General features: G+C 71.3%; 98 protein-coding genes and 2 pseudogenes (1 of these 100 cut by a window edge). 62 read left to right on the top strand and 38 right to left on the bottom strand.

The features are described 5' to 3' along the window. Nucleotides 1-283, top strand: the 3' portion of a protein-coding gene (locus tag ACFPZJ_RS23910) for a VOC family protein (RefSeq protein WP_381025185.1). 146 nt of this gene lie to the left of the window's left edge; the window shows 283 of its 429 coding nt (coding positions 147-429); its start codon lies off the left edge, out of view; it ends in the stop codon at nt 281-283. A 29-nt stretch (nt 284-312) separates the two neighbouring features. On the opposite strand, the gene ACFPZJ_RS23905 is transcribed toward ACFPZJ_RS23910, so the two are convergent. Beyond that, on the bottom strand, nt 313-867 hold the full coding sequence (locus ACFPZJ_RS23905; protein ID WP_381025183.1) for a methylated-DNA--[protein]-cysteine S-methyltransferase: 555 nt from the start codon (nt 865-867) through the stop codon (nt 313-315). 73 nt (nt 868-940) lie between these two features. Further along, on the bottom strand, nt 941-1,813 hold the full coding sequence (locus tag ACFPZJ_RS23900; protein ID WP_381025180.1) for a glycerophosphodiester phosphodiesterase: 873 nt from the start codon (nt 1,811-1,813) through the stop codon (nt 941-943). A 288-nt stretch (nt 1,814-2,101) separates the two neighbouring features. On the opposite strand from ACFPZJ_RS23900, the gene ACFPZJ_RS23895 reads away from it, so the two are divergent. From ACFPZJ_RS23895 to ACFPZJ_RS23870, 6 genes are all read left to right on the top strand, one after another. Continuing rightward, nucleotides 2,102-2,965: an MHYT domain-containing protein gene (locus ACFPZJ_RS23895; RefSeq protein WP_381025177.1), complete on the top strand. Its 864-nt coding sequence runs from the start codon at nt 2,102-2,104 to the stop codon at nt 2,963-2,965. A gap of 40 nt (nt 2,966-3,005) precedes the next feature. Further along, nucleotides 3,006-5,162, top strand: a complete 2,157-nt coding sequence (uvrB, locus tag ACFPZJ_RS23890) for an excinuclease ABC subunit UvrB (RefSeq protein WP_381025175.1) — start codon at nt 3,006-3,008, stop codon at nt 5,160-5,162. A 192-nt stretch (nt 5,163-5,354) separates the two neighbouring features. After that, on the top strand, nt 5,355-5,933 hold the full coding sequence (locus tag ACFPZJ_RS23885) for a TerD family protein (RefSeq protein ID WP_381025172.1): 579 nt from the start codon (nt 5,355-5,357) through the stop codon (nt 5,931-5,933). Between the two features lie 76 nt (nt 5,934-6,009). After that, nucleotides 6,010-8,052, top strand: a complete 2,043-nt coding sequence (locus ACFPZJ_RS23880; RefSeq protein WP_381025169.1) for a TerD family protein — start codon at nt 6,010-6,012, stop codon at nt 8,050-8,052. A 281-nt stretch (nt 8,053-8,333) separates the two neighbouring features. Next, on the top strand, nt 8,334-9,335 hold the full coding sequence (locus ACFPZJ_RS23875; RefSeq protein ID WP_381025166.1) for a TerC family protein: 1,002 nt from the start codon (nt 8,334-8,336) through the stop codon (nt 9,333-9,335). Between the two features lie 268 nt (nt 9,336-9,603). Then, entirely contained in the window at nt 9,604-10,704 is a 1,101-nt protein-coding gene (locus ACFPZJ_RS23870) for a calcium:cation antiporter (RefSeq protein ID WP_381025164.1), read from the top strand. Here the strand turns inward: ACFPZJ_RS23870 and ACFPZJ_RS23865 are convergent. Both ACFPZJ_RS23865 and ACFPZJ_RS23860 read right to left on the bottom strand, forming a co-directional pair. Continuing rightward, a pseudogene (locus ACFPZJ_RS23865) lies at nt 10,701-11,268 on the bottom strand (hypothetical protein); the annotation flags it as partial. The gene ACFPZJ_RS23870 and the pseudogene ACFPZJ_RS23865 sit on opposite strands and share 4 nt — an antisense overlap. 19 nt (nt 11,269-11,287) lie before the next feature. Then, the gene (locus ACFPZJ_RS23860; RefSeq protein WP_381025161.1) at nt 11,288-12,334 is read right to left on the bottom strand and encodes a S66 family peptidase; all 1,047 of its coding nucleotides are present in this window, start codon (nt 12,332-12,334) and stop codon (nt 11,288-11,290) included. Nucleotides 12,335-12,436: 102 nt separating this feature from the next. Here ACFPZJ_RS23860 and aroQ point away from each other — a divergent pair, with 102 nt between their 5' ends. Then, nucleotides 12,437-12,910 carry a type II 3-dehydroquinate dehydratase gene (gene aroQ, locus ACFPZJ_RS23855; protein ID WP_381025158.1) on the top strand — a complete coding sequence of 158 codons (474 nt, stop codon included), beginning with the start codon at nt 12,437-12,439 and terminating at the stop codon, nt 12,908-12,910. Nucleotides 12,911-12,992: 82 nt separating this feature from the next. On the opposite strand, the gene ACFPZJ_RS23850 is transcribed toward aroQ, so the two are convergent. From ACFPZJ_RS23850 to ACFPZJ_RS23830, 5 genes are all read right to left on the bottom strand, one after another. Further along, nucleotides 12,993-13,745, bottom strand: a complete 753-nt coding sequence (locus ACFPZJ_RS23850; RefSeq protein ID WP_381025156.1) for an amino acid ABC transporter ATP-binding protein — start codon at nt 13,743-13,745, stop codon at nt 12,993-12,995. After that, entirely contained in the window at nt 13,742-14,632 is an 891-nt protein-coding gene (locus ACFPZJ_RS23845; RefSeq protein WP_381025153.1) for an amino acid ABC transporter permease, read from the bottom strand. The genes ACFPZJ_RS23850 and ACFPZJ_RS23845 overlap by 4 nt, the downstream gene beginning before the upstream one ends. Then, entirely contained in the window at nt 14,629-15,513 is an 885-nt protein-coding gene (locus ACFPZJ_RS23840) for an ABC transporter substrate-binding protein (protein ID WP_381025150.1), read from the bottom strand. The genes ACFPZJ_RS23845 and ACFPZJ_RS23840 overlap by 4 nt, the downstream gene beginning before the upstream one ends. 432 nt (nt 15,514-15,945) lie before the next feature. Continuing rightward, complete coding sequence (locus ACFPZJ_RS23835; protein WP_381025147.1) at nt 15,946-16,602, bottom strand: MBL fold metallo-hydrolase; 657 nt, start codon at nt 16,600-16,602, stop codon at nt 15,946-15,948. A 239-nt stretch (nt 16,603-16,841) separates the two neighbouring features. Beyond that, nucleotides 16,842-17,525: a maleylpyruvate isomerase family mycothiol-dependent enzyme gene (locus tag ACFPZJ_RS23830; protein WP_381025145.1), complete on the bottom strand. Its 684-nt coding sequence runs from the start codon at nt 17,523-17,525 to the stop codon at nt 16,842-16,844. A gap of 222 nt (nt 17,526-17,747) precedes the next feature. On the opposite strand from ACFPZJ_RS23830, the gene uvrA reads away from it, so the two are divergent. Then, entirely contained in the window at nt 17,748-20,762 is a 3,015-nt protein-coding gene (uvrA, locus tag ACFPZJ_RS23825; RefSeq protein ID WP_381025142.1) for an excinuclease ABC subunit UvrA, read from the top strand. A gap of 120 nt (nt 20,763-20,882) precedes the next feature. Here the strand turns inward: uvrA and ACFPZJ_RS23820 are convergent, their stop codons facing one another. Both ACFPZJ_RS23820 and ACFPZJ_RS23815 read right to left on the bottom strand, forming a co-directional pair. Beyond that, entirely contained in the window at nt 20,883-21,791 is a 909-nt protein-coding gene (locus tag ACFPZJ_RS23820; RefSeq protein WP_381025140.1) for a carbohydrate kinase family protein, read from the bottom strand. Beyond that, the gene (locus ACFPZJ_RS23815) at nt 21,772-22,821 is read right to left on the bottom strand and encodes a LacI family DNA-binding transcriptional regulator (protein WP_381025137.1); all 1,050 of its coding nucleotides are present in this window, start codon (nt 22,819-22,821) and stop codon (nt 21,772-21,774) included. Before ACFPZJ_RS23815 ends, ACFPZJ_RS23820 begins: the two co-directional genes overlap by 20 nt. 257 nt (nt 22,822-23,078) lie before the next feature. Here ACFPZJ_RS23815 and ACFPZJ_RS23810 point away from each other — a divergent pair, with 257 nt between their 5' ends. Continuing rightward, nucleotides 23,079-23,501 carry a Rieske (2Fe-2S) protein gene (locus ACFPZJ_RS23810; protein ID WP_381025135.1) on the top strand — a complete coding sequence of 141 codons (423 nt, stop codon included), beginning with the start codon at nt 23,079-23,081 and terminating at the stop codon, nt 23,499-23,501. Between the two features lie 72 nt (nt 23,502-23,573). Here the strand turns inward: ACFPZJ_RS23810 and ACFPZJ_RS23805 are convergent, their stop codons facing one another. Both ACFPZJ_RS23805 and ACFPZJ_RS23800 read right to left on the bottom strand, forming a co-directional pair. After that, the gene (locus ACFPZJ_RS23805) at nt 23,574-24,521 is read right to left on the bottom strand and encodes a hypothetical protein (RefSeq protein ID WP_381025133.1); all 948 of its coding nucleotides are present in this window, start codon (nt 24,519-24,521) and stop codon (nt 23,574-23,576) included. Nucleotides 24,522-24,810: 289 nt separating this feature from the next. Next, entirely contained in the window at nt 24,811-24,963 is a 153-nt protein-coding gene (locus ACFPZJ_RS23800; protein ID WP_381025131.1) for a hypothetical protein, read from the bottom strand. 492 nt (nt 24,964-25,455) lie between these two features. Here ACFPZJ_RS23800 and uvrC point away from each other — a divergent pair, with 492 nt between their 5' ends. The 13 genes from uvrC to ACFPZJ_RS23735 all read left to right on the top strand — a co-directional run bounded on the left by uvrC (nt 25,456) and on the right by ACFPZJ_RS23735 (nt 42,171). After that, on the top strand, nt 25,456-27,495 hold the full coding sequence (gene uvrC / locus ACFPZJ_RS23795) for an excinuclease ABC subunit UvrC (protein ID WP_381025128.1): 2,040 nt from the start codon (nt 25,456-25,458) through the stop codon (nt 27,493-27,495). Next, a complete protein-coding gene (rapZ, locus tag ACFPZJ_RS23790; protein ID WP_381025126.1) occupies nt 27,492-28,520 on the top strand; it encodes an RNase adapter RapZ in 1,029 nt (342 codons plus the stop codon). The genes uvrC and rapZ overlap by 4 nt, the downstream gene beginning before the upstream one ends. After that, nucleotides 28,517-29,584: a gluconeogenesis factor YvcK family protein gene (locus tag ACFPZJ_RS23785; RefSeq protein WP_381025123.1), complete on the top strand. Its 1,068-nt coding sequence runs from the start codon at nt 28,517-28,519 to the stop codon at nt 29,582-29,584. Before rapZ ends, ACFPZJ_RS23785 begins: the two co-directional genes overlap by 4 nt. After that, nucleotides 29,575-30,564 carry a DNA-binding protein WhiA gene (gene whiA / locus ACFPZJ_RS23780; RefSeq protein WP_381025120.1) on the top strand — a complete coding sequence of 330 codons (990 nt, stop codon included), beginning with the start codon at nt 29,575-29,577 and terminating at the stop codon, nt 30,562-30,564. Before ACFPZJ_RS23785 ends, whiA begins: the two co-directional genes overlap by 10 nt. Before the next feature lie 191 nt (nt 30,565-30,755). Next, entirely contained in the window at nt 30,756-33,710 is a 2,955-nt protein-coding gene (locus ACFPZJ_RS23775) for a M14 family metallopeptidase (RefSeq protein ID WP_381025117.1), read from the top strand. Nucleotides 33,711-33,945: 235 nt separating this feature from the next. Further along, nucleotides 33,946-34,953 (top strand): type I glyceraldehyde-3-phosphate dehydrogenase, encoded by a 1,008-nt coding sequence (gene gap / locus ACFPZJ_RS23770; protein WP_381025115.1) that lies wholly within the window; start codon nt 33,946-33,948, stop codon nt 34,951-34,953. A gap of 143 nt (nt 34,954-35,096) precedes the next feature. Beyond that, entirely contained in the window at nt 35,097-36,308 is a 1,212-nt protein-coding gene (locus ACFPZJ_RS23765) for a phosphoglycerate kinase (protein ID WP_381025112.1), read from the top strand. 5 nt (nt 36,309-36,313) lie between these two features. Continuing rightward, nucleotides 36,314-37,090, top strand: coding sequence for a triose-phosphate isomerase (tpiA, locus tag ACFPZJ_RS23760; RefSeq protein WP_381025109.1), 777 nt, complete (start codon nt 36,314-36,316; stop codon nt 37,088-37,090). 101 nt (nt 37,091-37,191) lie between these two features. Continuing rightward, nucleotides 37,192-37,422 (top strand): preprotein translocase subunit SecG, encoded by a 231-nt coding sequence (secG, locus tag ACFPZJ_RS23755; RefSeq protein WP_381025759.1) that lies wholly within the window; start codon nt 37,192-37,194, stop codon nt 37,420-37,422. Between the two features lie 209 nt (nt 37,423-37,631). After that, nucleotides 37,632-37,967 carry an RNA polymerase-binding protein RbpA gene (locus ACFPZJ_RS23750; RefSeq protein WP_119105043.1) on the top strand — a complete coding sequence of 112 codons (336 nt, stop codon included), beginning with the start codon at nt 37,632-37,634 and terminating at the stop codon, nt 37,965-37,967. Between the two features lie 144 nt (nt 37,968-38,111). Beyond that, nucleotides 38,112-39,380 (top strand): MFS transporter, encoded by a 1,269-nt coding sequence (locus ACFPZJ_RS23745; RefSeq protein ID WP_381025107.1) that lies wholly within the window; start codon nt 38,112-38,114, stop codon nt 39,378-39,380. A gap of 75 nt (nt 39,381-39,455) precedes the next feature. Further along, nucleotides 39,456-41,108, top strand: a complete 1,653-nt coding sequence (gene pgi / locus ACFPZJ_RS23740) for a glucose-6-phosphate isomerase (RefSeq protein WP_381025104.1) — start codon at nt 39,456-39,458, stop codon at nt 41,106-41,108. Nucleotides 41,109-41,208: 100 nt separating this feature from the next. Further along, nucleotides 41,209-42,171, top strand: a complete 963-nt coding sequence (locus ACFPZJ_RS23735) for a proline-rich domain-containing protein (protein WP_381025102.1) — start codon at nt 41,209-41,211, stop codon at nt 42,169-42,171. A 76-nt stretch (nt 42,172-42,247) separates the two neighbouring features. Here the strand turns inward: ACFPZJ_RS23735 and ACFPZJ_RS23730 are convergent, their stop codons facing one another. From ACFPZJ_RS23730 to ACFPZJ_RS23720, 3 genes are read right to left on the bottom strand one after another with little or no spacing between them, the layout of a single operon-like run. Next, nucleotides 42,248-44,530, bottom strand: coding sequence for an ABC transporter permease (locus tag ACFPZJ_RS23730; RefSeq protein ID WP_381025101.1), 2,283 nt, complete (start codon nt 44,528-44,530; stop codon nt 42,248-42,250). Nucleotides 44,531-44,581: 51 nt separating this feature from the next. Continuing rightward, nucleotides 44,582-45,334: an ABC transporter ATP-binding protein gene (locus ACFPZJ_RS23725; protein WP_381025099.1), complete on the bottom strand. Its 753-nt coding sequence runs from the start codon at nt 45,332-45,334 to the stop codon at nt 44,582-44,584. After that, nucleotides 45,331-45,846 (bottom strand): PadR family transcriptional regulator, encoded by a 516-nt coding sequence (locus ACFPZJ_RS23720; protein ID WP_381025097.1) that lies wholly within the window; start codon nt 45,844-45,846, stop codon nt 45,331-45,333. Before ACFPZJ_RS23720 ends, ACFPZJ_RS23725 begins: the two co-directional genes overlap by 4 nt. 130 nt (nt 45,847-45,976) lie before the next feature. On the opposite strand from ACFPZJ_RS23720, the gene ACFPZJ_RS23715 reads away from it, so the two are divergent. The 5 genes from ACFPZJ_RS23715 to ACFPZJ_RS23695 all read left to right on the top strand — a co-directional run bounded on the left by ACFPZJ_RS23715 (nt 45,977) and on the right by ACFPZJ_RS23695 (nt 52,632). Next, on the top strand, nt 45,977-47,248 hold the full coding sequence (locus ACFPZJ_RS23715) for an ABC transporter substrate-binding protein (protein ID WP_381025094.1): 1,272 nt from the start codon (nt 45,977-45,979) through the stop codon (nt 47,246-47,248). 192 nt (nt 47,249-47,440) lie between these two features. Then, on the top strand, nt 47,441-49,063 hold the full coding sequence (locus ACFPZJ_RS23710) for a glycoside hydrolase family 13 protein (RefSeq protein ID WP_381025756.1): 1,623 nt from the start codon (nt 47,441-47,443) through the stop codon (nt 49,061-49,063). A gap of 40 nt (nt 49,064-49,103) precedes the next feature. Then, nucleotides 49,104-50,429: an ABC transporter substrate-binding protein gene (locus ACFPZJ_RS23705; RefSeq protein WP_381025093.1), complete on the top strand. Its 1,326-nt coding sequence runs from the start codon at nt 49,104-49,106 to the stop codon at nt 50,427-50,429. 2 nt (nt 50,430-50,431) lie between these two features. Beyond that, on the top strand, nt 50,432-51,796 hold the full coding sequence (locus tag ACFPZJ_RS23700) for an ABC transporter permease (RefSeq protein WP_381025090.1): 1,365 nt from the start codon (nt 50,432-50,434) through the stop codon (nt 51,794-51,796). After that, nucleotides 51,793-52,632, top strand: a complete 840-nt coding sequence (locus tag ACFPZJ_RS23695; RefSeq protein WP_381025087.1) for a carbohydrate ABC transporter permease — start codon at nt 51,793-51,795, stop codon at nt 52,630-52,632. Before ACFPZJ_RS23700 ends, ACFPZJ_RS23695 begins: the two co-directional genes overlap by 4 nt. Nucleotides 52,633-52,685: 53 nt before the next feature. Here the strand turns inward: ACFPZJ_RS23695 and pgl are convergent, their stop codons facing one another. From pgl to tkt, 5 genes are read right to left on the bottom strand one after another with little or no spacing between them, the layout of a single operon-like run. Then, nucleotides 52,686-53,471 carry a 6-phosphogluconolactonase gene (gene pgl / locus ACFPZJ_RS23690; protein ID WP_381025085.1) on the bottom strand — a complete coding sequence of 262 codons (786 nt, stop codon included), beginning with the start codon at nt 53,469-53,471 and terminating at the stop codon, nt 52,686-52,688. Beyond that, complete coding sequence (gene opcA / locus ACFPZJ_RS23685; RefSeq protein ID WP_381025082.1) at nt 53,468-54,616, bottom strand: glucose-6-phosphate dehydrogenase assembly protein OpcA; 1,149 nt, start codon at nt 54,614-54,616, stop codon at nt 53,468-53,470. Before opcA ends, pgl begins: the two co-directional genes overlap by 4 nt. Then, nucleotides 54,613-56,151, bottom strand: coding sequence for a glucose-6-phosphate dehydrogenase (gene zwf, locus ACFPZJ_RS23680; RefSeq protein WP_381025079.1), 1,539 nt, complete (start codon nt 56,149-56,151; stop codon nt 54,613-54,615). The genes opcA and zwf overlap by 4 nt, the downstream gene beginning before the upstream one ends. 4 nt (nt 56,152-56,155) lie before the next feature. Beyond that, complete coding sequence (gene tal / locus ACFPZJ_RS23675; protein WP_381025078.1) at nt 56,156-57,274, bottom strand: transaldolase; 1,119 nt, start codon at nt 57,272-57,274, stop codon at nt 56,156-56,158. 34 nt (nt 57,275-57,308) lie between these two features. Then, nucleotides 57,309-59,396, bottom strand: coding sequence for a transketolase (gene tkt, locus ACFPZJ_RS23670; protein ID WP_381025075.1), 2,088 nt, complete (start codon nt 59,394-59,396; stop codon nt 57,309-57,311). Nucleotides 59,397-59,772: 376 nt separating this feature from the next. On the opposite strand from tkt, the gene ACFPZJ_RS23665 reads away from it, so the two are divergent. The 3 genes from ACFPZJ_RS23665 to ACFPZJ_RS23655 all read left to right on the top strand — a co-directional run bounded on the left by ACFPZJ_RS23665 (nt 59,773) and on the right by ACFPZJ_RS23655 (nt 62,449). Beyond that, entirely contained in the window at nt 59,773-60,690 is a 918-nt protein-coding gene (locus tag ACFPZJ_RS23665; RefSeq protein WP_381025073.1) for a heme o synthase, read from the top strand. A 97-nt stretch (nt 60,691-60,787) separates the two neighbouring features. Beyond that, nucleotides 60,788-61,120, top strand: a complete 333-nt coding sequence (locus ACFPZJ_RS23660) for a hypothetical protein (RefSeq protein ID WP_381025070.1) — start codon at nt 60,788-60,790, stop codon at nt 61,118-61,120. Nucleotides 61,121-61,342: 222 nt separating this feature from the next. Beyond that, the gene (locus ACFPZJ_RS23655; RefSeq protein WP_381025067.1) at nt 61,343-62,449 is read left to right on the top strand and encodes an amidohydrolase family protein; all 1,107 of its coding nucleotides are present in this window, start codon (nt 61,343-61,345) and stop codon (nt 62,447-62,449) included. Nucleotides 62,450-62,636: 187 nt separating this feature from the next. On the opposite strand, the gene ACFPZJ_RS23650 is transcribed toward ACFPZJ_RS23655, so the two are convergent. The 4 genes from ACFPZJ_RS23650 to ACFPZJ_RS23635 form a co-directional block, all read right to left on the bottom strand. Next, nucleotides 62,637-63,644 carry a COX15/CtaA family protein gene (locus tag ACFPZJ_RS23650; protein ID WP_381025064.1) on the bottom strand — a complete coding sequence of 336 codons (1,008 nt, stop codon included), beginning with the start codon at nt 63,642-63,644 and terminating at the stop codon, nt 62,637-62,639. 108 nt (nt 63,645-63,752) lie between these two features. Next, a complete protein-coding gene (locus ACFPZJ_RS23645; protein ID WP_381025061.1) occupies nt 63,753-64,523 on the bottom strand; it encodes an ABC transporter permease in 771 nt (256 codons plus the stop codon). Then, nucleotides 64,520-65,443: an ABC transporter ATP-binding protein gene (locus ACFPZJ_RS23640; RefSeq protein WP_381025059.1), complete on the bottom strand. Its 924-nt coding sequence runs from the start codon at nt 65,441-65,443 to the stop codon at nt 64,520-64,522. Before ACFPZJ_RS23640 ends, ACFPZJ_RS23645 begins: the two co-directional genes overlap by 4 nt. A gap of 31 nt (nt 65,444-65,474) precedes the next feature. Then, nucleotides 65,475-66,287: an AAC(3) family N-acetyltransferase gene (locus ACFPZJ_RS23635; protein WP_381025056.1), complete on the bottom strand. Its 813-nt coding sequence runs from the start codon at nt 66,285-66,287 to the stop codon at nt 65,475-65,477. A gap of 161 nt (nt 66,288-66,448) precedes the next feature. On the opposite strand from ACFPZJ_RS23635, the gene ACFPZJ_RS23630 reads away from it, so the two are divergent. The 8 genes from ACFPZJ_RS23630 (at nt 66,449) to ACFPZJ_RS23595 (ending at nt 73,024) form a co-directional block, all read left to right on the top strand. Continuing rightward, entirely contained in the window at nt 66,449-67,180 is a 732-nt protein-coding gene (locus tag ACFPZJ_RS23630; RefSeq protein WP_381025052.1) for a helix-turn-helix transcriptional regulator, read from the top strand. Further along, nucleotides 67,177-68,598: a Fe-S cluster assembly protein SufB gene (sufB, locus tag ACFPZJ_RS23625; protein WP_381025049.1), complete on the top strand. Its 1,422-nt coding sequence runs from the start codon at nt 67,177-67,179 to the stop codon at nt 68,596-68,598. Before ACFPZJ_RS23630 ends, sufB begins: the two co-directional genes overlap by 4 nt. Before the next feature lie 83 nt (nt 68,599-68,681). Beyond that, nucleotides 68,682-69,872 (top strand): Fe-S cluster assembly protein SufD, encoded by a 1,191-nt coding sequence (gene sufD / locus ACFPZJ_RS23620; RefSeq protein WP_381025046.1) that lies wholly within the window; start codon nt 68,682-68,684, stop codon nt 69,870-69,872. Then, the gene (locus ACFPZJ_RS23615; protein WP_381025043.1) at nt 69,869-70,186 is read left to right on the top strand and encodes a non-heme iron oxygenase ferredoxin subunit; all 318 of its coding nucleotides are present in this window, start codon (nt 69,869-69,871) and stop codon (nt 70,184-70,186) included. The genes sufD and ACFPZJ_RS23615 overlap by 4 nt, the downstream gene beginning before the upstream one ends. Nucleotides 70,187-70,193: 7 nt before the next feature. Then, nucleotides 70,194-70,958: a Fe-S cluster assembly ATPase SufC gene (sufC, locus tag ACFPZJ_RS23610; protein WP_381025040.1), complete on the top strand. Its 765-nt coding sequence runs from the start codon at nt 70,194-70,196 to the stop codon at nt 70,956-70,958. Continuing rightward, nucleotides 70,955-72,211, top strand: a complete 1,257-nt coding sequence (locus ACFPZJ_RS23605) for a cysteine desulfurase (protein ID WP_381025037.1) — start codon at nt 70,955-70,957, stop codon at nt 72,209-72,211. The genes sufC and ACFPZJ_RS23605 overlap by 4 nt, the downstream gene beginning before the upstream one ends. A 16-nt stretch (nt 72,212-72,227) precedes the next feature. Continuing rightward, nucleotides 72,228-72,695: a Fe-S cluster assembly sulfur transfer protein SufU gene (gene sufU, locus ACFPZJ_RS23600; protein ID WP_381025034.1), complete on the top strand. Its 468-nt coding sequence runs from the start codon at nt 72,228-72,230 to the stop codon at nt 72,693-72,695. Continuing rightward, entirely contained in the window at nt 72,692-73,024 is a 333-nt protein-coding gene (locus tag ACFPZJ_RS23595) for a metal-sulfur cluster assembly factor (RefSeq protein ID WP_381025031.1), read from the top strand. Before sufU ends, ACFPZJ_RS23595 begins: the two co-directional genes overlap by 4 nt. Before the next feature lie 63 nt (nt 73,025-73,087). Here ACFPZJ_RS23595 and ACFPZJ_RS23590 read toward each other — a convergent pair whose 3' ends face one another. Further along, nucleotides 73,088-73,921 carry an AbfB domain-containing protein gene (locus ACFPZJ_RS23590; protein WP_381025029.1) on the bottom strand — a complete coding sequence of 278 codons (834 nt, stop codon included), beginning with the start codon at nt 73,919-73,921 and terminating at the stop codon, nt 73,088-73,090. A 240-nt stretch (nt 73,922-74,161) separates the two neighbouring features. On the opposite strand from ACFPZJ_RS23590, the gene ACFPZJ_RS23585 reads away from it, so the two are divergent. The 3 genes from ACFPZJ_RS23585 to dapD all read left to right on the top strand — a co-directional run bounded on the left by ACFPZJ_RS23585 (nt 74,162) and on the right by dapD (nt 76,327). Beyond that, entirely contained in the window at nt 74,162-74,482 is a 321-nt protein-coding gene (locus tag ACFPZJ_RS23585) for a DMT family transporter (RefSeq protein ID WP_381025026.1), read from the top strand. Further along, nucleotides 74,482-75,033, top strand: coding sequence for a TetR/AcrR family transcriptional regulator (locus tag ACFPZJ_RS23580; RefSeq protein ID WP_381025024.1), 552 nt, complete (start codon nt 74,482-74,484; stop codon nt 75,031-75,033). The genes ACFPZJ_RS23585 and ACFPZJ_RS23580 overlap by 1 nt, the downstream gene beginning before the upstream one ends. 304 nt (nt 75,034-75,337) lie before the next feature. After that, entirely contained in the window at nt 75,338-76,327 is a 990-nt protein-coding gene (gene dapD, locus ACFPZJ_RS23575) for a 2,3,4,5-tetrahydropyridine-2,6-dicarboxylate N-succinyltransferase (RefSeq protein WP_381025021.1), read from the top strand. Nucleotides 76,328-76,650: 323 nt separating this feature from the next. On the opposite strand, the gene dapA is transcribed toward dapD, so the two are convergent. After that, nucleotides 76,651-77,574 carry a 4-hydroxy-tetrahydrodipicolinate synthase gene (gene dapA / locus ACFPZJ_RS23570; protein ID WP_381025018.1) on the bottom strand — a complete coding sequence of 308 codons (924 nt, stop codon included), beginning with the start codon at nt 77,572-77,574 and terminating at the stop codon, nt 76,651-76,653. 537 nt (nt 77,575-78,111) lie between these two features. On the opposite strand from dapA, the gene ACFPZJ_RS23565 reads away from it, so the two are divergent. Further along, nucleotides 78,112-78,540 carry a phage holin family protein gene (locus ACFPZJ_RS23565; protein ID WP_381025016.1) on the top strand — a complete coding sequence of 143 codons (429 nt, stop codon included), beginning with the start codon at nt 78,112-78,114 and terminating at the stop codon, nt 78,538-78,540. Next, nucleotides 78,537-78,941: pseudogene (locus tag ACFPZJ_RS23560) on the top strand (DUF3618 domain-containing protein); the annotation flags it as partial. The gene ACFPZJ_RS23565 and the pseudogene ACFPZJ_RS23560, both read left to right, overlap by 4 nt. 492 nt (nt 78,942-79,433) lie before the next feature. On the opposite strand, the gene ACFPZJ_RS23555 reads toward ACFPZJ_RS23560, so the two are convergent. Continuing rightward, entirely contained in the window at nt 79,434-80,384 is a 951-nt protein-coding gene (locus ACFPZJ_RS23555) for a YihY/virulence factor BrkB family protein (protein ID WP_381025013.1), read from the bottom strand. Nucleotides 80,385-80,496: 112 nt separating this feature from the next. Here ACFPZJ_RS23555 and ACFPZJ_RS23550 point away from each other — a divergent pair, with 112 nt between their 5' ends. Then, nucleotides 80,497-81,198 carry a hypothetical protein gene (locus ACFPZJ_RS23550; protein WP_381025011.1) on the top strand — a complete coding sequence of 234 codons (702 nt, stop codon included), beginning with the start codon at nt 80,497-80,499 and terminating at the stop codon, nt 81,196-81,198. A 40-nt stretch (nt 81,199-81,238) separates the two neighbouring features. Here ACFPZJ_RS23550 and ACFPZJ_RS23545 read toward each other — a convergent pair whose 3' ends face one another. Next, nucleotides 81,239-83,068: an endonuclease/exonuclease/phosphatase family protein gene (locus tag ACFPZJ_RS23545; RefSeq protein WP_381025008.1), complete on the bottom strand. Its 1,830-nt coding sequence runs from the start codon at nt 83,066-83,068 to the stop codon at nt 81,239-81,241. A 302-nt stretch (nt 83,069-83,370) separates the two neighbouring features. On the opposite strand from ACFPZJ_RS23545, the gene ACFPZJ_RS23540 reads away from it, so the two are divergent. From ACFPZJ_RS23540 to ACFPZJ_RS23530, 3 genes are all read left to right on the top strand, one after another. Further along, nucleotides 83,371-84,807, top strand: a complete 1,437-nt coding sequence (locus ACFPZJ_RS23540; RefSeq protein WP_381025006.1) for a hypothetical protein — start codon at nt 83,371-83,373, stop codon at nt 84,805-84,807. Nucleotides 84,808-85,164: 357 nt separating this feature from the next. After that, complete coding sequence (locus ACFPZJ_RS23535; RefSeq protein WP_381025003.1) at nt 85,165-86,601, top strand: alkaline phosphatase PhoX; 1,437 nt, start codon at nt 85,165-85,167, stop codon at nt 86,599-86,601. 90 nt (nt 86,602-86,691) lie between these two features. Further along, a complete protein-coding gene (locus ACFPZJ_RS23530; RefSeq protein WP_381025000.1) occupies nt 86,692-87,288 on the top strand; it encodes a TetR/AcrR family transcriptional regulator in 597 nt (198 codons plus the stop codon). Between the two features lie 189 nt (nt 87,289-87,477). On the opposite strand, the gene ACFPZJ_RS23525 is transcribed toward ACFPZJ_RS23530, so the two are convergent. The 8 genes from ACFPZJ_RS23525 to ACFPZJ_RS23490 form a co-directional block, all read right to left on the bottom strand. Then, nucleotides 87,478-88,692, bottom strand: coding sequence for a TerD family protein (locus ACFPZJ_RS23525; RefSeq protein WP_381025754.1), 1,215 nt, complete (start codon nt 88,690-88,692; stop codon nt 87,478-87,480). A 63-nt stretch (nt 88,693-88,755) separates the two neighbouring features. Next, a complete protein-coding gene (locus ACFPZJ_RS23520; protein WP_381024997.1) occupies nt 88,756-88,977 on the bottom strand; it encodes a hypothetical protein in 222 nt (73 codons plus the stop codon). A 104-nt stretch (nt 88,978-89,081) separates the two neighbouring features. After that, nucleotides 89,082-90,071 (bottom strand): zinc-dependent alcohol dehydrogenase family protein, encoded by a 990-nt coding sequence (locus ACFPZJ_RS23515; RefSeq protein ID WP_381024995.1) that lies wholly within the window; start codon nt 90,069-90,071, stop codon nt 89,082-89,084. Next, complete coding sequence (locus tag ACFPZJ_RS23510; RefSeq protein ID WP_381024993.1) at nt 90,068-90,949, bottom strand: carbohydrate ABC transporter permease; 882 nt, start codon at nt 90,947-90,949, stop codon at nt 90,068-90,070. Before ACFPZJ_RS23510 ends, ACFPZJ_RS23515 begins: the two co-directional genes overlap by 4 nt. Beyond that, nucleotides 90,949-91,896, bottom strand: a complete 948-nt coding sequence (locus tag ACFPZJ_RS23505; protein ID WP_381024990.1) for a carbohydrate ABC transporter permease — start codon at nt 91,894-91,896, stop codon at nt 90,949-90,951. The genes ACFPZJ_RS23510 and ACFPZJ_RS23505 overlap by 1 nt, the downstream gene beginning before the upstream one ends. Next, nucleotides 91,893-93,260, bottom strand: coding sequence for an ABC transporter substrate-binding protein (locus tag ACFPZJ_RS23500; RefSeq protein ID WP_381024987.1), 1,368 nt, complete (start codon nt 93,258-93,260; stop codon nt 91,893-91,895). Before ACFPZJ_RS23500 ends, ACFPZJ_RS23505 begins: the two co-directional genes overlap by 4 nt. 109 nt (nt 93,261-93,369) lie before the next feature. Further along, the gene (locus ACFPZJ_RS23495; RefSeq protein WP_381024985.1) at nt 93,370-94,152 is read right to left on the bottom strand and encodes a DeoR/GlpR family DNA-binding transcription regulator; all 783 of its coding nucleotides are present in this window, start codon (nt 94,150-94,152) and stop codon (nt 93,370-93,372) included. 411 nt (nt 94,153-94,563) lie between these two features. Further along, nucleotides 94,564-95,373 (bottom strand): NAD-dependent epimerase/dehydratase family protein, encoded by an 810-nt coding sequence (locus ACFPZJ_RS23490; RefSeq protein ID WP_381024983.1) that lies wholly within the window; start codon nt 95,371-95,373, stop codon nt 94,564-94,566. A 233-nt stretch (nt 95,374-95,606) separates the two neighbouring features. Between ACFPZJ_RS23490 and ACFPZJ_RS23485 the strand changes: the two genes are divergently transcribed. Both ACFPZJ_RS23485 and ACFPZJ_RS23480 read left to right on the top strand, forming a co-directional pair. After that, on the top strand, nt 95,607-96,548 hold the full coding sequence (locus tag ACFPZJ_RS23485; RefSeq protein ID WP_381024980.1) for a 5-dehydro-4-deoxyglucarate dehydratase: 942 nt from the start codon (nt 95,607-95,609) through the stop codon (nt 96,546-96,548). Continuing rightward, entirely contained in the window at nt 96,545-97,708 is a 1,164-nt protein-coding gene (locus ACFPZJ_RS23480) for a hypothetical protein (protein ID WP_381024978.1), read from the top strand. The genes ACFPZJ_RS23485 and ACFPZJ_RS23480 overlap by 4 nt, the downstream gene beginning before the upstream one ends. Here ACFPZJ_RS23480 and ACFPZJ_RS23475 read toward each other — a convergent pair. Continuing rightward, nucleotides 97,645-98,907: an MFS transporter gene (locus tag ACFPZJ_RS23475; protein ID WP_381024975.1), complete on the bottom strand. Its 1,263-nt coding sequence runs from the start codon at nt 98,905-98,907 to the stop codon at nt 97,645-97,647. The genes ACFPZJ_RS23480 and ACFPZJ_RS23475 overlap by 64 nt on opposite strands. A 140-nt stretch (nt 98,908-99,047) precedes the next feature. On the opposite strand from ACFPZJ_RS23475, the gene ACFPZJ_RS23470 reads away from it, so the two are divergent. The 12 genes from ACFPZJ_RS23470 to ACFPZJ_RS23415 all read left to right on the top strand — a co-directional run bounded on the left by ACFPZJ_RS23470 (nt 99,048) and on the right by ACFPZJ_RS23415 (nt 113,593). Further along, a complete protein-coding gene (locus tag ACFPZJ_RS23470) occupies nt 99,048-99,647 on the top strand; it encodes a TIGR03086 family metal-binding protein (protein ID WP_381024972.1) in 600 nt (199 codons plus the stop codon). Between the two features lie 426 nt (nt 99,648-100,073). After that, nucleotides 100,074-100,742 carry a GntR family transcriptional regulator gene (locus ACFPZJ_RS23465; RefSeq protein ID WP_381024970.1) on the top strand — a complete coding sequence of 223 codons (669 nt, stop codon included), beginning with the start codon at nt 100,074-100,076 and terminating at the stop codon, nt 100,740-100,742. Then, entirely contained in the window at nt 100,739-101,647 is a 909-nt protein-coding gene (locus tag ACFPZJ_RS23460) for a dihydrodipicolinate synthase family protein (protein ID WP_381024968.1), read from the top strand. Before ACFPZJ_RS23465 ends, ACFPZJ_RS23460 begins: the two co-directional genes overlap by 4 nt. Then, nucleotides 101,644-103,377, top strand: a complete 1,734-nt coding sequence (araD, locus tag ACFPZJ_RS23455; RefSeq protein ID WP_381024966.1) for an L-arabinonate dehydratase — start codon at nt 101,644-101,646, stop codon at nt 103,375-103,377. The genes ACFPZJ_RS23460 and araD overlap by 4 nt, the downstream gene beginning before the upstream one ends. A gap of 120 nt (nt 103,378-103,497) precedes the next feature. Further along, entirely contained in the window at nt 103,498-104,433 is a 936-nt protein-coding gene (locus ACFPZJ_RS23450) for a carbohydrate ABC transporter permease (RefSeq protein WP_381024963.1), read from the top strand. Further along, nucleotides 104,430-105,326: a carbohydrate ABC transporter permease gene (locus tag ACFPZJ_RS23445; protein ID WP_381024961.1), complete on the top strand. Its 897-nt coding sequence runs from the start codon at nt 104,430-104,432 to the stop codon at nt 105,324-105,326. The genes ACFPZJ_RS23450 and ACFPZJ_RS23445 overlap by 4 nt, the downstream gene beginning before the upstream one ends. Beyond that, entirely contained in the window at nt 105,323-106,615 is a 1,293-nt protein-coding gene (locus tag ACFPZJ_RS23440; protein WP_381024958.1) for a pectate lyase family protein, read from the top strand. Before ACFPZJ_RS23445 ends, ACFPZJ_RS23440 begins: the two co-directional genes overlap by 4 nt. Further along, nucleotides 106,612-107,808, top strand: a complete 1,197-nt coding sequence (locus ACFPZJ_RS23435; protein WP_381024955.1) for a Gfo/Idh/MocA family protein — start codon at nt 106,612-106,614, stop codon at nt 107,806-107,808. Before ACFPZJ_RS23440 ends, ACFPZJ_RS23435 begins: the two co-directional genes overlap by 4 nt. Then, on the top strand, nt 107,805-108,650 hold the full coding sequence (locus ACFPZJ_RS23430) for a DUF6807 domain-containing protein (protein WP_381024953.1): 846 nt from the start codon (nt 107,805-107,807) through the stop codon (nt 108,648-108,650). The genes ACFPZJ_RS23435 and ACFPZJ_RS23430 overlap by 4 nt, the downstream gene beginning before the upstream one ends. Further along, nucleotides 108,647-110,155 (top strand): glycoside hydrolase family 43 protein, encoded by a 1,509-nt coding sequence (locus tag ACFPZJ_RS23425; RefSeq protein WP_381024951.1) that lies wholly within the window; start codon nt 108,647-108,649, stop codon nt 110,153-110,155. Before ACFPZJ_RS23430 ends, ACFPZJ_RS23425 begins: the two co-directional genes overlap by 4 nt. Nucleotides 110,156-110,184: 29 nt before the next feature. Further along, nucleotides 110,185-112,179 carry a pectinesterase family protein gene (locus ACFPZJ_RS23420; protein ID WP_417801334.1) on the top strand — a complete coding sequence of 665 codons (1,995 nt, stop codon included), beginning with the start codon at nt 110,185-110,187 and terminating at the stop codon, nt 112,177-112,179. 55 nt (nt 112,180-112,234) lie between these two features. After that, a complete protein-coding gene (locus ACFPZJ_RS23415) occupies nt 112,235-113,593 on the top strand; it encodes an ABC transporter substrate-binding protein (protein ID WP_381024945.1) in 1,359 nt (452 codons plus the stop codon). Nucleotides 113,594-113,801 lie beyond the last annotated feature (208 nt).

The following is a 113,801-nucleotide window of genomic DNA, read 5'->3' as shown; positions in this document are numbered from 1 at the left end:
ACGCGTCAACGACGACACCATCCTCGACCTCATGCCGCTGACCATGGCCGAACGCATGACCATGCTGCCGGGTGCCGCCGACAGCGCGGGACACCCCGTCAACCACGTCTGCCTGTCCCTGCCGGCAGGCGACTTCGACACCCTCCTCAGCCGCCTGCAGGAGCAGTCCGTACCGGTGTCGGACCTGTCGTACGACTCCTTCGGAGCCCGGGGCAAGGCCCGGCGCAGCTTCTACTTCCGGGACCCGGACGGCAACGTCTTCGAAGCGCGCCACTACGACTGACCGGCCCGACCGACGGACTGCCCGGGCTGTCAGAACAGCGGCTCGGGCAGGACGCCCTCCAGGGCGAGCAGCTTCCGCTTGGTCTCCAGGCCGCCCCCGAACCCGCCGATGCCGCCACCGCTCTCGACGACCCGGTGGCAGGGCACCACCACCGGCAGCGGATTGGAACCCATCGCCATGCCCACGGCCTGGGCCGCGCCCGGCTGGCCGACCCGCCCGGCCAGATCGCCGTAGCCGACGACCTGGCCGTACGGGACACCGGAGGCCAGCTCCCGCAGGACCTCCCGGTTGAAGCCCGAGATCAGCGACCAGTCCAGCGGCAGCTCGAAGTCACGCCGCTCACCGGCGAAGTACGCCCGTACCTGACGTATCGCCTCGGCCAGCAACGGGGAGTCGGGCGCCTCGACGGGCGCGGTGCCCAGCCGGGACGCCAGCCGGTCGAGCGCCTTGTCGCGCACCGCGTCCGTGGCGTGGAAGACGACGTTGACCAGGCCCTCGCGGGTCGCGGCCAGCAGCAGCGGACCGATGCCGGTGCCGACGACGGTCCACACGACCTGCTGCTCGTACTGCTCCTCGCTGCTCATGCGACCCACCGTACGACCCGCCACTGACAACGCCCCGACGGCGACGGCGGGCACCGCAAAGCGGCGGGACGGTTCAGCGGCGCACCGCGTTCCGCACCACGTCCGGCTTGTTGGTGATGATGCCGTCGACGCCGTACCCGGCGACCCGCTGGGCGGTGGCCGCGTCGTCGACGGTCCAGGTGAAGACCTCCAGTTGCCTGCCGTGCGGCCCCTTGAACGTGTGTACGGCGGCGACGTAGCCGCGGGACAGGGAACGGTGGGAGGGATTGATCTGGTCGGCGAAGGTCGCGTACGCGGGCAGGTTCGTCACGTGCGGGGTACCGAGGAAACCGGTCTTGACGGCCGGTTTCAGCGCGTGGACGGTACGGATGCTGTCCGCGCTGAAGCTCTGCACGACCAAGCGGTTCGCCAGGTGCCGCCGGTCCAGCCAGCCCTCGTTGCTGAGGACCTTGAGCGTCTGCCGCTCGATGCCCGGGTACAGCTCCGGGTTCTTGATCTCCAACAGGAGCTTCTGGTGGTGCAGCTCGACGCGGTGCACGAACTGCTCCAGTGTCGGCACGCGCGCGCCCGCGTAGGCCGGGCCGAACCAGCTTCCCGCGTCGAGGCGGGCGATCTCGGCGGCGGTGAAGTCCTTCACCTTCCACGGCGCCCGGTCGGGAAAGACCTCCTCGACGTCGGTCGTCCGCCGCAGGTTGTCGTCGTGGAGGACGACCAGCTCGCCGTCCCGGGTGCGCTGGACGTCGTTCTCCACCCAGCGGATGCCCAGGGCTGCCGCCTTGTCGACGGCGGCCAGGGTGTTCTCGGGCGCGTAGGCGGAAGCTCCCCGGTGTGCCACGACCAGCGGCCGTGTGCCGTCGTCGGCGGCCCGGGCGGCGGAGGCGGGGAACAGCAGGGCGGCGGTCCCCAAAAGCGCGGTGGTCGAAGCGGCGACAGCGCGCGCGTGCATGCGTACTCCTCGCGTCGAGCGATGGGACAGTCACGGACAGCTCAACTCTGACAGCAGAGGGTCAACAGAAGGGGAGTACACGATGGACACAGATTGAACGGGGCCGCCCCAACTCCGGTCACTGGTGCCGCACAACTGGGGCAAGGCAGTGTTTCTTTGCCGGAAAGTCGTTCGACCGCTCCGGTGGGAGTCATACTCTCTGCGTCAACCCTGACCGCTCGGGCGGTCCTGGGAGGGGGCGCACACCGGCGATTCCGGGACGTAAACGGGCGGGAAGGGCAGCCGCGCATGCAAGGCACGGTCGACGGATTCAGCTACGGCCTGATCACACCGTTGGTGGCCTACCTGATGGCCTGCCTGGGTGGTGCCCTCGGTCTGCGCTGCACCACCAGATCGATGCTGACCCGTTCCTGGCGCGCCGGCTGGCTCACCCTCGGCTCCGCCGCGATCGGATCCGGCATCTGGACCATGCACTTCGTGGCGATGATGGGCTTCACCGTCAAGGGGACGCCGATCCACTACGACAAGCCCATGACCTTCGCGAGCCTGGCCGTCGCCATCGTCATGGTGGGGATCGGGATCTTCATCGTCGGCCACCGGGGCGCGCGGGGGACGGCCCTGTTCACCGGCGGAACGATCACGGGCCTGGGCATCGCCTCCATGCACTACATGGGCATGGCCGGCATGCGCCTGGACGGGAGGCTGGAGTACAACACGGTCACCGTCGCCGCCTCCGTCGTCATCGCCATGGTCGCCGCCACGGCCGCGCTGTGGGCGGCCGGACAGGTCAGGGGCTTCCTGTGGAGCGTCGGCGCGAGCCTCGTCATGGGGCTCGCCGTCAGCGGCATGCACTACACCGGCATGGCCGCCCTCAGCGTCCACCTCCACGGCACGGCCGACCCCTCCCCGGGAGACTCGCCCGCGAACCTGCTCGCGCCCATGCTGATCGGCCCGCTCGCCTTCCTCCTCCTCGCGGGCGTGGTCGTGCTGTTCGACCCGCTGATGGTCACGGGCCGGCCCGCCGTGCTGCCCGCCGACCACAAGCCGGGCGTCCCGGCCCACACGGCCGCCCATCACGACTCCGCGCACCGGCTCCAGTTCCGCCCCCGCCGCCCGGCCGGACAGCGCTTCCGCACCCCGCAGAACCGCTGATCCCAGCCGGTTGTCAGTGCGGGGTCGTACGGTGGATTGCATGCGGCCCGTTTCCCACATCGAACGCACGGTGGCGCCCTTCGAGGTCGTCAGCCCCTACCAGCCCAGCGGCGACCAGCCGACGGCCATCGAAGAGCTCGCCCGGCGCATCCAGGCAGGCGAGAAGGACGTCGTCCTGCTCGGCGCGACCGGCACCGGCAAGTCCGCCACCACCGCGTGGATGATCGAGAAGCTCCAGCGCCCCACCCTCGTGATGGCGCCGAACAAGACGCTGGCCGCCCAGCTGGCGAACGAGTTCCGCGAGCTGCTGCCGAACAACGCCGTCGAGTACTTCGTCTCGTACTACGACTACTACCAGCCCGAGGCGTACGTCCCGCAGTCGGACACCTACATCGAGAAGGACTCCTCGATCAACGAGGAGGTCGAGCGCCTGCGCCACTCCGCGACCAACTCGCTGCTCACCCGCCGCGACGTCGTCGTGGTCGCCTCGGTCTCCTGCATCTACGGCCTCGGTACACCGCAGGAGTACGTGGACCGCATGGTCACCCTGCGGGTGGGCGACGAGATCGACCGGGACGAGCTGCTGCGCCGCTTCGTGGACATCCAGTACACGCGCAACGACATGGCGTTCACCCGCGGCACCTTCCGGGTCCGCGGCGACACCATCGAGATCTTCCCGGTCTACGAGGAGCTCGCGGTCCGCATCGAGATGTTCGGCGACGAGATCGAGGCGCTGTCCACCCTGCACCCGCTCACCGGCGAGATCCTCAGCGACGACCAGCAGCTGTACGTCTTCCCGGCCTCCCACTACATCGCCGGCCCCGAGCGCATGGAACGCGCGATCAACGGCATCGAGAAGGAGCTCCAGGAACGCCTGGCCGAGCTGGAGAAGCAGGGCAAGCTCCTGGAGGCCCAGCGCCTGCGGATGCGCACCACGTACGACATCGAGATGCTCCGCCAGATCGGCACCTGCTCCGGCGTCGAGAACTACTCGATGCACTTCGACGCTCGCGAGCCCGGCTCCCCGCCCAACACCCTGCTCGACTACTTCCCGGACGACTTCCTGCTCGTCATCGACGAGTCCCACGTCACCGTGCCGCAGATCGGCGCGATGTACGAGGGCGACGCCTCCCGCAAGCGCACCCTCGTCGACCACGGCTTCCGGCTGCCCTCCGCCCTCGACAACCGCCCCCTGAAATGGGAGGAGTTCCAGGAGCGCATCGGGCAGACCGTCTACCTGTCGGCGACCCCCGGAAACTACGAGCTGTCCCGCTCGGACGGCGTCGTCGAGCAGATCATCCGCCCCACCGGCCTCGTCGACCCGGAAGTCGTCGTCAAGCCCACCGAGGGCCAGATCGACGACCTGGTGCACGAGATCCGCGAGCGGGTCGAGAAGGACGAGCGCGTCCTGGTCACCACGCTCACCAAGAAGATGGCCGAGGACCTCACCGACTACTTCTTGGAACTCGGCATCCAGGTGCGCTACCTGCACAGCGACGTGGACACCCTGCGCCGCGTCGAGTTGCTGCGCGAACTGCGCTCCGGCGAGTTCGACGTCCTGGTCGGCATCAACCTCCTCAGGGAGGGCCTCGACCTGCCCGAGGTGTCCCTGGTGGCGATCCTCGACGCCGACAAGGAAGGCTTCCTGCGCTCGGGCACCTCCCTCATCCAGACCATCGGCCGCGCGGCGCGCAACGTCTCCGGCCAGGTCCACATGTACGCCGACAAGATCACCCCGGCGATGGAGAAGGCCATCGAGGAGACCAACCGCCGCCGGGAGAAGCAGGTCGCGTACAACAAGGAGAAGGGCATCGACCCGCAGCCGCTGCGCAAGAAGATCAACGACATCGTCGCGCAGATCGCCCGGGAGGACATCGACACCGAGCAGCTGCTCGGCTCGGGCTACCGCAGGGCCAGGAAGGACGGCGGAGGCACCAAGGCGCCCGTGCCGTCCCTCGGCGGCAAGGCGGCAGCGGCCAAGCCGGCGAAGCCGGCCAAGTCCGCCAAGGGCAAGGCCAAGGAGACGGTGCCGACCGACCGGCCCGCGGCCGAACTCGCCGAGCAGATCGAGGAGCTGACCGCCCGCATGCGGGCCGCCGCCGCCGACCTCCAGTTCGAGATCGCGGCGCGGCTGCGCGACGAGGTCAGCGAGATGAAGAAGGAACTGCGCCAGATGCAGGAGGCGGGCCTGTCCTGACGGGCGTGCGGGCGCCGGTCACCGCTGGGGACCGGCGCCCCGGCTGCCCCGCGAGCCCCCCTCGTGCGCGCAGTGTTGCAAGACCGACACAAAGTGCGGACCGGGGTACGGCACTGTCAGTGCCCCTGCGTAGGGTTCTCGTCAACCGCGGTCTTCGCGGCAACAGGGGACGTTCGAGAGGGGAATCAGCGCGTGACCGTCAACATGACCAAGGGTCAGGCCATCAGTCTGCAGAAGAACGACGGCGGCAGCCTGACCGCGGTGCGCATGGGTCTCGGCTGGCAGGCGGCTCCCCGGCGCGGCCTGTTCGGCTCGCGTACCCGGGAGATCGACCTCGACGCCTCCGCTGTCCTGTTCGCGGACAAGCAGCCGGTCGACGTCGTCTTCTTCCGCCATCTGGTGAGCGACGACGGCTCCGTGCGCCACACCGGGGACAACCTCGTCGGCGGTGTCGGCCAGGGCGGCGACGACGAGGCGATCCTCGTCGACCTGGCGCGCGTGCCCGTCCACATCGACCAGATCGTCTTCACCGTGAACTCCTTCACGGGCCAGACGTTCCAGGAGGTGCAGAACGCGTTCTGCCGCCTGGTCGACGAAACCAACGGCCAGGAACTCGCCCGGTACACGCTCGCCGGCGGTGGCCAGTACACGGCGCAGATCATGGCGAAGGTGCACCGCTCCGGTACGGGCTGGACGATGACGGCCCTCGGTACGCCGGCCAACGGCCGCACCTTCCAGGACCTGATGCCGTCCGTCCTGCCGCTCCTCTGAGAGCGCGCGGCGACCGGCCCCCGGCGGGCCGGCGATCAGCCACGACACGTCCACAGCGACACAGGGGGAGAAGGCGATGACGGCCGAGCTGGTGCGGGGGCAGAACCACCCGCTCTCCCAGTCCCGTCTCGAGATTAGGGTCTCGGCCGGCACGCCGATCGTGGCAGCGGCCACGCTCAGCGACACCGACGGCAAGGTCCACGGCGTCGAGTGGGTGGCCCACCCGGGTGCCCCGACCCTGCCGGGCCTCGAGGTGTCCCGGCAGGCGGCCGCCGACCATCGCCTCGCGGTGGACCTGGACGCCATGCCGGAGGCGGTGCACCGCGTCGATGTGCTGCTCGCCCTGCCCGCCGGGGACGGGGCGGGCCCGGTGCGCTTCGGCGCGGTGGCCGCCCCGTTCGTCGCCGTCACCGGCCTCGACGGCACCGAGGTCGCCACCTACACCCTCACCGGCCTGGACGCGGAGTCGGCCGTCGTCGCCCTGGAGCTCTACCGCCGCCAGGGAGCCTGGAAGGTGCGCGCCGTCGGCCAGGGCTACGCCGGCGGTCTCGCCGAACTCCTCACCGACCAGGGGCTGCCCGAGGCCCACCAGCTCGCGGCCGGCATCAACGAGGCGGTGGCCCGGGGCCTGGCCCGCTCGGTTCAGGCACCGCCGCCGCGCACGGCGGAGGGCGACCGCACACGGCAGGCAGCGGCCCCCGCCCTCGGCCACGACCAGGGCGGCGCCGCACCGCAGAGCGCCCCCGGACCCGTCCCTCCGGTGTCTCCGTACGGGCCGCAGGGTTCGTACGGTGGTCAGCTGCCCGGCGGGCCGGTGCACCCCGCCCCGCAGCCGCCGTACCCGGGGACCCCGGACCCCTCCCCGGTCACCCAGCCGTCCCCGTCCACCGCCGGCGGGCCGATCGACTACAGCCACCCGCGCCGCCGGAACGCGGCGCCACCCCCGCCCCCGCCGGCCGCGCCGCCGACCGCCCCCGGGCAGCCCGCCCGGCCCGTCGCGGGCGACGCGACCGGCTGGTCCATGGACGAGCGGCTCTACAACCAGGTGTGGGGCATGTTCGAGGACCTGGCCCGCACCACCGCCGCCTACCGCAGCGCCGTCGACTTCGCCGAGTCCCGCATGGACAAGGAGCTCGAACAGGTCCTGTCCGACCCGCGCGGCAGGATCGGTGGGCAGGGCGACGCCGCGCGCGAGGCGGCCCGCGCCAAGCACGACGCGCTGGTCGAGCAGGCCAGGGAGGCCCTCGACCGGGATCTCATCCAGCTCACCGCCGAGGCTGAGGTCGTCGAGCCCGCGCTTCCCCCGGCCTACGCCGGCTGGGACAACCCCGTCTGGCACGGCTACCGCGTGCCGAGGGAGATGCCCATGGCCCTGCGCCTGGGCGACCTCTATCTGCCCGAGGCCGCCGAGGTGCGCATACCGATGCTGGTCCGGCTGCCGCTGGAGCGCGGCCTGTGGATCGACAGCAGCCGGGCCGGATCGTTCGACGGGGCGTTCACCGACGCACACGAGGTGCGGCACCTGGCCATGGAGGCGGCGGTCGCGCACGCGGCGCGCCTGCTCGCCGTCCACCCGGCGGGCGAGTTCACCGTGCACGTCATCGATCCGGCCGGTTCGGCGGCACAGCCGCTGGCGCCGCTGGTGGGGACCGGCGTGCTCGCCACCCCGCCGGCCTCCGGCGCCGGCGGGGTGGCGGAGGTGCTGGCCCGGCTCACCCAGCGTGTCGACCTGGTGCAGATGGCGCTGCGCGGCGCCGCCGCCGACGCGCTGCCGCCCGGCTTCGACACCTCGCAGCAGCTGCTGATCGTCAACGACTTCCCGCACGGCTTCGACGACCGGGCCGTGAACCAGCTGCGCTACCTCGCGGACGAGGGACCGGACGTCGGGGTCCACCTGATGATGGTCGCCGACCGTGAGGAATCCTCGGGATACGGGCCGCTGCTCGACCCGCTGTGGCGTTCGCTGCTGCGGCTGACCCCCGTGCCCGACGACCATCTCGCCGACCCGTGGGTGGGGCACGCCTGGACGTACGAGCCCGCGCTAGTGCCGCCCGGCAGCCAGGTCCTGGAACAGGTGCTCACCCAGGTCGCTGCGGCCCGCCGGGACTGGAACCGTTGACCCCCGGCCCTGCACCAAGCGCACGTAAAGGCGTCTGACCAGGTAATTTGATGCTTCCTTTGCCAAGCTCTTTACCTTTCTTTGGTGATTGGGGTACTGTTCTTCGTACGGAGGGGAGTACTCCCTGTCTGTGCGGCGTGCCCGTCAATACGGATCTGGCCAGATCCCGGGGCGTCGGCCCATGGTTTCCGGACGCGCACCGCGCGTCGGATGTCCGGGGTGGAAGAGACCTCCGGCAGCGAAGTCGCTGACATGTTCCGTTGACGACTGCCGGAGGCGCAGTGGATGTTTCTCTGACCCTGTGGGTCCTGACCGTTGTGGGCCTTGCCGCCCTGATCGCGGTCGACTTCTTCATCGGCCGCAAGCCGCATGACGTGTCGATCAAGGAAGCCGGGATCTGGACGGCCGTCTGGATCGTTCTGGCCGTGCTCTTCGGGCTCGGCCTGCTCGTCTTCGGCGGCGGGCAGCCCGCCGGTGAGTTCTTCGCCGGCTTCATCACCGAGAAGTCGCTGAGCGTCGACAACCTCTTCGTCTTCGTCCTGATCATGGCGAAGTTCGCGGTGCCGTCGCAGTACCAGCAGCGGGTACTTCTGATCGGTGTCCTCATAGCCCTGGTCCTGCGGGCCGTCTTCATCGCCGCGGGCGCCGCGATCATCGCCAGCTTCTCGTGGGTGTTCTACCTCTTCGGCGCCTTCCTGATCTGGACCGCCTGGAAGCTCGTCCAGGAGGCCCGGGCCGAGGAGCACGACGAGGAGTACGAGGAGAACAAGCTGCTCAAGGCGGCCGAGCGCAGGTTCGGTGTCGCCGACCGCTACCACGGCACCAAGCTGTGGATCCAGCAGAACGGCAAGCGGGTCATGACGCCCATGCTGGTCGTGATGCTCGCGATCGGTACGACCGACGTGCTGTTCGCGCTGGACTCGATCCCCGCGATCTTCGGTCTGACGCAGGACCCGTACATCGTGTTCACCGCCAACGCCTTCGCCCTGATGGGGCTGCGGCAGCTGTACTTCCTCATCGGCGGCCTGCTGAAGAAGCTGGTCCACCTCTCGTACGGCCTGTCGATCATCCTGGGCTTCATCGGTGTGAAGCTGGTGCTGCACGCGCTGCACGAGTCCGGCGTCCACGTCCCTGAGATCAGCATCCCGGTCTCGCTCGGCGTGATCTGCTCGGTCCTGATCGTCACCACGATCACCAGCCTGCGGGCCTCCAGGAAGCAGGCGGCGGCCGAGGCGGCGCGCGAGCAAGGCGAAGACGCCCCGAAGGACAGCGCCGACGTCTGACCGGACGGACGCGGGAAGAACCCCACCGGGAGCGATGTGCGGCGAACGGCCGACCATCGCTCCCGGTGTTCGCTCCGCCCGCGGGCCGGCTCGGGCGGACCGCGGGTTTGCGCGGGGCTGGAAAAGCTCCTGGAGATCCGGCGCGTTCCTGAGTCCCTCAGCGGATACCTGAAGTCCCCACCGGGGCCGTGGGCGGGCCCACCTCCGCCTACCACGCTCCTGGCGCGACCGGAATGCGACCCCCCTCCCCGTCTGCGACGATCGCCGCATGATCCCTCGCCTCAGGGCGCTCACGACCGCGTGGACGGCCGTGGTACCCGTGGTCGCGGTCGTCCTGCTGGTCCTCACCTGGGGCCGCGATCTGCCCGGCGTGGTCGTCGCGCTGGTCACCCTGGTGCTCGCGGGGGCCGTGCTGGCCGCCGTGCACCACGCCGAGGTGGTCGCCCACCGGGTGGGCGAACCCTACGGCTCCCTCGTCCTCGCCGTCGCGGTCACGATCATCGAGGTCGCCCTGATCGTCACCCTCATGATCGACGGCGGGGACAAGACCTCCACGCTCGCCAGGGACACGGTCTTCGCGGCGGTGATGATCACCTGCAACGGCGTCGTCGGGCTCAGCCTCCTCGTCGCCGCGCTGCGCCACCGCACGGCCGTGTTCAACCCGGAGGGAACCGGCGCCGCCCTCGCCACGGTCGCGACCCTGGCCACGCTCAGCCTGGTACTGCCGACCTTCACCACCAGCAAACCGGGGCCGGAGTTCTCCACCGCCCAGCTGACCTTCGCCGCACTCTCCTCGCTGGCCCTGTACGGCCTGTTCGTCGCGACCCAGACCGTGCGGCACCGCGACTACTTCCTCCCCCTCACCCGGCAGGGCGAAGTGATCACCGCGGACGACCACGCCGCCGCGCCGACCGCCCGTACCGCGCTGATCAGCGTGGGGCTGCTGGGACTGGCCCTGGTCGGCGTGGTCGGACTTGCCAAAGGGGTGTCGCCCACCATCGAGTCGGGCGTGGAGTCCGCCGGGCTGCACCACGCCGTCGTCGGCGTGATCATTGCGCTGCTCGTCCTGCTCCCCGAGACCATCGCCGCGCTGCGTGCCGCCCGCCGCGACCGGGTGCAGACCAGCCTGAACCTCGCCCTCGGCTCGTCGATGGCCAGCATCGGACTGACCATCCCCGCCGTCGCCCTCGCGTCCGTCTGGCTCTCCGGTCCGCTCGTCCTCGGTCTCGGCGCCGTCCACATGGTGCTGCTCGCCCTGACCGTCGTGGTGGCCTCGCTGACGGTCGCCCCGGGCCGGGCCACGCCCCTGCAGGGCGGAGTGCACCTGGTGCTCTTCGCGGCGTACCTGGAGCTGGCGATCAATCCCTAGACGTACCGCCCGCCCACCCGACGCGGGCTCCGCGTCTTCCGCCGGGCGCGCACTCCGCGGCCCTCCGCTGCTCTCGTGGGCTCCGCCGCCCTCACCCCGACGCCGGCCCCGCCGCCGCCCGCCGGTACCGGCCGGGTCTCGTGCAGCAGCGCGAGGCAGTCCAGGCTGAGCAGCGCGACCCCCGTCAGATAGGCGCCCTCGCCAACGGCACCCGGCCGCCCTGTTCCGCGAGCGCCGTCGCCACGATCGGGGTGAGCGCGCCCTCGCGGAACCCGCCGAGATGGTGAGCCGACGGCGGCACCGGTACGGCGCACGAACGCCTGCCCGGACCTGCTCGCCAGGTTGCCGCCCGGAGCCCGTGACGAACCGGGCGCGTACAGCTCCAGCAGGTGCGCGGTGATCACCGCGTCACGGCGTAGAAGATCGCGTACCCCACCGCCAGCGCCCCGCCGGTCAGGAGGAGCCGCCCGTGGTCGCGCACGACCTCGGTGAACGGCACGCGCGCGTGGTCGTCGATGTCCAGAACCGGGGACTCTCGGTGAGGGACGACCGCAGCCGCAGACCGACCGGGCTCCGTACCGCTTCAGTACGTGACGGTGATGCGCCGGGCGGGTCCGTCGACGCGGATGACGCCTCCGTAGGGCAGCACGAGCTGCGGATCGGTGTGCCCGAAGTCCACGTCGAACACGATCGTGGCGTCGGGGGCGTACTCCCGCATCGCGCGCAGCACCGCCTCCCGCTGGTCGGCGGCGTAACGGGCGCCCTCCTCCGGGCTGCCGGGGTGCTCGAAGGACCACGTCTTCGGGCGGCCCATCAGGAGGGCGGGAAACCGCTGGAGCAGCCCCCGCTCGCCCATGCCGCGCAGGGTGTAGTAGACCTCTCTGGCGCTCGGCATATCCTCGGACGTCTCAAGGAGCAGCACACCGCCGTCGTACTCCGACAGGTCCCGGGCGATCTCCCGGTCGGCCATCAGCAGCCACCCGACGATCTCCAGGCAGCCGCCCCAACTGCGGCCCTCGACCACCTGGTCGGCGTTGTGCCAGGTCCAGCCGGTGCCGGGCCGGGTCTCCGGCTCCGCGTCGAACGTGGCCGGGTCCGCCCAGTCGCGGTCGATGTCGCGCCACCGCTCGGCGGGCCTCAGCTCGTACTCGCCGGAGGTGAACAGGGCCGCCCGGAGGGACTCAGCGGTGTGGGGGTGCATGGCTCCCGGGCGGCCCAGTTCGCACATCACGCTCGCGCCGTGGAAGCCGACGATGCCGCTGTTGCGCAGGAAGGCCAGCAGGTTGGTGTTGTCGCTCATCCCGAAGAACGGCTTCGGGTTCGCCCGGATCAACTCCCGGTCCAGCAGCGGCAGCACGGTGATCTGGTCGTCGCCGCCGATGGAGGCGACGACCGCCTTGATGTCCGGATCGGCGAAGGCGGCATGCAGGTCGGCGGCCCGTTCCCGGGGCGTCGAGCCCATCTTCCGGGTCGCCGGATACTCCACCGGCTCCAGCCCGAACTCCTTGCGCAGCCGCTCCAGACCCAGCTCGTGCGGGAGCGGGAAAAGCCCCGGCAGGCCACCGGAGGGCGAGACGACAGCGACACGGTCGCCGGGTACGGGCTTGGGTGGGTACGAGGCGGTCGTCATGGCGTGAGGCTACGGCCCGTCGCGCTGTCGGCGCACCGTGATAAACCGGGTCCGAGCAGCGGTCCCGTCGACCGCCCGACCCCCGAACGGACCGGAGGAACCGTGCCCCGCACCCTGGCCAACGCCCCGATCATGATCCTCAACGGCCCCAACCTGAACCTGCTCGGCCAGCGCCAGCCGGAGATCTACGGTTCCGACACCCTCGCCGACGTGGAGTCCCTGTGCGCGAAGGCGGCGGCCGCGCACGGCGGCACGGTCGACTTCCGCCAGTCCAACCACGAGGGCGAGCTGGTGGACTGGATCCAGGAGGCACGGCTGCGCCACTGCGGGATCGTCATCAACCCGGGCGCCTACTCGCACACCTCCGTCGCGATCCTCGACGCGCTCAACACCTGCGACGGGCTTCCGGTGATCGAGGTCCACATCTCCAACATCCACAAGCGTGAGTCGTTCCGGCACCACTCCTACGTCTCGCTGCGCGCCGATGGGGTCATCGCGGGCTGCGGAGTGCAGGGATACGTGTTCGGCGTGGAGCGGGTCGCGGTGCTGGCGGGGACGGGGAAGGCGGACGCGTGAGCGAGCAGCCACGGGAGGAGCTCCGGTCGGGCGCGGCACAGGCGGGGCGGCTGTAAGCACCGCCCGCCAAGGCGCGCACTCCTTACAGTCGCCCCGCCTCCACGATCCGCCGCAGAAAGCGCCGCGTGCGCTCCTGCCGCGGCTCTCCGAAGACCTCCTCGGCCGTGCCGCGTTCCAGCACCACACCTGCGTCCAGGAAGCACACCTGGTCGGCGACCTCGCGGGCGAAGCCCATCTCGTGCGTGGCCAGCATCATGGTCATGCCCTCGTCCTTCAGACCGCGGACGACGTCAAGGACCTCCCCGACCAGCTCGGGGTCGAGAGCGGCGGTGATCTCGTCGAGCAGCAGCAGCCGGGGGCGTACGGCCAGGGCGCGCACGATCGCCACCCGCTGCTGCTGCCCGCCGCTCAGCCGGTCCGGGTACTCTCCCGCCTTGGCGCCGAGCCCGAGCCGCTCCAGCAGCTCCCGCGCGTGCTCCTCGGCCCGGTCGCGGGAGACACCGTGCACCCGGCGCGGGGCGAGGGTGATGTTCTCCAGGACGGTCATGTGCGGAAACAGGTTGTACGCCTGGAAGACCACGCCGATCCGGCGGCGCACCGCGTCCTGGTCGACGCGCGGGTCGGTGATCTCGTCGCCGTCCAGCCAGATCGCCCCGTCGTCGATCTCCTCCAGCAGGTTGGCGCACCTGAGCAGCGTCGACTTGCCGGAACCGGAGGCTCCGATCAGGGCGGTGACCGTGTGCGGGGCGACCTCCAGATCGACGTCCCGCAGCACCACCGAACCGCCGAACGTCTTGCGGACGGACTCCATCCGCAGCACCGGCGCGTCGCTCATGTCGTCCCTCCCTGGGCGCGCCGGCGGTCCATCCGGGCCGTCACCCAGTCCGTGAAGCGGGTCATCGGGATCGTCAGCGCGACGAAGACCAGTCCCGCGACGATGTACGGCGTGTAGTTGAGGCTGCGTCCGACGATGATGTCGGCGGCCCGTACGGCGTCCACGGCGCCGCCGATCGACACGAGCCCGGTGTCCTTCTGCAGCGACACCAGGTCGTTCAGCAACGGCGGCACCTGGCGCCGCACGGCCTGCGGCAGGACCACGTACCGCAGCGCCTGCCGGTTGCTGAGCCCGAGCGAGCGGGCCGCCGCGCGCTGCGAGGGGTGCACCGACTCGATGCCGGCGCGGAACACCTCGGCGACGTAGGCGGAGTACGTCAGCGTGAGCGCCGTACCGCCGAGCAGCACCGGGTCGACGGTCACGCCCTGCAGCCGCAGCGCGGGAACGCCGAACACCACGATCATCAGGTTGATGATCAGCGGCAGTCCGCGGAAGAAGTCCGTGTACGCGGCGGCCAGCACGCGCAGCGGGAAGAAGACCGGGCCGCGCAGGGTCCGGGCGATCGCGATCAGCATGCCGAGGACCAGCACCGCTGCGCCGCAGACCAGCAGCAGCCGGACGTTGAGCCACAGCCCTTCCAGCACCCTCGGGAACGCCTCGCGCGCGTAACCCCAGTCGAAGAACGTCTCCTTGGTGCGGGACCAGCCCGGCGCGTTGACGACGACCAGGTACAGCACGGCGGCGGTGACGAGGGTCGACAGCGCGGCGATCGCCGTGGCACGGCGGGCCCGGGCGCGCCGGTAGCGCTCGCGGTCGAGCCGTCGCCGCGAGGGCTCGTACGTGTCGTCCGCGCCCTCCCGCCCCGACACGCCCTTGACGACCGTCACTTGAGCACCGGCGCGTCGACGGCGTCCGACAGCCACTCCTGCTCGATCCTCGCGAGCGTGCCGTCCTCGCGCAGGGCGTCGACGGCCCGCGTCACGCAGGAGGTGAGGGCGCTTTCCTTGTCCAGCACGAGCCCGAACTGCTCCGGCGTGCCGCCCCGGTTCTCGAACTGGCCGACGATCCGCGCGTCGGTCACCTCGGCCGAGGTGATGTAGAAGGCGGTCGGCAGGTCCGTGACGACGGCGTCGACCTGACCGTTCTTCAGTGCCGACTTGGCCTGGTCGTTCTTGGCGTACACGGCGGCCGCCCGCTTCGGCTGCACCACGTCGTGGATGTAGTTCAGGCTGGTGGTGCCGACCTGCGCGCCGAGCTTGACGTCCCTCAGGTCCGCGATGCTCTTCGCCCCCGCCGCCTTGGAGCCCTTCAGCGCGATGACGGCCTGGCGCACGTCGTAGTAACCGGACGAGAAGTCCACGGCCTTCTTGCGCTCGGTGCTGATCGACACCTGGTTGATGTCGAAGTCGAAGGTCTTTTCGCCGGGCGCGAAGGCCTTGTTGAAGGGGACGGTCTGCCAGACGACGGCGTTCTCGCCGTAACCGAGCTCCTTGGCCACGGCGTACGCGACCGCCGACTCGAAGCCCTTGCCGTTCGCCGGGTCGTCGTCCTTGAACCACGGCTCGTACGCGGGCTTGTCGGTGGCGATCGTCAGCTTGCCCGGGGCTTTCGTGGTCAGCTCGCCCTTGGCGCAGCTGTCCACGGCCCCGTCGGACGGCTTGCCGGCCGCCTGCTCCTCCGGCTGCGGAGCACAGCCGACGGCGGTGGCGAGGAGGACGACGGTGGCGGCGGCGACGGCACGGCGCAGAGCGCGCGGGGCATGAGGCATGGCGGGAGATTGACAGTCCGTGGACCCGCTTGTCGAGGTCACGGCGGCGATCGTCCGCATAGTGGGAACGAGTGTTGCGTTCTCGTGAACCTTCCCTGTCCACCCGGGAGTTGGGAGTTGGAGGCCCGCCGGGGCCGCCGGCCGAGGGCGGGGATCGGGTGAGACCGGCGGCCCGTCCGCACAGGAGCCGTCGTCCTGAGCGGCACTGCTACCAGTTGACCGCGCCCCTACGCGCGCCGGGAGCGCGCGCGGGGCACCGGCGCGTGCGCGGGATTCACACGGGGCGCGTGGCTGGTTTCACGCGAGGCCAGTGGCGGGCTGCACACGGAGCGCGCGCGCGGGATGCGGACGACGTGCCTGTGCGGACTCCAGGCGCCGTGCCTGTGTGTGGGATGTGGGCGACGTGCCTGTGCGGGGCGCGTATCGCGCCCGTCACCACCCTCGTGCGTGCCACTCCGGCAGATGCGGGCGTTCCGCGCCCAGGGTGGTGTCGTTCCCATGGCCGGGGTAGACCCAGGTCTCGTCCGGGAGCACATCGAAGATCTTGGTCTCGACGTCGTGGATCAGACTGGCGAACGCCCTGGGGTCGTTGTGTGTGTTGCCCACGCCTCCCGGGAACAGGCAGTCCCCCGTGAACACATGGGGGTGCCCGTGCGGGTCGTCGTAGACGAGGACGATCGAGCCGGGGGTGTGCCCGACGAGGTGGCGCGCGGTGAGTTCGACGTGCCCCACCCGGATCGTGTCGCCGTCGTCGACCAGGACGTCGGTCGGCACGGGGATGCCCTCGGCGTCCTCGCGGCCCGCGTACGTGCGCGCGCCGGTGGCCGCCACGACATCGGCGAGCGCCTGCCAGTGGTCGCCGTGCCGGTGGGTGGTGACGACGGACGCGATGCCGTCGTCACCGATCATGCCCAGCAGCGCGTCGGCGTCGTTCGCGGCGTCGATCAGCAGCTGCTCGTCCGTCGCCCGGCAGCGCAGCAGATAGGCGTTGTTGTTCATCGGACCGACCGCGATCTTGGTGATCATCAGGTCCTTGAGTTCGTGCACGTCGGCGGGTCCGCCGACCGTCACCTGCCCGCTGTACGTCATGGTCGCCAGCCTATAGCGGGGGAGTGGTCCGGGACCGTTCCCGCCCCCCAGGGGAGCAGTGCCCGGGGACGGTCCCCCGCCCTGCAGCGGGCGTAGTGCCGGAGGGGGGAACTGTCCCCGCCTGCAACGGGCGAGGTGCCGGAGGGGAACCGCCCCCGGCCCTGCCGCGGGCACGGCGTCGGAAGGGAACCGCCTCCGCCCCTGCCGAGGGAGCAGTGCCGACGGGGATGCGTCCTGCTCTACAGCGGCGGCAGTGCCGGAAGGGGGCCGCCCTCCACCCTCAGCCCGGATCCGTCACGGCGGCCGGCGAGCCAGCCGAGCAGCTCGGCCCGCGATCCGCTGACGGTCAGCTCGGGCTCGCCCTCCCGTCCCGTGCGCCACGCGCGCGTGCCGTCCGTCAGCCGCGTGGGACGCACGTCGGGATGCCCGGTGAAGCGCTCGGCGAGGAAGCCGATCTCCCGCTCCGTGAACTCCGCGGGGAGGTCCTCCAGCTCGTACCCGATCCCCAGGTCCACGTGATGCAGCTCCACCTCCACCCACCGCCGGAACGGCACCCGGGACGCCGAGTCCGTGACCCCGTTGCGCAGCTCCACCGTGCGCGACCAGTCCGCCGGTACGGCCCCCGCCTCCTGGAAGCGGTCCGCGCTCGCGCGCAGGTCGGCGAGGTGGACGTCCAAGGGGCGCGGGGCGTCCCGCTCGATGTCGCCGTCCCGGGCCTCGGCGGAGACGTACATGGGACGGCCCTGCAGGACGTTCACCAGAGCGTCCGCGTTGCGGGCCAGGTGGGCCAGCACATGGCCACGGGTCCAGCCGGGCAGCCGTGACGCGTGCGTCACAGAGGCGTTGTCCAGTTTGCCGACTGCGGTCAGCAGCCGCTCGGTCGCGTCACGTACAGACGCCAGGTCATGAGCGTGATCAATCATGGTGCTGACCCTAGCCGCGTCACACCTTCGGGTGAAGGTGGTGCACCCGTGCCGTAAATCGAATGCACGTGCTATATGGTCTGGAGCGGCGTCGGGCATCCTGGAAGGCGGGGTTTGTTGGCAACCCGTGCATCCGACCGGCGTTGTCAGTGGCTCCCCCTAGTCTGAGAAAGCACGGGGGCCCCGCCCCTGTCACTTCTCTCAAGAAAGGTGCGGACCGGCGTGGCCGACCGTCTCATCGTTCGTGGAGCGCGCGAGCACAACCTCAAGAACGTCTCGCTCGACCTCCCGCGCGACTCGCTCATCGTCTTCACGGGCCTGTCGGGGTCGGGCAAGTCCTCGCTGGCCTTCGACACGATCTTCGCCGAGGGGCAGCGGCGGTACGTGGAGTCGCTCTCCTCGTACGCCCGGCAGTTCCTCGGCCAGATGGACAAGCCGGACGTCGACTTCATCGAGGGCCTGTCCCCGGCCGTCTCCATCGACCAGAAGTCGACCTCGCGCAACCCGCGCTCGACGGTCGGCACGATCACCGAGGTCTACGACTACCTGCGGCTGCTCTTCGCGCGCATCGGCAAGCCGCACTGCCCCGAGTGCGGCCGCCCCATCTCGCGCCAGTCGCCGCAGGCCATCGTCGACAGGGTCCTGGAGCTGCCCGAGGGCAGCCGCTTCCAGGTGCTCTCCCCGCTGGTGCGCGAGCGCAAGGGCGAGTTCGTCGACCTGTTCGCCGACCTCCAGACCAAGGGCTACTCCCGCGCGCGCGTGGACGGCGAGACGGTGCAGCTGTCCAACCCGCCGACGCTGAAGAAGCAGGAGAAGCACACCATCGAGGTGGTCGTCGACCGCCTCACGGTGAAGGACTCCGCCAAGCGCCGCCTCACCGACTCCGTGGAGACCGCCCTCGGCCTGTCCGGCGGCATGGTCGTGCTCGACTTCGTCGACCTCCCCGAGGACGACCCCGAGCGCGAGCGCATGTTCTCGGAGCACCTGTACTGCCCGTACGACGACCTGTCCTTCGAGGAGCTGGAGCCCCGCTCCTTCTCCTTCAACTCGCCCTTCGGCGCCTGCCCGGACTGCACCGGCATCGGCACGCGCATGGAGGTCGACCCCGAGCTGATCGTCCCGGACCCGGACAAGACGCTCGACGAGGGCGCCATCCACCCCTGGTCGCTCGGCCACACCAAGGACTATTTCGACCGGCAGGTCGGCGCCCTCGCGACGGCCCTCGGGTTCCGGACGGACATCCCCTTCGCGGGCCTGCCGCAGCGCGCCAAGAAGGCGCTGCTGTACGGCCACAAGACGCAGATCGAGGTCCGCTACCGCAACCGGTACGGGCGCGAGCGCGTGTACATGGCGTCCTTCGAGGGTGCCGTCAACTTCGTCAAGCGCCGGCACAGCGACGCCGAGTCCGACGCCAGCCGTGAGCGCTTCGAGGGCTACATGCGCGAGGTGCCCTGCCCCACCTGTGAGGGCACGCGCCTCAAGCCCGTCGTCCTCGCGGTCACGATCATGGGCAAGTCCATCGCCGAGGTCTCCGCGATGTCCATCAGCGACTGCGCGGACTTCCTGGGCGAGCTCAAGCTCACCGCCCGCGACAAGAAGATCGCCGAGCGAGTGCTGAAGGAGGTCAACGAGCGGCTGCGGTTCCTGGTCGACGTCGGCCTGGACTACCTCTCGCTCAACCGCGCCGCCGGCACGCTCTCCGGTGGCGAGGCCCAGCGCATCCGCCTGGCCACCCAGATCGGCTCCGGCCTCGTCGGCGTCCTGTACGTCCTCGACGAGCCGTCCATCGGCCTGCACCAGCGCGACAACCACCGGCTGATCGAGACCCTGGTCCGGCTGCGCGACATGGGCAACACGCTCATCGTCGTCGAGCACGACGAGGACACCATCAAGACCGCCGACTGGGTCGTCGACATCGGTCCCGGCGCCGGCGAGCACGGCGGCAAGGTCGTGCACAGCGGCTCCCTGAAGGAGCTCCTCGCCAACGAGGAGTCGCAGACCGGCCAGTACCTGGCGGGCAAGAAGTCCATCCCGGTGCCCGAGATCCGCCGCCCGGTCGACCCCTCCCGGCAGCTCACGGTGCACGGCGCCCGCGAGAACAACCTCCAGGACATCGACGTGTCCTTCCCGCTGGGCGTGTTCACCGCCGTCACCGGCGTGTCCGGCTCCGGCAAGTCCACGCTGGTCAACGACATCCTGTACACGCACCTGGCCCGCGAGCTGAACGGCGCCCGCAGCGTGCCCGGGCGGCACACGCGCGTGGACGGCGACGACCTCGTCGACAAGGTCGTCCACGTCGACCAGTCGCCCATCGGCCGCACCCCGCGCTCCAACCCGGCGACGTACACCGGCGTCTTCGACCACATCCGCAAGCTGTTCGCCGAGACCACCGAGGCGAAGGTCCGCGGCTACATGCCCGGCCGCTTCTCCTTCAACGTCAAGGGCGGCCGCTGCGAGAACTGCGCGGGCGACGGCACGATCAAGATCGAGATGAACTTCCTCCCGGACGTGTACGTCCCGTGCGAGGTCTGCCACGGCGCCCGGTACAACCGGGAGACCCTGGAGGTGCACTACAAGGGCAAGTCCATCGCCGACGTCCTGAACATGCCCATCGAAGAGGCCATGCACTTCTTCGAGGCCGTCCCGGCGATCTCCCGCCACCTCAGGACGCTCAACGACGTCGGTCTGGGCTACGTCCGGCTCGGCCAGTCCGCGACCACCCTGTCCGGCGGTGAGGCGCAGCGCGTCAAGCTCGCCAGCGAACTGCAGAAGCGCTCCACCGGCCGCACGGTCTACGTCCTGGACGAGCCGACCACCGGTCTGCACTTCGAGGACATCAGCAAGCTGCTCAGCGTGCTGTCCGGGCTGGTCGACAAGGGCAACACGGTCATCGTCATCGAGCACAACCTCGACGTGATCAAGACGGCCGACTGGATCGTCGACATGGGGCCCGAGGGCGGCGCCGGCGGCGGTCTGGTCGTCGCCGAGGGCACGCCCGAGCAGGTCGCGGGCGTACCGGCCAGCCACACCGGCAAGTTCCTGCGCGACGTCCTGGGCGCGGAGCGGATCAGCGACGCGTCCTCCGTCAAGGTGCCCGCCCAGACGACGGCCAAGAAGACGGTCGCGGCCAGGGCCACCACCAGGAAGACCGCCACCAGGACGGTCAACAGCACCGCCACCAACAAGACGGCCACCAAGGCCGCCGCGAAGAAGACGACCCGGGCACGCAAGGTTTGAGGACGCCGTACCGACGCGCCGTGCCGCCCCGGGCTCCCTCCCCGTAGCGGGCACGGCGCGTCGGCGTCCCACCCACCCGGCAGCCGTCTCCCGCTCTCCGGCTCCCCGAGCCGACCGACGTCAGCCCTCCAGCTCGTGCGCGTACGGCGGCTCCGCCCCCGCCCGCGAGCAGGTGATCGCCGCCGCACGCGCGGCGAAGCCCAGCAGCCCGGCCCAGCCGTCCGCGCCCAGCGCGGCAAGGGCCGGCGCGCTGAGGGCGTCCCGCACCGCCAGGCCGTGCAGCAGCGCGGCGTTGACGGTGTCGCCCGCGCCGATCGTGTCCACCACCTCGACCCGCTCACCAGGCACCGCGTACACCCCGCCGTCACGGGTGAACGCGGTCAGCCCGTCGCCGCCCTGGGTGACCACGACCGCGGCCGGGCCGGCCGCCAGCCACTCCTGTGGCGTGCCGCCGAGCCACTCGGCGTCCTCGGCCGACAGTTTCAGCAGCGACACCGACGGCAGCCAGCTCTTGAACCGGGCCCGGTAGGCGTCCGCGTCCGGGATCAGCCCGGCCCGGATGTTCGGGTCCAGGGCGGTGAACACGCCCTGCCCGGAGGCCGTGCGCATCAGCTCCTCGTACGCGCTCGCCCCCGGCTCCAGCACCAGCGAGCAGGTGCCGAAGGAGACGGCTCGGGTTCCGGGCGGCAGCGCGGCGGGTGCCGTGAACAGCCGGTCGGCCGTGCCCTCCACGTAGAAGGAGTACGAGGCGGAGCCGTCCGCGCCGACGGAGGCGACCGCGAGCGTGGTCGGCTCGGAGCCGCGCTGCACCGACGACACGTCCACCCCGGTCTCGCGCAGCCGGTCGAGGAGCGCCTCGCCGAACGCGTCGTACGACACCCGGGAGCAGAAGGCGGCGGGGGAGCCGAGCCGTCCCAGCGCCACCGCGGTGTTGTACGGGCCGCCGCCGAGCGCCGGCGTCAGCGCCGCCAGGGCGCCGGTGCCCCGCGGTACCAGGTCGATCAGTGCCTCACCGGCGACGACGATCATGCGACGTTCCTCTCTGGGGTTGCTCCGGCTGTTCGGGACAGCCGCACGAGGTGCGGTGGACGAAGGCGCAGGGCAGCCGCACCGTCCGCGCGGGCCGGTCCGGCTCGGCGAGACGGTCCAGGAGCACCCGTACCGCCGTCGCGCCGATGTCCCGGCTGGGCTGTGCGATCGCGGTGAGCCGGGGCGCGAACAGGTCCGCCCAGGCGAAGTCGTCGAAACAGCACAGCGCGATGTCCTCGGGTACGGACAGGCCGCCGTCGCGCAGGGCGCGCAGGGCGCCGATCGTCATCGCGTTGTTGGCGGTGACCAGCGCGGTGGGCGGCTGGTCGAGGGAGAGCAGGGCCGCCGTGGCCCGCTCGGCGCCCGCCGACTCCGAGTGGCCGTGCACCAGGAGCCGCTCGTCGTACGCGAGCCCCGCGGCCGCCAGGCCGTTCCGGTAGCCGGTGATCCGTTCACCCGTGGTGCTCAGCCCGGGCCGCCCCGCCACCAGCGCGATCCGGCGGTGGCCGAGGCCGGCGAGATGGGTGACGAGCTCGGCCGTCGGCCCGGCGTTCTCCGTGGCGACCTGGTCGATACGCGGCGTTTCCACCAGCCGGTCCAGGAACACGGCCGGTACGTCGTGCCGCCCGAGGTAGGCGAGCAGCTCCGCCGGATCCGCGGAGGGTGCGACGATCATGCCGTCCACCCGGCGCTCGTGCAGCAGCTGGACGACCTTGCGCTCGTGCACCGGGTCGTCGTGCGGGTCGGCGATGAGCAGGCTGTAGCCGTGTTCCAGGGCGCAGGCCTCGACGCCCTGGAGGATCTCCGTGAAGTACGGATTGCTGATCGCCGACACCGCGAGCCCGATGGACCGGGTGCGGGACGTCACCAGGGACCGGGCCAGGGAGTTCGGGGTGTAGCCGAGCTCCTCGACGGCGTCCAGGACCGCCTGGCGGGTGTGCGGAAGCACCGGCCGTGTGCCGTTGAGCACGTGCGAGACGGTCGCCACGGACACCCCGGCGCTCCGCGCCACATCGGCCATGGTCGCCATCGGCGTGCTCCCTTCCGCGCGTGCGGCCTTCCGTGCACTGGCCGGGAACGTACCGCATTCGGCGGCGCGCGTAAACGCTTGCGCAATCGTTTACGCTCGCCGCCGGACCGCCCGGTGGCGGCCCGGCTGCCCGGCCTGCACGCCCGGACACCGCGCCCGCCCACCCCACGCACGGCCGCTCCGCCCCCCGCCGCTGCACCCCGACGATCACCGTCGGTATCGTCGGCACGCACCGCCGTCCGACCAGTGGAGACCTCATGCCCGGCCGACCCGCCGCGAGCCGCCGTACCGTCCTTCGCGGAGTGGCCCTCACGCCCGTCGCCGGACTCGGCGTCGCCGCCTGCTCGCCCGGTGGGAACGCCGGGCCCGCGCGGCCGACCGCCCCCGTCGACCTCGGCGCAGAGAGCGAGGTGCCCGAGGGCGGCGCCAGGCTGTACCGGGACCACGACGTCGTCGTCAGCCGGGGCGGGGACGGCACCCTCAGGGCGTACAGCACGATCTGCACGCACGCGCGGTGCCCCGTCAACCAGCTGGAGGGGACGCGGCTGATCTGCCCCTGCCACGGCAGCGAGTTCGACGCCGCGACCGGCAGGGTGCTGCGTGAACCGGCCACCGTGCCGCTGATGGAGCTGGCGGTCGAGGTGAGGAACGGCAGGATCGTCGCGGGGCCGGCAACCTGACGGCCGACGCGACCGGCGGAGCCGCCGAGCGAGGAGCCCCGCCGGCAGGCGTGCGGCGTCAGGGCGGCCCGCTCACTCCCAGTCCCAGCCGATCCCCACGTACCCCGACCGCACCCGTGGCTCCACGAGGTGCACCGAACGGTGCCGCCCGCTGAGCGTCAGCTCCTCGCGCCCGCCGCGCGGCGCCGCCGCCGAGTGCTGGGTGAACCGGTGGCAGCGCACCGGTACGGCCCCGGCGTCGAAGCGCACCTGGAGCACGTACTGGCCGCCCGCGGGGCCGAATCCGCGCACGTACTCCCGTGACACACCGGCCGTGCCGTCCTCGACTCCGTACCGGAAGAGGAACGTGTCCCCGGCCCGCAGGCGTGTGTCGAAGAGCAGCTCGGCCACCAGCACACCGGTGTCGTGGTGCCAACGCGTCCGGCCGGTGCGGCAGTTGTCCAGGGCGTGCACCGTCATGCGCTCCGGGGCGGCGCCGGGATCGCCGTGGTGGACGGCCACGAAGCGGTCGACGCCGTCCCGGTGGGCGCGCACGATGTGGTGCGACTCGCGGCCCGCCAGCTCCCGCCGGGGCCCGATCCTGATCCGCTCATGGTGGCCGAGCGAGTGCAGGCCCCCGTCCAGCGGGCAGTCCAGTTCGGCCAGCAGCCGCTCCAGGACGCCCGAGGCCTCGACGAGGGAGCGGTAGGAGCGGCCTGTGGGCCGCTGCTCGGCCGGGTGCTCGTCGGACTCGGCGAGCAACCGGATCAGCGACTCCTCCGGCAGGTCCAGGATCTCCTCCAGGGCCCGTACGGCTCGCAGCGACTCCGGGCGCTGGGGGCGCCGGGCGCCCTGCTGCCAGTAACTCAGGCTGGTGACACCGACCTTCACGCCGTGCCGCGACAGATGGTGCTGCACCCGCTGCAACGGCAGTCCCCGTGCGGCGATCGCGGCCCGCAGGGCGACGTGGAAGGGGCCTCCCCGCAGGACCGAGTCCAGTTCCGCGGTGGCGACGTCCGCGTGCTGTGTGGCGTACGGCATGCAGGGGCCTCTCTGTGAAGGTCAACAACGGCTGGTCAGACCGTTCGCACGGTTCCCGGGGCAGCCCCCGTCGGCGCGGGACGGCTCTTCACATCCGTACGCCGTCGCTCAGACCCCGAGTCCCCACGCATTGAAGCGTGTTGACAAAGCCCCGACAACACCTGATACCCAACAGCGACCTGCCCCCGCCCCCGGCGCGCGCCGCTGCGGCGCCCGCGCTCGCCACCGCGGCGCCACTTCGGGGCGGCGAGGCACTCTCTCGGGGCCGGGGACAGGAGGGCCGGTGCCGCTAGGGGCGGTCGGTGCCGCCCTGCTCCTCCAGGCGCAGACGCTTGGCGCGCACTATGTCCGGGTCGCGCGGGTCGAGGGCGTCGCGCAGTGCGAACGGCTCGTCCGCGTACCGGCGGGCACGGACCGGCCGCCGTGTCTTCTCGATCCGCATCCGCCGCATCCGAACCACCCTTCGATCGGGACCGGCCGTTGCGCATGCGGGGCGGCCGGTCCACATTGACACTCCGTGTCCACATCGACACTTGCGGTGCCCGGGGGCTCCGCCGTGTCGCCGTGGGTAGCCCCGTTCCCTGATCCGGGCGGGCGTAACCCCTGAGGACGGGTGGGCGGTTGGTGAAGGGGTGCCGCGACGGGCGGTGAGGGCCGCCGTCACCGGCGGGTCGCGGCAGGCCGAACGGGTGACGCCGGAGCGCTTCTCCCGAGCCGGCCGCCCGCACGACCACCGCACGCACCTCACACGGCCGAAACGCACATCCCTCGCACGGCCTCGGTACGGCTGAACGCACGGCCGCAGCGCGGCCCACGCGTGATCGACACCCCCGTGTCCTGGCCGTTCGCGCCCTCCGCGCGCGGCGGCACCCCGGCCCCGGACGTTGTCCACAGGCCCACCGGACTGTCGGTCCCCGCCAGTAGGGTGTGAGACATGGCCGACCCCTCCAGCTACCGCCCCAAGCCGGGAGAGATCCCCGACTCGCCGGGGGTCTACCGGTTCCGTGACGAGCACCGCCGCGTGATCTACGTCGGAAAGGCGAAGAGCCTGCGCCAGCGCCTGGCGAACTACTTCCAGGACCTGGCCGGGCTGCACCCGCGCACCCGCACGATGGTCACCACGGCCGCGTCCGTGGAGTGGACGGTGGTGTCCACGGAGGTCGAGGCGCTCCAGCTGGAGTACTCCTGGATCAAGGAGTACGACCCCCGGTTCAACGTCAAGTACCGCGACGACAAGAGCTACCCGTACCTCGCGGTGACGATGAACGAGGAGTTCCCGCGCGTGCAGGTGATGCGCGGTCACAAGAAGAAGGGCGTCCGGTACTTCGGGCCGTACGCGCACGCGTGGGCCATCCGGGACACGGTGGACCTGCTGTTGCGCGTCTTCCCGGTGCGCACCTGCTCGGCCGGTGTCTTCAAGAACGCCGCCCGCACCGGCCGTCCCTGCCTGCTCGGCTACATCGGCAAGTGCTCCGCCCCCTGCGTGAGCCGCGTCTCCGCCGACGAGCACCGTGAACTCGCCGAGGAATTCTGCGACTTCATGGCCGGCCGCACGGGCACGTACATCCGCCGCCTGGAGCAGCGGATGACCGAGGCGGCCGAGGAGATGGAGTACGAGCGGGCCGCCCGCCTGCGCGACGACATCGAGGCCTTGAAGAAGGCCATGGAGAAGAACGCGGTCGTCCTCGCGGACGCCACCGACGCCGACCTGATCGCGATCGCCGAGGACGAACTGGAGGCCGCCGTCCAGATCTTCCACGTCCGGGGCGGACGCGTGCGCGGCCAGCGCGGCTGGGTCACCGACAAGGTCGAGGAGATCACCACGGGCGCCCTCGTCGAGCACGCCCTGCAGCAGCTCTACGGCGAGGAGACCGGCGACGCCGTCCCCAAGGAGGTTCTCGTCCCGGCCCTGCCCGACCCCGTGGAGCCCGTCCAGGACTGGCTGGCCGAGCGGCGCGGCTCGGGCGTCTCCCTGCGCATCCCGCAGCGCGGCGACAAGAAGGCCCTCATGGAGACCGTGCAGCGCAACGCCCAGCAGGCGCTCGCCCTGCACAAGACCAAGCGCGCCTCCGACCTCACCACGCGCTCGCGTGCCCTGGAGGAGATCGCCGACGCCCTCGACCTGGACAGCGCCCCGCTGCGGATCGAGTGCTACGACATCTCGCACCTGCAGGGGCAGGACGTCGTGGCCTCCATGGTCGTGTTCGAGGACGGACTGGCCCGCAAGAGCGAGTACCGCCGATTCCAGATCAAGGGCTTCGAGGGGCAGGACGACGTCCGCTCCATGCACGAGGTGGTCACCCGCCGCTTCCGGCGCTACCTCGCCGAGAAGGAGAAGACCGGCGAGTGGACCGAGGAGGAGCTCAAGGAGGACGACGGCCGGCCGAAGCGCTTCGCGTACCCGCCCCAGCTCGTGGTCGTCGACGGCGGCGCCCCGCAGGTAGCCGCCGCCAAGAAGGCCCTGGACGAGCTCGGCATCGATGACATCGCCGTGTGCGGCCTCGCCAAGCGCCTGGAGGAGGTCTGGCTGCCCGGCGAGGACGACCCGGTCGTCCTGCCCCGCACCAGCGAGGGGCTGTACCTGCTCCAGCGCGTGCGTGACGAGGCCCACCGCTTCGCGATCACCTATCAGCGCTCCAAACGCGCCAAGCGATTCCGCGCCGGCCCCCTGGACGACGTCCCCGGCCTGGGAGAGGCCCGCAAGCAGGCGCTGCTCAGGCACTTCGGCTCGGTGAAGAAGCTGCGCTCCGCGACGATCGACCAGATCTGCGAGGTCCAGGGCATAGGCCGCAAGACGGCCGAAACCATCGCCGCGGCCCTCGCCCGGGCGGTACCGGCCGCGCCCGCCGTGAACACGGCGACCGGAGAGATCATTGAAGACAGGGAGGACGGGGCGCCCCAGACGACGGCGGGTGTCCCGGGGGAGCCCGTGCCCGCGGGCGCCCCGGACGAACGACGGGGGCAGGAGACATGACAGAGCACGACACAGGACCCACGACGGAGCGAGACCGCGCGCCGCGGGACACTGCCAAGGCGCCGCACAGGGAGACACCGCAGGATCCCGTACGGCACGACGCACGCCACGACAACGGAGCACAGGTGAGTACGGGCAAGGAAGCAGCCGGGGTCCCCGAGGCGGCCATCCCCGAGCTGGTGATCATCTCCGGCATGTCCGGAGCCGGACGGTCCACGGCCGCCAAGTGTCTGGAGGACCTCGGCTGGTTCGTCGTCGACAACCTGCCGCCCGCGCTGATCCCCACCATGGTGGAGCTCGGCGCCCGCTCACAGGGCAACGTGGCGAGGATCGCGGTCGTCGTCGACGTCCGCGGCCGCCGCTTCTTCGACAACCTGCGCGAGTCCCTCGCCGACCTCGACACCCGCGGAGTCACCCGGAGGATCGTCTTCCTGGAGTCCTCCGACGACGCTCTGGTGCGCCGCTTCGAGTCGGTGCGCCGCCCCCACCCCCTCCAGGGCGACGGCCGTATCGTCGACGGCATCGCCGCCGAACGCGAGCTGCTGCGCGAGCTGCGCGGCGACGCCGACCTGGTGATCGACACCTCCAGCCTCAACGTGCACGAACTGCGCGCCAAGATGGACGCCCAGTTCGCCGGCGAGGAGGAGCCCGAGCTGCGGGCCACCGTGATGTCCTTCGGCTACAAGTACGGCCTGCCGGTCGACGCCGACCTCGTCGTCGACTGCCGCTTCCTGCCCAACCCCCACTGGGTCCCGGAACTGCGCCCGTACACCGGCCTCAACGACGAGGTATCGGGGTACGTCTTCAACCAGCCCGGAGCCAAGGAGTTCCTGGACCGGTACTCCGAGCTCCTCCAGCTGATTGCCGCGGGCTACCGCCGGGAGGGCAAGCGCTACGTGACGATCGCCGTCGGCTGCACGGGCGGCAAGCACCGCTCGGTCGCCATGTCGGAGAGGCTCGCCGCCCGGCTCGCTGCCGAGGGCGTGGAGACGGTGGTCGTCCACCGGGACATGGGACGCGAATGACGGGACGCACTCCGCGGCTGAGCCGGCTGCGCCGTGCGGTGCCCGACGGCCGCGGCGGCAGGACCGCCGAGGCCCGCGGCGGCAGGCCGCGCCGCCGGGGCACGCAGCCCAAGGTCGTCGCCCTGGGCGGCGGCATGGGCCTGTCGGCCTCGCTCGCCGCGTTGCGCCGGATCACCGGCGACCTCACCGCCGTCGTCACCGTGGCCGACGACGGCGGCTCCAGCGGCCGGTTGCGCGACGAGCTGGGCGTGCTGCCGCCCGGCGACCTGCGCAAGGCCCTGGCCGCGCTGTGCGGCGACGACGACTGGGGCCAGACCTGGGCCCGCGTCATCCAGCACCGCTTCCAGTCCAAGGGCGAGATGCACGGCCACGCGGTGGGCAACCTGCTCATCGTCGCCCTGTGGGAGCAGCTCGGCGACCACGTCCAGGCCCTGGACCTGGTCGGCCGGCTGCTGGGCGCACAGGGGCGCGTGCTGCCCATGTCCGCCGTGCCCCTGGAGCTCCAGGCCCTGGTCAAGGGCCACGACCCGGACCGTCCCGACGACGTCGACGCGGTCCGCGGCCAGGCCACCGTCGCCCTCACCCCCGGCGAGGTGCAGTCCGTGCACCTCGTCCCGCACGACCCGCCCGCCGTCCCCGAGGCGGTGGAGGCGGTCCTCGACGCGGACTGGGTGGTGCTCGGCCCCGGCTCCTGGTTCTCCTCCGTCATCCCGCACCTGCTCGTCCCCGAGCTGCTGGACGCGCTCACGCAGACGAAGGCACGCCGGGTACTCTCCCTGAACCTCGCCCCGCAGCCGGGAGAAACCGAGGGCTTCTCCCCGCAGCGTCATGTGGAGGTTTTGGGACGACACGCCCCTAAACTCGCCCTGGACGTGGTGCTGGCCGACGAGGCCGCCGTGCCCGACCGCGCTGCGCTCATCGAAGCCGCCAAGAGGCTCGGCGCCGCGGTCGAGCTGGCGCCGGTGGCCCGGCCCGACGGGACTCCGCGGCACGACCCGGAGCTGCTGGCCGCCGCGTACGACCGTATTTTTCGGATGCATGGAAGGATCGGCCCATGGCGATGACGCCAGCGGTGAAGGACGAGGTCTCCCGGCTCCCCGTCACCCGGACCTGCTGCAGGAAGGCCGAGGTCTCCGCCATCCTGCGGTTCGCCGGCGGCCTCCACCTGGTCAGCGGGCGCATCGTGATCGAGGCGGAGCTGGACACCGCGATGGCGGCCCGCCGCCTCAAGCGGGACATCCTGGAGATCTTCGGCCACAGCTCGGAGCTGATCGTGATGGCGCCCGGCGGACTGCGCCGCGGCTCGCGCTACGTCGTGCGCGTGGTCGCCGGCGGTGACCAGCTGGCCCGCCAGACCGGCCTGGTCGACGGCCGGGGCCGCCCGATCCGCGGCCTGCCCCCGCAGGTGGTCTCCGGCGCCACCTGTGACGCCGAGGCCGCCTGGCGCGGCGCGTTCCTGGCGCACGGCTCGCTCACCGAGCCCGGCCGCTCGTCCTCCCTGGAGGTGACCTGTCCGGGCCCCGAGGCCGCGCTCGCCCTCGTCGGCGCCGCCCGGCGGCTGTCCATCGCCGCAAAGGCCCGCGAGGTGCGCGGCGTGGACCGGGTCGTCGTCCGCGACGGCGACGCCATCGGCGCGCTGCTCACCCGGCTCGGCGCCCACGAGTCGGTGCTGGCCTGGGAGGAGCGCCGGATGCGCCGCGAGGTGCGTGCCACCGCCAACCGGCTCGCCAACTTCGACGACGCCAACCTGCGCCGCTCCGCCCGGGCAGCCGTCGCCGCCGGTGCCCGCGTGGCCCGCGCCCTGGAGATCCTCGGCGACGACGTTCCCGAGCACCTCGCCGCCGCGGGCCGGCTGCGGATGGAGCACAAGCAGGCCTCCCTGGAGGAACTGGGCGCGCTCGCCGACCCGCCGCTGACCAAGGACGCGGTGGCCGGCCGGATCCGCCGCCTGCTGGCCATGGCCGACAAGCGCGCCTCCGACCTCGGCATCCCGGGCACGGAGGCCAACCTCTCCGAGGAGCTGGCCGACAACCTCGCGGGCTGACACCACGCCTGGCGGGCCGGCACAACGCCCCGCAGGCTGATATGACGACCAATTAATACGCCGGTGCTGACGCCCACTTGGGTGATCGGCACCGGCGTCGGCGTGTCGGTGTAGCACCCTTGACTCGATCATGAACTGTCATGAGCCTGGCATCTGTTCGCTGCTGTGGCGGACCCACGCTAGGGGGGTTCATGAGACGAAGAGCGAGATCGATCCTCGCTGTCGGCGCGCTTGTGCTCGGCGGAGCGGGCCTCGCGCCCATCGCCCAGGCACAACCGGACGACTCCCGGGCGTCCGATGCGGACGAGGTCAAGGTCTTCCGCGCCGACGTCACCAAGAAGCAGGTACCCCTGCTGCTGGCCGCAGGCCAGGACGGCCACGAACTCGGCGAGCAGGTGCCCGACAAGGGCACGGGCACCGTCGAGGTCTACCTGACCGACCAGCAGGCGAAGAAGCTGGAGAAGCAGGGCGTCGACCTCACCGAGCACAGCCTGACCGCCAAGGCCGAGGACCGCGTCAAGGCCGCCGCCGAGGGCGTGTTCCGCCCGTACGGCGGAAAGGGCGGCCTGAAGGAGGAGATCCTCCGCACCGCCCAGGAGAACCCCGGCCTCACCAAGGTCGTCTCCATCGGCAAGACCATCAAGGGCCAGGACATCCTCGCCCTGAAGCTCACCAAGGGCGCCAAGAAGTCCAAGGACGGCTCCAAGCCCTCCGTGCTGTACCTGTCCAACCAGCACGCGCGCGAGTGGATCACGCCGGAGATGACCCGGCGGCTGATGCACCACTACCTGGACAACTACAGGACCGACAAGCGCGTCAAGAAGATCGTCGACTCCACCGAGCTGTGGTTCGTCCTGTCGGCCAACCCCGACGGCTACGACTACACCTTCGCCGGCGACGACAACCGCCTGTGGCGCAAGAACCTGCGGGACGTCAACGGCGACGGCGCCATCTCCACCGGCGACGGCGTCGACCTCAACCGCAACTTCGCCTACAAGTGGGGCTACGACGACGAGGGCTCGTCCCCCAACCCCACCAGCCAGACCTACCGCGGCGCGGGCCCCAACTCCGAGCCGGAGACCCAGGCCCTGGACGCCTTCGAGAAGCGGATCGGCTTCACGTACGGCATCAACTACCACTCCGCCGCCGAACTCATCCTCTACGGCGTCGGCTGGCAGGTCGCCACCCACACCCCGGACGACGTCCTCTACGAGGCCCTCGCCGGCACGCCCGAGAACCCGGCTGTCCCCGGCTACCACCCGCAGCTCTCCTCCGAGCTGTACACCACCAACGGCGAGGCCGACGGCCACGCCGCGAACGTCAACGGCATGGCGATGTTCACGCCGGAGATGTCGACCTGCCAGACCGCCTCGGACGTCGACCCGAACGACGCGTGGAAGGCCTCCGACTGCCGCTCGATCTTCACGTTCCCGGACGACGAGAAGCTGATCCAGCAGGAGTTCGCGAAGAACGTCCCGTTCGCGCTCTCCGTCGCCGAGACCGCCTCCCACCCGGACCGGCCGTCCTCCTCGGTCGGCCTGAGCGCCGCCGACTTCACCCCGGCCGCGTTCACCACGTCGTACTCGCGCGGCGCCGACCAGGAGGTCTCCGTCGTCGCACGGAAGTCCGTGCGCGACAAGGAGCTCAGGTACCGCGTCAACGGCGGCCGTGTCGAGGACATGGCGCTCAGGCCCTGGAAGGGCGGCGAGACCTACGGCGGTGAGGACAACCTCTACTTCGACGAGTACCGGGCCAAGGTCGCCGACGGCGATCCCGGCGACAAGGTCGAGGTGTGGTTCACCGGCGAGACGCGGAGCGGCAAGAAGGTCTCCAGCGAGCACTTCACCTACACGGTGGCCGAACGGTCCCGCGCGGACGTCCTGGTCGTAGCCGAGGAGGGCGCGGCCGCCACGCAGGCGCAGAAGTACGTCGACGCGCTGAAGGCCAACGGTCACAGGGCGATCGTGTGGGACGTCGCCACCCAGGGCGCACCGGACGCGCTGGGTGTGCTGAGCCACTTCCACACCGTCGTCCACTACACGGGCGCGAGCGTCCCCGGCGTCGCCACGCAGCTGCAGCTGCGGGCCTTCCTCAACGAGGGCGGCAGGCTGATCGAGGCGGGCGAGCAGGCCGGCGGCAGCGTCGACCTGGGCGACGGCACCCTCTCGGACGACTTCAGCCAGTACTACCTGGGCGCCTACACCCGCACCTCGACCCCCGGGGCCACCGGCTTCACCGGCTCCGGCCGACTGGGCGGCTTCACCGGCGCCCTCGGTGACGCTCCCGGCAACCCGCTGGACAAGGCGGGCACCTACGGCGTCACCTCCGACGAACTGCCCGCCGCCCAGTTCCCGCAGTTCGCGAGCGCCGGCGCGGGCCGGTTCGCCGGGACGGTCAACCCGTACGGGCCCTACGCGGGCTCGTCCATGGCCGCCGCCGTGCACACCGACGACGCCTACAAGCGCCTCACCCGCACCATCGACCTCACCGGGGTGAGCGCGGCCGACCGCCCCACGCTGCGGACCCAGCTGCTGTGGGACACGGAGCGCGGCTACGACCACGCCCTGGTCGAGGCCCACACCGCCGGTGCCGACGACTGGACCACCCTCCCGGAGGCGGGCGGCGCCACCCGCACCACCGTCCCCACGGAGTGCGAGGGCGGGTTCTACGTCGGTGAGCACCCCTGGCTGAAGCGCTACCTGACCGTGGCGCAGGACGGCTGCACCGCGACCGGCACCTCCGGCGCCTGGAACAGCCTGACCGGCGCCTCTAGCGGCTGGCAGCAGGTGAACTTCGACCTGAGCGCCTATGCCGGGAAGACGGTCGAGGTCTCGATCAGCTACGTCACCGACCCGGGCACCGGCGGCCGCGGCGTCCTCGCCGACGAGGCCTCGCTCGTGATCGGCGGCACGGCGAAGGAGACCGAGGGCTTCGAGACGTCCCTGGGTGCCTGGAAGGTGGCCGGACCGCCCCCGGGCAGCCCGGCCGTCCTGAAGGACTGGACGCGCACCGGAGCGCTGTTCCAGACGTACGGTGCGGTCACCACCGACGACACCGTGCTGCTGGGCTTCGGCCTGGAGCACCTGCCCGCGGCGGCCGACCGCAAGGCGCTCATGAACAAGGCCCTCAGGGCCCTGGACGAGTGAATCCCTGGTCAAGGGGTACTGACTGTCCGTAGCGAAATCGGGTGATAAGAGCCCATGTAGGTCCGTCCGGCTCGGGCGGTCCGTACCCTACTGGCCGGTACGGACCGCCCTGCCGTGTATGGGCCGTCTCGATGTCACCACCGGCGCCCCGGGGAGGTAGGGTCGGGGGTGGTCGGGGACATCCCATACAGCTCGCCGGCACTTCGAGCCGGCGTACCAACGAGGAGATCGGTTCGTGACGATCCGCGTAGGCATCAACGGCTTTGGCCGCATCGGTCGTAACTACTTCCGCGCGCTGCTGGAGCAGGGTGCAGACATCGAGATCGTGGCTGTCAACGACCTGGGTGACACCGCGACCACCGCTCACCTGCTGAAGTACGACACCATCCTCGGCCGCCTCAAGCAGGAGGTCTCGCACACCGAGGACACCATCACTGTCGGCGACAAGACCATCAAGGTCCTGTCCGAGCGCAACCCCGCCGACATCCCGTGGGGCGAGCTCGGCGTCGACATCGTCATCGAGTCCACCGGCATCTTCACCAAGAAGGAAGACGCCGAGAAGCACATCGCCGGCGGCGCCAAGAAGGTCATCATCTCCGCCCCGGCGAAGAACGAAGACGTCACCATCGTGATGGGTGTCAACCACGACACGTACGACGCGGCGAACCACCACGTCATCTCCAACGCCTCCTGCACCACCAACTGCGTGGCGCCGATGGCGAAGGTCCTGGACGAGAACTTCGGCATCGTCAAGGGCCTGATGACGACGGTGCACGCGTACACGAACGACCAGCGCATCCTGGACTTCCCGCACAAGGACCTGCGCCGCGCGCGTGCCGCCGCCGAGAACATCATCCCGACCACCACCGGTGCCGCGAAGGCCACCTCGCTGGTCCTTCCGCAGCTCAAGGGCAAGCTGGACGGCATGGCCATGCGCGTCCCGGTCCCGACCGGCTCGGTCACCGACCTCGTCGTCGAGCTCTCCCGTGAGGTCACCAAGGAAGAGGTCAACGCGGCCTTCCAGAAGGCCGCCGAGGGCGAGCTGAAGGGCATCCTCGAGTACACCGAGGACGCGATCGTCTCCTCCGACATCGTCAACGCCCCGGCGTCCTGCACGTTCGACTCCTCCCTGACCATGGTCCAGGAGGGCAAGAACGTGAAGGTCATCGGCTGGTACGACAACGAGTGGGGCTACTCCAACCGCCTCGTCGACCTGACGGTCTTCGTCGGCAACCAGCTCTGATCCAATAGAGCAGGCACCTCATGTGAGAGCAGGGCTCGGGCAGCGCGTGGTCGCGCTGTCCGAGCCCTGACTCACGTACAGCTCAGCCCTGTTGGATCACGAGCGCTTCCGAGCGATCACGAGCTCTTCCCAGGAGTCCCCTCATGAAGACGATCGACGAACTCCTCTCCGAAGGCGTCGCGGGCAAGCGGGTCTTCGTCCGTGCCGACCTGAACGTGCCGCTCGACGGCGGCACCATCACCGACGACGGCCGCATCCGGGCCGTCCTGCCCACGATCAAGGCGCTGGCCGAGGCGGGGGCCCGCGTGGTCGTCGCCTCCCACCTCGGCCGCCCCAAGGGTGCCCCCGACCCGGCCTTCTCGCTCGCCCCGGCCGCCACCCGCCTCGGCGACCTCCTCGGCTCGGCCGTCGCGTTCGCGACGGACACCGTCGGCGACTCCGCCACGTCCACGGTCTCCGGCCTGGCCGACGGACAGGTCGCCGTCATCGAGAACCTTCGCTTCAACCCCGGCGAGACCGCCAAGGACGACGCAGACCGCGGCGCCTTCGCCGACCAGCTCGCCGCCCTCGCCGACGTGTACGTGGGCGACGGCTTCGGCGCGGTGCACCGCAAGCACGCCTCGGTGTACGACCTCCCGGCCCGGCTGCCGCACTACGCCGGCTACCTGATCGCCACCGAGGTCGGCGTCCTGAAGAAGCTCACCGAGGACGTCCAGCGGCCCTACGTCGTCGCGCTCGGCGGCGCCAAGGTCTCCGACAAGCTCGCCGTCATCGACCAGCTGCTCGGCAAGGCCGACCGGCTCCTCATCGGCGGCGGCATGGCCTACACCTTCCTCAAGGCCAAGGGCTACGAGGTCGGCAAGTCCCTCCTCCAGGAGGACCAGGTCCCGGTCGTCCAGGAGTACATGGAGCGCGCCGAGAAGCAGGGCGTGGAGTTGGTCCTGCCGGTCGACGCGCTGGTGGCCGACGACTTCCCGGACCTGAAGACCAAGGCCCCCGCCCACCCCACCACCGTCGCCGCGGACGCCATCCCCGCCGACCAGGAGGGGCTGGACATCGGCCCCGAGACCCGCAAGCTGTACGCCTCGAAGCTCGCCGACGCCGCCACCGTCTTCTGGAACGGCCCCATGGGCGTCTTCGAGCACCCCGACTACGCCGAGGGCACCAAGGCGGTCGCCCAGGCCCTCGTCGACTCCCAGGGCTTCACCGTGGTCGGCGGCGGCGACTCCGCCGCGGCCGTGCGCACCCTGGGCTTCGACGAGAACGCATTCGGCCACATCTCGACCGGGGGCGGCGCCTCCCTCGAATACCTCGAGGGCAAGACGCTCCCCGGCCTCGCCGCACTGGAGGACTGACCCACATGAGTACGCGCACGCCGCTGATGGCGGGCAACTGGAAGATGAACCTCAACCACCTCGAGGCCATCGCCCACGTCCAGAAACTCGCCTTCGCCCTGGCCGACAAGGACTACGAGGCCGTAGAGGTCGCCGTCCTGCCGCCCTTCACCGACCTGCGCTCCGTGCAGACCCTGGTCGACGGCGACAAGCTGAAGATCAAGTACGGCGCCCAGGACATCTCGGCGCACGACGGCGGTGCCTACACCGGCGAGATCTCCGGTCCGATGCTGGCCAAGCTGAAGTGCACGTACGTGGTGATCGGCCACAGCGAGCGCCGCCAGTACCACAACGAGACCGACGAACTCGTGAACGCCAAGGTCAAGGCCGCCTACAAGCACGGCCTGACCCCGATCCTGTGCGTCGGCGAGGAACTGGAGGTCCGCGAGGCGGGCAACCACGTCAGCCACACCCTCGCCCAGGTCGAAGGTGGTCTGAAGGACCTCCCGGCCGAGCAGGCCGAGACCGTCGTGGTCGCCTACGAGCCCGTGTGGGCCATCGGCACCGGCAAGGTCTGCGGCGCCGAGGACGCCCAGGAGGTCTGCGCCGCCGTCCGCGCCAAGATCGCCGAGCTGTACTCGCAGGACGTGGCCGACAAGGTCCGCGTCCAGTACGGCGGCTCCGTCAAGTCCGGCAACGTCGCCGAGATCATGGCGCAGCCCGACATCGACGGCGCCCTGGTCGGCGGTGCCTCGCTGGACGCCGACGAGTTCGTCAAGATCGTGCGCTTCCGTGACCAGTGAGTAGGCCCTAGGCGCGATCCGTCGTACCCTTGCGGGGTCCAGCTCTGCGCTGGGCCCCGCGTCGTCCGTCAGAATCCGAGGAAGTTGGTCCAGCCGTGGTTATGGGGTTCTCGATCGCCCTGATCGTCTTCAGCCTGCTGCTGATGCTGCTGGTGCTGATGCACAAGGGGAAGGGCGGCGGCCTCTCCGACATGTTCGGTGGCGGCATGCAGTCGTCCGTCGGCGGCTCCTCGGTCGCCGAGCGCAACCTGGACCGGATCACCGTGGTGGTCGGTCTGCTGTGGGTGGCGTGCATCGTCGTGCTCGGCATCCTCATGAAGGCGAACAGCTGACCGGCCCGCACATTCCCCACGTATTCCGCACGTAACGCCCCATGTTCGGTACGCGCAGTCGAGCGCGGCCTATCATGGGGCTTGCGTCCAGGTGGGGGGTTGTAACTCCAAGCACTGGACGCGCGTTGGGCCTTACGTAGACTGAGGCGCTCGCAGCGAAGCGGAACGCCGACTCGCTTCGCGGCACCATCACGCAGGGAGTTACGACCGTGGCAAGTGGCAACGCGATCCGAGGTAGCCGGGTCGGGGCGGGGCCGATGGGCGAGGCCGAGCGCGGCGAGTCCGCGCCGCGGCTGCGCGTCTCCTTCTGGTGCTCCAACGGGCACGAGACCCAGCCGAGCTTCGCCAGCGATGCGCAGGTGCCCGAAACCTGGGACTGCCCCCGCTGCGGATTCCCGGCCGGACAGGACCGGGACAACCCGCCGGACCCGCCGCGCACCGAGCCCTACAAGACGCACCTGGCGTATGTGCGCGAGCGCCGCAGCGACGCGGACGGTGAGGCGATCCTCGCCGAGGCGCTCGCCAAACTGCGGGGCGAGATCTAGGAGTTGAGGCCGGCCGGGCACCGAGAGGTGTCCGGCCGGAGCTGTTGCGCCGGGCTCTTTCGTGCTCGGGGCCGGCTCACCGCGGACCGACTGTCAGTGGTGCCCTCTACGGTTTGTGCATCGGGCGAACCGTGAGGGGGAGTTGTGGCGAGGGTCGAGGCGGCGGGTGCGTGCGCGCCCGCGTGGCGGGGTGGTTTCGGGCGGCTGTGGAGCGCCGCCGTGCTGTCCAGCTTCGGCGACGCGCTGCGCACGGCCGCGCTACCCCTGCTGGCCGTGACACTGACGGACGATCCCCTGCTCATCGCGTCCGTCGCCGCCTGCGGCTATCTGCCGTGGATCGTCTTCGGGCTGCTCGGCGGGGCCGTCGCCGACCGCGTGGACCAGCGCCGCGCCATGTGGACGGTCGACGTTGTGCGGGGACTGCTGGTCGCGGGCTTCGCGGTGGCCGTCGCGCTCGGTCACGCGTCGATCGCCCTGTTGATCGTCCTCGCCTTCGTCCTGACCACCCTGCAGACCCTCTTCGACAACGCCTCCACCGCCCTGCTGCCTGTCCTGGTCCACCGCGAAGCGCTCGGCAGCGCAAACGCCCGCCTGATGACCGGCCAGCGCATCGCCGGTGGCCTGTTGGGCGGACCCGTGGTGCCGTTGCTGCTGACGGCCGGGGCCGCCGTGCCCTTCGCGGCCGACGCCGTCACCTTCCTGGTGGCCGCCGCGCTGGTCGCCTCCCTGCGCACCGCCGCGCCCGAGCGCAAGCCCAGGCCGGCGGGCAGCACGCTGCGCCGGGAGATCGCCGAGGGGCTGCGCACCCTGGGGCGGGACCGGGCGCTGCGCGGGCTGTGTGCCGCCACCGCCCTGTGCAACATCGGCATGGGCGCCCTGATCGCCACGCTGGTGGTCCTGGTGACCGGCTGGCTCGACGCCGGCAATGCCGGATACGCGGCGGCCATGACGGCGTACACCGTCGGCAGCCTCGCCGGGGCAGCGGCCAACCGCCGGCTCACGGACCGCGTCGGGCGGATGCGGGCGGTGCTCGTCGCCGGGGCCGTGCAGACCGGGGCGCTCGTCGTCATGGGTTCGGTGCGCAGCCCGGTGGCGCTGGTGGTCGCCATGGCCGTCTTCGGGTGCATGGGGATGGTGTGGAACGTCAACACGACCACGCTCATGCAGCAGCGCAGCCCCGCCGGAGCGCTGGGCCGGGTCAGCTCCGCCTACCGGACGCTCGCGGTCGCCGGGGCACCCCTGGGCGCGCTGCTCGGCGGGGCCGTCGCCACCGCCTGGGGAGCGAACACACCGGCGCTGCTCGCCGCTGCCTTCTTCGTCCTGTCCGTCATCGCGCTGATACCGGCGCGCAAGCCGGACGTACCTGTCGTTGCCCCGGACGACGGCGCCACGACGGTTCACGTCAACGGCTGATCAATTAGGTTGGGACCGGCAGCGGGGCAGGTACGCAGCAGCACAGGCAGGCAAGGAAGAAGGCTGAAGTCCGAGATGAACGCAGACGGCCGTACCAGGCTCAACCAGACCCCCGAGTGGACCGCTCTGGCCAAGCACCGCGAGGAACTCGGCGAGGTGCGACTGCGCGAGCTGTTCGCCGCCGACCCCGGCCGCGGCACCGGGTACACGCTCCGGGTCGGTGACCTGTACGTCGACTACTCCAAGCACCTCGTCACCGACGAGACGCTGCGGCTGCTGCGCGAGCTGGCCGCCGCCACCGACGTGTTCGCCCTGCGGGACGCCATGTTCCGAGGCGAGAAGATCAACACGACAGAGCGCAGGGCCGTGCTGCACACCGCCCTGCGGGCCCCCCGTGACGCGGTCATCGAGGTCGACGGCGAGAACGTCGTGCCGGGTGTGCACGCGGTCCTCGACAAGATGGCCGACTTCGCCGACCGGGTACGCTCCGGCGCCTGGACGGGCCACACCGGCAGGCCGATCCGCAATGTCGTCAACGTCGGCATCGGCGGCTCGGACCTGGGCCCCGCGATGGCGTACGAGGTGCTGCGCGCCTACACCGACCGCTCACTGACGTTCCGCTTCGTGTCCAACGTGGACGGGGCCGACCTGCACGAGGCGGTCCGGGACCTGGACCCGGCGGAGACGCTGTTCATCATCGCCTCCAAGACCTTCACCACCATCGAGACGGTCACCAACGCCACCTCCGCGCGCACCTGGCTGCTGGACGCGCTCGGCGACCAGGCGGCCGTCGCCAAGCACTTCGTCGCCCTGTCGACGAACGCGGAGAAGGTCGCCGAGTTCGGCATTGACACGGCCAACATGTTCGAGTTCTGGGACTGGGTCGGCGGACGCTACTCCTACGACTCGGCCATCGGCCTGTCCCTGATGATCGCGATCGGGCCGGACCGCTTCCGGGAGATGCTCGACGGGTTCCACGTCGTCGACGAGCACTTCCGCACCGCGCCCGCCGAGTCCAACGTGCCGCTGCTGATGGGCCTGCTGGGCATCTGGTACGGCAACTTCCACGGCGCCGAGTCGCACGCGGTGCTGCCCTACAGCCACTACCTGTCCAGGTTCACCGCGTACCTGCAGCAGCTCGACATGGAGTCCAACGGCAAGTACGTGGACCGGGACGGGCGCGAGGTGGAGTGGCAGACGGGGCCGATCGTGTGGGGCACGCCCGGCACCAACGGTCAGCACGCCTACTACCAGCTCATTCACCAGGGCACAAAGCTGATCCCTGCCGACTTCATCGGCTTCGCCGAGCCGGTCGCCGAGCTGGGCGAGGAACTCAAGGCCCAGCACGACCTGCTGATGGCGAACTTCTTCGCCCAGACGCAGGCACTGGCGTTCGGCAAGACGCCGGAAGAGGTGCGCGCCGAAGGCGTACCGGAGGAGCTGGTGCCGCACAAGACGTTCAAGGGCGACCACCCGACGACCACCATCCTCGCGCGTGAACTCACCCCGTCCGTGCTCGGCCAGCTCGTCGCCCTCTACGAGCACAAGGTGTTCGTGCAGGGCGCGATCTGGAACATCGACTCCTTCGACCAGTGGGGCGTCGAGCTCGGCAAGGTCCTCGCCAAGCGCGTCGAGCCCGCGCTGACCGACGGCGCCGAGGTGCCGGGCCTGGACGCCTCCACCAAGGCTCTCGTGGCCACGTACCGGGAGCTGCGCGGCCGGCAGTGAGCCGGGGGGCATGGTGGCGCGGGAAAGCGGGCGGCGCGGCGCCGTCCGCTTCCCGTAGACTCCCCGCGATCAAGGAAGCCCTGTCTCGGGGGAGTGCAAAGTGGCTGGGGCGCAGGGGAGTTGGACCGGTGGTGGGCTGACGGTGCGCGAGTTGCTGCGCCCGAAGCACGCCGCGCGTGCGGTGTTCCATCCGGCGTGGATACCGGACTCGCTCGACCCGGCGGTGGAGCAGCTGAAGAAGGCGCGGCTCATCGCCGGGACGGTCGCGGCGGTCGGCGTCTACACCTTCGTCGAGGGCGGCTTCGCCTTCGACGAGGTGCTGGAGAACATGCTGACGGCCTCCGCCGTCCTGCTGTTCATCACGCCGCTGACGGTCGCCGTGATGCTCTCCGTGTGGCGGCGCGGCGGCACGGTCCGGGCGTTGAAGGTGCAGCTGCTCAACTCGCTGAAGCTGCTGCTGCTCTTCGTCGGCTCGGTCGTCGTGACGGTGCTGCTGTTGCAGAACGCCTCGGGGTTCGGGCTCGCGGTGCTGCCGCTCGGCTGCGCGGCGCTGTGGATGGTGGTGTTCGTGGCGCGCGGTGCCGTACACGTGTCGGGGAACTTCTTCGGCACCGCGGGTGTCCACCGCTGCCTTCCGCCGCTGCTCGCCACGGTGACCTCCTGGCTGATGGCCATCCCCGACCTGGTCACCGGCGACCTGCACGGCCTCAGCCTGATGATGGGCGTCGTCTTCATCCTGGGCGCCCCGGTGACCGTCACGGGGATCGCGTTGCTGGAGGCGCAGCGGCTCAGGCGGCGGTACGGCATCCGGCTGGGCGCCCACCCGGCGACCTTGCCGCGCGTTCCCGTTCCGCCCCCGCCGATGCCGCCGGCCCCGCCTGGGGGAGCGCCGTGCGTGCCGCCGCAGGGCAACCCGCCGGGCAGTCCGTACGGCGGCCCGTACGCGCCGCCCCGGGGAAACCCGTACGCCACCCCGTATCCGGCGCCCCAGGGCACCCCGTATCCGCCGCCGCAGGGCAACCCGTACGGCCGTCCGCACGGGCCCGGACCGAACGGCCGCTGAGTCAGGCGCAGGGGCACCGCCGGGCCGTCTGCCGTGTGGCCTGGCTGCCGTCGGGGCGCCCGCCGTCCGCCTTCGGTCAGGCGACCGCGCTGAGGGTGTCCGCCAGCCGGCGGCGTGCCGCGCGGGCCGCCGGCAGGGCGGCGAGCACCACCGCGCCGAGCACGGCGGCCGCCCCGAGCGGCAGCAGCAGCACGAGGGACGGGCCGTGCGCGATCCCCGCGCCGATACCGCTCCACCGGCCCTGGGCGTCGATCAGCCAGTGCGCGAGCGGCAGGCCCAGGGCGGTGGCGACGACGACGGCCGCCAGGGTCGTACAGCCGGTGGCGGTGATCGTGATCGCGGTGATCTGCCGGGGCGACAGGCCGATCGCCTTCAGGGCGAGCAGGTCCCGCTCCCCCTCGCGGACGGTGCCGCCGATCGCGGTCAGCAGCTCGATGAGCCCGATGAGGGCGAGCACGGCGATCAGGCCGAGGACGACTGCGCGCAGCGGGGAGAGCCCGTCGGCGGGGTTCGTCACGGTGTGCACGTCCAGGTGGCCGCGCCCGGTCTCCGCGAGCCGGTCGGCGACCCGGTGCGGGTCGGCGCCCGGGTCCAGGCGGAGCTGGTAGAGGGTGGGGCGCAGGCCGGGGTCGTTCTCGCGGAGCGTGTCGAGGGACGTGGACACGACCCGGCCGGCGTTCTCCGGCTCGATGCTGCGGCCCACGATGTGCAGGACCTGCGGCTGGTCGCCGACGGTCATCCGCACCCAGTCGCCGACCCGCACGTCCAGCAGGTCGAGCAGTCCCTGTCCGGCCACCGCCTCGTCGGGCCCGCGCGCGGCGCGGCCCTCGGCCAGGGTGTACGGGTACGGCTCCGCATGGGTGCCGAGGCCGCGCAGGGCGATGGTCGCCGTCTGGCCCGGCACGAGGGCCGCCACCTCCACACCGGGGTAGGCGGCGGCGACCTGCGGATCGCGTTCCAGCAGGGCGCGGGCGTCCCGTTCGCCCAGATTCGCGTCGGCGCGGACACTGAGCGCGGTCGGCAGGCCGACCCGCTCGGGACTGCTGTGGAAGCGGTCGATGGTGGTCCACGCGCTCATCGCCACCACGATCAGCAGCAGCGGCAGGGTGAGACGGGCGATCGTGCCAAGGGAGCGGGGGCGGCGGGTGAACGCCTGGTGCCAGCCCAGGATCAGCGCGGGTGGCACCCGCGCTCCCAGGGCCCGGCGCGCCACGCCCGACAGCCGCCCGCCCAGCGGTGCGGCGGGCCGGGGCACCGGCACGGGCGAGACCCGCCCCGCCCGCCAGGCCGCCAGCCCGGTCGTCGCGCCGATGAACAGCACCGCGCCCGCCGGCACCACGACCAGGGCCGCCGTGCTGCCGGGCAGCCCCTGCCACACGCCGACCGCGTCGCCGAGCCGGCCCGGCACGCGGCTGCCCAGGGCCTGGGTGAGCGCGGCGGCGGCCACGGCACCCAGCAGCGCGTAAGTGAGGTGTTGCAGCAGGAAGATCCGGACCACCTGGCCGGGTGTGAAGCCGATCGCCTTCAGCACCGAGATGTCCCGCAGATGGCCGCGGATGCGGGTGCCGATCGCCCCGTGCACCGCGAGCCCGGCGGCGATCAGCGCCCCCAGGCCGAACAGCCCCAGCACCTGCCCGAGCAGCCGGTTGTCGCCCTGCGCCTCGGCACGGGCCTGCTTCCAGGTGGAGACCTCACCGATAGCTCCGGCGCCCAGCACGGTCACAGCGCGCTGCACGGCGTAGTCGGTGTCGTCGGGGTCGGTCAGGCGCAGCCCGATCACCTGCCCGCCGGGGTGCGGCACGGCCGACGGCAGCGCCCACACCTGCCCGGGCTGCTCACCCGGCCGGTAGCGCGGCTCGGCGCTGTCGGCGACGCCCACCACGGTCAGGGTGCGCGCGGTGCCGGGCACCGTGAGTGTGTCGCCGGGCTGGGCGAGCAGCGCACGGGCCAGCCGGCTCTCCAGCACCACCCCGTCGGGGGCCGCCGGATCGAGCCAGTGCCCGGAGGTGATCAGCGGACGGCCGACCGAGGGCCGTTCGGCGGTCCCGCGCAGTTCGACCGAGGCTCGGCTGCCGCGCGAGGCGACGGTGACGGAGGAGGTGGGGTAGGGGCCGGCGACGGACTCGACGCCGTCCAGTTCGGTCAGCCTGCCGGTGTCGGCCTTGGGCGCGGTGTGCAGCCAGACGTGTGCGCCACGTGCCTGGGTGAAGACCCGCTGCCAGGGGTTGGTGGCGTATCCGAACAGGGCCGTGGCCAGCAGCAGCGACACGACGATGCCCGCTGTGGCGAGGACCAGGAACAGTGCCTCACCGCGGTGCGTGCGCAGATCGGAGTGCGCCCAGCGCAGAGCGGCTCGCACGGGCCTCAGCCCCTCGGCCCGCACGCGGCGATGACGTCGTACACCCGCATGTCAGTCCTTGAGTTCCAGCACACCGGATATGCCGGAGCGGCGCGGCGGGGTGCCGCCGTCCAGTTCCGCGTCGTCGGCGATCCGCCCGTCGAAGAAGCTGATCACCCGGTCCGCGGCGCTCGCCAGCCGCGCGTCGTGCGTGACCAGCAGGATCGTCTGGCCGCGCTGGTGGAAGCGGGACAGCAGCCGCATCACCTCACGGGTGCCCTTGCTGTCCAGGCTGCCCGCCGGCTCGTCGGCCAGCAGCAGCGGCGGATGGTTGACCAGCGCGCGGGCCAGCGCCACCCGCTGCTGCTCACCACCGGACAGCTCGCCCGGCATCCCGCGCTCCTTGCCGGCGAGCCCCAGCTCGGCCAGCAGCTGCTCCCGCTCGGCCCGGGCCCGCTTCGGCGGCACCCCGGCGAGCAGAGCGGGCAGCTCGACGTTGTCGGCGACGGACAGGTTCGACACCAGGTTGAAGAACTGGAAGACGATCCCGATCCGTTTGCGGCGTTCCACGGCCCAGCGGGCCTCGCTCCACGCGTCCGTGCACGCGCCGTCCAGCCAGATGCTGCCGGCGTCCGGCCGCTGCAACCCGCCGAGCAGGTGCAGCAGCGTCGACTTCCCGGCGCCCGACGGACCGGTGATCGCCACGAACTCGCCCTGCCGCACGGACAGGTCCACCCCGCGCACGGCGTGGGCGGGCGCGCCCTCGCCGTGGTGCGTCTTGACCAGGCCCCGGGCGCGCAGCACAGGAGCGGGACTCTCGCTCACTCCAGCTCCTCCAGCTCTTCCTGGCACCTTTCCAGCCAGTCGAGATCGGCCTGCAGATGCAGCATCGCACCTTCTATCAGCAGATGGGCGATGCGGTTGTCCCGGTCTTCGGCGGCGGCCAGCTTCGACAGCTGCCGCATGGTGTTCAGGTACTGGCGCCGCTGCTTGTTGATGAGGGCGACCTGGTCGGCGAGACCGGTCTGCGGGGCGAGGGCCAGCTTCATGAAGAACTCGTCCCGTACCCGTGGCTCGTCCTCGGGCTCCTCGAACCAGGCGCGCAGCGCCTCACGCCCGGCGTCCGTGAGGTGGTAGACCTTCTTGTTGGGCCGGCTGGACTGCTCGACGTCCTCGCCCTCGATCAGCCCCTGCTTCTCGAGGCGGCCGAGGGTCACGTAGACCTGGCCGACGTTCGGCTGAGGGTACGCGGAGCCCAGCAGTTGCTCAAGGTCCTGCTTGAGCTCGTAGCCGTGGGCGGGGCCGCGGGCGAGGAGTGCCAGGAGGGGCAGGCGCACGCGTGCAGTCCTCCTGTCCTCACCATGTGCGTAATGTGCTCCAGGCCCTAGTATCGCCCATACCTAACAGGTATACATGGCCTCTGACCCGAGCGAAGACGCCCGTGGCCGGTGTACCAGGGAGGAACCTATGCGGTGGATACACGCCGCCGGTAGGGGGCTCCTCGTTCTCGTGGTGGTCCTGACCGGTTATGTGGCCTCCGGCGCGCAGGCGGGGGAGGGCGCCGGGGACGGTCGTGGCCCGCTCACGCTCGCCACCGCCGGGGACCTCACCGGCTATCTCGGCCCGCTGCTGGAGGGCTGGAACCGCATCCACCCCGGTGAGAAGGTCACCCTCGTCGAGCTGCCCGACTCGGCCGACGAGACCCGCGCGCAGATGGCCACCGACCTGCGCGACGGCGACCGCAGCCGCTTCGACGTGCTCAACATCGACGTCAACTGGACCTCGGAGTTCGCCGCCGCGGGCTGGATCCGGCCGCTGCCGCGCGACCGTTTCCCCCTCGACTCGTTCCTGCCGCCGGTCGTCGACACGGCGACCTACGACGGACGCCTGTACGCCGTCCCGTACGTCACCAACGCGGGCCTGCTCCTGTACCGCAAGGACGTCCTGGCCGAGGAGGGCGTCCCGCCGCCGCGCACCTGGGCAGAACTGGAGCGGTACGCCAAGACCATCGCCCCGGAGCACGGGCTCGACGGCTACGCCGGCCAGTTCCTGCCCTACGAGGGACTCACCGTCAACGCGGCCGAGGCCGTCTACTCGGCGGGCGGCACGATCCTCGGCGACGAGGGCGAGCGCGTCACCGTGGACTCGGCGGCGGCCCGGGAGGGCATCGGATTCCTCGCCCGGGGCGTCCGCGAGGGCTGGATCCCGAAAGAGGCGCTGACGTACAAGGAGGAGGAGTCCAAGCAGGCCTTCCAGGACGGTCGGCTGCTCTTCCTGCGCAACTGGCCCTACGCGTACGTCGGCGCCTCCGCCCGGGGCTCCGCGGTCGCCGGGAAGGTCGGCGCCGTGCCGCTGCCGGGGCCGGACGGGCCGGGGACGAGTGTCCTCGGCGGCTCCAACCTGGCCGTCAGCACGCACGCACGGCACCCCGACTCCGCCGCGCGCCTGATCGCGTATCTCACCAGCGAACCCGTCCAGCGCCAGGTCCTCACCCGGGGCGCGCTGCCGCCGGTACGGGCCGACCTCTACGAGGATCCGGCGTTGGTGCGGGCGTTCCCGTACCTGCCGACCCTGCGCGAGAGCGTGCTGTCCGCCGCCCCGCGCCCCAAGAGCCCGCGCTACGACCAGGTCAGCCTGGCGGTGCAGGCGGTCGTGCACGACGCGATGACCGGGCGGCAGACGCCCGAGGCGGCGGTGGAGCGGCTGGCGCGGGAGCTGGCCGCGATCTCCCGCGGCTAGACGCCATAGTTACTTGTTAAGTAACGCCGGGGTCTCGACTAGGTCGAATTTGTCCGGAAACCTCCGCTGATGCGCAGGGCAACTCCTGAATAGTTGCGGTCCATTCATTGACACCTTCGCAACACCGCTACTTAACATGCATGCATAACCGTTAGCACGCACAGACAGGTCGACGGGGTGAGTCTCAAGCGCATCGGCACCCACCACTGGTGGCGCGACGCAGTGATCTACCAGGTGTACGTCCGCAGCTTCCTGGACAGCACCGGTGACGGCATCGGCGATCTCGCCGGGGTGAGGGCCGGCCTGCCCTATCTGAAGAAGCTCGGCGTGGACGGCATCTGGCTGAGCCCCTTCTACCCGTCGCCGCAGCACGACCACGGCTACGACGTGGCCGACTACTGCGGCGTCGACCCGCTCTTCGGCGACCTCGCCGAGTTCGATCTGCTGGTGGCGGCCGCCCGGCGGCTCGGGATCAGGGTGCTGTTGGACATCGTCCCGAACCACTGCTCCAGCGAGCACCCGTGGTTCCGCGAGGCCCTCGCGGAAGGCCCCGGCAGCCCGGCCCGCGCCCGCTTCCACTTCGCCGACGGGCGCGGACCCGACGGCTGCGAGCCGCCCAACAACTGGCACGCCATGTTCGGTGGCCCGGCCTGGAGCCGGGTGACCGAGGCGGACGGCCGGCCCGGGCAGTGGTACCTGCACATGTTCACGCCGGAGCAGCCCGACTGGAACTGGCGCAACCCCGAGGTCCCCGCCGAGTTCGAGCGGATCCTGCGCTTCTGGCTGGACCGGGGCGTCGACGGCTTCCGCATCGACGTCGCCGCCGGGCTCTTCAAGCACCCGGAGCTGCCCGACTCCGACGACCCCGAGGCCGACGCCCGCACCCGCGACTCGGTCAACCCGCTCGCCTGGAACCAGCCCGAGGTGCACGACGTGTGGCGCCGCTGGCGGGAGATCTGCGAGGAGTACGCCGCAAGGGACGGCCGCGAACGCCTCCTGGTCGGCGAGGTGTCGGTCCCCACCGCCCGCGAGCACGCCCAGTACGTCCGCCCCGACGAACTGCACCAGGCCTTCTTCTTCGACCTGCTCAGCGCCCCCTGGGAGGCCGATGCCTTCCGCAAGGTCATCTCCGAGGCCATGCAGGACATCGCCGGCACCGGCTCGACGGTCACCTGGGTCCTCAACAACCACGACCAGGTCCGCACCGTCACCCGCTACGGCGAACCCACCCCGCACGGCAGCGGCCTCGGCGCCGCCCGCGCCCGCGCCGCCGCACTGCTGATGCTGGCGCTGCCCGGGGCCGCGTACATCTACCAGGGCGAGGAACTGGGGCTGCCCGAGGTCGTGGACCTGCCGGACGACGTGCTCACCGACCCGATCTTCCGCCGCACCGGCAGCCGGGCCCGGATCCGCGACGGCTGCCGGGTGCCGCTGCCCTGGTCCGGGCAGGCGTCCCCGTTCGGCTTCACCTCCGGAGCCGAGGGCGCCAAGCCGTGGCTGCCGCAGCCCGAGTACTTCGCCGAGTACGCCACCGACCGCGCGCTCGCCGACACCCGCTCGTTCTGGCACCTGTACCGCGACGGCCTCCAGCTGCGGGCCGCGCTGCCCCAGCTCGGCGAGGGCACGCTGCGCTGGCTGGACACCCCGCCGGGCGTGCTGGCCTTCGTCCGCGGCGACGACCTGGTGTGCGCGGTCAACTTCACCACCGCTCCCGTATCCGCGCCGGTCTCCGGCACCCCGTTGCTGTCCAGCGGCCCCTGCCCGGCCGGGTTGCTCCCTGGCTCCACGGCCGCCTGGTGGATCAACGACCTCTGACCGTCCGGCAATCGCCCACCCCCTCGAAGGGACATCAACGATGATGCGACGACGTACCACCCTGCTCACGGGCTGCACCGCCCTCGCCCTGGCATTCGGCGCGACCGCCTGCGGCGGCGGACCCGTCACGGCGGGCGGCGGTGACAAGGCCCTGAGCGGCCAGACGGTCACCGTGGCCGGTGTCTGGTCCGGCACCGAGCAGAAGAACTTCCAGAAGGTGCTCGACGCCTTCGCCGAGAAGACCGGCGCCAAGACGCAGTTCGTCTCCACCGGCGACAACGTCTCCACCGTCGTCGGCAGCAAGATCGAGGGCGGCAACGCGCCCGACGTCGTGATGGTCCCGCAGGTCGGCGTCCTGCAGCAGTTCGCGCAGAACGGCTGGCTCAAGCCCCTGTCCGACACGGCCCAGAAGTCCGTGGACGCCAACTTCGCGCCGGTGTGGAAGAACTACGGCAGCGTCGACGGCACCCTCTACGGCCTCTACTTCAAGGCCGCCCACAAGTCGACCGTCTGGTACAGCCCCGACGCCCTCGCCCAGGCGGGCATCAAGCCGCCGAAGACGTACGACGAGATGCTGAAGGCCGGGCGGACCGTCTCCGACTCCGGACTCGCCGCCTTCTCGGTCGCCGGGCAGGACGGCTGGACGCTCACCGACTGGTTCGAGAACGTCTACCTCTCCCAGGCAGGGCCGGAGAAGTACGACGCCCTCGCCGCCCACAAGCTGAAGTGGACCGACGCCTCGGTGGTCGAGGCCCTCACCACGCTCGGCAAGCTCTTCAAGGACAAGCAGCTGATCGCGGGCGGCCAGAAGGGCGCCCTGAACACCGACTTCCCCGGCTCGGTGGAGAAGGTGTTCGGCCCCAAGCCCGAGGCCGGCATGGTCTACGAGGGCGACTTCGTCGCCGGCGTCGCCAAGGACCAGTTCGGCAGGACCATCGGCGAGGACGCGAACTTCTTCCCGTTCCCGGCGGTCGGCGACGGCAAGGCACCCGTCGTCAGCGGCGGTGACGCGGCCGTCGTCCTGAAGGACGGCAAGAACCAGAAGGGCGCGATGGCGCTCCTGGAGTACCTGGCGACGCCCGAGGCCGCGGCCGTGTGGGCCGAGGCGGGCGGCTTCCTCTCCCCGAACAAGAAGCTCGACCTCGCCTCGTACGGCGACGACGTGACCCGGGCCACCGCCAAGTCCCTCGTCCAGGCCGGTGACTCGGTCCGCTTCGACATGTCCGACCAGGCCCCGGCGGCCTTCGGCGGCACCAAGGGCGCCGGCGAGTGGAAGCTGCTCCAGGACTTCCTGCGCGACCCGTCCGACCCGAAGGGCACCGCGGCGAAGCTGGAGGCCGCGGCGGCCAAGGCGTACCAGGGCTGATCATGACCACGACCCTGGTGAAGGAGACGAGCCCCCCGGCCGCCCCGGCCCCCGGCAGCGCACGCGGCCGGCGTCTGCGGCGGCGGGGCCGGATCGTCGCCCTGCTGTTCGTCCTCCCCGCACTGCTCCTGCTGGGCGCACTCGTCGTCTACCCGGTGCTGTTCTCCGTCGGACGCAGCTTCTTCGACGCCTCCGGAACGCGGTTCGTGGGCGGCGAGAACTACACCGAGATGTTCCGCGACCCGGCCACGCTCAAGGCCATCCGCAACACGGCGATCTGGGTCGTCGTGGCCCCGGCCCTGCTGACCGGTCTCGGCCTGATCCTGGCCGTGCTGGTGGAGAAGGTCCGCTGGGCCACGGCCTTCAAGCTGCTGCTGTTCATGCCGATGGCGGTGTCCTTCCTCGCCGCCGGCATCATCTTCCGGCTCGCCTACGACGAGAACCCCGACAAGGGTGTGCTGAACGCCGCCGTGGTCTCCGTCCACGACGCCTTCACGGGCACGTCGTCCTATCCGACGGCCCGGGCCCGGGACGGCCAGGGGCTGGCCAAGGACACGGACGGGGCGTACCGGACGCGGACCAGCGCGTCGCCGGGGAACGCGGTGGCGCTCGGGCTCGTCGGCGTCCGCCCCGACGACCTGCCCGGTGACGCCCGCCCCGCGTACGCGGCCGCCGGGCGGCAGGCAGCGCCCGACGAGCTGCGGGGTGTCGTCTACCTGGACTTCACCCCCGGCGGGGGAGGGCAGCAGGGCAAGGTCGACCGGCGGGAGAGCGGCCTGCCGGAGATGAAGGTCGAGGCCGTCCGCGACGGCAGGACCGTCGCCTCGACGACCACCGCCTCCGACGGCTCGTTCCGCTTCGAGGGACTGTCCGACGGCTCGTACACCCTCAAGCTGCCCGCATCGAACTTCGCCCCGCCGTACGAGGGCGTCTCCTGGCTCGGCCCGGCCCTGGTCACTCCCGCGATCATCGGGGCGTACCTGTGGATCTGGACCGGCTTCGCGATGGTGCTGATCGGCGCGGGCCTGGCCACGCTGCCGCGTGACGCGCTGGAGGCGGCGCGGATGGACGGCGCGAACGAGTGGCAGATCTTCCGCCGCATCACGGTTCCGCTGCTGGCACCGGTCCTGACGGTCGTCTTCGTGACCCTGGTGATCAACGTGATGAAGGTCTTCGACCTCGTCTACATCATCGCGCCCGGACCGGTGCAGGAGGACGCGACCGTGCTCGCCACCCAGATGTGGCTGGTGTCGTTCGGCGGCGGCAACAACCAGGGGCTGGGCAGCGCGCTCGGTGTGCTGCTCCTGCTGCTGGTGATCCCGGCCATGGTCTTCAACGTCCGCCGTTTCCGAAGGAGTCAGCGATGAACGCGGTCAGGCGGGGCCTGGGCAACGGACTGGTGCAGGCCTTCCTGGTGGTGATCGGCCTGGTGTGGATGACACCGCTGGCCGGGCTGTTCCTCTCCTCCCTGCGATCCGCCGAGGACACGGCGAAGGGCGGCTGGTGGACGGTGTTCACCAGCCCGGGCCAGCTGTCCTTCGACAACTACTCGGCGCTGCTGGGGAACGCCGGCATCACACAGGCGTTCTGGAACACGGTGCTGATCTCGGTGCCGACGACCGTGCTGGTCGTCGTCGTCGCGGCACTGGCCGGATACGCCTTCGCCTGGCTGGACTTCCCCGGCCGGGAGGCGATCTTCCTCGTCGTGGTGGCGCTGCTGGTGGTGCCCGTGCAGATCGGACTGCTGCCGGTCGCCAAACTCTTCGGCCAGCTGGGCCTGTTCGGCACGATCCCGGGCGTGGTGCTCTTCCACGTCGCCTACGGCTTGCCGTTCGCGGTGTTCCTGCTGCGGAACTACTTCGCCGAGATGCCGAAGGAGATGCTGGAGGCGGCCCGCATGGACGGCGGCAGCGAGTGGCGCATCTTCACCCGGCTCGTACTGCCCGTGGGCCGGCCGGCCATCGCCAGCCTCGCCATCTTCCAGTTCCTGTGGGTCTGGAACGACATGCTGGTGGCCCTGCTGTTCGCCGACAGCTCCTCCCAGCCGCTGACCGTGCAACTCCAGTCGCAGATCCGCCAGTTCGGCAGCAACATCGACGTCCTGGCACCCGGGGCGTTCGTGTCGCTGATCGTGCCGGTGGTGGTGTTCTTCGCGTTCCAACGGCACTTCGTGCAAGGCGTGATGGCCGGGTCGGTCAAGTGACGCCCACGCATCGGGCCCCCCGCTCCCGGCGGAGCGAGGGGCCCGAAGCGCGTTCAGGGGGAGGCCGGTGGATACAGCGACCGCGGCAGCTGTGAAGCCGCCGCCGCGTCCAGCAGCCACAGGGTGCGGGCGCGGCCGTACGCGCCCGCCGCCGGGGCCTGGATCTCGCCCGCGCCCGACAGGGCGATCGCCGCGGCCCGGGCCTTGTCCTCGCCGGCGGCCAGCAGCCACACCTCACGGGCCGCGCGGATCGCGGGGAGCGTGAGGGTGATCCGGGTCGGCGGGGGCTTGGGCGCGCCGTGCACGCCGACCACCGTGCGCTCCGTCTCCCGGACGGCCGGCAGCTCGGGGAACAGCGACGCCACATGCGTGTCCGGGCCGACGCCCAGCATCAGGACGTCGAAGGTGGGGACGGGCCCGTGGTTCTCCGGGTGCGCCGCCCGGGCCAGCTCCTCCGCGTACGCGGCCGCCGCCGCCTCCACGTCCTCGCCGTACGGGCCGTCCGACGCGGGCATGGCGTGCACCCGCTTCGGGTCCAGCGGCACCGCGTCCAGCAGCGCCTCACGGGCCTGCGTGACGTTGCGCTCCGGATCGCCCTCCGGCAGGAAGCGTTCGTCGCCCCACCACAGGTCCAGGCGGCCCCAGTCCACGGCGTCCCGGGCCGGCGCCGCGGCCAGGGCGGCCAGCAGGCCGTTGCCGTTGCGGCCGCCCGTCAGGACGACCGACGCCGCACCCCGGGACGTCTGCGCGTCCACGATCTTCGTGATCAGCCGGGCCGCCGCGGCCTGCGCCATCAGCTCCTTGTCCCGGTGGACGACCAGCTGCGGTGCCGTGCTCACTTCGCCGCCGCCTTCCGCACCGGCTCCGGCGTGGGAGGTTCCTGCTTCACCGGTGCCTGCGCCGTCGCTTCCTCAGCGGGTGCTTTCGCAGCCGCCTCGACGGGAGCGGGGACGGCGGCCGGCTCGCCCCGGTCACTTTTGGGCCCTCCATCGGCCACCGGCTCCTGCGCCTGAGCCGGCACCGTCCGGGCCGGAGCCGCACCGGCCGCCGCGGCCGACGACGACCTCAGCCGCTCCACCCCGTACCGCAGCGCCGACGCGTACGTGTCGTCCGGGTCGAGCCGCCGCAGCTCCTCCGCGATCAGCTCGGCCGTCTCCCGCCGCTTGAGCGCCACCGCGCGGTCCGGCTGCCCCTTGATGGAGAGGGTCGCCAGGGAGCCGTCGGCACGGTCCAGCACGATCGGGCCGCAGGTGGTGTCCATGCGGACCGCCGTGAGGCCCGGGCCGCCGGACAGCGAGCGCCTGACGGGCACGTCCAGCCGGTCCGCGAGCCACATCGCCAGCAGCTCGCAGCTCGGATTGAACTCCTCGCCCTCCACCTCGACCGCCCGCACCTCGCAGGTGACCTGGTCAAGGGCCGCGGCCAGCATCGAACGCCAGGGCGTGATGCGGGTCCAGGACAGGTCCGTGTCGCCGGGCGTGTACGCCCTGGCCCGGGCCGCCAGCTCGCGGACCGGCTCCTCCGAGGCGTAGGTGTCGGTGACGCGGCGCTGGGCTAGAGCGCCCAGCGGATCGCTGGCCGGGTCGAGCGGCGCGTTCACCGGCCACCACACCACCACCGGCGCGTCCGGCAGCAGCAGCGGCAGGACCACCGACTGGGCCTGGTCGACCACCTCGCCGTACAACCGCAGCACCACCGTCTCGCCGGTGCCCGCGTCCGCGCCCAGCCGGACCTCCGCGTCCAGGCGGGACTGCGTGCGGTCGCGCGGCGAGCGCGAGACACGCTTGATGACCACGAGCGTGCGCGAGGGATGCTCGTGCGCGGCGTCGTTCGCGGCCTTCAGCGCGTCGTACGCGTTCTCCTCGTCGGTCACGATGACCAGCGTGAGCACCATGCCGACGGCCGGAGTGCCGATCGCCCGGCGGCCCTGCACCAGTGCCTTGTTGATCTTGCTGGCAGTGGTGTCGGTCAGGTCTGTCTTCATGGCCGGCGCCAGCTCCGTCCGTCTCGCTCGAGCATGTGGTCCGCCTCGACGGGCCCCCAGGTACCGGCCGGGTACTGGGCGGGCTTGCCGTTGCTGTCCCAGTACTCCTCGATCGGGTCGAGGATCTTCCAGGACAGCTCGACCTCCTCGGTGCGCGGGAAGAGGTTCGAGTCGCCGAGAAGCACGTCCAGGATCAGCCGCTCGTACGCCTCCGGGCTGGACTCCGTGAACGACTCGCCGTAGGCGAAGTCCATCGACACGTCCCGGATCTCCATCGAGGTGCCGGGGACCTTGGACCCGAAGCGGACCGTGACGCCCTCGTCGGGCTGGACGCGGATCACGATCGCGTTGGAGCCCAGTTCCTCGGTGGCCGTCGTGTCGAAGGGGGAGTGCGGGGCCCGCTGGAAGACGACCGCGATCTCCGTGACACGGCGGCCCAGCCGCTTGCCGGTGCGCAGATAGAAGGGGACGCCCGCCCAGCGGCGGTTGTCGATGCCCAGCTTGATCGCGGCGTAGGTGTCGGTCTTGGAGTCCGGGTCGATGCCCTCCTCCTCCAGATAACCGACCGCCTTCGCACCGCCCTGCCAGCCCGCCGTGTACTGGGCGCGCACGGTGTCCCGGCCCAGGTCCTTCGGCAGCCGTACGGCTCCGAGCACCTTGGTCTTCTCCGCGGCCAGCGCGTCCGCGTCGAACGAGGCGGGCTCCTCCATGGCCGTCAGCGCCATCAGCTGGAGCAGGTGGTTCTGGATGACGTCACGCGCGGCGCCGATGCCGTCGTAGTAGCCCGCCCGGCCGCCGATGCCGATGTCCTCGGCCATGGTGATCTGCACATGGTCCACGAAGGACCGGTTCCAGATCGGCTCGAACATCGTGTTGGCGAAGCGCAGCGCCAGGATGTTCTGGACGGTCTCCTTGCCCAGGTAGTGGTCGATGCGGAAGACCTGGTCCGGGGCGAAGACCTCGTGGACGATCGCGTTGAGCTCCTCGGCCGACTTCAGGTCGTGGCCGAACGGCTTCTCGATCACCGCGCGCCGCCAGGAGCCGCCGGTCTGGTCGGCCAGCCCGTGCTTCTTCAGCTGCTGGATGACCACCGGGAACGCCGAGGGCGGCACCGAGAGGTAGAAGGCGAAGTTGCCGCCCGTGCCCTGCGCCTTGTCCAGCTCCTCGATCGTCGAACGCAGCCGCTCGAACGCGTCGTCGTCGTCGAAGGTGCCCTGCACGAAGCGCATGCCCTGGATGAGCTGCTGCCAGACCTCCTCGCGGAAGGGCGTGCGGGCGTGCTCCTTGACGGCGTCGTGGACCTCCTGCGCGAAGTCCTCGTTGGCCCACTCGCGCCGCGCGAAGCCGACGAGCGAGAAGCCCGGCGGCAGCAGACCCCGGTTGGCGAGGTCGTACACGGCGGGCATGAGCTTCTTCCGCGACAAGTCGCCCGTGACGCCGAAGATGACCAGGCCCGACGGCCCCGCGATCCGCGGGAGCCGTCGGTCGGCGGGGTCACGAAGCGGGTTCGCTCCGGGACCGGAAAGGGGGGCCACCTGTTCAGTCCTCCGCGGGGGCGAGGCGCTTGAGCTCGGCCTCGGTCGACTTCAGCAGGTCGTTCCAGGACGCCTCGAACTTCTCGACGCCCTCGTCCTCCAGCAGCTGGACCACGTCGTCGTACTTGATGCCGAGCTTCTCGACGGCGTCGAGGTCGGCGCGCGCCTGCTCGTAGGTGCCGGCGACGGTGTTGCCGGTGATCTCGCCGTGCTCCTCGGTGGCCAGCAGCGTGGCCTCCGGCATGGTGTTGACCGTGTTCGGCGCGACCAGCTCGTCGACGTACATGGTGTCCTTGTACGCCTTGTCCTTCACACCGGTGGAGGCCCACAGCGGACGCTGCTTGTTGGCGCCCTCGCGCTCCAGCGCGTTCCAGCGGTCCGAGGAGAAGACCTCCTCGTACGCCTGGTAGGCCAGGCGCGCGTTGGCGATCGCGGACCTGCCGCGCAGCGCCTTGGCCTCGTCGGTGCCCAGCGCGTCGATCCGCTTGTCGATCTCGGTGTCGACGCGGGAGACGAAGAAGGACGCCACGGAGTGGATCCCGGACAGGTCCAGGCCCCTCTCCTTGGCCTTCTCCAGGCCGGAGAGGTAGGCGTCCATCACCTTGCGGTAGCGCTCCAGCGAGAAGATCAGCGTGACGTTGACGCTGATGCCGGCGGCGATCGTCTCGGTGATGGCCGGCAGACCCGCCTCGGTGGCCGGGATCTTGATGAGGGTGTTCGGCCGGTCCACCAGCCAGGCCAGCTGCTTGGCCTCGGCGACCGTGGCCCGGGTGTTGTGCGCCAGACGCGGGTCGACCTCGATCGACACGCGGCCGTCCTGGCCGCCGGTGGCGTCGTAGACCGGGCGCAGGATGTCGGCGGCGTCGCGGACGTCCGCCGTGGTGATCATGCGGACGGCCTCTTCGACCGTGACCTTGCGGGCGGCGAGGTCGGCGAGCTGCTGGTCGTAACCGTCGCCCTCGGAGATCGCCTTCTGGAAGATCGTCGGGTTGGTGGTGACGCCCACGACGTGCTGCTGGTCGATCAGCTCGGCGAGGTTGCCGGACGTGATCCGCTTGCGCGACAGGTCGTCCAGCCAGATCGCGACGCCTTCCTCGGAGAGGCGCTTGAGTGCGTCTGTCATGGAAATTCCATCTCCTACGTGTCGTATATGAGCGTCAGCGCTGGGCTGCGGCGATCGATTCCCGGGCGACGGCGGCCACGTTCTCCGCGGTGAAGCCGTACTCGCGGAAGAGCACCTTGCCGTCGGCGGACGCACCGAAGTGCTCCAGGGAAACGATGCGGCCGGCGTCTCCCACGTACTTGTGCCAGGTCAGGCCCACCCCGGCCTCGACCGCGACGCGTGCCTTGACGGACGGCGGCAGGACGCTGTCCCGGTACCCCTGGTCCTGCTCTTCGAACCACTCCACGGACGGCATGGACACCACGCGCGTGGGCACGCCGGCGCTCTGCAGCTGCTCGCGCGCCTCCACGGCGACGTGCACCTCGGAGCCGGTCGCGATGAGGATCACCTGCGGCTCACCGCCGTCGGCCTCGAACAGGACGTAACCGCCCTTGGCCGCCTCCTCGTTGGGCTCGTAGGTCGGCACGCCCTGGCGGGTGAGGGCCAGGCCGTGCGGCTGCCCCTTGCCGAACTCCTTCGTCCACCGCCGCAGGATCTCGCGCCAGGCGACCGCGGTCTCGTTGGCGTCGGCCGGGCGCACGATGTTCAGGCCCGGGATGGCGCGCAGCGAGGCCAGGTGCTCGACCGGCTGGTGGGTCGGGCCGTCCTCGCCCAGGCCGATGGAGTCGTGCGTCCACACGTACGTCACCGGCAGGTGCATCAGCGCCGACAGCCGCACCGCGTTGCGCATGTAGTCGGAGAAGACCAGGAACGTACCGCCGTAGACGCGCGTGTTGCCGTGCAGCGCGATGCCGTTCATCTCCGCGGCCATGGAGTGCTCACGGATACCGAAGTGGATCGTGCGGCCGTACGGGTTCGCCTCGGGCAGCGGGTTGTCCGCCGGGAGGAACGACGACGTCTTGTCGATCGTCGTGTTGTTCGAGCCGGCCAGGTCGGCCGAACCGCCCCACAGCTCCGGGATCACCGCGCCGAGCGCCTGGAGCACCTTGCCGGACGCGGCACGCGTGGCGACCGCCTTGCCGGGCTCGAAGACCGGGACCTTCTCCTCCCAGCCCTTGGGCAGCTCACCGGCGGCGACGCGGTCGTACTCGGCGGCGCGCTCCGGGTTGTTGTCCCGCCACTGCTGGAAGGCCTTGTCCCACACGGCCCGGGCCGCCTGGCCCCGCTCCACCGCCTTGCGGGTGTGGGTGATGACCTCCTCGGACACCTCGAAGGTCTGCTCCGGGTCGAAGCCGAGAACGCGCTTGGTGGCCGCGACCTCCTCGTCGCCCAGCGCCGAGCCGTGCGCGGCCTCGGTGTTCTGCGCGTTCGGGGCGGGCCAGGCGATGATCGAGCGCATCGCGATGAAGGACGGCTTGTCCGTGACGGCCTTGGCCTTCTGGACGGCGTCGTAGATCGCCGCCGGGTCGAGGTCGCCGTTCGCCTGTGGCTCCACGCGCTGCACGTGCCAGCCGTAGGCCTCGTACCGCTTGACGGTGTCCTCCGAGACGGCCGTCTCGGTGTCGCCCTCGATCGAGATGTGGTTGTCGTCCCACAGCAGGATCAGGTTGCCGAGCTTCTGGTGACCGGCCAGCGAGGACGCCTCGGCGGAGATGCCCTCCTGGAGGCAGCCGTCACCCGCGATGCAGTAGATGAAGTGGTCGAACGGGGACTCGCCGGGGGCGGCCTCCGGGTCGAACAGGCCGCGCTCGTAGCGGGCGGCCATCGCCATGCCGACGGCGTTGGCGACACCCTGGCCCAGCGGGCCGGTCGTCGTCTCCACCCCCACGGTGTGGCCGTACTCGGGGTGACCGGGGGTCTTCGACCCCCATGTCCTGAAGGCCTTCAGATCGTCCAGCTCCAGGCCGAAACCGGCCAGGTACAGCTGGGTGTAGAGGGTCAGGGACGAGTGTCCGGCGGACAGCACGAAGCGGTCACGCCCGACCCAGTCGGCGTCCGACGGGTCGTGCCGCATCACCTTCTGGAAGAGGGTGTAGGCGGCAGGCGCCAGGCTCATCGCCGTACCCGGATGGCCGTTGCCGACCTTCTGTACGGCGTCGGCGGCCAGGACGCGTGCGGTGTCGACGGCCCGCTGGTCCAGCTCTGTCCACTCGAGGTCTGTGGTGGTCGGCTTGATGCTCACCCTGGGTCAGGGCTCCTCTCCACATGTCGGATGCCGGCGACTGCCCACCGGCGGGGTCGAGCCTACCCCCGTAGGACGTGCCGTTTTCCGGGTCGTTCCAGAGTGCGGGCACTCCCGTGGATCCGCTTCCTGACGGGGGCGTATCCCCGTTCGGCAGATGAATACGGAGCCGCTCATCCGGGTGCTCAATCGAGCTTGCACGCGCGCCTCGGGCGGTGCCCGTCAACACGACCCCACCCCCGCGAATGGCGGGGTATGGGCAACGTCTACAGTGGCGTGGTACGCGCGAGCCTTTACCGGCACTTCACACGGGGAGGCTCGCTGGGATGTCTCTGTAGGGGTGTGCGTGACGGCCGTTGAATCCCGTCCAGCGGGGATGATCGGGACGAGCCAGAGCCCGGCCCACCGGCCGTTCGGGGCCCGTGTCAAGGGGTTCGTGGCTCTCACCAAGCCGCGGATCATCGAGCTGCTGCTGATCACCACCGTACCGGTGATGTTCCTCGCCGAGCAGGGCGTGCCCGACCTGACGCTGGTGCTGCTGACCTGCGTCGGCGGCTACCTGTCCGCCGGCGGCGCCAACGCGCTGAACATGTACATCGACCGCGACATCGACGCGCTGATGGACCGCACCTCGCAGCGCCCCCTGGTCACCGGCATGGTCAGCCCGCGCGAGTGCCTGGCCTTCGGGATCACGCTGGCCGTCGTCTCGACGCTGCTGTTCGGGCTCGCCGTCAACTGGCTGTCGGCCTGGCTGTCGCTCGGAGCGCTCCTCTTCTACGTCGTCGTCTACACGATGATCCTCAAGCGCCGTACGTCGCAGAACATCGTCTGGGGCGGCATCGCCGGCTGTATGCCGGTGCTGATCGGCTGGTCGGCCGTGACGAACTCGCTGTCGTGGGCCCCGGTCGTCCTCTTCATGGTCATCTTCTTCTGGACGCCGCCGCACTACTGGCCGCTGTCCATGAAGGTGAAGGACGACTACGCGCGCGTGGGCGTGCCGATGCTGCCCGTCATCGCCTCCAACAAGGTCGTCGCCAAGCAGATCGTGCTCTACAGCTGGGTGATGGTGGCGGTCTCGCTGCTGCTGACGCTGCTCGGCTACACCGGCTGGTTCTACACCGCGGTCGCGCTGGGCGCGGGCGGCTGGTGGCTGTGGGAGGCGCACGCCCTGCAGAACCGGGCGAAGGCCGAGGTCACGGGCGGGAAGCTCAAGGAGATGCGCCTGTTCCACTGGTCCATCACCTATGTGTCGCTGCTGTTCGTGGCGGTGGCGGTGGACCCCTTCCTCCGCTAGCCGAGTCTTTTGGTCCTGCGCGACGGGCGGGGTGCGTGGTCAAGGCCACGCACCCCGCCCGTCGCCGTTTGATCTACCCGTCGGTAGCATCCTGACCATGGCAGACACGCAGCAGGTGGACGCGAAGGCCGAGCGCAAGGTGACCCGGCTCGCCCAGCAGATCAGCTCCTTCTCCAGGGCGCACGGCGGGGCCGAGGGCCAGGTCGCGTACCTCGGTGAGCGCGGTGCCCGGATCGTCCTGGTGGGCGAGGACGGCGGCTGGGGCGACCTGGTGGCCCCGAGCTACGAGATCGCCGAGAAGGCGGTGGAGAAGGCCGGGATCACCCGCCACGAGGCCTTCGACGGCGAGTTCGCGGCGAAGGTGAAGACGGGGTCGTACGAGTGGAAGAGGATGGCCGGCATCCAGATCGGCGGCGGAACGACCCGCTGAGGGGCCGGGCCGTTCCTGAGGGGCCGGGCCGTTCCTGAGGGAGCCGGGCCGCATTCGGCTTGCGGCTGCGTCGCACGCGCGGGAGCGGCCCCGGACGGCCCGCAGCCGCCGCACCACGGCCACTTCCCCGCACGACCGAGTGAACGCGCCCGCCCGGGCAGCAACACCTGAACGCCGGTTCACCCGTTAGGCCGGGCAAGCCAGCGCACGCGGGGAGCCCGGATGATCGAGACGCCGTCCCTCGTGGACCAGTACTGCCACGGGGTGCTCCGCACCGAGCTGGGCCTGGGCACCTTCGAGGCCCAGCTGGCCCGGACCGAGGGCCCGCCCGCGCCGGGCACCACGCTCTTCGACACCCAGACCGGTTTCGCCGTACGCCGCTGGTGCCCGCCCCTGCTCGGCCTGGAACCGCACTGCACACCCGCCCACTACCTGGCCCGGCGCCGGGAACTCGGCGCCGTGGAGGCGGGCCGCCGGCTGCTGCGCGGCAGCGGCATCACCACCTACCTGGTGGACACCGGCCTGCCCGGCGACCTCACCGGCCCCGCCGAGCTGGCCACCGCGGGGGCCGCCGAGGCCCATGAGATCGTGCGCCTGGAGCTGCTGGCGGAGCAGGTCGCCGACACCTCCGGCACGGTCGAGTCGTTCCTCGCCAACCTCGCCGAGTCGGTGCACGGCGCCGCCGCGAACGCGGTGGCCTTCACCTCCGTGGCGGGCGTCCGGCACGGTCTGGCGCTGGCGCCGGAGCCTCCGGGGCCGGGGGAGGTGCGGGGCGCAGCCGGCCGGTGGCTGGCCGGACGCCGGGTCGGCGGCGAGCTGAGCGACCCGGTCCTGCTGCGGCATCTGCTGTGGATCGCCGTCGCGTCCGGTCTCCCGCTCCAGCTGCACGCCGGGCTCGGCGCTCCTGGCCTGCGCATCGACCGTACGGACCCGGTCCTGCTGACGGACTTCGTCCGGGCGACGGCCGGCCTCGGCACCGACCTGGTCCTGTTGCACGGGTATCCGTACCACCGCCAGGCCGCCCACCTCGCCGGCGTCTTCCCGCACGTCTACGTCGACTCCGGCGCCGCGCTGGTCCGCACCGGTGCCCGGGCCGCGACCGTCCTCGCGGAGATCCTGGAACTGGCCCCCTTCGGCAAGATCCTCTTCTCCAGCGGCGCGCAGGGCCTGCCGGAGCTGCACGTGGTGGGAGCGCGCCTGTTCCGCGAGGCCCTCGGCCGGGTGCTGGGCACCTGGGTCGCCGAGGGCGCGTGGTCACTGGCGGACGCGCAGCGCGTCGCGGGGATGCTGGCGTCGGGGAACGCCGGGCGGGTGTACGGGCTGGAGTGAGGCGAAGACGCGGTGGTCACCACTTCGCCGGTGCCTGAGCCCCGGGCGAGGCGGCGGCCTGGCTCAGGTCGCCGCCGCCGGCGGCCCGGCCGTCGTGCCGGGCCGGCCGCCGCCCGGCCCGCCCAGGCGGGGGCTGGACCCGAAGTGGACGGGCTGCACCGGGCCGGGACGGCGAGGCGGCCCCGGCTCAGGCCTTCGTCAAGGTGGCCTCGGCCGCCTGGCCGGGCACGTCGGCCACCCCCTGCGGCCGTTCGCGCAGCGACAGCACCACCCGCAGCACCCAGATCCACATCACCGCCGAGCCGAACATGTGCAGGCCGACCAGGACCTCGGGCAGGTCCGTGAAGTACTGGACGTACCCGAGGACACCCTGGGCGAGCAGGATCAGGAACAGCTCACGGGTCCGGCTCAGCGGCCCCTTCGGCGCGTCCACCGCCTTCAGCACGAACCACAGCGCGAACGTGAGCGTCACCACGATCCACGCCAGCACGGCGTGCAGCTTGGCCACGGTCTCCCAGTCGACCGGCATCCGCTCGACCTCGCTGGAGTCGCCCGCGTGCGGGCCCGCACCGGTGACGACCGTGCCCACCAGGATCAGCAGCACGGCCGCCGCGACCAGGAACCACACCAGCTGCCGCACCGCCTGGCCGACCAGCGGACGCGGCTCCGCGTCGCCCTCGCGGGTGCGCTGCCACATCACCGCGGCGACCGCGATGAGCGCCGACGTCGCCACGAAGTGGGCCGCGACCGTGTACGGGTTGAGGCCGACCAGCACCACGATGCCGCCGAGCACCGCGTTGCTCATCACGATCCAGAACTGCGCCCAGCCCAGCCGGGTCAGGCTCCGCCGGTACGGCTTCTCGGAGCGCGCGGCGATGATCGCCCAGCCGACGGCGGCGCACAGCACGTACGTCAGCATGCGGTTGCCGAACTCGATCGCTCCGTGGACGCCCATCTCACTGGTCGCGGTGAGGGAGTCGTCGGTGCACTTGGGCCAGGTCGGGCAGCCCAGGCCCGAACCGGTCAGGCGCACGGCACCGCCGGTGACGACGATGACCACCGACATCACGAGCGCGCAGAGGGCCGCCCGCTGGACCGTCCGCGGGGTCGGGGTCCAGCGTGCGGCGATGAAGGCGAGCGGGTTGCGCAGGGCCGCCACGGTGTCGGCACGGGTCACGTTTGGCACGCGCTCCATGGTAGGCCGCCGCTTGTGCACGCTTTCACGAGGGTCCCTCACCGGGCTCCCGCCTCAGCTTCCCTGCCCCTCCCCTGTGCCCTTGAGCTCGCGCGTGGCTGGGATTCGCTACTCCCAGCGGAAGAGCTTCCCGGCCGCAGCCAGCCCCACGACCGACCAGACGGCCAGGACGCCGAGGTCGCCCCAGGGCATGCCGGCGCCGTGCTGGAGCACGTCCCGCAGCCCGTCGGACAGCGCCGAGATGGGCAGGAGGCTCAGCACGTCCTGCGCCCCGCTCGGGAACTTGTCCAGCGGGACGACGACCCCGCCGCCGACGAGCAGCAGCAGGAAGACCAGGTTGGCGGCGGCCAGCGTCGCCTCCGCCTTCAGCGTGCCCGCCATCAGCAGGCCGAGGCCGGAGAAGGCGGCCGTGCCCAGGACCAGCAGCAGCAGCACGGCGAACGGGTTGCCCCGCGGCGACCAGCCCAGCGCGAAGGCGATCACCGTCAGGAGAACGATCTGAAGGACCTCCGTGACCAGCACGGACGCCGTCTTCGCGGTCATCAGACCCCAGCGCGGAAGTGGGGAGGAGGCCAGCCGCTTCAGCACCCCGTACCGGCGCTCGAACCCCGTCGCGATGGCCTGCCCGGTGAACGCCGTCGACATCACCGCGAGCGCCAGGACGCCGGGCGCGAGGAAGTCCACCGCCTCACCCGCACCCGTGTCGACGATGTCGACGGTGCTGAAGAGGACCAGCAGCAGCGTGGGGATCACGACGGTCAGCAGCAGCTGCTCGCCGTTGCGCAGCAGCATCTTCGTCTCCAGCGCGGCCTGGGCGGCGATCATGCGGGGGAGAGGCGCCGCGCCGGGCCTCGGGGTGTACATACCGGTGGCGGTCACGAGCGCAGCTCCTTGCCGGTGAGCTCCAGGAAAACGTCTTCGAGGGTGTGCCGCTCCACCGAGATCTTCTCCGGCATCACCCCGTGCTGGGCGCACCAGGACGTGACCGTGGCCAGCAGCTGGGGGTTCACCTTGCCGACGACCCGGTAGGCGCCGGGTGTCAGCTCGGCGGCCGAGCAGTCGGCGGGCAGGGCCTTGAGCAGGGAGCCGACGTCCAGTCCGGGGCGGCCGGTGAAGCGGAGCGTGTTCTCGGCTCCGCCGCGGCACAGCTCCTCCGGGGAGCCCTGGGCGATGACCCGGCCGGCGTCGATGATCGCCACGTCGTCGGCGAGCTGCTCGGCCTCGTCCATGTAGTGGGTGGTCAGGATCACGGAGACGCCGTCGGCGCGCAGGTCCCGTACGAGGTCCCAGGTGGCGCGGCGGGCCTGCGGGTCGAGGCCGGCGGTCGGCTCGTCCAGGAAGACCAGTTCCGGGCGTCCGACCACGGCCATCGCCAGGGCGAGCCGCTGCTGCTGTCCGCCGGACAGGCGGCGGTAGGCCGTACGGCCGCAGGAGCCGAGCCCGAGGCGTTCGACGAGGGCGTCCACGTCCAGGGGATGCGCGTGCAGCTTCGCGACGTGGCGGAGCATCTCGTCCGCCCGCGCGCCCGAGTAGACCCCGCCGGACTGGAGCATCACGCCGATGCGGGGGCGCAGCAGTGCCGACTGTCTCACCGGGTCGAGGCCCAGGACGCGCACCGTGCCGGAGTCCGGCCTGCGGTACCCCTCGCAGGTCTCGACCGTGGTGGTCTTGCCCGCCCCGTTGGGGCCGAGCACGGCGGTCACGCCCTGCCGGGCCACCAGGTCGAGGCCGTCCACTGCGGTCTTCGTGCCGTACCGCTTCACCAGGGCCTGGACCTGGACCACGGGCTCACTTCGCATGAGTCCAGAGTCTAGGTACGCCGGCGAGGCCTCAGACCGGCGGGTTCAGGAACTCCTCCGCGCGGGGCCGGTGCAGCGGAAGCCACCGCTCGGCGTAGGCCACCGCGTCCGCCACGGGGAACAGCCGTACGTCGGCCGCCCCGGCCTTCCCGCGGATGACCGGGCGGTCCCGTTCGAAGTCGTGCCCCAGCTCGTCGAACCGGTCGGAGGTGATGGACACCTCGGTCACCACCTCCCAGCCCGCCGGTCCGGGCCGCCCCACCTCGACGAGCGGGGACGGTGTCCGGTACTCGGCCAGGTGGAAGCTCGTGCACGCGTCGTAGCCGGCGCCGAGCAGCAGCACCCGGGCGCCCATCGCCTCCAGCTTCGCCAGCGGGCTGCGCTCGCCGAGCCGGCAGTCGGGGGCGTGGCCCTCGATCACCTCCGCGGCGCGCGGGCCGACCGCCGCGAACGACGTCTGCGGATGCGCGCTGCGCAGGGCGCCCGGCCAGGTCCTCACGGTCTCCGGGATCACCCCGACCCCGCGCGTGGGCGTGGTCGCCGGGTCGTACGGGGGCATCGTGGCGCGGATGGTCCGCCACCACTCCTCGGGGACGGGGGGCTCACGCCACAGGGCCGGATCGGAGAGGTCGCCGGTCTGGGTGGGGACCACGAGGGTGCCGTCCGGGCCGAGTGCGTCGAGCAGGCCCTGGACGACGGCCACGGCGCCTCCGTTGACCCAGCCGAGGGAGCGGAGCGAGGAGTGCGCGAGAAGGGTCTCGCCGGGGCGGACGCCGAGCCCGCGCAGCTCGGTGGCGAGGGAGTCGCGCGTGACGAGTGGGCCGGTGGGAGGGGGTGTGGGCATGGTTGGGGAGTGTCCCGTAAGCACTCCGGCCATGCCACCGGTTTGATCGATCAAAGATCGTTTCCGCAGGTCAGATTAGGTATGCCTAAGTGACGTAGGGCACCGTCGGGCGGCCCGGACGCGGCTTGCCCGGCTCCGAGGAATTACGCAACAATGGCGTTGTGAAAAACGGCGCAGCCTCCACGGAGCCTCACCACGAGGAGCTCGCGACCGGTGAGCGGTCCACCCGCAACCGGGTCGCGCGGTCCATCCTGGACCACGGCCCGTCGACCGTCGCCGAACTCGCCGAGCGGCTGGGCCTGACCCAGGCGGCCGTGCGCCGCCACCTCGACGCCCTGGCGGGCGACGGTGTCGTCGAAGCACGGGAGCGCCGGGTCTACGGCGCCCGGACACGCGGTCGGCCGGCCAAGGTCTTCGCGCTGACGGACTGCGGACGGGACGCCTTCGACCAGTCCTACGACAAGCTCGCGACGGACGCGCTGCGCTGGATCGCCCAGCAGGAGGGCGGGGAGCAGGCGGTCGCCGCCTTCGCTCGCGCCCGCATCCGCGCCCAGGCGGGCGCGTACCGCAAGGCGGTCGACGCGGCCACGCCGGAGACGCGGACCGAAGCCCTGGCCAAGGCCCTCAGCGCGGACGGGTACGCTGCTACCGCGCGCAGCGCGCCCCACCCGCAGAGGGGCGAACAGCTCTGCCAGCACCACTGCCCGGTCGCCCACGTCGCCGAACAGTTCCCGCAGCTGTGCGAGGCCGAGACGGAATTTTTCGCCGAGCTGCTCGGTACGCATGTGCAGCGGCTGGCGACCATCGCGCACGGCGACGGCGTCTGCACGACGTTCATCCCCAAGATTTCCCACAACGCATCTGCAAGCACGGCCGGGAGGAACCCCGCATGACTCTCCCCACGGAGACTGCCCACCCTGAGCTCGAGGGCCTGGGCAAGTACGAATACGGCTGGGCCGACCGGGACGAGGCCGGTGCGTCGGCGCGTCGCGGCCTGGACGAGAACGTCGTCCGGGACATCTCCGGGAAGAAGGACGAGCCGGAGTGGATGACCAAACTCCGCCTCAAGGGACTGCGCCTGTTCGAGAAGAAGCCCATGCCGAACTGGGGCTCGGACCTGTCCGGCATCGACTTCGACAACATCAAGTACTTCGTACGCTCCACGGAGAAGCAGGCGGAGTCCTGGGAGGACCTGCCCGAGGACATCAAGAACACGTACGACAAGCTGGGCATCCCCGAGGCCGAGAAGAAGCGCCTCGTGGCCGGTGTCGCGGCCCAGTACGAGTCCGAGGTGGTCTACCACCAGATCCGCGAGGACCTGGAGGAGCAGGGCGTCATCTTCCTGGACACCGACACGGCACTGAAGGAGCACCCGGAGCTCTTCAAGGAGTACTTCGGCACCGTCATCCCGGCCGGTGACAACAAGTTCGCCGCGCTGAACACGGCCGTGTGGTCCGGCGGTTCGTTCATCTACGTGCCGAAGGGCGTGCACGTGGAGATCCCGCTCCAGGCCTACTTCCGCATCAACACGGAGAACATGGGCCAGTTCGAGCGGACCCTGATCATCGTCGACGAGGGTGCCTACGTGCACTACGTCGAGGGCTGCACCGCCCCGATCTACAAGTCGGACTCGCTGCACTCCGCGGTCGTCGAGATCATCGTCAAGAAGAACGCCCGCTGCCGCTACACCACCATCCAGAACTGGTCGAACAACGTCTACAACCTGGTCACCAAGCGCGCCGTGGCCTACGAGGGCGCGACCATGGAGTGGGTCGACGGCAACATCGGCTCCAAGGTGACGATGAAGTACCCGGCCGTCTACCTGATGGGCGAGCACGCCAAGGGCGAGACCCTGTCCATCGCCTTCGCCGGCGAGGGCCAGCACCAGGACGCCGGCGCCAAGATGGTCCACATGGCCCCCAACACGTCCTCGAACATCGTCTCCAAGTCGGTGGCGCGCGGCGGTGGCCGCACCTCCTACCGCGGTCTGATCGAGATCGGCGAGGGCGCCCCGGGCTCTAAGTCGAACGTGCTGTGCGACGCGCTGCTCGTCGACACCATCTCCCGCTCGGACACCTACCCCTACGTGGACGTCCGCGAGGACGACGTGTCCATGGGCCACGAGGCGACCGTCTCCAAGGTCTCCGAGGACCAGCTCTTCTACCTGATGAGCCGCGGACTGTCGGAGGACGAGGCCATGGCGATGATCGTGCGCGGCTTCGTCGAGCCGATCGCCAAGGAACTGCCGATGGAGTACGCGCTGGAGCTCAACCGGCTGATCGAGCTGCAGATGGAGGGCGCGGTCGGCTAACCACCGGCCAGGGGCGGCCCCGGTGCCGCCCCGCCGTCCCCGTCAAGCCCCTTACGTAACGGAAAGCGAGCACTACGACAGCCATGGCTGAGGCTCAGAACATCCCGGTCGGGTCCACGACCGCCGGTGCCATCGCGGTCGCCGCCGAGGCGGACTCGACCGTCGCCACGCGCATGAGCGCGCCTCCCTCCTTCGACGTGACGGACTTCCCGGTCCCGCACGGCCGCGAGGAGGAGTGGCGGTTCACCCCGCTGGAGCGGCTGCGCGGCCTGCACGACGGCACCGCGGTCGCCACCGGCGACGGCGTGAAGGTCGACGTCCAGGCCCCCGAGGGCGTCGTCGTCGAGACCGTCGGCCGCGACGACGCGCGGCTCGGCAGGGCGGGCACCCCGGTGGACCGCGTCGCCGCCCAGGCCTACTCGGCCTTCGAGAAGGCCTCGGTCGTGACCGTCCCGAAGGAGACCGTCCTCACCGAGCCGGTCCGCATCGCGGTGCACGGCGAGGGCGGCACCGCCTTCGGCCACCAGGTGATCGAGCTGGGCGCCTTCGCCGAGGCCGTCGTGGTCATCGACCACACCGGTGACGCCGTGCTCGCCGCCAACGTCGACTACGTCCTGGGCGACGGCGCCAAGCTGACCGTCGTCTCCGTCCAGGACTGGGACGACAAGGCCGTGCACGTCGCCCAGCAGAACGCCCTCGTGGGGCGCGACGCCTCCTTCAAGTCGGTCGTCGTGACCTTCGGCGGCGACCTGGTCCGGCTGCACCCGCGCGTCACGTACGCCGGTCCCGGCGGCGAGGCCGAGCTGTTCGGCCTGTACTTCACCGACCAGGGCCAGCACCAGGAGCACCGCCTCCTCGTCGACCACAACGTCCCGCACTGCAAGTCCAACGTCGTCTACAAGGGCGCCCTCCAGGGCGACCAGGCGCACGCGGTGTGGATCGGCGACGTGCTCATCGAGGCCAAGGCCGAGGGCACCGACACCTACGAGATGAACCGCAACCTGGTGCTGACCGACGGCGCCCGCGTCGACTCGGTCCCCAACCTGGAGATCGAGACCGGCGAGATCGTCGGCGCCGGCCACGCCTCCGCCACCGGCCGCTTCGACGACGAGCAGCTCTTCTACCTGATGGCCCGCGGCATCCCGGAGCACGAGGCGCGCCGCCTGGTGGTCCGCGGCTTCTTCGCCGAACTGGTCCAGCAGATCGGCCTCCCGGACATCGAGGAGCGCCTGATCGCCAAGATCGAGGAGGAGCTGGAGGCGTCGGTCGCATGACCTTCGTACGCGCCTGTGGGCTGAGCGAGCTAGAGGAGGACACCCCGAAGCGGGTGGAACTCGACGGCACGCCCGTGTCCATCGTGCAGACCGAGGGCGAGGTGTTCGCGATCCACGACATCTGCTCGCACGCGAACGTCTCCCTGTCGGAGGGCGAGGTAGACGACTGCCACATCGAGTGCTGGCTGCACGGCTCGCGCTTCGACCTCCGCTCCGGCAAGCCCGACGCCCTTCCGGCGACGCGCCCCGTCCCCGTATACCCCGTAAAGATCGAAGGGGACGACGTGCTCGTCTCCCTCACCCAGGAGTCCTGAGGCACCCATGGCAACGCTTGAAATCCGAGACCTGCACGTCACCGTCGAGGTCGAGAACGGCACGAAGGAAATCCTCAAGGGTGTCGACCTCACCGTGAAGCAGGGCGAGACGCACGCCATCATGGGCCCCAACGGCTCGGGCAAGTCGACCCTCGCCTACTCGCTCGCGGGGCACCCGAAGTACACGATCACCGGCGGCACCGTCACCCTCGACGGCGAGGACGTCCTGGAGATGTCCGTCGACGAGCGCGCCCGCGCCGGCCTGTTCCTCGCGATGCAGTACCCGGTCGAGGTCCCCGGCGTCTCGGTCTCCAACTTCCTGCGCACCTCCGCCACCGCCATCCGCGGCGAGGCCCCCAAGCTGCGCACCTGGGTGAAGGAGGTCAAGGAGGCCATGGAGCGCCTCAACATGGACCCCGCCTTCGCCGAGCGCAACGTCAACGAGGGCTTCTCCGGCGGTGAGAAGAAGCGCCACGAGATCCTCCAGCTGGAGCTGCTCAAGCCGAAGATCGCGATCCTCGACGAGACCGACTCCGGCCTGGACGTCGACGCCCTGCGCGTCGTCTCCGAAGGCGTCAACCGCGTCCGCGAGACCGGCGAGGTCGGCACCCTGCTGATCACGCACTACACGCGCATCCTGCGCTACATCAAGCCGGACCACGTCCACGTGTTCGCGGCCGGCAGGATCGTCGAGTCCGGCGGCCCCGAGCTGGCGGACAAGCTGGAGGCCGAGGGCTACGAGGCATACACGAAGGGTGGCGTATCCGCGTGACACAGCTGCCGGGCCTCCTCGACGCCGAGGCCCTCCGCAAGGACTTCCCCATCCTGGACCGGCAGGTCCACGACGGGAAGAAGCTCGTGTACCTGGACAACGCGGCGACGTCCCAGACGCCGCGCCAGGTTCTCGACGTACTCGCCGAGTACTACGAGCAGCACAACGCCAACGTCCACCGCGGTGTGCACGTCCTCGCCGAGGAGGCCACGGCGCTGTACGAGGGCGCGCGCGACAAGGTCGCCGCGTTCATCAACGCGCCGAGCCGTGACGAGGTGATCTTCACCAAGAACGCCTCCGAGTCGCTCAACCTCGTGGCCAACATGCTGGGCTGGGCCGACGAGCCCTACCGCGTGGACTCCGAGACCGAGATCGTCATCACGGAGATGGAGCACCACTCCAACATCGTCCCGTGGCAGCTGCTCGCGCAGCGCACGGGCGCGAAGCTGAAGTGGTTCGGCCTCACCGACGACGGCCGTCTGGACCTGTCCAACATCGACGAGGTCATCACGGAGAAGACGAAGATTGTCTCCTTCGTGCTGGTGTCCAACATCCTGGGCACGCTCAACCCGGTCGAGGCGATCGTGCGCCGCGCCCAGGAGGTCGGCGCCCTGGTCTGCGTCGACGCCTCCCAGGCGGCGCCCCACATGCCACTGGACGTGCAGGCCCTGCAGGCCGACTTCGTGGCCTTCACCGGCCACAAGATGTGCGGCCCGACCGGCATCGGTGTGCTCTGGGGCCGCCAGGAGCTGCTGGAGGACCTGCCTCCGTTCCTCGGCGGCGGCGAGATGATCGAGACCGTGTCGATGCACTCGTCGACGTACGCGCCGGCCCCGCACAAGTTCGAGGCGGGCACCCCGCCGATCGCGCAGGCGGTCGGCCTCGGCGCGGCGATCGACTATCTGCAGTCGATCGGCATGGACAAGATCCTCGCCCATGAGCACGCGCTCACGGAGTACGCGGTGAAGCGCCTGGCGGAGGTCCCCGACCTGCGCATCATCGGCCCGACCACGGCCGAGGACCGGGGCGCGGCGATCTCCTTCACGCTCGGTGACATCCACCCGCACGACGTGGGTCAGGTCCTCGACGAGCAGGGCATCGCGGTCCGGGTCGGCCACCACTGCGCGCGGCCGGTCTGCCTGAGGTACGGAATTCCTGCGACCACGCGAGCGTCGTTCTATCTGTACTCCACGCCTGCCGAGATCGACGCGCTGGTCGAAGGGCTGGAGCACGTACGGAACTTCTTCGGCTGAAGGGCGTGCTGAAACCGTGAAGCTGGACTCGATGTACCAGGACGTCATCCTGGACCACTACAAGAACCCGCACGGGCGTGGTCTGCGGGACGGCGACGCCGAGGTGCACCATGTGAACCCGACGTGCGGGGACGAGATCACGCTGCGCGTGAAGTACGACGGCACGACCATCGCCGACGTCTCGTACGAGGGCCAGGGCTGCTCCATCAGCCAGGCGAGCGCGTCCGTACTGAACGAGCTGCTGGTCGGCAAGGACCTGTCCGAGGCGCAGAAGATCCAGGAGACCTTCCTGGAGCTGATGCAGTCCAAGGGCCGGATCGAACCCGACGACGCGATGGAGGAGGTCCTGGAGGACGCGATCGCGTTCGCCGGTGTCTCGAAGTACCCGGCACGGGTGAAGTGCGCCCTGCTGAGCTGGATGGCGTGGAAGGACGCGACGGCCCAGGCCCTGGACGGAGCCGACGCCGAAAGGAAGACGGCATGACCGACACCGCTGAGATGAAGCCGGTCTCCGAGGAGGAGCTCCGCGAGGCCCTGATGGACGTCGTCGACCCCGAGCTGGGCATCGATGTCGTCAACCTCGGCCTGATCTACGGCATCCACATCGACGACTCCAATGTGGCGACCGTCGACATGACCCTGACGTCGGCGGCCTGCCCGCTGACGGACGTCATCGAGGACCAGGCCAAGTCCGCCACGGACGGCCTCGTCAGCGAGCTGCGCATCAACTGGGTCTGGATGCCGCCCTGGGGCCCCGACAAGATCACGGACGACGGGCGCGAGCAGCTCCGGGCGCTCGGCTTCAACGTCTGACACCGTCCGTACGGTGCTGCGGTGGCCCTCGGCGACAAGCCGGGGGCCACTGTCGTGCCCGGATCAGCCCAGGCCGGGCACCATCCGGAACGCCGAGTCGGCCTGGTACAGGGCCGTGTTCTGGTACGGGTCCAGACGGAGCTGGAAGTTCTGGTGGCGCAGGAAGCGGCCCCGGTAGTTCACCGACTCCAGCATCACCGCGCCCGAGTGGAAGGGTGACGGCCGGGGGCAGAAGGTGGCGTCCTGGCGGAACAGGGGCGAGCCGTCGTCGCTGTCCCTGAGCAGGACGAAGTTGCGGTGGCGGAGGTACCTGCCGTCCGCGGTGACGAAGGAGTAGCAGGAGGAGTCGGCGAGACCCCGGACCCGATGGAAGGTGGCGTCCTCGCGCTGCTCGGTTCCGGAGCCGATCCGGTCCAGGCGCACATAACCGTCGCGCAGGTGCCAGTAGCGGTCGGGGTAGTTGACCGAGCGCAGGGACGTCCCGGTCGTCGAAGGCAGCTGCGGCGATGCCGAACCCCGCTCCCCGGCAGGGGACGTGGTCGGCGCGGTGGACGGTTTCGCAGACGTCTCGCGAGCGCTGGGCTCGCTCGTGGTGGGACTCGGGGACGGGCGGTCCTTCGTCCCGCCGGGCTTCGGCGTGCCCGCCTTGGAGGGGCTCGCGAAGGAGATCAGGCCCGGCACCGTCGTGTGGACGGCGGTGGGCACGGCCGACGGCGGCGCCCCCTGTTCGGAACGGCTGTCCAGCACGGCTATGGAGGTCGCGCAGGCGGCGATCGTGGCCACGGCGAGGGCGCCCGCAAGCCAGAGCCGTCGGGTACCCGGTGCACGGGTGGTGTCCGGGGCCCAGCCGCTCTCCCACGGTCTGTCCTGAGGGGGCCGGGACTTGTTCTCTGGCATGGGCTGTTCCTCCGGCGGGGCAGCCGTGACGGCGTCGTCGCGGTCGCGGGGCCCGGGTGTGATGATCGGTGACACCGTAGTGGACCCGGTGGCTTCCGGTCAGGCGTTCGCTGAAAGCGGTTTCAGCGAGGTGCGGCGCGTCCGGTACGTACGCCCTCGCTTACGCCGGCACGTATGGCGGTGCACGCCGACAGGTATGGCTGTGTACGCCTGTACATATGGTTGTGTACGCTCGTCCACATGGGATATCTCCTGCTGGCCGTGGCCATCGCAGCGGAGGTGGCCGGGACGACCGCCATGAAGTACAGCGACGGTTTCAGCAGGCTGTGGCCGTCGCTGTTGACCCTCCTCGGCTACCTGGTCTCCTTCGCGCTGCTGGCGCAGACGCTGAAGACCCTCTCCGTCGGCACGGCCTACGCGATCTGGTCGGGCGTCGGCACGGCGGCCATCGCCACCATCGGCATGCTGTTCCTGGGTGAGGGGATGACCGCCACCAAGGCGGCCGGCATCGCCCTGATCATCGTCGGTGTGGTGGTGCTGAACCTGGGAGGTGCGCACTGATGGCCCGGCGGTACGACCCCGAGCGGCGTCAGCGGATCATCGACGCCGCGATCCGGGTGGTGGGCGCCCAGGGCATCGCCGGGCTGAGCCACCGCTCCGTGGCCGCCGAGGCCGACGTACCGCTCGGCTCGACGACGTACCACTTCAGGACGCTGGACGAGCTGATGGTCGCCGCCCTGCGACAGGCCACCGACAGCTTCGCCAAGGGGGCCGCCGCGCGTGGCGCCCTGCAGGACCCCCACACCGACCTCGCGGCCGAACTCGCCGGCTGGATGGGCGAGTGGCTCACGGACGACCGCACCGCTTTGGAGCTGGAGTACGAGCTGTACCTGGCCGCCCTGCGCCGACCCGCCCTGCGCCCGGTGGCCGCCGAGTGGGCCGACAGCCTCGCCGAGCTGCTGTCCCGCCGTACGGATCCGGTGACGGCACGGGCGCTGGTGGCGCTGATGGACGGCATCTGCCTGCAGGTGCTGCTCACGGGGGCGCGGTATGACGAGGAGTACGCGCGGGAGGTGTTGGGTCGGGTGATGGGGGTGGGGGAGGCCGGTTGATCAGGGCGCGGTGCGGCGGTGTCGCTGGGGGAGGGCGGCTGATCGGGGCGGCGCGGTGCGGGGGTGCCGGGGAGTCGGCGAGCGGCTGCCGGAGAGCCGGGCCAGCGGCTGCCGGGGAGCTGTGCGAGAGCGGCTGCCGGGGAGCCGGGCAAGCCCGGGCCGGGCAGGCACCGGGGTTGCCGGTGAAACCTCGGTGCCATGTCCACCCATGTCCACCGCCCGCCTGCCCCCGTCCACCGCCCGTCACGTGAGACGCTTTCCGCCCGGTTCGCCCCTGCGGGCGGGGTCACGTTAGGTTGCCCTCATGACCGACACGACTGCTCCTCGCACCACCGGCGCCGTGGCCGCCGGCCTCGCCACGATCGCCGCTGACGGCACCGTTCTCGACACCTGGTTCCCCTCACCCGAACTCGTCGCCGAGCCCGGCCCCTCCGGCACCGAGCGGCTGTCCGCCGAGCAGGCGGCGGAGCTGCTCGGCGGAGGCGCGACCGCGGCGGTCGGACCGGACGCCCGCCGGGGCGTCGAGGTGGTCGCGGTCCGTACGGTCATCGCCTCGCTCGACGAGAAGCCGATCGACGCGCACGACGTCTACCTCCGCCTGCACCTGCTCTCGCACCGCTTGGTCAAGCCGCACGGCCAGAGCCTGGACGGCATGTTCGGCTTTCTCGCCAACGTGGCCTGGACCTCGCTCGGCCCGGTCGCCGTCGACGACATCGAGAAGGTCCGCCTCAACGCCCGCGCCGAGGGCCTGCACCTCCAGGTGACCTCGATCGACAAGTTCCCGCGCATGACGGACTACGTCGTCCCCAAGGGCGTCCGCATCGCCGACGCCGACCGGGTCCGCCTCGGCGCACACCTCGCCGAGGGCACCACCGTCATGCACGAGGGCTTCGTCAACTTCAACGCGGGCACGCTCGGCACGTCGATGGTCGAGGGCCGGATCTCCGCGGGTGTCGTGGTCGGCGACGGCTCGGACATCGGCGGCGGCGCGTCGACGATGGGCACGCTCTCCGGCGGCGGCAACGTGATCATCTCCATCGGTGAGCGCTGCCTGATCGGTGCCGAGGCAGGCGTGGGCATCGCGCTCGGCGACGAGTGCGTCGTCGAGGCCGGCCTGTACGTCACCGCCGGCACGCGCGTGACCATGCCCGACGGCCAGATCGTCAAGGCCCGCGAACTGTCCGGCGCCTCCAACATCCTCTTCCGCCGCAACTCGGTCACCGGCGCGGTGGAGGCCCGCCCGAACAACGCCGTGTGGGGCGGACTGAACGAGATCCTGCACAGCCACAACTGATCAGCGGCGGCCAACGTACTGACCTGCTCGTCGACTGTCGGCAGCTCTCGGCGTCGGTGACCACTGAGCGCCCTTCCACGGCCCGAGGACGGCCTGGGAGGGCGCTCGTGCATGGGTCCGCATCATGAGCTCGATCCCAGCTTGCCCAGGCCGCTGTCATCCATGATCAAGGCGGCGGGCCGCTGGGCGCCGCGTCGACCGGCCCGAGGCGTACGGCTGGTCCGGTGACCACCGGAAGCGACAAGGTCGTCCCGCTCAGCGACTACCGCTCGCCCCAGGACGACAGCGCGGGGTGCTGGCAGCCGGTCTTCGTCGAGCGGTGATCAGGTGGTGGCGGGGGAGTCCTGTTCCCCGTACGCCGACAGCAGCCCGTCGACCGTCGCGCGGTCGGCGGCCCGGAGCGGGGCGCGGACCGGGCCCGCGGGCAGGCCCAGGGCATGGAGAAGGGCCTTGGCCGTGACCGTGCCGGGCAGGCCCGCCGCCATCATCGCCTCGATCAAGGGCGTCACCCGCTGCTGGAGGCGTGCCGCGCGTGCCGTGGCCCCCGCGTCGAAGGCGTCCAGGACGGCCCGGATCCGGTCGGGGGCCACGTTCGCGACCGTGCTGACGCAGCCGGCACCGCCCACCGCGTACAGGGCGAGGTTGTGCTCGTCGCAGCCCGCGTAGTAGGCGAGATCCGTGCGGGCGAGGACCTTTTGGGTGCCGAGGAGGTCGTACGAGCAGTCCTTCACCGCCACGATCCGGGGGTGCTCGGCGAGGCGGATCATCGTTTCCGGCTCGATGCGGGTGCCGGTGCGGCCCGGGATGTCGTACAGGGCGAGCGGGAGTCCGGTGGCGTCCGCGATCTCGCGGAAGTGGGCCTCGACGGCGTCCTGCGGGGGACGGCTGTAGTAAGGGGTGACCACCAGCAGTCCGTCCGCGCCCGCCTTCTCCGCCGCCAGAGCGAGCTCCACCGTGTGGCGGGTGTCGGCCGTGCCCACGCCCGCGACGAGCGACGCGCGCCCGCCCACCGCCTCCCGTACGGCGCTGATCAGCGCGGACTTCTCGGCGTCCGTCGTGGTCGGCGACTCGCCCGTCGTGCCGGAGAGGACCAGCCCGTCGCAGCCGTGGGTCACCAGGTGGTCGGCCAGGCGCTGTGCGCCGTCGACGTCCAGGGCGCCCGTCTCGGTGAAGGGGGTGATCATCGCGCAGAGGACGCGGCCGAAGGGAGGGGTGGGGGTGGGGGGAGCGGCTGTGGCTGTCGTCATGGGGGTAGTTTCGGCAGGGCGACTGTGTAGCTCCACTTAATTTCTCTGCGAGGTATTGGTAAGGATTGCTGAGGATTCGCGGGGGGGGCGTGGTGCCGCCCGGTGGGCGGCCTATGGACAAGCTGAGGTGCATCCGCTTCGAGCGGGGATCCGCTGTGCCCGGCAGCGGGTGCGGGTGGCGGCCGGCATGGCCTTGTCCCTCCCAGTATTCGGCGCTGTCCGGGACGGGGGTTCGCCGTCCGGGGGCCGAGCGGGTGGCCTGGCGCCGGGCAGTGTGGTGGGCGCCGCTTCTGGTGATGCTTCGGCCGGTGCCGGTGCCGGTGCCGGTGCCGGTGCCGGTGGCGGGCCGCGGGTCGCGGAACTCGTGGCGGAGGCCGCCTTGTTGCAGGCCCGGCTCGACTGGTTCCAGACCCGGCCGGCCCGGATCGGTGAGCGGGGGCACGGCGGTGCCGGTCACGGCGCAGGGCCAGGGGGACCAGGGGTAGTCGGGGACGGTCAGGGGTACCCGGGGGTTCCGAACCGAGAGGAGGCGGAACCGTGACCGGGACCATGCACCCCCGGGTCGTGCACGACGAGCGACACGAGCACCACTCCGTGGGCGAGCTCGTCGGGCAGGCCACCGAACAGCTCTCCCGGCTCGTACGGCAGGAAGTGGCCCTCGCGAAGGAGGAGCTCGCCGAGAAGGGGCGGCGTGCGGGTCGCGGCGGTGGGCTGCTCGGCGCCGCGGGCGCCGTCGCCTACGCCGGGTTCCTCGCGCTGGCCGCCACGGCCGCCGCCGCGCTCTCGCTGGCGCTGCCCGTCTGGGCCGCGGCGCTCATCGTGACGGCTGTGCTCTTCGCGGTCGCGGGCCTGTTGGCCGCGATCGGCCGCGGTCAGCTGCGCCGCGCCGCACCTCCTACGCCCGAGCAGACCATCGGCAGCGTCAGGGCCGACGTGGAGGAGATCAGGGAAAGGGCGCATCGATGACGGACGCGAGGAACGGGGACGCCGGCGGGAAGGCCGCGGCCGGCGGGGCCAAGGGGCCCGACGAGCTGCGGCGGCAGATCGAGCAGACCCGCAGCCAACTCGGCGACACGGTTGCGGAGTTGGCGGGGAAGGTGGATGTGAAGGGCCGTGCGCGGGCCCGGGCCGCCGACCTCAGGGACAAGGCCGGGGCGATGACGGTGCAGTTGCGCAGCACCGCGGCGCAGGCCGGTCACACCGTGCAGGACAAGGCGACGCAGGCGGGGCACGCCGTGGAACACAGTGTGCCGGGGCCCGTGCGGTCGGTCTTCCAGGCCGGCCTGCGGCATCCGCGGCCGATGCTGGTCGCGGGGGCGGCGGCAGGCGCGGTGGTCGCGGCGGAGCTGCTGCGGCGGCGGCACGGCGGGCACGGCGGGCACGGTGCGCACGGCGTGCAGCGGTGGCTCGGTGGCAACGGCCGGTTCGGCGGGCGTGGTGCCCTCGGCGGGCGTGCTCGGTTCGGCGGGCGTGGTGCCCTCGGCGGGCGTGCTCGGTTCGGCGGGCGTGGCGCTCTCGGCGGGAGTGACGGGTACCGCTGGCACCGTTGACGGGTGTGGCGTCGGCCCCGGTCGAGGGGTTCCTCGACCGGGGCCCGTGCGTGTTCGGGTGCTTCTTCCGGGGGCGGGTGCCTGCGGTGGCCTGTGCGGCTTCCGTGGGGCTCGCCGTAGCGCTTGCGCGCGGTGGACGGGGCCGGGGGTCGCGCCGGGGGTCTTCGTCCTCGGCCACCCATACGGTCTCGGCCACCCGCACGGTGCCCCGCAGCAGGTGCTGCGGGTTTCCGGCAGCCGCTGTGGGCGGACACCTCCCACACACTCCCCTTCCCGCCGTGGGCGGATGCGGGTGCCTCCGGGCCGGCCTCAGTGGCCCTTGGCCGCTCGTAGCCGCGGTGGCCACTTTCGGGTGTCCCTCGGTTCCACGTACGGCTCCTCCGTCGGAGGACGGCCGTGGGTGATGGCCCGTTCGCGGGCCAGTTCCGCGTCGAATTCCAGGCCCAGCAGGATCGCCAGGTTGGACAGCCACAGCCACACCAGGAAGACGATGGCGCCCGCCAGGGTGCCGTACGTCTTGTTGTAGGAGCCGAAGTTGGCCGCGTAGACGGCGAAGCCGGCGGAGGCCGCCAGCCAGATCAGGGTGGCGAGGACGCTTCCGGGGGAGATCCAGCGGAAGCCGCGGCCCCGGACGTTGGGGGCGGCCCAGTACAGCAGGCCGATCATCAGGACGAGGAGCAGCAGCAGGACCGGCCACTTGATGACGCCCCAGGCCGTGATCGCCGCGTCGCCGAGGCCGATCGCCGTGCCGGCGCGTTCGGCGATCGGGCCGGTGAAGACCACGATCAGGGCGCTCGCGGCGAGCATCAGCATGAGGGCGACGGTGAGCGCCAGGCGCAGCGGGGTGAGCTTCCAGACCGGGCGCCCCTCGGGCAGGTCGTACACGGCGTTGGAGGTGCGGATGAACGCGGCGACATAGCCCGACGCCGACCACAGCGCGAAGAGCAGGCCGAGGATCGCCAGGACGCTGCCCGTGCCTCCGGTGTCGCCGAGCTGGACGACGGCGTCGCGGAGGATGTCCCTGGCGGGGCCGGGGGCCAGCTGCCCTATGTTGTCGAGGATCTTGTCCGTGGCGCGCTGTCCCACCACCCCCAGCAGGGACACCAGCACGAGCAGCGCCGGGAACAGCGACAGGACGCCGTAGTACGTCAACGCGGCCGCCCGGTCGGAGAGTTCGTCGTCCAGCAACTCCTTGAACGTGCGCCGCACCACCGCCCGCCAGGAGCGGGCGGGCAACCGGGTGGGACTGTCCTTGTCCATGACCGGGCGGGTCTCCCGAATTCCCCTAGCGAATCGCCCACTTGACCTGAATCTTGGTTGAGGTTGAAGGGTGGTGGGTGCACGCACTCGCCGTCCCTGGCTGGAGGTCCGCATGACGCGCCGTACGATCGAACACCCTGATGTGACCGACTCCCGGATCGGTGCCCCCTTCTTCAGTACCTGGCGGGTGGGGACGCCCGAGCGGCAGCGGGAGACCGTCGAGGCGATCGGGCGGACGTGGGAGCGCCGGACGTGGCCGACCGCCGATCTGCTGGCCTACCACGTGTACACCGGGCACGACGGGTCCACCCTGCTCCATTACTCGCAGTGGGCGAGCGAGGCGGCCTACGAGGCCTTCGTGAAGGTGCACCGGCAGGAACGCGTCGACGAGATCGACGTCCTGGTACCGGGGATCGAGCGCGTCGGGCTCGGGCGGTACTGGCGTCACCGCAGCCGTGAGCGGGCGGTGGGCGACGCACGGGTGCCGGGGCTGGTCGTGGCCGTACGGATCGACTTCCCGGCGGAGGCGGCCGAGGAGCGGGCCCACTGGGTCGACCTCGTGCTGAAGGCGCTGGCGGACGATCCGGTGGGTCATCGCGGGCTGATCTCGGCCCACTTCCATCTGAGCACGGACGGCAGTCACGTGCTGAACTACGCGGAGTGGGAGAGCGCCCGTGCCTACGACGAGGTGCTGGCCGCTCCGGGGGAGGGCATCGGGGCGCCGACCGAGCAGTGGGAGCGGGTGCGGATGTATCCGGGGGTGACGCGGTTCACGGCCGGACGGTACGAGCACGCCCTGGGGCTCGTACCGTGAGCGGCGGCGGGGCCGGCCGGACCGGCCGGCCCCGCGCACGCTACGGGTGGAACCGCAGGACCTGCGGGTCGTGGTCGCTGATCTGGTCGTGGAACTCCGCGTTGATGTGCACGCTGTCGTACGTGAAGTCGCAGCCGCGGCGGATCGACGGGCTGATCAGGATCTGGTCGAGAACCTGGCTGTTGCCCTGGTAGGTGTAGCTGTAGCGCTCGCTCTTCGGCAGCGACTTGACCGCCGACCAGAGTGCGCCGTCGCCTTCGAGGATCTTCGTGGTCTCGGAGAACTCGAAGTCGTTGATGTCGCCGAGCGCGATGACGTCCGCGTTCTTCTGGGTGTCGAGGATGTCCTTGACGAAGGCGTTGACGAGAGCCGCCTGCCGGTGCCGCTGGGTCTCCGAGCTGCGGGCCGGCGGCTGGTATTGGGAGGTCAGGCCCTGGTCGCCGCCCTTGGAGTTGAAGTGGTTGGCGATCACGAAGACCGTGCGGCCACGGAAGAGGAACTCGCCGGCCAGCGGCTTGCGGCTGTTCTTCCAGGCCTCGTCGGCGGGGGCGACTCGGCCGGGGGAGACCGTCAGGGCCGCCTTGCCGTGCACCCTGGTGACGCCGGTGGCCGTCGTGGCGTCGCCGCCCGCGCGGTCGGTGAAGGAGACCCGCTCCGGGTTGAAGAGGAACACCTGGCGTATGTTGCCGCCGGGCTCGCCGCCGTCGGCGTCGTCGGCGGGGTCGATGGCGCGCCAGTCGTAGCGCGGGCCGCCCGCCGCCACGATCGCGTCGATCAGCTTGCCCACCGTCCGGTCGGCCGCGACCACGCCGTCGTTGGTGGCGCCGTTGTTGTCCTGGATCTCCTCCAGGGACACGATGTCGGGCGACTTGAGGTTGTGGACGATCGCGTCGGCGTGCGCGGCGAACGTGTCGTCGGAGGGGTCGAGGTTCTCGACGTTGTAGGTGGCGACGGCGAGTTCGCCGTTGCGCTGCTCGCGGGTCGTCTCGCGCTTCAGGTCCGCGCTGTGCAGGGTGCCGAGTTCGCTCGCGACCAGGGTGTAGCCGCCGAACTGGTTGTAGTCCAGCGGGCCCGCGGTGGTGCCGGTGAGGCTGTCGCCGACGTTCGCCTTGGGGAAAGCGGCGGCCGAACCGAGGGACTGGATCTGGAGACGGCCGGTGTTCTGGGCGTCGTACGAGCTGTACACCGTGCCGCCGCGGCGGTTGCGGTTCTCCTGCGGCTTCACCGTGACCCACAGCTCGGTGTACGGGTCGGTGGCGCCGACCACGCGGGCGTCGGCGACCCGTACGTTCATGCCCTCCAGGGACTCGTAGTGGTCGAGGGCGTACTTCGAGGGCTGCAGCGGCAGGGCGTTGATCGAACCGTTCGCGGCGGGGTCGCCGGCGGGCGCGTAGGCGTCGGGGACCGACTCGGCGTCGAGGGCCGTCGCGGCCGGAACCGGGTTGCCGCTGGAGACGACCGTGAACGCCGGCCTGGTGATCTCGGTCAGCGCCTGGTTGCCCGAGGAGGTGCCGCCGGGGACGTACTCGGCGACCGTGCCGGTGACCTTGACCAGGTCGCCGACCGCGACGCCCTTGGGCGTCGAGCTGGTGAAGACGAAGACGCCCTCACTGGTGGCCGGGTCGGCGTCCGGGTCCGGGTCCTGGATCCAGAAACCGCGGGAGGAGCCGTAGGTGCGGATGCCCGTCACGACGCCGGAAACGTCCGTGACCTTCTGGCCGGCGTACGGGGACAGGCGGCTGCTGCCCTGGATGTCATGGATGCGGACCGAGTCCGCGTGGGCGGGCGAGGTGAGGACGACGGTGGACGCCGCGGAGCACACGGCGGCGACGGTGAGCGCGGCGAGGCGCGCGGACGGCTTGCTCGGCAACGGGATTCCCTCCGGGGACGTGCGGACGCCGGGACGAGGGTGGAGCTGGACGGTGGGAGCCGCGACCTGTGGGGCGGCGCGACGCGCGTAGAAGACCGGCGGGCGAAGGGCGGGCGTGGGGCGTCCCGGTGAACAGGTGTCCGCCGACTTCTACGCGCGTCAATCTCCAGCCTGGCCCGGCCACTTGTCAAGGTTTTGGCCATGTACGGCGGGCGACGGGGAGATGAAGCGGGCGGCATGGGGCCAAATCCGTCTAGGCTGAGCGGGCGAGTCGTACGAGGCGTCCCTAGGAGAAACAGCCGATGTCAGACAGCTCCCCCCTGCCGCCGGCGCGGCTGCACCCCGAAGCGGAGCTGGCGCGCGACGCCCTGTCCACGCCCCTGCTGTCCCGGGCCGCGCGGCTCGCCCGCTGGGCCGGGCCGGACACCCGCGTCGACGCCGGAGGCGGGCTGGTCGACGAGCAGCTGCCCGCGGCGGCCGAGGCGCTCGGGCTGAGCGGGGAGGACGGCGCGGCCTGCGCCAGCGAGGCCTGGCGGGTCGCGGTCGACACCGGGCTCGTCGAGATCGTCGACGAGGACGAGGGCACCGTCGCGGCGGGCGCGGACCTGGCGTTGCTCACCGGCGGGTCGCCGCAGGACGTGCTCGGGGTCTGGCTCGGCGCGCTGGAGACGGTGCTCGCCGACGCGAGCGTGCCCGACCTGGACGGGCTGACCGACGCCGTGCAGGACGGCGAGATCGACTTCTCCTCGCTCGACTGGGACCCGGAGGCGGAGGCCGCCTTCCTCGACGGGGTGCTCGGCAACCTGTACCTGATGACCGTCAACGGGGACGGGCCGGGGCACGCGCCGGTGCCCCTGCCGGCGCTGGCCGCGTCGGTGCTCGTGCCCAGCGACATGGCAGAGCCCACCAACGACGTCCTTCAGCAGGTGTCCGACGCGATGATGCGGCTGGACGAGCAGTTCCGGATGCTGGAGCCGGTCGGGCTCGTGGCGTACCAGCCGGTAGACGAGGCGCTGATGGCCGACGCCGAGGACGGCGCCGACGAGCCGTCGTCCGCGCCGGTCGACGACACCGACGTCTCCCGGTACGGGATGGTGCGGCTGACGCCGCTCGGGCTGTACGGCATGCGCGCACGGCTGCTGGAGGCCGGGTTCGAGGCGCCCGCGGTCGGGGACCTCGCGGACAAGGGCGCCGACGCGCTGCTCGACGGCACGGCGGCGTTCCCGCCGGCGGCGGCGCACGCCGAGACCGAGCAGTGGCTGGCGCGCCGCGAACCCCTGGCGGCGGCACGGGAACTGCTCGCGGCGGCACGCGGCTCGGACGCCGGTGCCCCACTGCGGCGGCTGCGCTGCCAGCAGGCGCTGTCGCTGGTCGGCGCGTCGGCCGAACCGGCCCTGCGCGAGGTCCTCGACGACGCCGAGCTGGGCGGGCTGGCCCGGGTGTGGCTGACCGAGCACGGTGCCGCCGACGTCCCGGCGCCGTCCGAGGCGATGGTGTTCTGGCTGACCATCGACACGCTGGCCGCGCAGCTGGCGGCCGAGGGGAACTCCGAGGAACTGCGCGCACTCGTCCAGGGGCTGGCGCAGCAGCACAGCGGGTTCTTCGCGGCGGTGTGGCGGGTGGATCATCCCGCGACCGCGGATGTGCTGGAGGCGATGGGACGGCTGCATCCGGACAAGCGGATCGCCAAGGAAGCGCGGAAGGCGGCGTTCAAGGCGCGGTCGCAGCACGGGGGTTGAGAAGGCGGCCCGTCGGCACGGGCCCGCTGAGGTGCGGTCGCACGTGCGGGTCCTGCAAGGGGGGCGACGCCCGCTGACCGGGGGCCGCTGAGGGGCGGTCGCCCCTACGCGTGTGGAGAGGGCTGCGGTGCCGTCCCGCCGACCCGGCGCCTTCGGCCAGGGACCCGGCCCAAGCGGCAGGTTTAGCGGTCGGGGTGACGCTTCCCTAGAAGCCCGCCGGACAGGTCCGGCCGGGTTCACGGAAGTGGCGCCGGTGCGGTCGCCCGGAGTTCAACCGCCGTTCAGACGTGGGCGGGACGGTGGCGCCGCACGAGGTCCGCCACCCTCCACGGCACACCCACCGTCACAGGAGACACCATGTCGCTCACCCGCAGGGACTTCGCCAGAACCTCCGCCATCACCGGTGCCGGTGTCGCACTGGCGGGCAGCGTCGGCGCCCTCGCCTCCGCCCCCAACGCCCTCGCGTCCGCCGATGTCGACAGCGCGGAGGCCGACGCGTCCGGCGGTGTCGGCTACGGACCGCTGATCCCCGACCCGGAGGGCATCCTCGCCCTGCCCGCCGGATTCACCTACCGCATCCTCACCCACAGCGGGAAGACCCGGCTGGAGTCCGGCGAGTTCACGCCGTCCAACCACGACGGAACAGCCGCCTTCGACGGTCCCCGCGGCACCACCCTCCTCGTCAACAACCATGAACTGAAGGGCCCGCGCGCCAACTGGAAGCACCCCGTGCCGCTCACCGAGGGCCTGGTCTACGACCCGGCCGCCTCGGGCGGCTGCACCGTCGTCGAGGTGCGCCCCGACGGCCGCGTCGCCGAATGGGTCGGCATAGCCGGCACCTCCACCAACTGCGCGGGCGGCCGCACCCCGTGGGACACCTGGCTGACCTGCGAGGAGAACTCCGACAAGGCCGGCGTCAACGGCATGACCAAGGACCACGGCTATGTCTTCGAGGTCGATCCGGCCGACCGGCGCGCCAACCTCGACCCCAAGCCCCTGAAGTTCTTCGGCCGTTACGACCACGAGGCCGTCGTCATCGACCCCAAACGCGGCCACGCCTACCTCACCGAGGACGCCGGCAACCCCAACGGCCTCCTCTACCGGTGGACCCCGCCGAAAAGTTTCACGTACGGGCCCCGCCGGTTCCGCACCCTCGCCGACGACGCGGGCGTCCTTCAGGCGCCCCGCTGCTACGACTCCGGCGGCCGCTTCGTCGACGACCTGTCCCGTGCCACCCGGATCGGCACGGTGTACGGCGTCGACTGGGTGGACGTCCCCGACCGCGACGCCCGCACCACGCCCGTGCGCAAGCAGTTCACCGACGGGCAGATCACCCGGGCCCGCAAGCTGGAGGGCATGTGGTGGGGTGACGGCGGCGCCTACGTCGTCTCCTCCTACGCCCGCGACGAGAGCCCCGAGCGGCACGACGGGCAGGTCTGGTTCTACGACCCGCGGCGCCGGACCCTCACCCTGAAGGTCCTGCTCGGCGTCAACCCCGACCCGCCCCAGGACGGCGCCCTGGACGGCCCCGACAACATCACCGTCTCCCCCTACGGCGGACTCGTCCTCGCCGAGGACGGCGAAGGCGTGCAGCACCTGTTCGGCGCCACCGACAGCGGCCGGACCTACCCCATCGCCCGCAACGAGGTGAACGTCGGCACCGAGGAGGAGCCCGAGTACAGCGAGTTCGCCGGGGTCACCTTCTCGCCCGACGGCAAGACGCTGTTCGCCAACATCCAGTCGCCCGGAATCCTGCTCGCCATCACCGGCCCCTGGAAGCGTCAGAAGCGGTAGTCACCCACAGCGCGCCGTCCCGGAGCAGCTCGTCCCTCAGGCCTGTCGCTACGATGCGGGCAGAGGCCCCGGTTCGCGAGGAGGCGCTGGATGGCGCAGGTCAGGCCCATGCGCGCGGACGCCCGCCGGAACCACGAGCGGTTGCTGAAGGCGGCGGTGTCGGCCTTCGCCGAGCACGGGGATGGGGCGTCCCTCGACGACATCGCCAAGCGGGCCGGGGTCGGCTCCGGCACGCTCTACCGGCACTTTCCCACGCGCCGGGCGCTGCTGGAGGCCGCGTACCTCGACCGGATCGAGGCGATCGCGGCGCGGGCCGACGCACTCGCCGCGCGTCTGCCGCCGGGTGAGGCGCTGGTGGAATGGCTGAACGAACTCGGCACCGGGATGATCCGCATCCGCGGACTGAAGGCACTCCTGGGCCTGGCCGTCACGGACGGCGGCGCCCCGGCCGTCACGGACGGCGCCCCGGCGGTGCGCACGGCGTGCGGCGACTGCCTGAGGACCGCGGCGACGCGGCTGGTGGAGGCGGCGCAACGGGAGGGGACGCTGCGGCGGGACGTGGACGCGGTCGACGTCCTACGACTGGCGCACGGATTGGCGACGGCGGCTGAACCGGCGGACGGCGACGCCCAGCGGATCCGCCGCTATCTGGCTTTGCTGATGGAGGGACTGCGGGCGGGGGGGTGAGGGGGACGGAACAGGCTGCGAGGTGAACGGGCTGCCCGGGAGGACGGGCCGCCGGGGCTGGCGAGGGCCTTTGCAGCCTTCGGTCCCTAGGGGGCTGGTGGATCCGGGGCCTCCGGGGCCGGTGGTCCGGGGGCTGCGTTGAACGCCGGGCGCCCCCGCCTCGGGGCGCCCTCGGAGTCGTTCGCGGTGCTACAGCGCCTGGGCCGCCGGCTTCACCATCCCCCGTACCGTCCGGGACTTCACGAAGTCGCCCATCGCCGTCATCTCCCACTCGCCGGAGAACTGCCGGATGAGCTTGGCCATCATCACGCCGGTCTGCGCCTCGGCGCTGGTGAGGTCGAAGCGGACCAGTTCCTCGCCGGTCGTGCCGTCCAGGAGACGGCAGTACGCCTTGGCGACCTCCGTGAACTTCTGGCCCGAGAAGGAGTTGACCGTGAAGACCAGACCCGTGACGTCCTGGGGGAGGCGGCCCAGGTCGACCGTGATCACCTCGTCGTCTCCGCCGCCCTCGCCCGTGAGGTTGTCACCGGAGTGCTGGATCGCGCCGCCCACGATCTGGAGCTTGCCGAAGTAGCAGCTGTCGATGTGGTTGCGCTGCGGGCCGTACGCGATGACCGAGGCGTCCAGGTCGATGTCCTTGCCGCGGTACGCCGGCTCCCAGCCGAGGCCCATCTTGACCTGGGAGAGCAGGGGACGGCCGCCCTTGATGAGGGAGACGGTCTGGTTCTTCTGGAGGCTGACCCGGCCCTTGTCGAGGTTGATCTTGCCGGTGCCGGGCGCGGCGGCGGGCGGAGCCGGGGGAGCGGCGGGCGCCTGAGGTGCCGGCGGAGTGTGCAGCGGCGGGGCCGGCGGAGCCACCGGCGGCTGCATGGTCGCCGGGGGCGGGGTGACGGGCTGGGCCGGGGCGGCCGGTTCCTCCACCGTCACGCCGAAGTCGGTGGCGATGCCCGCCAGGCCGTTGGCGTACCCCTGGCCGACCGCGCGGGCCTTCCACTGGCCGTTGCGCAGGTAGATCTCGACGATCACCAGGGCCGTCTCGGTGCCGAGCTGCGGCGGCGTGAACGTGGCCAGGACGCTGTTGTCGTCCGCGTCGCGGATCGTGGCCGTCGGTTCGATGCCCTGGAAGGTCTGGCCCGCGGCGTCCGGGCTCGCGGTGACGACGATCTTCTCGATGCCCGGGGGGAGGGCGGTCGTGTCCACGGTGATCGCATCGGGTGCGGTGCCGCCGCCGGAGCGGTAGGTCACGCCGGGGCCGGAGGGCTGGTTGTAGAAGATGAAGTCGTCGTCGGAGCGCACCTTGCCGTCGGCGGTGAGCAGCAGGCCCGATACGTCGAGCCGCACGGGGGCGGCGACGTCCACCGTCACGCGCGCGGCGGAGAGAGGGATGTTCGAGCCGGGGGTCATAGCTGTCATGCCGGGAGAACGATCGGCCCCGCTTTGCCGTTCCCTTACCGGAGCCCGGTCGGCTCAGCGCCTGCTGCGGGGGTGGTTCCGGGCGGTTCGCTCGTTTCCGCGTTTGTGGTTGCCGGCCCACCGGGCCATGACGAGCTGGGGGTCACAGGCGGCGGCCTCGGCGAGGAACTGCGCGTCGCGGGGGCCGTGCAGGGTGGTCCCGGGGCGGCCGTGGTGGGTGATGCGGACGGTTCCGTTCGTGTGCTCTTCGTAGGTGAAGCCTTGTGGGTGCGGCATGCCGGGGATCGTACGGGCCGGGACGGCGGCGCCCCCACCGGGTTTCCCCCGCCGCCCGGCCCGTGAAGACGGTCGCGTTCCGTTCCGTCCTGCGGGGCGTGTGCCTACGGCACGACCACGATCTTCCTCCCCACGCCCGCGGCGAACTGCTCCAGCGCCTGCGGGTACCGCTCCAGCGGCACCCGGTCGCTGATGAACACCTCGGGGTCCAGCACCCCGTTCGCGAACAGCTCCGCCGCCCGCTCGAAGCTGTGCAGGACCGCCATCGAGCCGGTGATGGTGATCTCCTGGTTGTAGATGCGGTACGGGTCGATCGTGACCCGGGTCGCGTAGTCGGCCACCCCGAACTGCAGGAACGTGCCCGCCTTGGCCACCCTGTCCAGGCCGTCCTGGATCGCGGCCGCGTTGCCCGTCGCGTCGACCACCACGTCCCAGCCCTGCGGCCTGTCTAGCTCGTCCGCGTGCGCGGCCGAGGCCGACACCCCGAGCCGCCGTGCCGTCTCCAGGCGGGCCGGGTTCACGTCGACCACGTCCACGCTCGCCGCCCCGGTCCGCTTGGCGAGCTCCAGCATCATCAGACCCATCGTGCCCGAGCCGTAGATCAGGACGTGGGCGCCGAGGCGCGAGCGGAGGACGTCGTAGCCGCGCACCGCGCACGACAGCGGCTCCACCAGCGCCGCGTCCTCGGTGCGGACGTGCTCCGGCAGTTTCACGCAGTTCGCCACCGGCGCGACCGCGTACCGGGCCGCCCCGCCCGCCGTCGTCACGCCGATCGCCGCCCAGCGCTCGCAGAGGTTGTTGTGGCCCGTACGGCAGTAGCGGCACTCGTGGCAGTACAGGGAGGGGTCGACGGCCACCCGGTCGCCGGCCGACAGTTCCGTGACCTGGGTGCCCACCGCGACGATCTCGCCCGCGAACTCGTGCCCGGGCACGATCGGCAGCTTCGGCGCGAACTCGCCCTGGAGGATGTGGAGGTCCGTGCCGCACAGTCCGCACGCCGCGACCTCGACGACGACCTCGCGCGGTCCTGGCGTCGGGTCCGGGACCTCGGCGACGACGGCCCGGCCCACGGACTCGATGACGGCGGCCTTCATTTGACGGCTCCCAACGACAGGCCCTGGACCAGCTTGTCCTGGGCGGCGAACCCCGCGGCGAGCACCGGCAGGGAGATGACGAGCGACGCGGCGCACACCTTCGCCAGGAACAGGCCCTGGCTGGTGATGAAGCCGGTCAGGAAGACGGGGGCGGTCTCGGCGACCACGCCCGTGAGCACCCGGGCGAAGAGGAGCTCGTTCCAGCTGAAGATGAAGCAGATCAGGGCGGTGGCGGCGATGCCGGGCAGGGCGATGGGCGCCACCACCCGCCACAGGACCGTCGGCAGCCTCGCGCCGTCGATCTGCGCCGCCTCGATGATCGCGGCCGGCACCTCGGAGAGGAAGGACTGCATCATCCACACCGCGATCGGCAGGTTCATGGCCGTGTAGAGGACGACCAGCGCCCAGATGTTGTCGAGCAGGCCGGTGTTCTTCGCGAACAGGTAGATCGGCAACAGGCCCGCCACCAGCGGCAGCATCTTGGTCGACAGGAAGAAGAACAGGACGTCGGTCCACTTCTTCACCGGCCGGATGGACAGCGCGTACGCGGCGGGCAGCGCGAGGCACAGCGTCAGCAGCGTGGAGACCACCGAGGCCGTCGTCGAGTTGATCAGGGCGGGCCAGGGGCTGGCGCCGCCGCCCGCGCCGAAGAACGCGCGGTAGCTGTCCAGGGTGAGCGAGGCGGCGAGGGAGGGCGGGTTGGTCGCCGCGTCCGCCTCGGAGTGGAAGGACGTCAGGACCATCCAGAGGATGGGCAGCACGAACAGCAGGCCGGCGAGCCACGCGGCGACTCCCAGGGCCGCGCCCTGGAAACGGCCGCGGGACCCTGCCCGCCGTGGGGCGGCGGTGCCGGCGGCGGTGGTGGTGACGGTGGTCATCAGCGGGACACCTCCGCACGGAACAGGGACGACACGACGCGCAGGGCGAAGGTCGCGAGGATCAGCGAGCCGATGACGACGATGACGCCGGCCGCGGAGGCGAGGCCGTTCTCGTGCGCCTGGTAGAAGGTCTGGTAGATGGTGTACGGCAGGTTCGCGGTGCCCAGGCCGCCGGAGGTGATGGTGTACACCGCGTCGAAGTTCTGCACGATGTAGATCGAGCCGAGCAGCACGCTCAGTTCGAGGTAGCGGCGCAGGTGCGGCAGGGTGATGTGGAGGAACACCTGCCGGTCGTTGGCGCCGTCCATCCGGGCCGCCTCGACCAGTTCCGGGTCGCGGCTCTGCAGTCCGGCGAGCAGGATCAGCGTCATGAACGGGGTCCACTGCCAGATCAGTGAGGCCTCGACCGCCACCAGCGGCATCTCGGAGATCCAGTCCGGCTGGACCGCGCCGTCCCCGCCGATCCAGTGCAGGATGCCGTTGAACAAGCCGTACTCGGGGTTGAACAGCACGTGCTTCCACAGCAGCGCGGCCGCGATCGGCACCAGCAGGAACGGGGCGATGAGCATGGTGCGCACGGCGGCCCGGCCCCTGAACCTCCGGTCCAGCAGCAGCGCCAGCACCAGCCCGAGCAGCAGGCTGACGAGCACCACGGTGGCGGTGAGCAGGACGGTCGTGCCCACGGACTTGCGCAGCTCGGGCGTGCTCAGCACCTCGGAGTAGTTGGCGAGGCCGGCGAAGCGGCGGTCGTCCGGGTAGAGCGCGTTCCAGTCGAAGAACGAGATCACCAGCGTGGCCACGAAGGGCAGCTGCGTCACGACGATCATGAAGATCAGCGCGGGCAGCAGCGGGGCCCGGGTGGCCCACGCGCGCATACGGTTCGGCCGCCGGGCCGCCGGCCGCGCGGGGGCGGCGGCGACCCGGGTGGGGGGAGTGGTGACGGTCATGATCCCTGGTACTTCTTTCCGACGGCTTCGGCGAGCTCCTGCGACTTCTTCAGTGCGCTGTCCACGGACTGCCGGCCGGCGATGGCGGAGCTGATCTCCTGGGAGACCTTGGTGCCCAGGTCGGTGAACTCGGGGATGCCGACGAACTGGATGCCGGGCGCGGGCCGGGGCTGCACGCCCGGGTCCTCGGGCTTGGCGTTCGCGATGGCGTCCCGGGTGACGTCCGCGAACGCGGCCGCCTCCTTGCGGTACTGCGGGAGGTCGTAGGTCGACGCCCGCTTGCCCGCCGGCACGTTGGCCCAGCCGATCTTCTCGCCGACGAGCTTCTCGTAGTCCTTGCCGGACGCCCACGAGATGAACTTCCAGGCGTCGTCGGCGTTCTTGGACGCCTTCTGGATGCCCCACGCCCAGGTGTAGAGCCAGCCCGAGCTCTCGGTCTTCTCCACCGGTGCCGGGACATAGCCGATCTTGCCCTTGACCGGGGAGCCGGAGGCCTCCAGGGAACCGGCGCCGGCCGTGGCGTCGTACCACATGGCCGTCTTGCCCTGGGTCATGTTGTTCAGGCACTCGGCGTAGCCGGACTGGGCGGCGCCCGCCTCACCGTGCTCGCGGACCAGGTCGACGTAGAACTTCGTGGCCTCCTTGAACTCCGTGGAGTCCAGCCGCGCCTGCCAGTCCTTGTCGAACCAGGTGCCGCCGAAGGTGTTGACGACCGTGGTCAGCGGCGCCATGACCTCGCCCCAGCCGGGCAGGCCGCGCAGGCAGATGCCCTTCATCCCGGGCTCGGCCCCGTCCACCTTCGCGGCGAGGTCGGCGACCTGTTTCCAGGTGGGCTTGTCGGGCATGGTCAGGCCCTCCTTCTCCAGGACGTCCTTGCGGTACATCAGGAAGGAGGACTCGCCGTAGAAGGGCTCGCCGTAGAGCTTGCCGTCCTCCGCGGTGAGGGCCTGCGTCATCGGGGTGAGGACGTCGTCCTGGTCGAAGGCCTTGTCGCTCTTGACGTACGAGTCCAGGGAGTGCAGCCAGCCGTTCTTGGCGTAGATCGGGATCTCGTAGTTGCTGAGGGTGGCGACGTCGTACTGCCCGGCCTGGTTGGCGAAGTCCTGGCTGATCTTGTCCCGGACGTCGTTCTCGGGCAGGACGGTGAAGTTCACCTTGATCCCGGTGTCCTTGGTGAAGTGGTCGGCTGTGAGCTTTTGCAACTCGACCATCTGCGGGTTGTTCACCATCAGGACGTTGATGGACCGGCCGCCGGAGGATGTGGACCCGCCGGCGCCGGAACAGGCGGCGAGGGGAGCGATCAGCGTCCCTGCGGCAGCCACGGCGAGGAAGGTGCGTGGCACGCGTCGGCTCTGGGTTCGCATGCGGTACTCCTGGACAATTAGGTGCAAAGGGGACTGTTACGGGACGGGGGTGCCCTGCGGAGGTGTCGGGCGGCTCTTCGGGTGCGGTGCGTGACGGCCGGACCGGTCCTCAGACGCGGATGACCTGTGGCCCCAGCAGGGAGTAGCGGTGGGCTTCCGTGGCGGGGAGCAGGGTGCTCGTGACGATCGCCTCCAGCGCGCCCACCTCGGCGAAGCGGCAGAAGCTGACCGCCCCGAACTTGGTGTGGACGCCCGCGAACACCGTGCGCCGCGCGGACCTGATCGCCTGCGACTTCACCTCGCTGACGGCCGGGTCCGGGGTGGTGAGGCCGTGGTCGCGGGAGATGCCGTTGGCGCCGATGAACGCCAGGTCGATGACGAAGCCGGCGAGCATCTTCGTCGTCCAGTGGTCGACGGTGGCCAGGGTTCCGGAGCGGACCCGGCCGCCGAGCAGCAGGACGGTGGTGTTCTCGGCCTCGGTGAGCGCGCCCGCGACCGGCAGGGACGCGGTGACCACGGTCAGCGTCCGGTCCCGGGGGAGGGCCTCGGCGATGAGCTGCGGGGTGAAGCCCTCGTCGACGAAGACCGTCTCGGCGTCCCCGAGCAAGTCGGCCGCGGCGGCCGCGATCCGGCGCTTCTCGGGGACGTGGCTGGTGGCGCGGAAGGCGAGTGTCGTCTCGAAGCCGGCGCTCTCCACGGGGTAGGCGCCGCCGTGGGTGCGGCGGAGCAGGCCGTGGTCCTCCAGGACGCGCAGGTCCCGCCGTACGGTCTCCTTGGCCACGCCCAGTTCGGCCGCGAGCGTGGTGACGTCGACCGAGCCGGTGGCGCGTGCCACCCGCACGATCTCCCGCTGGCGTTCCTCGGCGGTCCACGCCGTCTTCGCCGTCGTCATCGCCGTCACCCGCTTCCGTGCTGTGCTCCTGCCTCGTGCCCCTCCGGCGCGGTCGGGCCGGAGGTGCCCGTTCGGGCCCGGTGGAGCCCTTGGGGGAAGTTCTACAGCGGCAATTCGGGACTGAACAGGCCTGTTACGGATCCGATGCTGCCCGTTTCTGCCCGTTCGACGCGGGGCGTGACCGGCTCGGACCTGCGTCGCTGCGGGTCAGGACGTGAGAGCGGGCAGCGCTCATGCCCGAATGCGGAAGCGGGCGGGCCCGTTCGGTGCCCGCCCGCTTCCGCGCACGTCTGTTTTCCGCCTCGTCGGCCGGATCGGTATGGCCGGATCAGGGCGTCCGGATCCGTACGGCCGGACCAGCGCGGCTTGATCAGTCAGGCTGGATCGGTCCGGCCGGATCGGCGCGTCCGATCAGTACGGCCAGATCGGCGGGTCCGTCACGAAGTGGCCGCCCAGACAGGCGTGCGCCTCGTTCTCCGGGTCCAGCTCGCCCTGTTCGGCGATGAGCTTCTCCGCGTACGGCTCGGAGTCGTCCTGGGGCTCGTAGCCGAGCGCCCGGGCGGTGGACAGGTCCCACCACAGCCGGGTGTTGGCGGAGGAGCCGTAGACGACGGTGTGGCCGACGTGCTCGGCGGTCAGGGCCGCGTGCAGGAGGCGGGCGCCGTCGGCGGGGCTCATCCACACCGAGAGCATGCGCACGCTGGTCGGCTCGGGGAAGCAGGAGCCGATGCGCACCGAGACGGTCTCCAGGCCGTGCTTGTCCCAGTAGAACTGGGCGAGGTCCTCGCCGAAGGACTTGGACAGGCCGTAGAAGGTGTCCGGGCGGCGCGGTGTGTCGATGGGGATCAGCGGGTCGTCGCCCTGAGGGCGGGGCGTGTAGCCGACGGCGTGGTTGGAGGAGGCGAAGACGACGCGCTCGACGCCCTCCTCGCGGGCCGCCTCGTACACGTGGTACGTGCCCTCGATGTTCGCCTTGAGGATCTTTTCGAAGGGGGCTTCCAGGGAGATGCCCGCGAGATGGATGATCGCGTCGACGCCCCGCACGGCCTCGCGTACGGCCTCCTTGTCGGCGAGGTCGGCGACGATCGCGTCCGGCTCGCCCTCGATCGGGCGCAGGTCCAGCAGGCGCAGGTCGTAGCCGTAGTCCGGGAGCAGGCCCCGCATCAGGGTGCCGAGCCCGCCGGCGGCGCCGGTGAGCAGAACGGTGCGGGGAGCGGGCATCCTCGGGTCTCCTTGAATCGGCACGTGCACGTCCACGCACGGCATTCATATGCGTGGACACGCTAAGGAGCGGCGGTGTGACCCGTCAAGTGTGCCGTGTGCGGGGTGAATCCGCTGGTGTGTCGCGCGTTGGCGCGCTTGACCGGCCTCCCCGCGGGCCTCTAGCGTGAGAGCGTTCAGAAATGTAGACACAGATCATGAATATGGAACCGCATATGGAACCGGGAGAGCCCGTGACGTCAGCCCCGCTCGCCGCTCGACTCCGTATCCCCAGCGGCCCGCTGTTCTTCCCGGTCACCGCCTACGGCCCCGACGGCTCCGTCGACCTGGCCACCTACCGCACGCACGTGCGCGGCGGCGTCGAGGCCGGGGCCGCCGCCGTGTTCGCCTGCTGCGGCACCGGGGAGTTCCACGCGCTCGCCCCCGAGGAGTTCGAGGTGTGCGTCCGGGCGGCCGTCGAGGCGGCCGAGGGGCGTGTCCCGGTCGTCGCGGGCGCCGGGTACGGCACCGCGCTCGCCGTCCGGTACGCCCGGCTCGCCGAGGCGGCCGGTGCGGAAGGGCTCCTCGCCATGCCGCCCTACCTCGTCCAGGCCGCCCAGGAAGGGCTGCTGCGGCACTACCGCGAGGTGGCCGCCGCGACCTCGCTGCCCGTCGTCGTCTACCAGCGCGACAACGCCGTGTTCACCCCGGAGACCGTCGTCGAGCTGGCCCGCACCGAGGGGATCATCGGCTTCAAGGACGGGCTCGGCGACCTCGACCTCATGCAGCGGATCGTCAGCGCCGTGCGCACCGAGGTCCCGGGCGACTTCCTCTACTTCAACGGGCTGCCCACCGCGGAGCAGACCCAGCTCGCCTACCGGGGCATCGGCATCACGCTCTACTCGTCCGCCGTGTTCTGCTTCGCCCCGGAGATCGCCGTCGCCTTCTACGAGGCGCTGGGCGCCGGTGACACGGCCACCGTCCAGCGCCTCCTGGACGGCTTCTACCGGCCCTTCGTCGAGCTGCGCGCCCAGGGCCGCGGGTACGCCGTCTCCCTGGTGAAGGCGGGGGTACGGCTGCGCGGACTCGACGTGGGCGAGGTGCGGCCCCCGCTGCACGAGCCGGCCGAGGATCATGTCAAGCAGCTCGCTCAGGTGATCGAGCGTGGGTACGCGCTGCTCGAGGAGGACATGTGAAGGCGTCGGCATTCGTCTACCCCTGGGACGTCAACGGGGACCCGGAGGCCCCCGCCCGGATCGCCCGGCTCGGCGTGGCACAGGTGACACTCGCCGCCGCCTACCACTCCACGCGCGCGCTCACGCCCCGTCACCCGCGCCACCGCGTCGTCACCGCCGAGCACGCCGCCGTGCTGTACCCGGCCGGCGACCGCTGGAAGGACCGGGAGCTGCGCCCGTACCCGGCCGGGGACTGGGCGCCAGGGGACGCCTTCGGCGAGGCGGCCGGCGCGCTCGCGGACGCCGGTCTGGAGGTGCACACCTGGGTCGTCCTCGCGCACAACTCCCGGCTGGGCGCCGAGCACCCGGACACCTCGGTCGTCAACGCCTACGGCGACCGCTACCCGTGGGCGCCGTGCATCGCGCAGTCCGCCACGCGCGCGTACCTCGTCGACCTGGCCGCCGAGGCGGCGGTACGGCCCGGCGCGCGCGGCACCGAACTGGAGTCCCTCGGCTGGTACGGCCTGCAGCACCTGCACGCCCACGACAAGACCGGCGGGGTCGGCCTCGGGGACGCCGGGCAGTACCTGATGGCGCTGTGCTTCTGCCCGGCCTGCCGGGAGGGGTACGGGCGGCACGGCCTGGACGCCGGCCGACTGGCCGCCGAGGTGCGGGCCGCGCTGGAGCCGGTGTGGCGGGGCGCTCCCTCGGACGGGGGCTGGACGGGCGTCGAGAAACTCCTCGGCGCCGCCACGGCCGCGGCCACGCGCGCGTGGCGCGACGAGACCGCCCGCTCCCTCCAGGAGGCGGCGGTCACGGCGGTGCGCGCGGCAGCCCCGGAGGGCTTCCAGGTGCTGCTGCACGCGGACCCGGTGTCGTACCACTGCGGAGCCAACGCCGGCGTCGACCCCGGGCACATCCTGTCCGTCGCGGACGGTGTGGTCGTCCCCTGCGCGGGCGGTACGCGGCTGCTGACGCCGTTCGTGGAGCGGGGCCGCGCGGGCGCCGTCGTCGCGGCCAACTTCACCGTCGTCTCCGGGATGGGCGGCAGCCCGGACACGCTGGCCTCGGACGCGGCACACGCGCGTGCGCTCGGGGCGACGGAACTGCGGCTGTATCACGCCGGGTTGGCGTCGGACGGCGACCTGGAGGCGGTGCGCTCGGCGCTCGCCGGGCTCTGAAACAGCCGGGCGGCGGTCGCCAGCAGGGCCCCGCCCACGGCCACCAGCACCAACCGGTGACCGACCGGTCCCACGAGCGCCGCGCCCAGGGCGAGCCCGACCACGTTCGGCGTGAACACCAGGGTGTTGGCGGTGGCGGTGACCCGGCCCAGCAGGGGTCCCGGGGTTTCGCGCTGCACGGCGGTGAGCGTGGCGATCAGCACGGCCGGCAGGCCCGCGCCGATCGCCACGCCCGACGCCAGGGCCACCGGATCGGACGGCACCGCCCGCACCGCCACGGCCCCGGCCGTCAGCGCGATCCCGCACGCCGCGAACCGCCGCGCCCCGAGGCGGCGCAGGCCGGGCCCGGACAGCAGCCCGACCGCCACCGAGCCCGCGCCCTGCGCGGCGTACAGCACACCCGCGTACGCGGGGGAGTGGCCGAGGGCGTCGACGACGGCGTAGGTCAGCGCCCCGCTCAGGCCCGCGCAGAGCATCGTGGCGCCGCCGGCCAGCACCAGCGGGCGCAGCGCGGAGTGCGACCACAGCCGGCGGGCGCCCTCGGCCGTCTGGTGCCGGCGGCTTCCGGCGGGCGGGCCGGGCTTGTCCTCCCGCACGCGCAGGCACGCGTACAGCGCGGTGGCGAGGACGAACGTGACCGCGTCCAGCAGGGCCACGCCGGGCCCGCCGTACGCCGCGTAGACGCCCGCGCCCGCCAGCGGGGCCAGCAGCTTCATGCCCTCGGTGGCGGTCATCCGCAGCCCGTTGAAGTCGCCGAGCAGGGACCTGTCCACGGCGGTGGCGACCAGCGCCGACTCGGCCGCGTCGTGCACGACGCCCGCCGCGCCGTACACGAACAGCACCGCGTACAGCAGCCACACGCCGTCCGGGGAGTCCACGGTGAAGAGGGTGAGCAGGAGCGCGGCCAGGAGCAGGTTGACGCCGATCAGCAGCGGCTTGCGGCGGGTACGGTCGGCGATCGTGCCCAGCATCGGGCCCGCCAGGGTCGGCGCCCACATCGCCAGCAGGCACAGCGCGGCCAGGCCGTCCGAGCCGGTGAGGTCCTTGACCCACACACCGGACGCCAGCCACAGCGCGGACGTGCCGAAGCCGGAGACCACCACACCGGACAGGTACAGCCCCGCGTCGCGGTCCCGCAGGACGCGCACGACGGTCCGCGGCGTCCTCGCTTTGATCTCTTTCGCTCTGTTCCTTGTCATGCCTGGTCATCGTGGGGCTAAGGACAGGTGGTGGGGATCGGGCAGGTGCCCTATCAACGGCTGAGAGCGATGCCCGGGCGATGAGTCTGGCCCTCCGCGCCGGTCCACCTCCCAGGACGCACAACCCTGAGGAGCCCAGGATGACCGACACGACACCGACCCTCGACCTCGGGCCGCAGACCGCGCTCGTGGCGCGCCTCGCCGAGCGCGTCACCGACGAGCAGCTGGCGGACCCGACGCCCTGTCCGCGGTACGCGGTGCGCCATCTGCTCGGTCACCTGGCCGGGCTGGCCGTCGCCTTCCGCGACGCCGGGCGCAAGGACCTGGGGGTCACGACCGACACCAGCCCGGACGCCGCCGTCCCGGACATCGCGCCCGGGTGGCGTGCGCAGCTGCCCAAGGTGCTCGACGAACTGGCCGAGGCCTGGCGGGACCCGGCTGCCTGGACGGGGACGACCCGCGCCGGAGGCGTGGATCTGCCCGGTGAGGTCGCGGGCCTCGTCGTGACCGACGAGCTGGTGATCCACGGCTGGGACCTGGCCCGCGCGACCGGCCAGTCCTACGAGCCCGACCCCGCGGCCCTCCGAACGTGCCACGCCTTCCTCACCGAGGCCGCCGCCGACCCCGGCCGGGGCGGCGGCATCTTCGGGCCCGTCGTCCCCGTCGACCCGTCCGCCCCCCTGCTGGACCGCGCGATCGGCCTGAGCGGGCGGGACCCGGGCTGGACGCGGCGGCGATAGGGGCGGGACCCGGGCTGGACGAGGCGGCCACAGCGGCGGACGGTCGGTGCGACATCCGCCGCTGTCGGGTCGGCGCGTCGGCGGCGGGCCCTGACCCTCGCGGAGTTGCAGCGGCACACCGATTCCGCCCGGCTCACCGCCGTCTGGCGCGCGCCGCTGCCCGACCGCGCCCCGCTCGCCCGGCGGCGCATCGCGAAGGCGAACAGCTCCAGCACACGCCCGAGGGTGTCGGCGCCGTCGCCTCCCGAGGGCCGCACGCCCAACTTCCTTTGTCAGAAGCATTGACGAAACACAGGGGCGCTCCTACGGTCATCGCGTCGTACTTCGTACGTCATATATGAGACGCGATACGCAAGATCAGATACGCGAGATCCGGCATACCGCGATCGACCTGCTGATGTGATCGACGAGATCCGAGAGGCGCGCATGACCTCTGTGCCCACGCCGATCCCCTCCCGCACGCAGTTCGTGCTGGAGGAGATCAAACGCCGTATCCTGACCGGTCAGTTGACGCCCGGTCAGGCCCTGGTCGAGACCGAGCTCGCCGCACGGTTCGGGGTGTCCAAGACCCCGGTGCGCGAGGCGCTCAAGACCCTGGCCGGCACCGGACTGGTGGTGATGAGCCAGTACAAGGGCGTCACGGTGCGCATGGTCGACGCGGACATGGCGCGCGAGGTCTACGATGTGCGGCTGCTGCTGGAGCCTGAGGCGCTGAAGCGCGCGGTGCGGCGCGGGGCGTCCCTCGACGCCGCCCGTGCAGCGCTGACCAGGGCGGACATGGCCACCGACACCGCCGAACGCTCCCTGGCCAACCGCGAGTTCCACCGCGCCCTGTACCTGCCGTGCGGCAATCCGCTGCTCGGCCGGATGCTCGACGAGGTCCGCGACCAGGCCGCACTGGTCTCCGCGGTCGCCTGGGCCGCCGACCCGTCCTGGGAACGGGAGGCGAACGAGCACCGGGAGATCCTGCGGCTCGCCCTCGACGGGGACGCGGACGGCGCGGCGCGCGCCCTCCACGCCCACATCGCGTCGTTCGTCGAGCGGGCCTTCCCCTCCGTGGAGGACGGGGCCCAGGGGGAGGACGGTCAGGCATGACAGCGACGTTCGAGACCCAGCGGGCGGCCCTGGCCGACGTGGTGGCGATCCCGGTGACCCCGTTCGCCGAGGACGGCTCCGTCGAGCGGGACACCTACCGGGCCCTGCTGCGTCGTCTGCTCGACGGTGGCATCACGACCCTCACCCCCAACGGCAACACGGGCGAGTTCTACGCCCTCACCCCCGAAGAGCGCCGCCTGGTCACCGAATTGACGGTCGACGAGGCCGGGGACCGCTCGACGATCCTCGTCGGGATCGGGCACGACGTGCCCACCGCCATCGCCTCCGCCCGCCACGCCCGCGACCTCGGCGCGCAGATGGTGATGGTCCACCAGCCCGTCCACCCCTACGTCTCGCAGGCCGGCTGGGTCGACTACCACCGCGCCGTCGCCGAGGCCGTCCCCGAGCTCGGGGTCGTCCCGTACATCCGCAACGCGCAGCTCACCGGCGCCCGCCTCGCCGAACTCGCCGACGCCTGCCCGAACGTCATCGGCGTGAAGTACGCCGTGCCGGACGCCGCGAGGTTCGCCGCGTTCGCACGCGACGCGGGGCTGGACCGCTTCGTGTGGGTCGCCGGGCTCGCCGAGCCGTACGCCCCCTCCTACTTCTCCGCCGGCGCCACCGGCTTCACCTCCGGCCTGGTGAACGTCGCCCCGGCCGTCTCGCTGAACATGATCGAGGCGCTGCGCTGCGGCGACTACCCGGCCGCCATGAAGGTCTGGGAGCAGATCCGCCGCTTCGAGGAGCTGCGCGCCGCCAACGGCTCCGCCAACAACGTCACGGTCGTCAAAGAGGCCCTCGCCTCGCTCGGGCTGTGCCGCCGCGAGGTCCGCCCCCCGAGCAAGCCGCTGCCCGAGACCGAACGGGCCGAGGTCGCCGCCATCGCCGCCGGGTGGTCGATATGAACGCGCCGAGGAAGCGCCCCGAAGAGCTCAGAAGCCACCAGTGGTACGGGACCGAGGGCCTGCGGTCCTTCAGCCACCGCGCCCGGACCCGCCAGCTCGGCTACCTGCCCGAGGAGCACCTGGGCAAGCCGGTCATCGCGGTCCTCAACACCTGGTCCGACATCAACCCCTGCCACGTGCACCTGCGCGACCGCGCCCAGGCCGTGAAGCGGGGCGTGTGGCAGGCGGGCGGCTTCCCCCTGGAGTTCCCGGTCTCCACCCTCTCCGAGACCTTCCAGAAGCCGACCCCGATGCTCTACCGCAACCTGCTCGCGATGGAGACCGAGGAGCTGCTGCGGTCGTACCCGGTCGACGGGGCCGTGCTGATGGGCGGCTGCGACAAGTCCACGCCCGCGCTGCTCATGGGCGCCGCGTCCGTGGACCTGCCGGCCGTGTTCGTCCCGGCCGGTCCCATGCTGCCGGGCCACTGGCGCAACGAGGTCCTCGGCTCCGGCACCGACATGTGGAAGTACTGGGACGACAAGCGTGCCGGCCTCATCGGCGACTGCGAGATGCAGGAACTGGAGAACGGCCTGGCCCGCTCGCCCGGCCACTGCATGACGATGGGCACGGCCTCCACGCTCACCGCCGCTGCCGAGGCGCTCGGCGTGACCGTGCCGGGTGCCTCCAGCATCCCGGCCGTCGACTCCGGGCACGACCGGATGGCCGCCAAGGCCGGCATGACCATCGTCGACCTGGTCCACAAGGGCCGGAAGCTGACCGACGTCCTCACGGCCGAGGCCTTCGAGGACGCGGTCACCACCGTCCTCGGCCTCGGCGGCTCCACCAACGCCGTGATCCACCTGATCGCCATGGCCGGCCGTGCGGGCGTCAAACTCACGCTCGACGACTTCGACCGCATCGCCCGGACCGTCCCGGTGCTCGCCAACGTGAGGCCCGGCGGACGGACGTACCTGATGGAGGACTTCCACTTCGCGGGCGGCCTGCCCGGGTTCCTCTCCCGGATCCCGGACCTGCTGCACCTGGAGCGGCCCACCGTCTCGTACGACACGATGCGCGAGCAGCTCGCCGGCGCGCAGGTGCACCACGACGACGTGATCCGGCCCCGGGACAACCCGGTCGCGCGCGAGGGCGGGGTCGCGGTGCTGCGCGGCAACCTCTGCCCGGACGGTGCCGTCATCAAGCACATCGCCGCCGAGCCGCACCTGCTCAAGCACACCGGTCCCGCGGTCGTCTTCGACGACTACAAGACCATGCAGCGGACCATCAACGACCCGTCCCTGGGCATCACCGCCGACAGCGTGCTGGTGCTGCGCAACGCCGGCCCCAAGGGCGGCCCGGGCATGCCCGAGTACGGGATGCTGCCCATCCCCGACCACCTGCTCAAGCAGGGCGTGCGGGACATGGTCCGGATCTCCGACGCCCGGATGAGCGGGACGAGTTACGGCGCGTGCGTGCTGCACGTGGCTCCCGAGTCGTACGTCGGCGGACCGCTGGCGCTGGTGCGCACCGGCGACCTGATCACCCTCGACGTCGAGAACAGGACCCTCCGTCTCGACGTCGACGACGAGGAGTTGGAGCGCCGCAGGGCGGAGTGGACGCCGCCGCCCACCCGGTACGAGCGGGGCTACGGCGCGCTCTACAACGAGCAGATCACGCAGGCCGACACCGGCTGCGACTTCGAGTTCCTGGCCCGCCCGGGCACGGTGCAGGACCCGTACGCGGGCTGACCACCGCAGCACCAGCCGAACGGCATTCGCGCGACTCGGCACACCCCTGCCTGGTGGGAAAGCGCTTCCCGCGCGACGCACGACGCACGCACGACGCACGCACGAGAACGGAGAACAGTCATGGCCCAAGCCGCAGCCGTGGCGAAACCGCCCGCGCCACCGAGGCGGCGCCGTGCCTCCGCCACGCCGCGCAGGCTCCCGTACCTGCTGATCGCCCCGGCCGCCCTGCTCATGCTGGGCTTCATCGCCTACCCGGTCATCAGCGTCTTCTACTACAGCCTGCAGAACTACAACCCCACCAAGCCGTGGCGGAACGGTTACGCGGGCTTCGACAACTTCGTCCACGCCTTCACCGAGGACCCGGTCTTCTGGGACAGCCTCGTCTTCAGCGCCAAGTGGGTCTTCGTCGAGGTCGGCCTCCAGCTGCTGTTCGGTCTCGCGCTGGCGCTCATCGTCAACCAGACCTTCGTGGGCCGGGCGCTGGGACGCGCCCTGGTGTTCTCCCCGTGGGCCGTCTCCGGCGTGCTGACCTCCGCGATCTGGGTGCTGCTCTACAACTCCCAGACGGGCATCACCCGTTACCTCGCGGACCTCGGCATCGGCTCCTACGGCACCAGCTGGCTGTCGGACACCTCCACCGTCTTCCCGGCGGCGATCGTCGCCGACCTGTGGCGCGGTGTGCCCTTCTTCGCGATCCTCATCCTCGCCGACCTCCAGTCCGTCTCGAAGGACCTGTACGAGGCCGCCGAGGTCGACGGGGCCAGCCGGCTCAAGCAGTTCTGGCACATCACACTGCCGCACCTGAAGGACGCCATCATCCTGTCCACGCTGCTGCGCGCGGTGTGGGAGTTCAACAACGTCGACCTGCTCTACACCCTGACCGGCGGCGGACCGGCGGGCGAGACCACGACCCTGCCGCTGTACATCGCCAACACCTCGGTCGAGTCCCACAACTTCGGTTACGCGTCGGCCCTGACCACGGTCGCGTTCGTGATCCTGCTCTTCTGCTCGATCGTCTATCTGCGGCTGAGCAAGTTCGGAGGCGAGAACAAGTGATCACCAAGGAGGCCACCAAGGCCGCGCCCGCGCCCGCGCGGATCGCCCCCGAACCGCCGCGCCCGGCCAAGCGGCACCGCGCCTGGGACGAGGCCCCCCGCTGGCAGATCTACCTGCCGCTCGGGATCTACCTGGTCTTCACCCTGATCCCCTTCTACTGGATCCTGCTGTTCGCCCTGCGCCCGGCCGGCTCCACCTCGCTCGTGCCCTGGCCGATCACCTTCGACCACTTCGAGAAGGTGTGGACCGAGCGCAGCTTCGGCACCTACTTCCAGAACAGCGTGCTCGTCGGCGTCGCCACCCTGCTCATGACGACCGTTGTCGCGCTGGCCGGTGGCTACGCCCTCGCCCGGTTCGACTTCAAGATCAAACGGGCGTTCATGCTGGGCCTGCTCTGCTCCCAGTTCGTGCCCGGCGCGCTGCTCCTGGTCCCACTGTTCGAGATCTTCGCCGAACTGCGGATGATCAACTCGCTGGGCAGCGTCATCCTCGCCGAGACGGTCTTCCAGCTGCCGCTGTCGATGATCCTGATCAGCAACTTCATCAAGAACGTGCCGTACTCCCTGGAGGAGGCCGCCTGGGTCGACGGCTGCAACCGGATGCGGGCCTTCCGGGTCGTGGTGCTGCCGCTGCTGCGGCCCGGTCTGATCGCCGTCGGCTCCTTCGCCTTCGTGCACTCCTGGAACCACTTCCTGTTCGCCCTGATGTTCCTCAACAACCAGGAGAAACAGACCATCCCGGTCGGTCTGAACACCCTGATGAGCGCGGACAGCGTCGACCTCGGCGCGCTCGCCGCGGGCGGCATCATCGCGGCCGTCCCCGTGGTCATCGTGTTCGCCTTCATCCAGAAGTGGCTGATCACCGGGTTCAGCGCGGGGGCGGTGAAGGGATGAGACTCCGTCACCTCACGCTCACCGCGGCGCTGCTGGGCGTCCTGTGCGTCCCCGCCCAGGCGGAGGCCCGTGACATCAGCCGCGACACCCTGCCCCCGAACGACGGCTGGGCGGCCTACGGCACCGGCACCACCGGCGGCGCGGCGGCCGACGACGCCCACGTCCACACCGTCACCGACCGCGCCGGACTCGTCCGCGCCCTGGACGGCGGCAGCGACACCCCCAAGATCATCAAGATCGCCGGCACCATCGACGCCAACACCGACGACGACGGCGACCACCTGGACTGCGCCGACTACGCCACCGGCGGCTACAGCCCGAAGAAGTACCTCGCCGCCTACGACCCCCGCACCTGGGGCTCCGCCAAGCCGAGCGGCCCCCAGGAGGAGGCCCGCAAGGCGTCGGCGGCCCGGCAGGCTGAGCGGGTCGTGCTGCCCGTCGGCTCCCACACCACCCTCGTCGGCCTGGGCGACGACGCGGTCCTGAAGGGCGCGAGCCTCCAGGTCAGGAACGCGGAGAACGTCATCGTCCGCAATCTCGACGTGCGGGACGCCTACGACTGCTTCCCCGTCTGGCAGCCCAACACCGGCGGCCTCGGCGACTGGAAGACGGCGTACGACAACATCTGGCTGACCGGTGCCACCCATGTGTGGATCGACCATGTGACCCTCAGCGACAAGGGCCACCCGGACGAGAGGGAACCCACCCGCTTCGGCCGCAACTACCTGCGCCACGACGGCCTGCTGGACATCACCAACGGCTCGGACCTGGTCACCGTCTCCTGGAGCCGGTTCGCCGACCACGACAAGGCGATGCTCATCGGCAACGGCGACACCGTCACCTCCGACCGCGGCAGGCTCCGGGTCACCCTGCACCACAACGAGTTCGACTCCGTCGTCCAGCGCGCCCCGCGCGTCCGCTTCGGCCAGGTGCACCTCTACAACAACCGCTACGTCGTCCCCGACGACGCCCACGACTTCCGCTACTCCCTCGGCGTCTCCACCGAGTCCGCCCTCTACGCCGAGAACAATGCCTTCACCACGCCCGGCCGCGTCGAGGCCGCCGACCTGGTCAAGAGCTGGAACGGCAGCGCCCTGCACCAGTCCGGCACCCTCTTCAACGGCTACCCGGTCGACCTGCTCGCGATCAACAACGCCTACAACTCGGGCAGCGAGCGCGACCTGACCGCCGACGTCGGCTGGACACCGACCCTGCACACGACGATCGACAGCGCCGCGGCGGCCGACCGCCAGGTGGCCCGCGGCGCGGGAGCGGGGAGGATCCCATGACCGGTCCCAGGATCGACTCCATGAGCGAACCCCTGAGCACGCCCGTGCCCGTCGTCCTCGCCGGCGCCCGCGGCCACGGCCGCTGGCACGTCGAGAACATCCGACGGCTGAGGAGGAAGGGCCTGGTGCGGCTCGTCGGCGTCTGCGAGCTCACGCCGCTCGGCGAGGACGAACTCCACGGCCTGGGCACGCCCGAGCAGTCCGCCGACTTCGGCGCCCTGCTGGAGTCCACCGGCGCCCGGATCGCCGTGATCTGCACGCCGATCCCGACCCACACCGACCTGGCGCTGACCGCCGCGCACAAGGGCGTCCACATCCTCCTGGAGAAGCCCCCGGCTCCCTCCTACGCCGAGTTCCGCCGTATGGCCGACGGGGTCGCCGCCGCCGGCGTGGCCTGCCAGATCGGGTTCCAGTCGCTGGGCTCGCACGCCCTGCCCGCGATCCGCGAACTGGTCGCCCAGGGCGCGATCGGCCAGCTGGTGGGGCTCGGCGGGGCCGGTGCCTGGGTGCGCGACGAGGCCTACTTCCGGCGTGCGCCCTGGGCGGGCAAGCGGCGGCTGAACGGCGCCGACGTGATCGACGGTGCCCTGACCAACCCCCTCGCGCACGCCGTCGCCACCGCCCTCGCCCTCGGCGGCAGCACCCGCGCCGAGGACGTCACCGGCATCGAGACCGAGCTGTTGCGCGCCAACGACATCGAGTCCGACGACACCTCCTGCGTCCGCGTCACCACCACCCAGGGCCACCCGGTGACGGTCGCCGCGACCCTGTGCGCCGAGCACGCCGACGAGCCGTACGTCCTGGTGCACGGCAGCAGCGGCCGCATCACCTTCTGGTACAAGCAGGACCGCGTCCTGCTCCAGCGCGCCGACCACGGCCCGGAGGAGTTCGAGTACGGCCGCACCGACCTGCTGGAGAACCTCGTCGCGCACCTCACCACCGGCGCCGGCCTGCTGGTCACCCCGGACGGGACGGGCGCCTTCATGAAGGTCGTCGAGTCGATCCGGCGGGCCCCCGACCCGGCCCCGCTGCCGGACGCCGCCTGGCATCGGATCCCCGGCGAGAACCGCCGGGTCGTGCCTGGCATCGACGGACTCGTGGCGGCCTCCGCCGACACCCTCTCCCTCTACTCCGAGCTGGGCGCCCCCTGGGCACGCCCCGCGGGACACCGTCAGAAGGTGAGCGCCCGATGACCAGCAACGACACCACGGTCCTGCGCGTCGCGGGCCGCCCGGTCGGCCGGTACGTCACCCGGCCCGAGCTGCCCGCGCGCCTGTCCCCGCGCCCGTACCTGCACCCCGTCACCACCCTGTCCGGCACGGCCGTGACCGAGCTCGGCCCGGCCGACCACACACACCACCTCGGCGTCGGTGTCGCCGTTCCCGACGTCGAGGGGCACAACTTCTGGGGCGGACGTACCTACGTTCGCGACCAGGGCCCGACCGAACTGGACAACCACGGCTCGCAGCGGCACGTCGCGTTCCAGCTGCGCGACCCGGACGGCTTCGTGGAGGAGCTGCGCTGGGTGGCCGCGGGCGCCGAGCTGCTGCGCGAGCGCCGTACGGTCGCGGCCACGGAACTCACCGACACCGCGTGGGCGCTGGACCTCACCTTCTCCCTCACCAACGTCACCCCGGACCCGCTGTCGATCGGCAGCCCGGCCACGAACGGCCGGCCCGGGGCGGCCTACGGCGGCTTCTTCTGGCGCGCCCGCAAGGAGGCCGAGGCCCCCGACGTCTTCACGTCCGGCACAAAGGGCGAGAGCGAGGTGCACGGCAGGCGCGCCGACTGGCTCGCGCTGGCGGGCTCCACCTGGACGCTGGTCTTCGCCGGGGCCACCGAGCAGACCCGGCGGGACCCGTGGTTCGTGCGCACCGAGGAGTACCCAGGGGTGGGTTCCTCGCTGGCGTACGACGAGCGGCTGCCCGTCCCGCCCGGCGAGACCGTCGTCCGCAGGATCGTCACCGTCGTCGCCGACGGCCGCCTCGACCGCGACCAGGCCGCCGCCCTCGTCCGCAAGGCGGTGAGCCCATGACCGCCGAGACCTACACCAACCCCGTCCTCGACGCCGACTGGTCCGACCCGGACGTCGTCCGCGTCGGCGACGACTTCTACCTGACCGCCTCCAGCTTCGGCCGCGCCCCCGGCCTGCCGCTGCTGCACTCCCGCGACCTGGTCAACTGGACCCTGGTCGGCCACGCCCTCGAACGCCTGGAACCGGCGGACGAGTTCGCGGCCCCCCGCCACGACCGCGGTGTGTGGGCGCCCTCGCTCCGGTATCACGACGACCGCTTCTGGATCTTCTGGGGCGACCCCGACCAGGGCGTCTTCCAGGTCCACGCCCCGGAGATACGCGGGCCGTGGACCCGCCCGCACCTGGTCAAGGAGGGCAAGGGGCTCATCGACCCCTGCCCCCTGTGGGACGACGAGACCGGCGAGGCCTATCTGGTGCACGCGTGGGCCAAGTCCCGCTCCGGCGTCAAGAACCGCCTCACCGGCCACCGTATGCACCCCGAGGGCACCGAGCTGCTCGACGAGGGCAAGGTCATCGTCGACGCCGACCGCATCCCCGGCTGGTTCACCCTCGAAGGCCCCAAGCTGTACCGGCACGACGGCTGGTTCTGGATCTTCGCGCCGGCCGGGGGAGTGGAGACCGGCTGGCAGGGAGCGTTCCGCTCACGCGGCTTCTTCGGGCCGTACGAGGAGAGAATCGTCCTGGAGCAGAAGGACACCGGCGTCAACGGGCCGCACCAGGGCGGCTGGGTGCGCACCCCGTCCGGCGAGGACTGGTTCCTGCACTTCCAGCAGCGCGGCGCCTACGGCCGGGTCGTCCATCTCCAGCCGATGCGCTGGGGCGCGGACGGCTGGCCGGTGCTCGGCGACGACGGCGCCCCCGTCCTCGTACACCGGCGACCGGACCTGCCGTCCCAGCCGCCGGCCGCGCCCGCCACGGACGACGACTTCCCCGGCGGACGGTACGGCCGCCAGTGGCAGTGGACGGCCAACCCCTCGGACGGCTGGGCCACCCAGCACTCCGGCGACGGGCTCCGGCTGACCTGCGTCCGCTCGGCCGACGCGCACGACCTGCGCAAGCTGCCGAACGTGCTCACCCAGCGGCTGCCCGGCGCCCCGTGCACCGTCGAGGTGGACCTGCGGCTCGACAGCGAGGAGCCCGGCGCCCGGGCCGGGCTCGCGGTGCTCGGCGACGCGTTCGGCTGGATCGGGCTCCAGCGGGGCGCGGACGGGACGGTGCACCTCGTGCACCGCTTCGCGGAGACGGTCGCGGAGCGCGAGCGGGACGCCGACCATCCGCGGCTCGCGCCCGACGGGCGGGCGCGGCTGCGCATCGAGATCGGCGCCGGCGCGCGCTGCCGCTTCTCCTTCGACGTCGGGGAGGGCCCGCGGCCGTCGGGTCCCGTCTTCACCGCGACCCCTTGGCGCTGGGTCGGCGCCCTGCTCGGCCTCTTCGCCCTCGCGCCCGCCGGTCAGGGACACGCCGGAGCGGCCACCTTCACCCAGTTCCGGATCACGCACGCCTGAGACCACCCACACGCCTGTTGGGAGCCGCAATGACGCACCTCCGTAGCAAGCGCTTGCCCCTCATGAGACCGGGGCACGGCAGGGTCGCGGCCGCCGTGCTCGGCCTCGTCGCCTCGCTGGGGCTCGGGGCTGTCGGGGAGGCGAGCGCCGCCCCTGCCGCGACGACCGCACCGACGGCGGACCGCTGGACCGACCGGCCGCACGGTTTCGCCTCCCTCGCCGGCGGCACCACCGGCGGCGCGGGCGGCAAGGTCGTCACCGTCACCGACCAGGCCTCGCTCGCGAAGTACGCGGCGGCCGAGGAGCCGTACGTCATCCGCGTCAAGGGCTCGATCCCGGTCGAGCCCTTCGGTTCGGACATCGTGGTCGGGTCGGACAAGACCATCATCGGCGTCGGCGACACCGGCGAGATCGTGCACGGCGAGCTGCACCTGAACCCCGGCACGAGCAACGTCATCATCCGCAACCTGACGATCCGCGACAGCTACGTCGAGGGCGACTGGGACGGCAAATCCACCGACTTCGACGCCATCCAGATGGACTCCGTCGACCACGTCTGGATCGACCACAACCGCTTCACGCACATGGGCGACGGGCTGCTCGACATCCGCAAGGACAGCCAGTACGTCACCGTCTCCTACAACCAGTTCACGCACCACAACAAGGCGTTCGGGATCGGCTGGACGACCGACGTCAAGACACAGATCACCATCGACCACAACTGGTTCACCGGCACCAAGCAGCGCAACCCGTCCGCCGACAACTGCGCCTACGCGCACCTCTACAACAACTACCTCTCGGCGCAGGTGGCCGACGGGGACCCGGTGTGGACGTACGGGAACTGGTCGCGCGGCAGGACCAGGATGGTCATCGAGAACAGCTACTACGACGGTGTCCGGCATCCCTACCAGGCCGACGCCACGGCCGAACTGGTGCAGCGCGGATCGGTCCTGAGGAACACCTCGGGGCGGCACGACACGTGGGGCACGGCCTTCGACCCGCGTGACTTCTACGACTACCGGCTGGATCCGGCCGCCGCCGTACCCGCGTTGGTGCAGCGGTTCTCCGGCCCGCAGAAGCGGATCGGCGACTCGGTCGTGCTGCACGTCCCGGCCCACTACCCGACCGTGCAGGCCGCCGTCGACGCCGTACCCGACGGCAACGACGTGCTGGTGACGATCGCCGTCGCGCCGGGCACCTACCGCGCCAAGGTGTACGTTCCCGCGAGCAAGCCGAACCTCGTGCTGCAGGGGACCGGCCGGCACCGGTCCGACACGGTCATCGTCCACGACACGCCCGCCGAGTACGGCGGCTCCACCGGCAGCGCCACCGTCCGGATCGCCGCGAACGACGTCACGGCACGCAACCTCACCTTCAGCAACGACTTCGACGAGGCCGCTGTCGAGCTGAAGGGCGAGCAGGCGCTGGCGATGAAGACGACCGGCGACCGGATCGTCTTCGAGAACACGGCCTTCCTGGGCAACCAGGACACGCTGATGACCGACAGCCCCAAGCTGACCACCGCCAGCCGGGTGTACATCCGCGACTCGTACATCGAGGGCGACGTCGACTTCATCTACGGGCGGGCGACGACCGTCATCGAACGGTCGGTGATCCGGGCGCTCAGCCGGGGTTCGACGACGAACAACGGCTACATCACGGCCGCGTCGACCTGGAAGGACAACCCGTACGGATTCCTGATCACCCGGTCGAAGGTGGTCAGCGACGCGCCGGCCGGGTCCTTCCACCTGGGGCGGCCCTGGCACCCGGGCGGTGAGCCGGACGCGATCGCGCAGGTGCTGATCCGGGACACCGAGCTGCCCGCCGCGATCAAGGCGGCGCCGTGGACCGACATGAGCGGCTTCTCGTGGAAGGACGCGCGGTTCTCCGAGTACCGCAACGTCGGGCCGGGCGCGGCCGTGACGGCGGACCGGCCGCAGCTGAGCGACGCGGAGGCACGGTCGTACACGGTCGCCCGCTACCTGAACGGGTCGGACGGCTGGGCGCCGTACGACCGGCACTGACCCCCACACGCACACCCGCACATCTCCGTTGGATCCAGAAGAAGAGAGCCGACCGATGAAGATCAGCAATCACATCACCAGCACAGGCAGGCGCCGGACGTCGGCCGCCGTCGCCCTGGGGGCCGTGCTCGCCCTGACCGCCACCGCCTGCGGCGACGACGGCAGCGGCGGGGGCGGTGACGGAGCCGAGGGCAGTGGCAAGGGCAAGGTCGTCTTCTGGGACAACAACGGCGGTGTCCGCACCGACATCTGGAAGCAGATCATCGCCGACTTCGAGAAGGCGAACCCCGACATCGAGGTCGAGTACGTCGGGATCCCCGCCACCGAGGTGCAGTCGAAGTACGACACCGCCATCCAGGGCGGCGGCCTGCCCGACGTCGGCGGCGTCGGCGCGGCCATGCTCGCGGGCATCGCGGCGCAGGACGCGCTGGAGCCGCTGGAGGGCCGCCTGGCGAAGTCCTCCCTCAACGACAAGCTCAACGACGACATGGTCGAGTCGGTGAAGGTGGCCGGCGGCTCCGCCGAGCACATGTACACGATCCCGACCTCCGCGAACAACGGCACCCTCTACTACCGCACCGACCTGTTCCAGAAGGCGGGCCTGGACGCGCCCACCACCTGGGAGAAGTTCTACGCGGCCGCCGAGAAGCTCACCGACGTCAAGAAGAACGAGTTCGGCTACACCATCCGCGGCGGCGCGGGCTCCATCGCGCAGGCGCTGGACGCGATGTACGGGCAGTCCGGCATCACGTCCTTCTGGGACGCCGGCGGCGAGAAGACCACGGTCAACGACCCGAAGAACGTCGAGGCGCTGAAGAAGTACGCCGGTCTGTACAAGGAGTACACGCCGGCCGCCGACCTCAACAACGACTTCACCAAGATGGTCGCCCAGTGGGACTCCGGCACCATCGGGATGCTCAACCACAACCTGGGCTCCTACCAGGACCACGTGAAGGCGCTCGGCACCGACAAGTTCCGCGGTATCCCGCAGCCCACCGGCCCCGGCGGCAAGCGCGTCCAGGTCTCCAACCCCGTGGACGGTCTGGGCCTGTTCAAGAACTCCAAGAACAAGGAGGCCGCCTGGAAGTTCATCGAGTTCGCCGCCTCGCACCAGGCCAACTCCAAGTGGAACGAGTCGGCCGGCGCCATCCCGTCCAACAAGGACGCCGCCAAGGACCCCTGGATCTCCAAGGCCGAGCCGACCAAGCTCGCCGCCGAGGCCCTCAACGACGGCTCCACCACCATCGTCCAGCTGCCGTACTACCTGCCGGACTGGAACACCATCTCCAAGGCCGACAACGAGCCCAGCTTCCAGAAGGTCCTGCTCGGCGACATGAGCGCCAAGGACTTCCTCGACAAGATGGCCGAGCAGCTGAACGAGGCTCAGGCGGAGTGGAAGCAACAGAACGGGTGAGGTTGCCGGCTCCCGCCGTGGGGCGGCCTGTGGGTGCGCAGGCCGCGGGCCGTCCCCGGCCGGGCGCGCACACGCGGCGGAGCCGCCTGCCGGACACGGCCCCGCGCCTCTTTCAGGCACAGCCCCGCACCCCGTTCCGCACAGCCCCGCGCCCTCTTTGAGGCACAGCTCAGCGCCCCTTCCAGGCCCGCTGAAAGAAAGGCATGTC

The sequence above is a fragment of the Streptomyces bullii genome, from assembly GCF_042657145.1.
GTDB classification, from domain to species: Bacteria; Actinomycetota; Actinomycetes; order Streptomycetales; family Streptomycetaceae; genus Streptomyces; species Streptomyces bullii.
This window is presented reverse-complemented; position numbering and strand designations above follow the sequence as displayed.

Bases quoted from the DNA above. Each gene is read 5' to 3' on its own strand.
- ACFPZJ_RS23660 (WP_381025070.1), top strand. From the start codon at position 60,788: ATGGCAGACACGCAGCAGGTGGACGCGAAGGCCGAGCGCAAGGTGACC.
- rapZ (WP_381025126.1), top strand. From the start codon at position 27,492: ATGACAGAGCACGACACAGGACCCACGACGGAGCGAGACCGCGCGCCG.
- ACFPZJ_RS23495 (WP_381024985.1), bottom strand. From the start codon at position 94,152: ATGACGACGGCGAAGACGGCGTGGACCGCCGAGGAACGCCAGCGGGAG.
- ACFPZJ_RS23510 (WP_381024993.1), bottom strand. From the start codon at position 90,949: ATGACCACCGTCACCACCACCGCCGCCGGCACCGCCGCCCCACGGCGG.
- ACFPZJ_RS23785 (WP_381025123.1), top strand. From the start codon at position 28,517: ATGACGGGACGCACTCCGCGGCTGAGCCGGCTGCGCCGTGCGGTGCCC.
- ACFPZJ_RS23775 (WP_381025117.1), top strand. From the start codon at position 30,756: ATGAGACGAAGAGCGAGATCGATCCTCGCTGTCGGCGCGCTTGTGCTC.
- ACFPZJ_RS23585 (WP_381025026.1), top strand. From the start codon at position 74,162: ATGGGATATCTCCTGCTGGCCGTGGCCATCGCAGCGGAGGTGGCCGGG.
- ACFPZJ_RS23465 (WP_381024970.1), top strand. From the start codon at position 100,074: ATGACCTCTGTGCCCACGCCGATCCCCTCCCGCACGCAGTTCGTGCTG.
- ACFPZJ_RS23475 (WP_381024975.1), bottom strand. From the start codon at position 98,907: ATGACAAGGAACAGAGCGAAAGAGATCAAAGCGAGGACGCCGCGGACC.
- ACFPZJ_RS23460 (WP_381024968.1), top strand. From the start codon at position 100,739: ATGACAGCGACGTTCGAGACCCAGCGGGCGGCCCTGGCCGACGTGGTG.
- dapA (WP_381025018.1), bottom strand. From the start codon at position 77,574: ATGACGACAGCCACAGCCGCTCCCCCCACCCCCACCCCTCCCTTCGGC.
- ACFPZJ_RS23830 (WP_381025145.1), bottom strand. From the start codon at position 17,525: ATGATTGATCACGCTCATGACCTGGCGTCTGTACGTGACGCGACCGAG.
- sufD (WP_381025046.1), top strand. From the start codon at position 68,682: ATGGCTGAGGCTCAGAACATCCCGGTCGGGTCCACGACCGCCGGTGCC.
- ACFPZJ_RS23415 (WP_381024945.1), top strand. From the start codon at position 112,235: ATGAAGATCAGCAATCACATCACCAGCACAGGCAGGCGCCGGACGTCG.
- tpiA (WP_381025109.1), top strand. From the start codon at position 36,314: ATGAGTACGCGCACGCCGCTGATGGCGGGCAACTGGAAGATGAACCTC.
- dapD (WP_381025021.1), top strand. From the start codon at position 75,338: ATGACCGACACGACTGCTCCTCGCACCACCGGCGCCGTGGCCGCCGGC.
- ACFPZJ_RS23420 (WP_417801334.1), top strand. From the start codon at position 110,185: ATGACGCACCTCCGTAGCAAGCGCTTGCCCCTCATGAGACCGGGGCAC.
- ACFPZJ_RS23765 (WP_381025112.1), top strand. From the start codon at position 35,097: ATGAAGACGATCGACGAACTCCTCTCCGAAGGCGTCGCGGGCAAGCGG.
- sufB (WP_381025049.1), top strand. From the start codon at position 67,177: ATGACTCTCCCCACGGAGACTGCCCACCCTGAGCTCGAGGGCCTGGGC.
- ACFPZJ_RS23440 (WP_381024958.1), top strand. From the start codon at position 105,323: ATGAGACTCCGTCACCTCACGCTCACCGCGGCGCTGCTGGGCGTCCTG.
- tal (WP_381025078.1), bottom strand. From the start codon at position 57,274: ATGACAGACGCACTCAAGCGCCTCTCCGAGGAAGGCGTCGCGATCTGG.
- ACFPZJ_RS23490 (WP_381024983.1), bottom strand. From the start codon at position 95,373: ATGCCCGCTCCCCGCACCGTTCTGCTCACCGGCGCCGCCGGCGGGCTC.
- ACFPZJ_RS23555 (WP_381025013.1), bottom strand. From the start codon at position 80,384: ATGGACAAGGACAGTCCCACCCGGTTGCCCGCCCGCTCCTGGCGGGCG.
- secG (WP_381025759.1), top strand. From the start codon at position 37,192: ATGGGGTTCTCGATCGCCCTGATCGTCTTCAGCCTGCTGCTGATGCTG.
- ACFPZJ_RS23535 (WP_381025003.1), top strand. From the start codon at position 85,165: ATGTCGCTCACCCGCAGGGACTTCGCCAGAACCTCCGCCATCACCGGT.
- ACFPZJ_RS23805 (WP_381025133.1), bottom strand. From the start codon at position 24,521: ATGCCGTACGCCACACAGCACGCGGACGTCGCCACCGCGGAACTGGAC.
- ACFPZJ_RS23905 (WP_381025183.1), bottom strand. From the start codon at position 867: ATGAGCAGCGAGGAGCAGTACGAGCAGCAGGTCGTGTGGACCGTCGTC.
- ACFPZJ_RS23435 (WP_381024955.1), top strand. From the start codon at position 106,612: ATGACCGGTCCCAGGATCGACTCCATGAGCGAACCCCTGAGCACGCCC.
- sufC (WP_381025040.1), top strand. From the start codon at position 70,194: ATGGCAACGCTTGAAATCCGAGACCTGCACGTCACCGTCGAGGTCGAG.
- ACFPZJ_RS23840 (WP_381025150.1), bottom strand. From the start codon at position 15,513: ATGCCTCATGCCCCGCGCGCTCTGCGCCGTGCCGTCGCCGCCGCCACC.
- ACFPZJ_RS23835 (WP_381025147.1), bottom strand. From the start codon at position 16,602: ATGACGTACAGCGGGCAGGTGACGGTCGGCGGACCCGCCGACGTGCAC.
- ACFPZJ_RS23665 (WP_381025073.1), top strand. From the start codon at position 59,773: ATGATCGGGACGAGCCAGAGCCCGGCCCACCGGCCGTTCGGGGCCCGT.
- ACFPZJ_RS23595 (WP_381025031.1), top strand. From the start codon at position 72,692: ATGACCGACACCGCTGAGATGAAGCCGGTCTCCGAGGAGGAGCTCCGC.
- ACFPZJ_RS23550 (WP_381025011.1), top strand. From the start codon at position 80,497: ATGACGCGCCGTACGATCGAACACCCTGATGTGACCGACTCCCGGATC.
- ACFPZJ_RS23810 (WP_381025135.1), top strand. From the start codon at position 23,079: ATGCCCGGCCGACCCGCCGCGAGCCGCCGTACCGTCCTTCGCGGAGTG.
- ACFPZJ_RS23820 (WP_381025140.1), bottom strand. From the start codon at position 21,791: ATGATCGTCGTCGCCGGTGAGGCACTGATCGACCTGGTACCGCGGGGC.
- uvrB (WP_381025175.1), top strand. From the start codon at position 3,006: ATGCGGCCCGTTTCCCACATCGAACGCACGGTGGCGCCCTTCGAGGTC.
- ACFPZJ_RS23450 (WP_381024963.1), top strand. From the start codon at position 103,498: ATGGCCCAAGCCGCAGCCGTGGCGAAACCGCCCGCGCCACCGAGGCGG.
- ACFPZJ_RS23615 (WP_381025043.1), top strand. From the start codon at position 69,869: ATGACCTTCGTACGCGCCTGTGGGCTGAGCGAGCTAGAGGAGGACACC.
- ACFPZJ_RS23880 (WP_381025169.1), top strand. From the start codon at position 6,010: ATGACGGCCGAGCTGGTGCGGGGGCAGAACCACCCGCTCTCCCAGTCC.
- ACFPZJ_RS23635 (WP_381025056.1), bottom strand. From the start codon at position 66,287: ATGCCCACACCCCCTCCCACCGGCCCACTCGTCACGCGCGACTCCCTC.
- ACFPZJ_RS23860 (WP_381025161.1), bottom strand. From the start codon at position 12,334: ATGACGACCGCCTCGTACCCACCCAAGCCCGTACCCGGCGACCGTGTC.
- ACFPZJ_RS23500 (WP_381024987.1), bottom strand. From the start codon at position 93,260: ATGCGAACCCAGAGCCGACGCGTGCCACGCACCTTCCTCGCCGTGGCT.
- ACFPZJ_RS23580 (WP_381025024.1), top strand. From the start codon at position 74,482: ATGGCCCGGCGGTACGACCCCGAGCGGCGTCAGCGGATCATCGACGCC.
- araD (WP_381024966.1), top strand. From the start codon at position 101,644: ATGAACGCGCCGAGGAAGCGCCCCGAAGAGCTCAGAAGCCACCAGTGG.
- ACFPZJ_RS23850 (WP_381025156.1), bottom strand. From the start codon at position 13,745: ATGAGCGACGCGCCGGTGCTGCGGATGGAGTCCGTCCGCAAGACGTTC.
- ACFPZJ_RS23715 (WP_381025094.1), top strand. From the start codon at position 45,977: ATGCGGTGGATACACGCCGCCGGTAGGGGGCTCCTCGTTCTCGTGGTG.
- ACFPZJ_RS23700 (WP_381025090.1), top strand. From the start codon at position 50,432: ATGACCACGACCCTGGTGAAGGAGACGAGCCCCCCGGCCGCCCCGGCC.
- ACFPZJ_RS23695 (WP_381025087.1), top strand. From the start codon at position 51,793: ATGAACGCGGTCAGGCGGGGCCTGGGCAACGGACTGGTGCAGGCCTTC.
- ACFPZJ_RS23815 (WP_381025137.1), bottom strand. From the start codon at position 22,821: ATGGCGACCATGGCCGATGTGGCGCGGAGCGCCGGGGTGTCCGTGGCG.
- pgi (WP_381025104.1), top strand. From the start codon at position 39,456: ATGAACGCAGACGGCCGTACCAGGCTCAACCAGACCCCCGAGTGGACC.
- ACFPZJ_RS23800 (WP_381025131.1), bottom strand. From the start codon at position 24,963: ATGCGGATCGAGAAGACACGGCGGCCGGTCCGTGCCCGCCGGTACGCG.
- ACFPZJ_RS23655 (WP_381025067.1), top strand. From the start codon at position 61,343: ATGATCGAGACGCCGTCCCTCGTGGACCAGTACTGCCACGGGGTGCTC.
- ACFPZJ_RS23505 (WP_381024990.1), bottom strand. From the start codon at position 91,896: ATGACCGTCACCACTCCCCCCACCCGGGTCGCCGCCGCCCCCGCGCGG.
- ACFPZJ_RS23590 (WP_381025029.1), bottom strand. From the start codon at position 73,921: ATGCCAGAGAACAAGTCCCGGCCCCCTCAGGACAGACCGTGGGAGAGC.
- ACFPZJ_RS23425 (WP_381024951.1), top strand. From the start codon at position 108,647: ATGACCGCCGAGACCTACACCAACCCCGTCCTCGACGCCGACTGGTCC.
- whiA (WP_381025120.1), top strand. From the start codon at position 29,575: ATGGCGATGACGCCAGCGGTGAAGGACGAGGTCTCCCGGCTCCCCGTC.
- uvrC (WP_381025128.1), top strand. From the start codon at position 25,456: ATGGCCGACCCCTCCAGCTACCGCCCCAAGCCGGGAGAGATCCCCGAC.
- ACFPZJ_RS23430 (WP_381024953.1), top strand. From the start codon at position 107,805: ATGACCAGCAACGACACCACGGTCCTGCGCGTCGCGGGCCGCCCGGTC.
- ACFPZJ_RS23640 (WP_381025059.1), bottom strand. From the start codon at position 65,443: ATGCGAAGTGAGCCCGTGGTCCAGGTCCAGGCCCTGGTGAAGCGGTAC.
- ACFPZJ_RS23525 (WP_381025754.1), bottom strand. From the start codon at position 88,692: ATGACCCCCGGCTCGAACATCCCTCTCTCCGCCGCGCGCGTGACGGTG.
- ACFPZJ_RS23895 (WP_381025177.1), top strand. From the start codon at position 2,102: ATGCAAGGCACGGTCGACGGATTCAGCTACGGCCTGATCACACCGTTG.
- opcA (WP_381025082.1), bottom strand. From the start codon at position 54,616: ATGAAGACAGACCTGACCGACACCACTGCCAGCAAGATCAACAAGGCA.
- ACFPZJ_RS23650 (WP_381025064.1), bottom strand. From the start codon at position 63,644: ATGGAGCGCGTGCCAAACGTGACCCGTGCCGACACCGTGGCGGCCCTG.
- ACFPZJ_RS23530 (WP_381025000.1), top strand. From the start codon at position 86,692: ATGGCGCAGGTCAGGCCCATGCGCGCGGACGCCCGCCGGAACCACGAG.
- ACFPZJ_RS23515 (WP_381024995.1), bottom strand. From the start codon at position 90,071: ATGAAGGCCGCCGTCATCGAGTCCGTGGGCCGGGCCGTCGTCGCCGAG.
- ACFPZJ_RS23900 (WP_381025180.1), bottom strand. From the start codon at position 1,813: ATGCACGCGCGCGCTGTCGCCGCTTCGACCACCGCGCTTTTGGGGACC.
- ACFPZJ_RS23520 (WP_381024997.1), bottom strand. From the start codon at position 88,977: ATGCCGCACCCACAAGGCTTCACCTACGAAGAGCACACGAACGGAACC.
- ACFPZJ_RS23470 (WP_381024972.1), top strand. From the start codon at position 99,048: ATGACCGACACGACACCGACCCTCGACCTCGGGCCGCAGACCGCGCTC.
- ACFPZJ_RS23870 (WP_381025164.1), top strand. From the start codon at position 9,604: ATGATCCCTCGCCTCAGGGCGCTCACGACCGCGTGGACGGCCGTGGTA.
- ACFPZJ_RS23540 (WP_381025006.1), top strand. From the start codon at position 83,371: ATGTCAGACAGCTCCCCCCTGCCGCCGGCGCGGCTGCACCCCGAAGCG.
- ACFPZJ_RS23705 (WP_381025093.1), top strand. From the start codon at position 49,104: ATGATGCGACGACGTACCACCCTGCTCACGGGCTGCACCGCCCTCGCC.